The organism is Pseudonocardia halophobica, from assembly GCF_027922425.1.
In the GTDB taxonomy this organism is placed as follows: Bacteria; Actinomycetota; Actinomycetes; order Mycobacteriales; family Pseudonocardiaceae; genus Pseudonocardia; species Pseudonocardia halophobica.
Map to the genome: position 1 here is coordinate 1 of NZ_BSFQ01000024.1, position 111,869 is coordinate 111,869.

104 protein-coding genes and 2 pseudogenes are annotated in these 111,869 nt (G+C 74.0%); 44 read left to right on the forward strand and 62 right to left on the reverse strand.

What is annotated here, in order from left to right:
- Positions 1-430, reverse strand: a 430-nt coding sequence (locus tag PKE99_RS23995; RefSeq protein WP_271214917.1) for an AMP-binding protein, incomplete at its 3' end; no start/stop codon positions are given.
- A 149-nt stretch (positions 431-579) separates the two neighbouring features.
- On the opposite strand from PKE99_RS23995, the gene serS reads away from it, so the two are divergent.
- Positions 580-1,848 (forward strand): serine--tRNA ligase, encoded by a 1,269-nt coding sequence (serS, locus tag PKE99_RS24000; RefSeq protein ID WP_037048801.1) that lies wholly within the window; start codon positions 580-582, stop codon positions 1,846-1,848.
- A 147-nt stretch (positions 1,849-1,995) separates the two neighbouring features.
- Here the strand turns inward: serS and PKE99_RS24005 are convergent, their stop codons facing one another.
- Complete coding sequence (locus PKE99_RS24005; RefSeq protein WP_037048799.1) at positions 1,996-2,595, reverse strand: helix-turn-helix domain-containing protein; 600 nt, start codon at positions 2,593-2,595, stop codon at positions 1,996-1,998.
- Between the two features lie 90 nt (positions 2,596-2,685).
- On the opposite strand from PKE99_RS24005, the gene PKE99_RS24010 reads away from it, so the two are divergent.
- Positions 2,686-3,729 carry an isopenicillin N synthase family dioxygenase gene (locus tag PKE99_RS24010; protein WP_037048798.1) on the forward strand — a complete coding sequence of 348 codons (1,044 nt, stop codon included), beginning with the start codon at positions 2,686-2,688 and terminating at the stop codon, positions 3,727-3,729.
- Positions 3,730-3,751: 22 nt separating this feature from the next.
- On the opposite strand, the gene PKE99_RS24015 is transcribed toward PKE99_RS24010, so the two are convergent.
- Positions 3,752-4,459, reverse strand: a complete 708-nt coding sequence (locus PKE99_RS24015; RefSeq protein ID WP_051737784.1) for a cache domain-containing protein — start codon at positions 4,457-4,459, stop codon at positions 3,752-3,754.
- Positions 4,456-5,253 (reverse strand): FadR/GntR family transcriptional regulator, encoded by a 798-nt coding sequence (locus PKE99_RS24020; protein WP_231498307.1) that lies wholly within the window; start codon positions 5,251-5,253, stop codon positions 4,456-4,458. Before PKE99_RS24020 ends, PKE99_RS24015 begins: the two co-directional genes overlap by 4 nt.
- Positions 5,254-5,395: 142 nt before the next feature.
- Here PKE99_RS24020 and PKE99_RS24025 point away from each other — a divergent pair, with 142 nt between their 5' ends.
- Genes PKE99_RS24025 through PKE99_RS24045 form a run of 5 tightly spaced genes read left to right on the forward strand, consistent with a single transcriptional unit; the run spans position 5,396 to position 11,114 of the window.
- Positions 5,396-6,772 (forward strand): (Fe-S)-binding protein, encoded by a 1,377-nt coding sequence (locus tag PKE99_RS24025; RefSeq protein WP_197040733.1) that lies wholly within the window; start codon positions 5,396-5,398, stop codon positions 6,770-6,772.
- Complete coding sequence (locus tag PKE99_RS24030; protein WP_231498310.1) at positions 6,769-8,322, forward strand: FAD-binding oxidoreductase; 1,554 nt, start codon at positions 6,769-6,771, stop codon at positions 8,320-8,322. The genes PKE99_RS24025 and PKE99_RS24030 overlap by 4 nt, the downstream gene beginning before the upstream one ends.
- Positions 8,319-8,579 (forward strand): hypothetical protein, encoded by a 261-nt coding sequence (locus tag PKE99_RS24035; protein ID WP_037048797.1) that lies wholly within the window; start codon positions 8,319-8,321, stop codon positions 8,577-8,579. Before PKE99_RS24030 ends, PKE99_RS24035 begins: the two co-directional genes overlap by 4 nt.
- Before the next feature lie 27 nt (positions 8,580-8,606).
- A complete protein-coding gene (locus PKE99_RS24040; protein WP_037048794.1) occupies positions 8,607-9,653 on the forward strand; it encodes an LLM class flavin-dependent oxidoreductase in 1,047 nt (348 codons plus the stop codon).
- Positions 9,654-9,680: 27 nt separating this feature from the next.
- Entirely contained in the window at positions 9,681-11,114 is a 1,434-nt protein-coding gene (locus tag PKE99_RS24045; RefSeq protein WP_037048792.1) for an aminobutyraldehyde dehydrogenase, read from the forward strand.
- A 54-nt stretch (positions 11,115-11,168) separates the two neighbouring features.
- Here PKE99_RS24045 and PKE99_RS24050 read toward each other — a convergent pair whose 3' ends face one another.
- The 6 genes and pseudogenes from PKE99_RS24050 to PKE99_RS24070 form a co-directional block, all read right to left on the reverse strand.
- Positions 11,169-12,392: a S8 family peptidase gene (locus PKE99_RS24050; protein ID WP_231498306.1), complete on the reverse strand. Its 1,224-nt coding sequence runs from the start codon at positions 12,390-12,392 to the stop codon at positions 11,169-11,171.
- Positions 12,393-12,534: 142 nt separating this feature from the next.
- The gene (locus tag PKE99_RS39620; protein ID WP_438865911.1) at positions 12,535-13,107 is read right to left on the reverse strand and encodes a TOBE domain-containing protein; all 573 of its coding nucleotides are present in this window, start codon (positions 13,105-13,107) and stop codon (positions 12,535-12,537) included.
- Positions 13,108-13,146: 39 nt separating this feature from the next.
- Positions 13,147-13,578 (reverse strand): annotated as a pseudogene (locus PKE99_RS39625) (ATP-binding cassette domain-containing protein); the annotation flags it as partial.
- Positions 13,579-13,628: 50 nt separating this feature from the next.
- A complete protein-coding gene (locus tag PKE99_RS24060) occupies positions 13,629-14,471 on the reverse strand; it encodes an ABC transporter permease (protein WP_051737781.1) in 843 nt (280 codons plus the stop codon).
- A gap of 16 nt (positions 14,472-14,487) precedes the next feature.
- Positions 14,488-15,273 (reverse strand): molybdate ABC transporter substrate-binding protein, encoded by a 786-nt coding sequence (gene modA, locus PKE99_RS24065; RefSeq protein WP_037048788.1) that lies wholly within the window; start codon positions 15,271-15,273, stop codon positions 14,488-14,490.
- Positions 15,270-15,674 carry a TOBE domain-containing protein gene (locus PKE99_RS24070; protein WP_037048786.1) on the reverse strand — a complete coding sequence of 135 codons (405 nt, stop codon included), beginning with the start codon at positions 15,672-15,674 and terminating at the stop codon, positions 15,270-15,272. The genes modA and PKE99_RS24070 overlap by 4 nt, the downstream gene beginning before the upstream one ends.
- A gap of 106 nt (positions 15,675-15,780) precedes the next feature.
- On the opposite strand from PKE99_RS24070, the gene PKE99_RS24075 reads away from it, so the two are divergent.
- The 4 genes from PKE99_RS24075 (at position 15,781) to PKE99_RS24090 (ending at position 19,078) form a co-directional block, all read left to right on the forward strand.
- Positions 15,781-16,983: an acyl-CoA dehydrogenase family protein gene (locus tag PKE99_RS24075; RefSeq protein WP_037048784.1), complete on the forward strand. Its 1,203-nt coding sequence runs from the start codon at positions 15,781-15,783 to the stop codon at positions 16,981-16,983.
- Positions 16,984-17,231: 248 nt separating this feature from the next.
- Positions 17,232-17,552, forward strand: coding sequence for a hypothetical protein (locus PKE99_RS24080; RefSeq protein ID WP_037048782.1), 321 nt, complete (start codon positions 17,232-17,234; stop codon positions 17,550-17,552).
- Between the two features lie 177 nt (positions 17,553-17,729).
- Positions 17,730-18,791, forward strand: coding sequence for a GTP 3',8-cyclase MoaA (gene moaA, locus PKE99_RS24085; RefSeq protein WP_037048868.1), 1,062 nt, complete (start codon positions 17,730-17,732; stop codon positions 18,789-18,791).
- Positions 18,792-18,796: 5 nt separating this feature from the next.
- Complete coding sequence (locus tag PKE99_RS24090; protein WP_156067756.1) at positions 18,797-19,078, forward strand: MoaD/ThiS family protein; 282 nt, start codon at positions 18,797-18,799, stop codon at positions 19,076-19,078.
- A gap of 240 nt (positions 19,079-19,318) precedes the next feature.
- Here the strand turns inward: PKE99_RS24090 and PKE99_RS24095 are convergent, their stop codons facing one another.
- The 6 genes from PKE99_RS24095 to mftF all read right to left on the reverse strand — a co-directional run bounded on the left by PKE99_RS24095 (position 19,319) and on the right by mftF (position 27,264).
- The gene (locus PKE99_RS24095) at positions 19,319-20,356 is read right to left on the reverse strand and encodes a P1 family peptidase (RefSeq protein ID WP_037048780.1); all 1,038 of its coding nucleotides are present in this window, start codon (positions 20,354-20,356) and stop codon (positions 19,319-19,321) included.
- Positions 20,357-20,862: 506 nt separating this feature from the next.
- Positions 20,863-21,585 carry an SRPBCC family protein gene (locus PKE99_RS24100; RefSeq protein WP_037048779.1) on the reverse strand — a complete coding sequence of 241 codons (723 nt, stop codon included), beginning with the start codon at positions 21,583-21,585 and terminating at the stop codon, positions 20,863-20,865.
- A 121-nt stretch (positions 21,586-21,706) separates the two neighbouring features.
- On the reverse strand, positions 21,707-22,558 hold the full coding sequence (locus PKE99_RS24105; protein ID WP_037048777.1) for an FAD binding domain-containing protein: 852 nt from the start codon (positions 22,556-22,558) through the stop codon (positions 21,707-21,709).
- Positions 22,555-25,041: a xanthine dehydrogenase family protein molybdopterin-binding subunit gene (locus PKE99_RS24110; protein WP_037048774.1), complete on the reverse strand. Its 2,487-nt coding sequence runs from the start codon at positions 25,039-25,041 to the stop codon at positions 22,555-22,557. The genes PKE99_RS24105 and PKE99_RS24110 overlap by 4 nt, the downstream gene beginning before the upstream one ends.
- A 3-nt stretch (positions 25,042-25,044) precedes the next feature.
- On the reverse strand, positions 25,045-25,557 hold the full coding sequence (locus PKE99_RS24115; protein WP_037048771.1) for a (2Fe-2S)-binding protein: 513 nt from the start codon (positions 25,555-25,557) through the stop codon (positions 25,045-25,047).
- Positions 25,558-25,833: 276 nt separating this feature from the next.
- Positions 25,834-27,264, reverse strand: coding sequence for a mycofactocin biosynthesis glycosyltransferase MftF (gene mftF, locus PKE99_RS24120; protein ID WP_231498305.1), 1,431 nt, complete (start codon positions 27,262-27,264; stop codon positions 25,834-25,836).
- A gap of 62 nt (positions 27,265-27,326) precedes the next feature.
- On the opposite strand from mftF, the gene PKE99_RS24125 reads away from it, so the two are divergent.
- Complete coding sequence (locus PKE99_RS24125) at positions 27,327-28,478, forward strand: alkaline phosphatase family protein (RefSeq protein ID WP_197040730.1); 1,152 nt, start codon at positions 27,327-27,329, stop codon at positions 28,476-28,478.
- Here PKE99_RS24125 and PKE99_RS24130 read toward each other — a convergent pair.
- The 7 genes from PKE99_RS24130 to mftA form a co-directional block, all read right to left on the reverse strand.
- Complete coding sequence (locus PKE99_RS24130) at positions 28,465-28,884, reverse strand: hypothetical protein (RefSeq protein ID WP_051737780.1); 420 nt, start codon at positions 28,882-28,884, stop codon at positions 28,465-28,467. The two genes, PKE99_RS24125 and PKE99_RS24130, sit on opposite strands and share 14 nt — an antisense overlap.
- A gap of 106 nt (positions 28,885-28,990) precedes the next feature.
- Positions 28,991-29,740: a mycofactocin biosynthesis peptidyl-dipeptidase MftE gene (mftE, locus tag PKE99_RS24135; protein WP_051737779.1), complete on the reverse strand. Its 750-nt coding sequence runs from the start codon at positions 29,738-29,740 to the stop codon at positions 28,991-28,993.
- Positions 29,741-29,762: 22 nt separating this feature from the next.
- Positions 29,763-31,628, reverse strand: coding sequence for a mycofactocin system FadH/OYE family oxidoreductase 2 (locus PKE99_RS24140; RefSeq protein WP_037048763.1), 1,866 nt, complete (start codon positions 31,626-31,628; stop codon positions 29,763-29,765).
- Positions 31,628-34,027 (reverse strand): oxidoreductase, encoded by a 2,400-nt coding sequence (locus tag PKE99_RS24145; protein WP_051737778.1) that lies wholly within the window; start codon positions 34,025-34,027, stop codon positions 31,628-31,630. The genes PKE99_RS24140 and PKE99_RS24145 overlap by 1 nt, the downstream gene beginning before the upstream one ends.
- 64 nt (positions 34,028-34,091) lie before the next feature.
- A complete protein-coding gene (mftC, locus tag PKE99_RS24150) occupies positions 34,092-35,315 on the reverse strand; it encodes a mycofactocin radical SAM maturase (protein ID WP_051737777.1) in 1,224 nt (407 codons plus the stop codon).
- Positions 35,316-35,337: 22 nt separating this feature from the next.
- Complete coding sequence (gene mftB, locus PKE99_RS24155; protein ID WP_037048760.1) at positions 35,338-35,658, reverse strand: mycofactocin biosynthesis chaperone MftB; 321 nt, start codon at positions 35,656-35,658, stop codon at positions 35,338-35,340.
- Positions 35,648-35,749 (reverse strand): mycofactocin precursor MftA, encoded by a 102-nt coding sequence (gene mftA / locus PKE99_RS24160; protein ID WP_037048757.1) that lies wholly within the window; start codon positions 35,747-35,749, stop codon positions 35,648-35,650. Before mftA ends, mftB begins: the two co-directional genes overlap by 11 nt.
- 200 nt (positions 35,750-35,949) lie before the next feature.
- Between mftA and PKE99_RS24165 the strand changes: the two genes are divergently transcribed.
- From PKE99_RS24165 to PKE99_RS24180, 4 genes are all read left to right on the forward strand, one after another.
- Complete coding sequence (locus tag PKE99_RS24165; protein WP_037048754.1) at positions 35,950-37,098, forward strand: GNAT family N-acetyltransferase; 1,149 nt, start codon at positions 35,950-35,952, stop codon at positions 37,096-37,098.
- A gap of 185 nt (positions 37,099-37,283) precedes the next feature.
- Entirely contained in the window at positions 37,284-38,576 is a 1,293-nt protein-coding gene (mdo, locus tag PKE99_RS24170; RefSeq protein WP_037048752.1) for an NDMA-dependent methanol dehydrogenase, read from the forward strand.
- A 180-nt stretch (positions 38,577-38,756) separates the two neighbouring features.
- The gene (locus PKE99_RS24175; RefSeq protein ID WP_081924401.1) at positions 38,757-39,992 is read left to right on the forward strand and encodes an AAA family ATPase; all 1,236 of its coding nucleotides are present in this window, start codon (positions 38,757-38,759) and stop codon (positions 39,990-39,992) included.
- Entirely contained in the window at positions 39,993-41,534 is a 1,542-nt protein-coding gene (locus PKE99_RS24180; RefSeq protein ID WP_037048749.1) for a VWA domain-containing protein, read from the forward strand.
- A gap of 52 nt (positions 41,535-41,586) precedes the next feature.
- On the opposite strand, the gene PKE99_RS24185 is transcribed toward PKE99_RS24180, so the two are convergent.
- The gene (locus PKE99_RS24185) at positions 41,587-42,549 is read right to left on the reverse strand and encodes a zinc-binding alcohol dehydrogenase family protein (protein WP_037048747.1); all 963 of its coding nucleotides are present in this window, start codon (positions 42,547-42,549) and stop codon (positions 41,587-41,589) included.
- A 72-nt stretch (positions 42,550-42,621) separates the two neighbouring features.
- On the opposite strand from PKE99_RS24185, the gene PKE99_RS24190 reads away from it, so the two are divergent.
- The 4 genes from PKE99_RS24190 to PKE99_RS24205 all read left to right on the forward strand — a co-directional run bounded on the left by PKE99_RS24190 (position 42,622) and on the right by PKE99_RS24205 (position 45,063).
- On the forward strand, positions 42,622-42,963 hold the full coding sequence (locus PKE99_RS24190) for a winged helix-turn-helix transcriptional regulator (protein ID WP_231498304.1): 342 nt from the start codon (positions 42,622-42,624) through the stop codon (positions 42,961-42,963).
- A gap of 164 nt (positions 42,964-43,127) precedes the next feature.
- Complete coding sequence (gene mftM, locus PKE99_RS24195; protein ID WP_051737776.1) at positions 43,128-43,826, forward strand: mycofactocin oligosaccharide methyltransferase MftM; 699 nt, start codon at positions 43,128-43,130, stop codon at positions 43,824-43,826.
- Positions 43,827-43,894: 68 nt separating this feature from the next.
- Positions 43,895-44,461, forward strand: a complete 567-nt coding sequence (locus tag PKE99_RS24200; RefSeq protein ID WP_037048743.1) for a VOC family protein — start codon at positions 43,895-43,897, stop codon at positions 44,459-44,461.
- Entirely contained in the window at positions 44,461-45,063 is a 603-nt protein-coding gene (locus tag PKE99_RS24205) for a carboxymuconolactone decarboxylase family protein (protein ID WP_037048741.1), read from the forward strand. Before PKE99_RS24200 ends, PKE99_RS24205 begins: the two co-directional genes overlap by 1 nt.
- Before the next feature lie 55 nt (positions 45,064-45,118).
- Here PKE99_RS24205 and PKE99_RS24210 read toward each other — a convergent pair whose 3' ends face one another.
- The 5 genes from PKE99_RS24210 to thiD form a co-directional block, all read right to left on the reverse strand.
- Entirely contained in the window at positions 45,119-45,739 is a 621-nt protein-coding gene (locus tag PKE99_RS24210; RefSeq protein WP_037048739.1) for an antibiotic biosynthesis monooxygenase, read from the reverse strand.
- Positions 45,740-45,897: 158 nt separating this feature from the next.
- Positions 45,898-46,725, reverse strand: a complete 828-nt coding sequence (locus tag PKE99_RS24215) for an FAD binding domain-containing protein (RefSeq protein ID WP_037048738.1) — start codon at positions 46,723-46,725, stop codon at positions 45,898-45,900.
- Positions 46,722-47,270 (reverse strand): (2Fe-2S)-binding protein, encoded by a 549-nt coding sequence (locus PKE99_RS24220; RefSeq protein WP_037048735.1) that lies wholly within the window; start codon positions 47,268-47,270, stop codon positions 46,722-46,724. Before PKE99_RS24220 ends, PKE99_RS24215 begins: the two co-directional genes overlap by 4 nt.
- Complete coding sequence (locus PKE99_RS24225) at positions 47,267-49,546, reverse strand: xanthine dehydrogenase family protein molybdopterin-binding subunit (protein WP_037048850.1); 2,280 nt, start codon at positions 49,544-49,546, stop codon at positions 47,267-47,269. Before PKE99_RS24225 ends, PKE99_RS24220 begins: the two co-directional genes overlap by 4 nt.
- A gap of 181 nt (positions 49,547-49,727) precedes the next feature.
- Entirely contained in the window at positions 49,728-50,588 is an 861-nt protein-coding gene (gene thiD / locus PKE99_RS24230) for a bifunctional hydroxymethylpyrimidine kinase/phosphomethylpyrimidine kinase (protein WP_037048732.1), read from the reverse strand.
- Between the two features lie 73 nt (positions 50,589-50,661).
- On the opposite strand from thiD, the gene PKE99_RS24235 reads away from it, so the two are divergent.
- Positions 50,662-51,096, forward strand: a complete 435-nt coding sequence (locus tag PKE99_RS24235) for a nitroreductase family deazaflavin-dependent oxidoreductase (RefSeq protein ID WP_037048730.1) — start codon at positions 50,662-50,664, stop codon at positions 51,094-51,096.
- A 60-nt stretch (positions 51,097-51,156) separates the two neighbouring features.
- Here PKE99_RS24235 and PKE99_RS24240 read toward each other — a convergent pair whose 3' ends face one another.
- A complete protein-coding gene (locus PKE99_RS24240) occupies positions 51,157-52,056 on the reverse strand; it encodes a S1C family serine protease (RefSeq protein WP_037048726.1) in 900 nt (299 codons plus the stop codon).
- A 226-nt stretch (positions 52,057-52,282) separates the two neighbouring features.
- A complete protein-coding gene (locus PKE99_RS24245) occupies positions 52,283-52,855 on the reverse strand; it encodes a peptide deformylase (protein ID WP_037048724.1) in 573 nt (190 codons plus the stop codon).
- Positions 52,856-53,014: 159 nt separating this feature from the next.
- Here PKE99_RS24245 and napA point away from each other — a divergent pair, with 159 nt between their 5' ends.
- Positions 53,015-53,323 (forward strand): nucleoid-associated protein NapA, encoded by a 309-nt coding sequence (napA, locus tag PKE99_RS24250; protein ID WP_037048722.1) that lies wholly within the window; start codon positions 53,015-53,017, stop codon positions 53,321-53,323.
- Between the two features lie 39 nt (positions 53,324-53,362).
- Complete coding sequence (locus PKE99_RS24255; protein WP_051737775.1) at positions 53,363-54,037, forward strand: LytR C-terminal domain-containing protein; 675 nt, start codon at positions 53,363-53,365, stop codon at positions 54,035-54,037.
- Between the two features lie 75 nt (positions 54,038-54,112).
- Here PKE99_RS24255 and PKE99_RS24260 read toward each other — a convergent pair whose 3' ends face one another.
- The 4 genes from PKE99_RS24260 to moeA all read right to left on the reverse strand — a co-directional run bounded on the left by PKE99_RS24260 (position 54,113) and on the right by moeA (position 60,084).
- The gene (locus PKE99_RS24260) at positions 54,113-56,455 is read right to left on the reverse strand and encodes an AAA family ATPase (RefSeq protein ID WP_425566507.1); all 2,343 of its coding nucleotides are present in this window, start codon (positions 56,453-56,455) and stop codon (positions 54,113-54,115) included.
- A gap of 64 nt (positions 56,456-56,519) precedes the next feature.
- Positions 56,520-57,524 carry a CDP-alcohol phosphatidyltransferase family protein gene (locus PKE99_RS24265; RefSeq protein WP_271214918.1) on the reverse strand — a complete coding sequence of 335 codons (1,005 nt, stop codon included), beginning with the start codon at positions 57,522-57,524 and terminating at the stop codon, positions 56,520-56,522.
- Positions 57,521-58,381 (reverse strand): phosphatidylserine decarboxylase, encoded by an 861-nt coding sequence (locus PKE99_RS24270; protein ID WP_081924397.1) that lies wholly within the window; start codon positions 58,379-58,381, stop codon positions 57,521-57,523. Before PKE99_RS24270 ends, PKE99_RS24265 begins: the two co-directional genes overlap by 4 nt.
- A gap of 455 nt (positions 58,382-58,836) precedes the next feature.
- Entirely contained in the window at positions 58,837-60,084 is a 1,248-nt protein-coding gene (gene moeA, locus PKE99_RS24275) for a molybdopterin molybdotransferase MoeA (RefSeq protein ID WP_037048721.1), read from the reverse strand.
- Between the two features lie 198 nt (positions 60,085-60,282).
- Here moeA and groL point away from each other — a divergent pair, with 198 nt between their 5' ends.
- The gene (gene groL, locus PKE99_RS24280; protein WP_037048718.1) at positions 60,283-61,911 is read left to right on the forward strand and encodes a chaperonin GroEL; all 1,629 of its coding nucleotides are present in this window, start codon (positions 60,283-60,285) and stop codon (positions 61,909-61,911) included.
- 69 nt (positions 61,912-61,980) lie between these two features.
- On the opposite strand, the gene PKE99_RS24285 is transcribed toward groL, so the two are convergent.
- From PKE99_RS24285 to PKE99_RS24295, 3 genes are all read right to left on the reverse strand, one after another.
- Positions 61,981-62,400 (reverse strand): hypothetical protein, encoded by a 420-nt coding sequence (locus PKE99_RS24285; protein ID WP_156067754.1) that lies wholly within the window; start codon positions 62,398-62,400, stop codon positions 61,981-61,983.
- Between the two features lie 227 nt (positions 62,401-62,627).
- On the reverse strand, positions 62,628-63,518 hold the full coding sequence (locus tag PKE99_RS24290) for a DUF559 domain-containing protein (protein WP_051737774.1): 891 nt from the start codon (positions 63,516-63,518) through the stop codon (positions 62,628-62,630).
- A gap of 209 nt (positions 63,519-63,727) precedes the next feature.
- Complete coding sequence (locus PKE99_RS24295; RefSeq protein WP_037048713.1) at positions 63,728-64,771, reverse strand: helix-turn-helix transcriptional regulator; 1,044 nt, start codon at positions 64,769-64,771, stop codon at positions 63,728-63,730.
- Between the two features lie 62 nt (positions 64,772-64,833).
- Between PKE99_RS24295 and PKE99_RS24300 the strand changes: the two genes are divergently transcribed.
- Positions 64,834-65,415, forward strand: a complete 582-nt coding sequence (locus PKE99_RS24300) for a TIGR03086 family metal-binding protein (RefSeq protein WP_037048710.1) — start codon at positions 64,834-64,836, stop codon at positions 65,413-65,415.
- 201 nt (positions 65,416-65,616) lie between these two features.
- On the opposite strand, the gene PKE99_RS24305 is transcribed toward PKE99_RS24300, so the two are convergent.
- From PKE99_RS24305 to PKE99_RS24350, 10 genes are all read right to left on the reverse strand, one after another.
- Positions 65,617-66,885: an ABC transporter substrate-binding protein gene (locus PKE99_RS24305; protein ID WP_037048707.1), complete on the reverse strand. Its 1,269-nt coding sequence runs from the start codon at positions 66,883-66,885 to the stop codon at positions 65,617-65,619.
- The gene (locus PKE99_RS24310; protein WP_037048705.1) at positions 66,882-68,054 is read right to left on the reverse strand and encodes a branched-chain amino acid ABC transporter permease; all 1,173 of its coding nucleotides are present in this window, start codon (positions 68,052-68,054) and stop codon (positions 66,882-66,884) included. The genes PKE99_RS24305 and PKE99_RS24310 overlap by 4 nt, the downstream gene beginning before the upstream one ends.
- Entirely contained in the window at positions 68,047-68,925 is an 879-nt protein-coding gene (locus PKE99_RS24315) for a branched-chain amino acid ABC transporter permease (RefSeq protein WP_037048703.1), read from the reverse strand. Before PKE99_RS24315 ends, PKE99_RS24310 begins: the two co-directional genes overlap by 8 nt.
- A complete protein-coding gene (locus PKE99_RS24320) occupies positions 68,922-69,731 on the reverse strand; it encodes an ABC transporter ATP-binding protein (protein ID WP_051737791.1) in 810 nt (269 codons plus the stop codon). Before PKE99_RS24320 ends, PKE99_RS24315 begins: the two co-directional genes overlap by 4 nt.
- On the reverse strand, positions 69,728-70,537 hold the full coding sequence (locus PKE99_RS24325) for an ABC transporter ATP-binding protein (protein ID WP_037048834.1): 810 nt from the start codon (positions 70,535-70,537) through the stop codon (positions 69,728-69,730). The genes PKE99_RS24320 and PKE99_RS24325 overlap by 4 nt, the downstream gene beginning before the upstream one ends.
- Positions 70,538-70,673: 136 nt before the next feature.
- Positions 70,674-71,279 carry a response regulator gene (locus PKE99_RS24330; protein ID WP_037048832.1) on the reverse strand — a complete coding sequence of 202 codons (606 nt, stop codon included), beginning with the start codon at positions 71,277-71,279 and terminating at the stop codon, positions 70,674-70,676.
- A gap of 14 nt (positions 71,280-71,293) precedes the next feature.
- Positions 71,294-72,487, reverse strand: coding sequence for a GAF domain-containing sensor histidine kinase (locus tag PKE99_RS24335; protein WP_051737773.1), 1,194 nt, complete (start codon positions 72,485-72,487; stop codon positions 71,294-71,296).
- Positions 72,488-72,567: 80 nt separating this feature from the next.
- Positions 72,568-72,834 (reverse strand): PspC domain-containing protein, encoded by a 267-nt coding sequence (locus PKE99_RS24340; protein WP_081924392.1) that lies wholly within the window; start codon positions 72,832-72,834, stop codon positions 72,568-72,570.
- A gap of 75 nt (positions 72,835-72,909) precedes the next feature.
- Positions 72,910-73,128, reverse strand: coding sequence for a hypothetical protein (locus tag PKE99_RS24345; protein WP_037048701.1), 219 nt, complete (start codon positions 73,126-73,128; stop codon positions 72,910-72,912).
- A 116-nt stretch (positions 73,129-73,244) separates the two neighbouring features.
- Positions 73,245-74,906 carry a DNA repair helicase XPB gene (locus PKE99_RS24350; protein WP_037048698.1) on the reverse strand — a complete coding sequence of 554 codons (1,662 nt, stop codon included), beginning with the start codon at positions 74,904-74,906 and terminating at the stop codon, positions 73,245-73,247.
- 538 nt (positions 74,907-75,444) lie between these two features.
- Between PKE99_RS24350 and PKE99_RS24355 the strand changes: the two genes are divergently transcribed.
- The 4 genes from PKE99_RS24355 (at position 75,445) to PKE99_RS24370 (ending at position 83,026) form a co-directional block, all read left to right on the forward strand.
- Positions 75,445-81,141: a nitrate- and nitrite sensing domain-containing protein gene (locus tag PKE99_RS24355; RefSeq protein WP_271214919.1), complete on the forward strand. Its 5,697-nt coding sequence runs from the start codon at positions 75,445-75,447 to the stop codon at positions 81,139-81,141.
- A 67-nt stretch (positions 81,142-81,208) separates the two neighbouring features.
- Positions 81,209-81,631: a roadblock/LC7 domain-containing protein gene (locus PKE99_RS24360; RefSeq protein ID WP_037048693.1), complete on the forward strand. Its 423-nt coding sequence runs from the start codon at positions 81,209-81,211 to the stop codon at positions 81,629-81,631.
- Between the two features lie 80 nt (positions 81,632-81,711).
- Positions 81,712-82,389 (forward strand): DUF742 domain-containing protein, encoded by a 678-nt coding sequence (locus PKE99_RS24365; RefSeq protein ID WP_051737772.1) that lies wholly within the window; start codon positions 81,712-81,714, stop codon positions 82,387-82,389.
- Positions 82,390-82,423: 34 nt separating this feature from the next.
- A complete protein-coding gene (locus PKE99_RS24370) occupies positions 82,424-83,026 on the forward strand; it encodes a GTP-binding protein (protein WP_037048822.1) in 603 nt (200 codons plus the stop codon).
- A 78-nt stretch (positions 83,027-83,104) separates the two neighbouring features.
- Here PKE99_RS24370 and PKE99_RS24375 read toward each other — a convergent pair whose 3' ends face one another.
- Positions 83,105-85,348, reverse strand: a complete 2,244-nt coding sequence (locus tag PKE99_RS24375; RefSeq protein WP_037048691.1) for a helicase-associated domain-containing protein — start codon at positions 85,346-85,348, stop codon at positions 83,105-83,107.
- A 96-nt stretch (positions 85,349-85,444) separates the two neighbouring features.
- On the opposite strand from PKE99_RS24375, the gene PKE99_RS24380 reads away from it, so the two are divergent.
- Both PKE99_RS24380 and PKE99_RS24385 read left to right on the forward strand, forming a co-directional pair.
- Positions 85,445-85,624 carry a hypothetical protein gene (locus tag PKE99_RS24380; protein ID WP_037048688.1) on the forward strand — a complete coding sequence of 60 codons (180 nt, stop codon included), beginning with the start codon at positions 85,445-85,447 and terminating at the stop codon, positions 85,622-85,624.
- Positions 85,624-86,211, forward strand: coding sequence for a nucleotidyltransferase family protein (locus PKE99_RS24385; protein WP_037048687.1), 588 nt, complete (start codon positions 85,624-85,626; stop codon positions 86,209-86,211). Before PKE99_RS24380 ends, PKE99_RS24385 begins: the two co-directional genes overlap by 1 nt.
- An 81-nt stretch (positions 86,212-86,292) precedes the next feature.
- On the opposite strand, the gene PKE99_RS24390 is transcribed toward PKE99_RS24385, so the two are convergent.
- Positions 86,293-86,892: a LysM peptidoglycan-binding domain-containing protein gene (locus tag PKE99_RS24390; protein WP_037048686.1), complete on the reverse strand. Its 600-nt coding sequence runs from the start codon at positions 86,890-86,892 to the stop codon at positions 86,293-86,295.
- Positions 86,893-87,303: 411 nt separating this feature from the next.
- Between PKE99_RS24390 and moaC the strand changes: the two genes are divergently transcribed.
- Entirely contained in the window at positions 87,304-87,783 is a 480-nt protein-coding gene (gene moaC, locus PKE99_RS24395) for a cyclic pyranopterin monophosphate synthase MoaC (protein ID WP_037048685.1), read from the forward strand.
- Between the two features lie 112 nt (positions 87,784-87,895).
- Positions 87,896-88,836 (forward strand): annotated as a pseudogene (locus PKE99_RS39630) (molybdenum cofactor biosynthesis protein MoaE).
- A 28-nt stretch (positions 88,837-88,864) separates the two neighbouring features.
- Here PKE99_RS39630 and PKE99_RS24410 read toward each other — a convergent pair.
- Entirely contained in the window at positions 88,865-89,431 is a 567-nt protein-coding gene (locus tag PKE99_RS24410; protein WP_037048684.1) for a LysM peptidoglycan-binding domain-containing protein, read from the reverse strand.
- A gap of 527 nt (positions 89,432-89,958) precedes the next feature.
- Between PKE99_RS24410 and PKE99_RS24415 the strand changes: the two genes are divergently transcribed.
- The 7 genes from PKE99_RS24415 to PKE99_RS24445 all read left to right on the forward strand — a co-directional run bounded on the left by PKE99_RS24415 (position 89,959) and on the right by PKE99_RS24445 (position 97,605).
- Positions 89,959-90,864, forward strand: a complete 906-nt coding sequence (locus PKE99_RS24415; protein ID WP_037048683.1) for an AAA family ATPase — start codon at positions 89,959-89,961, stop codon at positions 90,862-90,864.
- A gap of 31 nt (positions 90,865-90,895) precedes the next feature.
- A complete protein-coding gene (locus tag PKE99_RS24420) occupies positions 90,896-92,041 on the forward strand; it encodes a vWA domain-containing protein (RefSeq protein WP_037048817.1) in 1,146 nt (381 codons plus the stop codon).
- Between the two features lie 38 nt (positions 92,042-92,079).
- Positions 92,080-93,198, forward strand: coding sequence for an XdhC family protein (locus PKE99_RS24425; protein ID WP_037048682.1), 1,119 nt, complete (start codon positions 92,080-92,082; stop codon positions 93,196-93,198).
- 273 nt (positions 93,199-93,471) lie between these two features.
- Positions 93,472-94,791 (forward strand): iron-containing alcohol dehydrogenase, encoded by a 1,320-nt coding sequence (locus tag PKE99_RS24430; protein ID WP_231498301.1) that lies wholly within the window; start codon positions 93,472-93,474, stop codon positions 94,789-94,791.
- A 10-nt stretch (positions 94,792-94,801) separates the two neighbouring features.
- A complete protein-coding gene (locus PKE99_RS24435; RefSeq protein ID WP_306470753.1) occupies positions 94,802-96,250 on the forward strand; it encodes a MadS family sensor histidine kinase in 1,449 nt (482 codons plus the stop codon).
- Positions 96,247-96,948 carry a MadR family response regulator transcription factor gene (locus tag PKE99_RS24440; RefSeq protein ID WP_425566532.1) on the forward strand — a complete coding sequence of 234 codons (702 nt, stop codon included), beginning with the start codon at positions 96,247-96,249 and terminating at the stop codon, positions 96,946-96,948. Before PKE99_RS24435 ends, PKE99_RS24440 begins: the two co-directional genes overlap by 4 nt.
- Positions 96,949-96,993: 45 nt before the next feature.
- Positions 96,994-97,605, forward strand: a complete 612-nt coding sequence (locus PKE99_RS24445) for a hypothetical protein (RefSeq protein WP_037048679.1) — start codon at positions 96,994-96,996, stop codon at positions 97,603-97,605.
- On the opposite strand, the gene PKE99_RS24450 is transcribed toward PKE99_RS24445, so the two are convergent.
- The 5 genes from PKE99_RS24450 to thiO form a co-directional block, all read right to left on the reverse strand.
- Complete coding sequence (locus tag PKE99_RS24450) at positions 97,592-98,488, reverse strand: Gmad2 immunoglobulin-like domain-containing protein (protein ID WP_037048675.1); 897 nt, start codon at positions 98,486-98,488, stop codon at positions 97,592-97,594. The genes PKE99_RS24445 and PKE99_RS24450 overlap by 14 nt on opposite strands.
- Before the next feature lie 4 nt (positions 98,489-98,492).
- Positions 98,493-99,020: a gamma carbonic anhydrase family protein gene (locus PKE99_RS24455; protein WP_037048673.1), complete on the reverse strand. Its 528-nt coding sequence runs from the start codon at positions 99,018-99,020 to the stop codon at positions 98,493-98,495.
- 106 nt (positions 99,021-99,126) lie between these two features.
- Complete coding sequence (locus tag PKE99_RS24460) at positions 99,127-99,897, reverse strand: thiazole synthase (protein ID WP_269323032.1); 771 nt, start codon at positions 99,895-99,897, stop codon at positions 99,127-99,129.
- Between the two features lie 2 nt (positions 99,898-99,899).
- A complete protein-coding gene (gene thiS, locus PKE99_RS24465) occupies positions 99,900-100,100 on the reverse strand; it encodes a sulfur carrier protein ThiS (protein ID WP_037048670.1) in 201 nt (66 codons plus the stop codon).
- Positions 100,097-101,191 (reverse strand): glycine oxidase ThiO, encoded by a 1,095-nt coding sequence (gene thiO / locus PKE99_RS24470; protein WP_037048668.1) that lies wholly within the window; start codon positions 101,189-101,191, stop codon positions 100,097-100,099. Before thiO ends, thiS begins: the two co-directional genes overlap by 4 nt.
- A gap of 121 nt (positions 101,192-101,312) precedes the next feature.
- On the opposite strand from thiO, the gene thiE reads away from it, so the two are divergent.
- Positions 101,313-101,975: a thiamine phosphate synthase gene (thiE, locus tag PKE99_RS24475; RefSeq protein WP_037048666.1), complete on the forward strand. Its 663-nt coding sequence runs from the start codon at positions 101,313-101,315 to the stop codon at positions 101,973-101,975.
- 23 nt (positions 101,976-101,998) lie between these two features.
- On the opposite strand, the gene PKE99_RS24480 is transcribed toward thiE, so the two are convergent.
- Entirely contained in the window at positions 101,999-103,213 is a 1,215-nt protein-coding gene (locus PKE99_RS24480; RefSeq protein ID WP_051737770.1) for a hypothetical protein, read from the reverse strand.
- 102 nt (positions 103,214-103,315) lie between these two features.
- The gene (locus tag PKE99_RS24485) at positions 103,316-104,092 is read right to left on the reverse strand and encodes a DUF3159 domain-containing protein (RefSeq protein ID WP_081924390.1); all 777 of its coding nucleotides are present in this window, start codon (positions 104,090-104,092) and stop codon (positions 103,316-103,318) included.
- A 117-nt stretch (positions 104,093-104,209) separates the two neighbouring features.
- Between PKE99_RS24485 and PKE99_RS24490 the strand changes: the two genes are divergently transcribed.
- Positions 104,210-105,022 (forward strand): SGNH/GDSL hydrolase family protein, encoded by an 813-nt coding sequence (locus PKE99_RS24490; RefSeq protein ID WP_037048665.1) that lies wholly within the window; start codon positions 104,210-104,212, stop codon positions 105,020-105,022.
- 82 nt (positions 105,023-105,104) lie between these two features.
- Here the strand turns inward: PKE99_RS24490 and thpD are convergent, their stop codons facing one another.
- From thpD to ectA, 4 genes are all read right to left on the reverse strand, one after another.
- Positions 105,105-106,019 carry an ectoine hydroxylase gene (gene thpD / locus PKE99_RS24495; RefSeq protein WP_037048664.1) on the reverse strand — a complete coding sequence of 305 codons (915 nt, stop codon included), beginning with the start codon at positions 106,017-106,019 and terminating at the stop codon, positions 105,105-105,107.
- A gap of 145 nt (positions 106,020-106,164) precedes the next feature.
- Complete coding sequence (locus PKE99_RS24500; protein WP_037048663.1) at positions 106,165-106,575, reverse strand: ectoine synthase; 411 nt, start codon at positions 106,573-106,575, stop codon at positions 106,165-106,167.
- A gap of 7 nt (positions 106,576-106,582) precedes the next feature.
- Entirely contained in the window at positions 106,583-107,839 is a 1,257-nt protein-coding gene (ectB, locus tag PKE99_RS24505) for a diaminobutyrate--2-oxoglutarate transaminase (RefSeq protein WP_271214920.1), read from the reverse strand.
- 10 nt (positions 107,840-107,849) lie between these two features.
- Positions 107,850-108,464, reverse strand: a complete 615-nt coding sequence (gene ectA / locus PKE99_RS24510) for a diaminobutyrate acetyltransferase (protein WP_231498299.1) — start codon at positions 108,462-108,464, stop codon at positions 107,850-107,852.
- A gap of 940 nt (positions 108,465-109,404) precedes the next feature.
- On the opposite strand from ectA, the gene PKE99_RS24515 reads away from it, so the two are divergent.
- A complete protein-coding gene (locus PKE99_RS24515; protein ID WP_081924388.1) occupies positions 109,405-110,814 on the forward strand; it encodes an MSMEG_0569 family flavin-dependent oxidoreductase in 1,410 nt (469 codons plus the stop codon).
- Between the two features lie 10 nt (positions 110,815-110,824).
- Positions 110,825-111,673: a carbon-nitrogen hydrolase family protein gene (locus tag PKE99_RS24520; protein WP_037048658.1), complete on the forward strand. Its 849-nt coding sequence runs from the start codon at positions 110,825-110,827 to the stop codon at positions 111,671-111,673.
- Positions 111,674-111,869: the final 196 nt, after the last annotated feature.

Below are 111,869 nucleotides of genomic sequence, written 5' to 3' on the forward strand. Positions count from 1 at the left end.
CCTCCTCGATCATCGCCGCGTAGTTCGAGGTCTTGAACTCCCGCGCCGCCACCAACAGCGAGATCCCCGCCTGCCTGAGCACATACTCCAACTCGTGGGTGCGGTAGCTCGGGTTGATGTTCACCAGGATCGCACCGAGCTTCGCCGTCGCGTACTGCAACAACGTCCACTCCGCCATGTTCGGCGCCCAGATCCCCACCCGGTCGCCCTTCTCCACTCCGTCGGCCACCAGACCCAGGGCCAGGGCGTCGACGTCCGCCCGCAGCTGGGCGTAGGTCCACCGCCGGCCCGTCGGGACCTCGACCAGCGCCTCCCGCTCCGGGTCCGCCGCGACCGTCCGGTCGAAGTTGTCCCCGATGGTGTCCCCCAGCAACGGGACGTCGGAGATCCCGGAGGCGTACGACGGCAGCGCGGGGGTGGAGGTGGTCACCTGCGTCCTCCTCGGAGGGTCGGGCGGCGCAACGTTGTGCGCCCGGTCACGTGATCGCGACTCATCCTGCCGACGACCCGCCCCCGGGCGCCACCCTCCTGTGGGGGAGGAGCGGAAAACGCCCCGCGGTCGGGCGATACGCTCGGGCGATGCACGACCCCCGCGTCCTGCTCGATCCCGCCACCGACGCGGTGCGCAAGCTCGCGCGCCGCGGCTACTCCCTCGACCTGGAGCGCCTCGAGAAGCTCCTGGGCGTCCGCAACGCGGCCATCCAGAAGGGCGACGAGTCCCGGGCCGAGGCGAACCGGCTGCAGAAGGCGGTCAAGGGCGCGTCCCCCGAGGAGCGGCCCGCCCTCGTCGAGAAGGCGCGGGAGACGAAGGCCGCGATCACCCTCGCGGAGGAGGAGCACAAGGAGCTCGAGGCCCAGCTCACCGAGTACCTCCTCGAGATCCCGAACCTGCCCGCCGACGAGCTGCCCGACGGCGCCAGCGACGAGGACGCCGAGGAGGTCCGGACCTGGGGCGAGATCCCGGCCGTCGAGAACCCCCTCGACCACGTCGACCTCGGCGAGAAGCTCGGGATCCTGGACCTGGCGCGCGCGACCAAGCTGTCGGGCCCGCGGTTCGCCGTGCTCAAGGGCCGCGGTGCCGCGCTCGAGCGCGCGCTCGCCCGCTTCTTCCTCGACCTGCACACCGAGCGCCACGGGTACACCGAGTGGTCGGTGCCGGCGCTGGTCACGCGTCCGACGATGACCGGCACGGGCCAGCTGCCCAAGTTCGAGCAGGACCTGTTCCGCACCGAGGTCGCCGACCGGGAGCTGTTCCTCATCCCGACGGCCGAGGTGCCGCTGACCAACCTGCACTCCCGCGAGACCCTCGCCGCCGAGGAGCTCCCGCTGGCCTACACCGCACAGACGCCGTGCTTCCGCTCGGAGGCCGGGTCGTACGGCAAGGACACCCGCGGGCTGATCCGCGTGCACGAGTTCTCGAAGGTCGAGCTGGTCCGCTTCGTCGACCCGGCCCGGTCGCGCGCGGAGCTGGAGGTCCTGCTCGGCCACGCCGAGGCCGTCGTCCAGGCGCTCGGGCTGGCCTACCGGGTCGTGCGGCTCGCGGCCGGCGACATCGGCTTCTCCGCCGAGTACACCTACGACATCGAGGTGTGGCTGCCCAGCCAGGGCCGGTACCGCGAGATCAGCTCGGTGTCGGACTTCGGGACCTTCCAGGCCCGCCGCGCCGCGATCCGGACCAAGGCGAAGGACGGCGCCCGGGGCTTCGCCGCCACGCTCAACGGCTCGGGCCTCCCGATCGGCCGCACCCTCGTCGCCGTCCTGGAGCAGGGGCAGCAGCCCGACGGCAGCGTCCGCATCCCGCCCGCCCTCGTCCCCTACACCGGCTTCGAGGTCATCGAACCCGCCTGATCCCCGCGAGTCGGGAGTTCCGGCACCGCGAGTCGGGAGTTCCGGCACCGCGAGTCGGGAGTTCCGGCACCGCGAGTCGGGAGTTCCGGCACCGCGGGTCGCGCTCTGCAGCCCCGCCGGTCGGACGCCGCACACCGGCTGGTCGGGTCACGAGCGGGGTGGGCGGAGAGTGGGACCCTCTGGCGGGTGGGCGATGGTGAGCAGCACGTGGACGGGCGCCTCGCCGTGCACCCGCCAGCGGTGGCGCGCCGAGGCAGGGTGGGCGACGAGCTCGCGCGGCCCCAGCACCACCGTCCCCGCGCCCTCGACCTCCACCTCGAGCCGCCCGTCGACCACGTAGACGGCCATGTCGCCGGGGAGCGCGAACCACTCCTCGAGGTACTCCCCCGGCGCGACGACGTACTCGATCACCTCGAGCGGGTTCCCCGGCTGCATCACCAGCGCCCGCCCACGCGCCGCGTCCGGCCGGTTGGCGACCGGGATCTCGCGGCCCTCGCCGGCCCGCACCACCGTCATCCCGGTGCCGTCGGGAGCGGGCAGCAGCGCGCCCGGCCGCTCCCCGAGCGCCTCGGCCAGCCGGTACGTCGTGATCATCGACGGCGCGCTGACGCCCCGCTCGATCTGCGAGAGGAACGGCTGGCTCACCCCGGCCCGCCGCGCCAGCTCGCGCATGGACAGCCCGGTCTTCTCCCGCAGCGCCCGGATCGTGGCCCCCACCCGAGCGTTGAGCGCCGCCTCGTCCTCCACCCGCTCCTCCTGACCGCATCGACAGTCCTTGACAGTCGAACCGAGCAGAATGATAGTCGAGAGCAATCATTTCTCACGAGGAGCAGCATCATGGCAGTCGCCGAGACCCGCGACGGCGTCCTCGACGTCCCGATCATCGACATCAGCCCGTTCCGCACGGAGGGCACCGAGGAGGACCGTGAGGCGGTGGCCCGCGCCGCGGACCACGCCGCCCGGACGGTCGGGTTCATGCAGGTCGTCGGGCACGGGATCCCGCAGGGGACGCTCGACGCCTTCACCGCCGCCATGGACGCGTTCTTCGCCGAGGACCTCGCGGCCAAGTCCGCCTACCGCTGCCCGCCCGGCGTGAACCGCGGCTACACCCCGCCGAAGTCCGAGTCGCTGGCCAACAGCCTCGGCCTCGTCTCGGCCGCCGACCTCTTCGAGGCGTTCAACGTGGGCACCCAGGCGAGCGACTTCCCCGGCCTGGCCCTGTCCGAGGCGGACTACGGGACCAACATCTGGCCGGACACCCCCGGCTTCCGCCCGGCCGTCGAGGCCTGGTTCGCCGCCGCCGGCCGGGTCGCCCGGACGATGACGCGCGTGTTCGGCCGCGCCCTCGGGCTCGGCGAGGACCACCTGGCCGGCTTCACCGGCCACTCGGTGGACGTCCTGCGGATGATCAACTACCGGCTGCCGTCGGTCGACGCCGAGCTCGAGCCCGAGCAGGTCGGCATGGGCGCGCACACGGACTACGGCATCGTCACCGTGCTGTGGGCCGATGCGGTGCCCGGCCTGGAGATCCTCGACGGCGAGGGTCGCTGGCACCCCGTCGGGCCGGCGCCCGGCGCCCTGCTGGTCAACCTCGGCGACGCGCTCGCCCGTTGGACCAACGACCGCTGGGTCTCGACCCTGCACCGCGTGGCCGCCCCGCGCGTCGACGGGGTCCTGGTCCCGCGCCGCTCCGCCGCCTTCTTCCACGACGGCGACGTCGACGCCGTGATCGCGCCGCTGCCCACGTGCGTCGACGCCGAACACCCCGCCCTGTACGAGCCGGTGACGGTCGGCGAGCACCTCCGGGCCAAGCTCGCGGGCTCCCGCGGCGGCGCGCTCACCGAGGGCGCGGACCGCGAGGCCGCCCGCCTGTCGCGCTGACCGAGCGAGAGCGGCGTTCGCGTCAGTGGGGGACGGCGACGCGCCAGTGTGGCTCGGGAAGGGCGTGGACGTCCGCCGCCCCGGAGAGATCCGCGCGCGAGCCCGCAAGCCATCGCGCCGAGGTGGAGAAGACCACCCGGTCCTCCGGGTTGACCACCACCACGTCCGCGGCCAGGTCTCCCAGCTCGCGCAGCACGAGGGTCTCGAACCGCGCGACCGGCACGTCCGCGCCGGCGACCCCGACGAACTCCCCGTCGGCAATCACCGGCAGGGTCAGGGTGAGCAGGTAGCGATCCGTGCCGTGCACGTCCACGTAGGGCCCGACGACGTGTCGCCGGCCGGTGCGCCGCGGCACCGTGAACCATTCGGCGGAGGCGTAGTCGTAGAAGCCCACGCTGGCCGGGTTGAGGTCCACCTCCAGCATCACCGGCTCGGCGGGACGCCCCGCCGCCTCGTCGGCCTGCCACCACTCCATCCGCAGGGGCCGGTCGGCGAGCAGCCCCGGCGCCACGATCACGCCCATCCCGACGGCGACCTCCCGCTCCCGGGCGAGCAGGGCCAGCAGGGGCTCCCGGAGCGCGGTGACGTCCCGGTCGCACATCCGCGCGCCGCGGGCGCCGGCGGCGCGGTACCCCGCCAACAGGCCGTCGTGCACCTCGGCGACCGAGCGGAAGACCCGCTCGACCACCGATTCGATGACGAGTGCGGCCTGGTCCGCGGGGGCGCTCACGAACCGGCCGCCTCGGGGTAGGCGTCGGTGTGGTCGGCCCGCCGGTGGCCGCGCCGGGTGAGCCGCACGTGTGCGTCCATCAGCTGCGCCGTGACCGCGGCGACGTGCTCCTCGACCAGCCGGCGCGACGTCGCGGGGTCGCGGGCCGCGATCGCGTCGACGACCCGGTGGTGGTCCGCGATGGTGGCCGCCAGCTCGGCCTCCGTCCGCTCCGTGCCCCAGAGCAGCTGGCCCAGCTCGAACTGCAGCTCGATCTCCTCCCGGGTGAGCCGGACGGACTGCGCGGCCGCGGCGATGTCGATGAACCAGCGCCCCTCGATCCGGCGCTGCTCGGTGCCGCCGGGCGCCGCCGCGAGCCGCCCCAGCGTCTCCCGGAGCCGCTCGATCTCGGAGTCCGCGGCCCGCTCCGCCGCCAGCCGGGCAGCGGTCCCGCTGACGGCGGCCCGCACGTCCCCCAGCTCGCGCAGGTCGGTGCTGCCCAGCTCGCGCAGCCGCCCGCGGCTCAGCTCGGTGAGCGCCTCCTCGGACGCCACGACGAAGCTGCCCCCGCCTCTGCCGCGCCGGGTCGCGACGAGCCCGCGCGCCCGCAGGTCCGACAGCGCGTCCCGCAGGGTGACCGTGGAGACGTTGAGCGACGCGGCCAGCTGGAGCTCCGACGGGAGCTGCTCGCCGTCGACGATGATCCCGAGGCCGATCGCGCTGCCCAGCCGGCGCACGACGGCCTCGCTGCGCATGGCCCCGTCGTCCAGGGGAGCGAAGACAGCCCGTCGCGCGTCGCCCGCGGGGAGCCGCACGCGCACCTCCACAAGATCGGATCCAGCCGTGACACGGGTGCCGCGAGTGTGTCACGCGGCCCGGACAGCCTAGTCGAGAACTTTGAGATGTGATTTCATAGCTTTTCTCCCGACGTGACCGCCACCACATACGGAGGACCGCGTGACGCAGACCGAACCCGAGCGCACCGTGCGGCCCGACGCACTGCAGAGACCCTTCACCCCCGGCGATCCGGGCAACGACCCCGAGCTCGAGACCTATCCGGAAACCGTCCACGGCCCCGTCCCGCTGGAGCTGTCCGACCGGCGCACCGCCGAGTTCGTCGAGGAATGGCGCAACGCCTCGTACAACTGCTACTCGTCCGGCCACAAGTTCTGCCGCGAGGTCTGCCCGGTCATGCAGGTGACCCGCAACGAGTCGTGGACCCCGACCGCCTTCCACGCGAACGTCGTCGCGATGGAGAAGGGCGAGCTCGAGGTCGCCGACATCGCCGCGGACTACGTCAACTGCACCCAGTGCGGCGCGTGCGAGCTGCGCTGCCCCAACACCCTGTTCACCGGCGACTTCTACCGGTTCCGGACCCGCACCGTGGACGTCGTCAAGGCGGTCCGGGCGCTCGCCGTCGAGTCCGGGGTGCACCAGCCGAACTGGCGGACGTGGAACGCACGGACCGACGACAGGACGCACGAGCCGGTCCTCGGTGAGACCGAGATCAGCCAGGAGAACGTCCGCAACTGGGCCGAGGGGCTGGACATCCCCATCGGCGGCGAGACCGTTCTCTTCGTCGACTGCGAGGCCGCCTTCTACCGCACCGCCGTACCCCGCGCCGTCGCGCAGATCCTGCAGCGGGCCGGCTACGAGTTCGGGCTGATGGGCGAGCAGTGGTGCTGCGGCGGGCCCGCCGCCGAGATGGGCTACGTCGACCAGGCCAGGCGCTTCGCCCGGCACAACCTCGACAACTGGCGGGCGACCGGCACGAAGCGGGTCCTGGTGCTCGATCCCCACGACTACATCAGCTTCACCGAGGACTACCCGAAGTACTTCGGTGCGGAGTTCGACATCGAGGTCGTGCTGGTGGTCGAGGTCCTGGCGGACCTTCTCGCCCAGGGGAAGCTGACCCCGACGGTCCCGGTGAACCGGACGATCACCTACCACGACCCCTGCCGGCTCAACAAGCGCAAGGGGATCTGGGAGGAGCCCCGCCAGGTCCTCCGGAGCATCCCCGGCCTGACCTTCCACGACGTCGACCGGGTCACCCAGTGGTCCTACTGCTCCGGCGGGGGCGGGGGCCTGCCGGTGGAGAAGCCCGAGCTCACCGCCGCGATCTCCGAGAGGCGCCTCGGGCACGCCGCGGAGCTGGGCGTGGACACCCTGGTCAGCGCCTGTCCGTGGTCCGAGCGCCCGCTCTCCGAGGCGGGCGACAAGCGGGACATCGACGTGATCGACATCCACGAGATCGTCGCGGAGTCGCTGGGGATCGAGGTCGGCGGCAGCAGAGGGGCCGTGGGAGACAGACGATGTGGGGGTTGCGCGAAGTGACCGCCCTGGAGCGCCCACCCACCGACCTGATCGACCGCGTGGTCGAGCGCCTCGCCGGAGTGCTGCGGCCGGACCAGATCCTCACCGCGAAGACGGACCGCTACAACCGCGCCCGCGTCCCCGCGCCGTTCCCGGTGCACCGGTGGCGCGAGCGGGTGCCGGACCTCGCGGTGCTGCCGGAGTCCACGGAGGAGGTCGCGGCGGTCGTCGCGATCGCGAACGAGCTGAAGTGCCCGGTCGTCCCGCGGGACGGCGGGACCGGGCTCACCGACGGCGCGGTGCCGCTGCGCGGCGGGATCGTCGTGGACGTCAAGCGGATGAACCAGATCCACGAGCTGGACCTGGAGAACCGCACCGTCACCGTCGGCACGGGCATCAACATGCTCAAGCTCAACGAGGTGCTCGGCAAGCACGGTTTGATCTATCCCGACGACCCGGCGTCGTACCCGTGCTCGCTGGTCGGTGGCCGGATCGGGACGTCCGGCTGGTCGCTGATCGGGGCGCGCTACGGGCACACCCGCGACCTCGTGCTCAGCTTCGACCTCGTGCTCCCGACGGGCGAGATCCTGCACGTCGGGGACGGGATCGGACGTCAGATCTCGAAGTCGTCGTCCGGCTACCAGCTCAAGCACCTGTTCATGGGGCACCAGGGCACGCTCGGCATCGCCACGAAGGCCACGCTGAAGCTCTACCCGAAGCCCGAGGCCGAGCTCTCCCCGTTCTGGGCGTTCGACGACTACGACGCCGCCTACCGCTTCACCGGCGCGCTGGCCCGCGCGGGCGTCGCGACCTTCGCCGGCGCCGTGCTGTTCGACGAGTGGAAGGTCGCCTACCTCCGCCGGGACGACGAGGCCTACATCCCCCAGCCCGCGGACGTCCGCGCCCTGACCTGTGCCGTCCTGTACGGCTGGGAGGACGAGGTCCGGGTCGGCGGGAAACGGCTGTTCCGGATCGCGAAGGAGCACGGCGCGCGCTACCTCGGGGACGAGATCTCCGAGGGCGACTGGGCCGCCCGGCACGACCGCTACGCCACCCCGCTGCACGGGCGCACCAAGTCCGGGCAGGTCGTGCCGATGTCCTGGCACTGCGAGGACGCGGCGGTCAACTACACGCGTGTCCCGGCCGTCACGAAGGCCTGGCACGAGATCGTCGCCGATCTGCGCCGGAAGACGGACGTGTTCGACGACTGGGGCATGTTCGCCTACACCTCGGCCGACACCGGGGTGGACTACCTGACCGAGATCGACGTCGGGATCTGGGAGCAGCGCCTCGACGATGACGCGTGGGCGATGTGGGTCAGGGCCAAGCGGGACATCGCCGCGGCGGCCCTGGCGCACGGCGGGTCGATCAGCGCCTGCCACGGCTCGTGCCGGGAGGGCGAGGTCGATCTCGTGCCGCGCGAGCTGGGGCGCGGGTTCGACGTGATGCTCGGCGTCAAACGGATGCTCGACCCGAACAACATCATGAACCCGGGCAAGTACCTGCTGGACCTCGCCTACCAGGGCGGCGACCTCGCCGCCCGGCTGGCCGAGCTGCGAGGTGAGGCATGAGCTACCGCTACTCCGACGAGCACGCCCCGCCCGCCCCGCAGCGCGCCTCCGAGGTCGCGGTCACCACCCACGAGCACGTCTTCGAGGTGGACCCGCGGCTGATGGAGCGCTGGGTCCTGCAGCAGACGTTCCCGAACTGGGACACGTTGCGGATCATGCACGCCCGCCACGACCACCTCGACTGGATGCACGCGCACTTCGCGCAGAAGACGATCACCGGCTCGGACCTGATCGCCGAGATCGAGAACGAAGCCTGAACCCCACCACTCACCGGGAGACCCTCGATGAAGGTCAGCTACGTCATGCTTCCCGACTACCCCCTCGCCGAGTCGCTCAAGTCCATCCAGCTGGCGGACGAGCTCGGCTTCCACGCCGTCTACGCCGCGGACGAGACCTGGCACAAGGACCTCTGGCTGTTGTTCGCGGCAGCCGCGGACAAGACGTCCCGGATCATGATGGGCCCGTCGGTGTCCGGGGTCGTGCTGCGCGAGCCGTCGCTGATCGCGCAGGCCACGGCCACGCTCGACGAGCTGACCGGCGGCCGCGCCGAGGTCGTGCTGTCGTCCGGCAACTTCGGCCTGCTCGCGCAGTACGGGATGGACTGGAGCACGCAGAAGCCGCTGTCCCGGGTGAAGGAGGGCGTGGGCGTCATCCGGACCCTGCTGGACGAGGGCGCGATCACCCACGACGGCGAGTTCTTCACGTACAAGGGCCTGTTCACCTTCGCCCGGCCGGTCGCCGAACGGGTGCCGGTGAAGATGGGCGCGATGGCCGGGCCGAGGTCCTTCCAGGTCGCGGGCGAGATCTCGGACGGCTGTCACCTGGCGCTGGGCTACACGCGCGAGGCGTACCGGTACATGTACGACAACATGAAGATCGGCGCCGAGCGCGCCGGCAGATGCGTCGACGACCTCGACATCGGCGCCTGGTGCGTGGTCACCGTCGGGGAGGACTCGGCCAAGGCCAAGGAGGCCGCCAAGTCGGTGGTCGGGCTGTACGCGTCGTCGATGCCGGACTCGCTGCTGGAGCGCAACGGCGTCTCGCCCTCGGAGATGAAGCCGATCCTGGACAAGTTCGTGGCGGGCGACCTGGCCGGCTCCATCGACGCGACCCCGGACGACCTGGCGGACAGGCTCTCCGTCGCGGGCACCCCCGAGGAGTGCATCGACAAGATCCGCGAGATGCAGCAGGGCGGCGCCAACCACATGATCTGCGCGATCACGGACGCGCACCTCGTGAAGACGTTCATGGGCCGCGAGATCACCGGGGTCCCGACGGTCGACGAGCAGCTCAGGCTGATCGCCGAGAAGATCATGCCCGCCTTCGCCTGACGGACGCCGCGTCGGAGGAGCACCACCATGCAGACCTTCCACAACATCGTCGACGGCAAGCCGGTCCCCGCCTCGGACGGGCGCACGACCGAGATCGTCGACCCGTCGACCGGCGAGGTCTACGCGACCGCGCCGCTGTCCGGAGAAGCCGACGTCGACGCCGCCTACGCGAGCGCGAAGCGCGCGTACGACGAGCACTGGGCCGACACCACGCCCTCGGAGCGGCAGGCAGCGCTGCTGAGGATCGCCGACGCCGTCGAGGCGCACGCCGACGAGCTCGTCGAGCTGGAGCACCGGGACACCGGCAAGCCGAAGGCCCTGACGCACTCCGAGGAGATCGCGGTCATGGTCGACCAGTTCCGGTTCTTCGCCGGAGCGGCCCGCACCCTCGAGGGCCGGGCGTCGGCCGAGTACATGGCCGGGCACACGTCGTCGGTCCGCCGCGAGCCGCTGGGCGTGGTCGGGGCGATCACGCCGTGGAACTACCCCATGATGATGGCCACCTGGAAGATCGGGCCCGCGCTCGCGGGCGGGAACACCATGGTGCTCAAGCCCTCGGACACGACCCCGGCGTCGACGACGCGGATGGCCGAGCTGTTCGCCGAGTTCCTGCCGCCGGGCGTGCTCAACGTCGTGTGCGGCGACCGCAGCACCGGTGCGCTGGTCTCCGCGCACCCCGCCCCCGCGCTGGTCGCGATCACCGGGTCGACGCGGGCGGGCAAGGCGGTCGCCGCGGCGGCGGCCCCGAACGTCACCCGGGTGCACCTGGAGCTGGGCGGCAACGCCCCCGTCGTCGTGTTCGCCGACTCGGACGTGGCCGCCTCTGCCGAGGACATCGCCGTCGCCGGGTTCTTCAACGCCGGCCAGGACTGCACCGCCGCCACGCGGGTGCTCGCCCACGAGTCGATCGCGGGCGACCTGGCCGAGGCGCTCGCCGAGGTCGCCCGCGCGGTGCGGTTCTCCTCCGACGAGGACGACTCCGAGGATCTGTTCATCCCCCCGCTCAACAACGCCGCACAGTTCGAGAAGGTCTCGGGCCTGCTCTCGCGGGTACCCGGCCACGCGTCCGTGCTCGCCGGCGGCTCCCCGGCCGGCGGGCCCGGATTCTTCTTCCCGGCCACCGTGGTCGACGGCCTGCGGCAGGACGACGAGCTGGTCCGCGAGGAGATCTTCGGGCCGGTGATCACGGTGCAGACCTTCACCGACGAGGCGGAGGCGCTGCACCTGGCCAACGACACGGACTACGGCCTGTCCTCCAGCGTCTGGACCACCGACCACTCGCGGGCGCAGCGGATGAGCCGGGGCCTGGACTTCGGCTGCGTGTGGCTCAACTGCCACATCCCGCTGGTCGCGGAGATGCCGCACGGCGGGTTCAAGCAGTCCGGCTACGGCAAGGACCTCTCGGGCTACTCGGTGGAGGACTACACCCGGGTCAAGCACGTGATGACGAAGTACGCCTGAGCAGGGGCCCCTCATCCTGTGAGTGGCGATAGTCGCTATAGCGACTATCGCCACTCACAGGCCGGCGGTGTTGAGGAGGCGGTTGGGGGTGCCGCCCTCGTCGCCGCCGGCGATCTTCCCCGGGACCGCGTTGTCGACGATCCACTTCTTGATCGTGGCGCTGGGGGCGTCGCCGTAGGTCTGCTTGTACAGCGCGGCGACGCCCGCGGCGAAGGGCGCGGCCATCGAGGTGCCGGTGTAGGAGGCGGTCCGGCCGCCGGGCGTGGTCGCGACGATGCTGGTCCCCGGCGCGTAGACGCTCACGCACGGCCCCGTGCTCGACGAGCTGTTGCGGCGGTCGTCGATCGTCGAGTTGGCCACCACCAGCACCCCGGCGGCCGCCCGCGGGGCGACGCCGCAGTCGTTCGCCCCGCTGTTGCCGGCCGAGGAGGCGACGAACACGCCGTCGTCGATCAGGTTCGTGACCGCGGAGAGCAGCGCGTCCGAGGGTCCGTAGCTCCAGGACATGACCGCCACCGCGGGGCCGCCCCGGTGGTTCTGCAGCACCCAGTCGATGCCCGAGAGCAGTGAGGAGAGGGTGCCGGAGCCGTTGCAGTCGAGCACCTTGACCGCGCGGATCTGCGCGTCCTTGGCCACCCCGTGGTCGCGCGAGGCGGCGATCCCACCGACGACCGTCCCGTGGCCGTCGCAGTCGGTGTCGTTGCCGTCGATCGTGTTGGTGCCCCAGGCCGCGCGGCCACCGAACTCGGGGTGCGTGACGTCGACGCCGGTGTCCACCACGTAGACCGTGACCCCCTGGCCGGTGGCGCGGGTGGTGTAGCGGCCGTCGAGCGGCAGGTCGCGCTGGTCGATGCGGTCGAGGCCCCAGTTCGGCGGGTTCTCCTGCGTGGCCTCGGTGAGCCCGGGCAGCCGTGCCGCACGGGGCCCGAGCGGGTCGAACCGCCGGTCCTCCTCGACGCCGAGGATCCCCGGCAGCCCCTTCAGCTGGGCGAGCTGCTCGGCGGTGAGCCGGGCGGCGAAGCCGGTGAGCGCGCGGGTGAAGACGGTGGTCGGCGCGACCCCGATCTCGGAGGCGGCGTCGGCCGCCCGCTGCGCGTCCTGTGCGAGGACGACGTAGTTGCCGGGCAGGCCCGCGGCTGCCGGCGTGCCGACGGACAGGTCGGCGGAGAGCGCGGTCCCCTCGGCGCCGGCCGGACTCGCCAGCGCGACGGAGCCGGTCACCGGGAGGAGCCCGACGGCGATCGCGACGCAGGCGATCCGCAGCAACTGACGTGTCACGGAAAGCGACGGTAGGCCCCCATCGCCCTGCGACATAGGTACACGATAGTGGCTCGGGTGACTCCTGTGACCCGAGAGGTGACCCTGGGTTGCGAGACCTGCCGCGGTGTGAACGCCCGGTCCGGGCGAGTCGCGCCGTCCGCTAGCCCGCCGGGTGGATCTCCACCTCGGTGGCCTTGACCGCGAACCAGAGCGCGCTGCCGGGCTCGGCGGCGAGATCCGCGACCGCGGCGGGCGTGACGTCCGCGGCGAGGCCGTCGAGCCACTCCGGCCCGCCCTCCCGCGGCGCCGCCCGCAGCCGCACGACGTCGCCGCGCGGCTCGATCGAGGCCAGCCGGACCGGCAGGACGTTGCGGGGGCTGCCGTGCGGCTCCTCGGCGAAGACCGCGACCGCCGACGGCGGGAACACCGCGACCGCCGGCTCCCCGGTGCCGGCCGGCCCGCCCGTCTCCCGGCCGGCGATCATCGTGCCGTCGCCCGTGCGCAGCACCCCCGCCTCCCGGACCCCGGGGATCAGGTCGAGGCCCGCGATGCGGGCGGTGAAGGCGCTGCGGGGCCGCCCGAGCACCTCGCGCGTGGGCCCCTGCTCCACGACCCGCCCGCGCCCCAGCACGACCACCCGGTCGGCGAGCACCAGCGCGTCGAGCGCGGAGTGCGTGACCAGCACCGCGGTCTGCTTCCCGTCCCGGATCACCCGGCGCAGCAGCGAGCGCATGGCGGGGGCGGCGTCGACGTCGAGGGCGGCGAGCGGCTCGTCGAGCAGCAGCAGGCCGGGTTCCGGCGCGATCGCGCGGGCCAGCGCGACCCGCTGCTGCTGGCCGCCGGAGAGCTGGGCGGGCTTGCGCCCGGGAAGGCCCGGGACGTCGGGCAGGACGTCGGCGAGCAGGGCCCGCGCCCGCGCCTCGGCCTCCCGCTTCGGCACGCCCTGGGCCCGCGGCCCGAAGGCGACGTTCGCCTCGGCGGTCATGTGCGGGAAGAGCAGCGCCTGCTGCGCGAGGAGCCCGACGCCGCGGCGGTGCGCCGGCACGAACACGCCCGCCCCGACGTCCGTCACGGTCTGGTCGCCCACCCGCACGTGCCCGGCGTCGGGCCGCAGCAGCCCGGACAGGATCCCGAGCAGGGTCGACTTGCCGGCGCCGTTGGGCCCGAGCACGGCGACCACCTCGCCGGGAGCGGCGGACAGGGCCACGTCCAGCGAGAAGGACTCCCGGTCGAGCCGGACGTCGACGTCGAGGCTCATGTGAGCCCCTCCGACCCGCGCGGCCGCCCGACCACGATCACGACGATGGCCACGACGACCAGCAGCAGCGACAGCGCGACGGCCCCGTCGACGTCCGTCTCCCGCTCCAGGTAGACGAGCAGCGGCAGCGTCCGGGTGGTGCCCTGCAGGCTGCCGGCGAAGGCGATGGTGGCGCCGAACTCCCCCATGCACCGGGCGAAGGCCAGCACCGCGCCGGACGCGAGACCGGGCAGGACCAGCGGGATCGTGACCCGCCGGAAGGCCAGCGACGGCGAGGCCCCGAGGGTGGCCGCGACCGCCTCGTAGCGCCGGCCCGCGGTGCGCAGCGCCCCCTCCAGCGAGACGACGAGGAAGGGCAGCGCCACGAACGTCTGCGCGAGCACCACCGCGGCGGTGGTGAACGGGACCGTGATCCCGAAGGCCAGCTCCAGCCCACGGCCGACGAGGCCCGTGCGGCCGAGCAGGAACAGCAGCGCCAGACCCCCGACGACCGGGGGCAGCACCAGCGGGAGCAGCACGACCGAGCGCAGCGTCCGCAGCCCCGGCAGTCGCCCGCGCGCGAGCACCACGGCGAGTGGGCCGCCCAGCAGGATGCACAGCAGCGTGGAGATCGCGGCCGTCTCGAGGGAGAGGCGGAGGGCGTCGAGCGCGGCGTCGCTGAGCAGCAGCTCGGGCATCCGCGCCCAGTCGGCCTTCCACAGCAGGCCCACGACCGGCAGCGCGATCAGCAGGAACGCGAGGCCCGCGGGGATCCACACGAACCACGGGAGCCCGACCGGCTGCTCGTGCCGGTCGGGCTTCCGCGGGGCCCGCGCCCGCGTCGCGGGGGGAGCCGTCATGTGCTCACGAGGGGACTCACGCGGCGCCGAAGCCCTGGGCCTCGAGCGTCTTCCGCCCGTTCTCGCCCTCGACGAGCTGGACCCACTTCTGCGCGAGGTCGGCCTGCGGGGCGTCCTTCACCACGGCGATCGGGTAGTTGGTCTTCGCGGCGGAGGACTCCGGGAAGCTCACGCCCTGGACCTGCCCCTTCGCGGCGTTGACGTCCGTGACGTAGACGAGGCCGGCGTCGGCGTTGCCGGTGGACACCTTGCTCAGCACGGACTTGACGTCGTTCTCCTCGCTGACCGGCTTCAGGTCGACGCCGGTGCTCTGCTCCACCTTCGTGGTGGCCGCCCCGCACGGTACCTGGGGTGCGCAGACGACGGTCTTGACGTCCGGCTTCGCGAGGTCGGCGAACGCGGCGACGCCCTTGGGGTTGCCCGGCGCCGTCGCGATCTGCAGGACGTTCGTGGCGAACACGGTCGGGGCGGCCGCGGTGAGGCCGGCGTCGGACACCGTCTTCATCGTGGAGTCGCTGGCCGCGGCGAAGACGTCCGCCGGGGCGCCGTTGACGATCTGCTGGGCGAGGTCGGACGAGCCGCCGTAGCTCAGCTTGACGTCGACGCCCGGGTTGTCGGTCTCGAACTGCTTCTCGAGCGCGGTGAACGACTCGGTCAACGACGCCGCCGCGAACACCGTCAGCGTGCGCGACTCCGGCGCCGCCGAGGCACCGCCGCTGCTCGGGGCCTGCGACGGCGAGCTGCACGCCGCGGCGAGCACGACGGCCAGGCCGGCGACACCGGCGGCCACGAGACGCTTCATGAACTTCCTCCGGGGATCTCCACCACGACGTTCGTGGACTTGACGACGGCCACCGCGAGCGACCCGGGCTCGAGCCCGAGGTCCCGGACCGCCTCGCTGCTCATCAGCGAGACGACCCGGTGCGGCCCGCACTGCATCTCGACCTGCGCCATCACCTGGTCCATGAGGACCGCGGTGACCAGCCCGACCATGCGGTTGCGGGCCGAGCGTCGGACGCCCGACGGGTCGGGCGGCGCGCTGGCGTGGTCGCGGGCGAACTCGGCGAGCACGGTGCCCTCGACGACCTTGCGGTTCGACGCGTCCGGATGCGCGGGCAACGTGCCCGCGTCGACCCAGCGACGCACGGTGTCGTCGCTGACCCCGAGCAGGCGCGCGGCCTCGGCGATCCGGAATTGCGGCACGACCGGGATCCTATGTCCGCGTCTGCGCGGGTCGCTACCGGGCAGGGGACGCACATCACGTCGGGCTCGTTGTTTAATGCAGCTGCATTGTGGTGTCATTTCCCGCGTGGACTTCGAACCCAGCGCCGCCGCTGCCGACTACACCAAGCGCATGCGCGCGTTCCTCGACGAGGAGGTCCTCCCCGCCGAGGCCGCGTACGACGCCTTCCGCGCCGAACGTCGCGGGACCCCGCAGGAGTGGGACCTGCCGCCCGTCGTCGAGGAGCTGAAGGCCAAGGCCCGTGAACGCGGGCTCTGGAACCTGTTCCTGCCGTCGATCTCCGGGTTGTCGAACCTGGAGTACGCCGCCGTGGCCGAGGTGTCCGGCTGGTCGCCGGTCATCGCGCCCGAGGCGATCAACTGCCAGGCCCCGGACACCGGGAACATGGAGACCCTGCACCTGTTCGGCACGCCCGAGCAGCAGGAGCAGTGGCTCAACCCGCTGCTCGAGGGCGAGATCCGCTCGGCCTTCGCGATGACCGAGCCGCAGGTCGCCTCGTCCGACGCCACCAACATCGAGACGCTGATCCGCCGCGACGGCGACGACTACGTCATCAACGGCCGCAAGTGGTGGATCTCCGGCGCCGCCGACGAGCGCTGCAAGATCTTCATCGTCATGGGCAAGACCGACCCCGACGCCGCCAAGCACCGCCAGCAGTCGATGATCCTGGTCCCGCGCGACACCCCGGGCCTGGAGATCACCCGGCACCTGCCGACCTTCGGCTACCAGGACCAGCACGGGCACTCCGAGCTGACGCTCACCGACGTCCGGGTGCCGGCGACGAACCTGCTCGGCGAGGAGGGCGGCGGGTTCGCCATCGCCCAGGCCCGCCTCGGGCCGGGCCGCATCCACCACTGCATGCGGCTGATCGGCATGGCCGAGCGTTCGGTCGACCTCATGGTCAAGCGCGCCCAGGACCGCGTCGCGTTCGGCCGGCCGCTGGCCGACCAGGGCGTGGTCCGCGAGCAGATCGCCCTGTCCCGCATGGAGATCGAGCAGTCCCGACTGCTGGTCCTCAAGACCGCCTGGCTGATCGACAAGTTCGGCGCCAAGGGCGCGGCCAGCGAGATCGCGGCGATCAAGGTCGTGGTGCCGCGCATGGCGTGCACGGTGATCGACCGGGCCATGCAGGTCCACGGGGGCGGCGCGATGAGCGACGACTTCCCGCTGGCCTACTTCTACACCTGGGCCCGCGCGCTGCGCTTCGCCGACGGGCCCGACGAGGTGCACATCCGCTCCGTCGCGCGCCAGGAGCTGGCGCAGCACTAGGGCCGCACAGCCGGGCGGTTGCTCCCCCGAACGGCCCTTGTCCGGTTCCCCGGACGGGGCCACGGTGGAGCGCGCCCGGCCACGTCGGCGAAGCGGAGGCGATGCCCGTGCGAAGAGCACCCGCCCGCGGGAGCCGAACGGTGTCCGGGCCCGGTTCCGCCATCTCCCTCCCGCTCGTGCAGCCGCCCGCCTCCGGCGGGCGCGGGTCCGGCTCCTGACCGTGCACGCACCCACCACGGGAGTCACCCATGCTCACGATCACCGACGTCCAGACCCGGCTCGCCGAGTGCCGGGAGAAGTCCGGCGCCGCGCTGCGCGCCTCCGAGGCGGACACGGGCGCGTCCGTCGTGCTGCTCGCCGTCGTGCGGGAGTTCGACTCGAAGGCCGCGAAGGCGGGAAGGTTGGCGGCCGAGGGCGAGGCGGCGGCGCACGACGCCGTCGTCGAGCTCGAGCAGGCCGCGGACAGTGCGAAGGCGGCGGCCGAGGCCGACCCGGGCCTCGACGCGAAGGCCCGCGAGGCCGTGCTCGACGCGCACCTCGCGATCTGCATCCTCAAGACCGAGATCTGACCCGGGCACCCAGTGTCCGGGGGGTGGGGTGATCCTCGCCTTCCGGACAGGCCGGGGGCGCCGTCGCGGCCCGCTCCTGCGGCCCGCGACGGCATCCGGATCCGCATCTGCGGAGTGCTTTGACCTGGCGTTTTGTGCCCTGGTTGAAGATCATGCCGGGCGGCTACCCTCGTGCACGTGACGGCAACCGAGCTGGGTCTCCCCGCGCTGCGGGGGACCGCGAAGCGGGACCCGGGCCGCCCCGACGACAGCCGCCTGATCGACGGGTTCGGCCGGGTCGCCACCGATCTGCGCATCTCGCTGACGGACCGGTGCAACCTCCGCTGCACCTACTGCATGCCCGCCGAGGGCCTCGACTGGATGCCGCGCGAGGAGCAACTGACGGACGCCGAGCTGGTCCGCCTGGTCACGATCGCGGTCCGCGACCTCGGCGTGCACGAGCTCCGGTTCACCGGCGGTGAACCGCTGCTGCGCAAGGGGCTCGAGGAGGTCATCGCCGCCTCGGCCGCCCTCGAGCCGCGGCCGGACATCTCGCTGACCACCAACGGCATCGGCCTCGCGCGCCGGGCCGAGGCGCTGGCCGCGGCCGGCGTCAACCGGCTCAACGTCTCGATGGACACGCTGCGCCCCGAGCGCTTCGCCAGCATCACCCGGCGCGACCGGCTGTCCGACGTGCTGGCGGGGCTCGCCGCCGCCCGTGCGGCCGGCCTGGAGCCCGTCAAGATCAACAGCGTGCTGCTGCGCGGCGTGAACGACGACGAGGCCACCGATCTGCTGGCCTTCGCCGTCGAGCACGGCTACGAGCTGCGGTTCATCGAGCAGATGCCGCTCGACGCCCAGCACGGCTGGCAGCGCGCGGAGATGATCACCGCGGGCGAGATCATGGAGAAGCTGGCCACCCGCTTCACCCTCACGCCCGACGGCGAGGAGCGCGGCGGTGCCCCCGCCGAGCGTTACCTGGTCGACGGCGGCCCGTCCCGCGTCGGCGTGATCGCCTCGGTGACCAGGCCCTTCTGCGGCGCCTGCGACCGCACCCGGCTCACCGCCGACGGGCAGGTCCGCTCCTGCCTCTTCGCCCGCACCGAGACCGACCTGCGCGCCCTGGTGCGCGGCGGCGCGAGCGACGCGGAGATCGCGGACGTCTGGCGGTACGCGATGTGGGGCAAGCTCGCCGGGCACGGCATCGACGACCCCGGCTTCCTGCAGCCCGACCGCCCGATGAGCGCGATCGGCGGGTGAGGAGAATGGGTCCGGTGACCACCACCACCGCAGTGCGGACCGTGACGGTCCGGTACTTCGCGGCCGCGAAGGCGGCCGCCGGCCGGGACACCGAGTCCGTCGAGGTGCCGGACGGGACCACCGTCGCGGCCCTCGGCGACACGCTCGCCGAGCGGCACGGCCCCGAGTTCGCCCGGGTGCTCGCCCGCTGCTCCTACCTCGTCGACGAGGTCGCCGTCCGCGACCCGCAGCGGGTCCTGCCCGAGGCCGCCGTCGTCGACGTGCTGCCGCCCTTCGCCGGCGGCTGAGCACCCGCCCCACCTCCGGGTGTCGCCCGTGGCCGTCGCGAAGCAGGCGACGACGGCCCGCCGCAAGGCCGGTCCACCCGCTGCCTCGTCAGCGGCGGGGTCTCGGGCCCGAGCCGGCCGACCCCGATCCGGCGCTCACTGCGGCGTCCCTGCGCACGTCCGCCGCAGGCCGAATGATCGTTCTTGCTCACCGAGGGCCCTCGGAGCGGTCCGTCCGGCTGCGCGACCGTGGACCGTCCCTCAGCGCGCTCCGCCCGCGGGATCGCCGACCCCGGTCACGCTGCGGTAGGAGGGCCACGAGCCGCCCCGCGTGGTGACCGGGGTCGCGGCCAGGACCGCGTGCACCACGGCACGGGCGACGACGTCGGCGGCCGCGGCGTGCAAGGCGTACAGCGCCTCGGGGCCCGGGGCCTCGCGGTCGCCGGTGGCCAGGGCGAAGATCGCGTCGCCGTCCATCGCGGTGTGCACGGGGTCGAGGGAACGGGCGTAGCCGTCGTGCGCGACCGTCGCCAGCCGCCCGCAGCCCGCCTTGTCCAGCGTCGCGTCCGTCGCGACCACCGCGAGCGAGGTCGCCGTGGCCGGGGTCAGTGTGCGGCGCCGGCGGAACACGGCCGCCAGCTCGTCGACCGCCTCCGGCGCGACCTCGACGTCGGGGAACTCGCCGGGCAGCCCGTGCCGGGCCCCGAGCAGCCGCCCGGTGGGGCCGTGCACCGGCGAGCCCGTCGCGTTGACCGCCACGAGCGCGGCGACCGTGGTGCCGTCGTCGAGAACCGCGCTGGCGGAGCCGATCCCGCCCTTCAGGCCACCGGCCGTCGCGCCAGTGCCCGCGCCGACCGCACCCTGCAGGACGGGGCCGGAGGTCGCCCTGTCGTAGGCCGCGGCCCCGGTCTCCGCGGTCGGCCGGGCGGTGAACCGGCCGCCCCGGCCGAGGTCGAACAGCACCGCGGCCGGCACGATCGGGACGACGCCGCCGGGGACCGGGAAGCCCTCGCCCGCCGCCTCCAGCCGGTCCATCACCCCCTGCGCCGCGGCCAGCCCGTAGGCGCTCCCACCCGAGAGCACGACGGCGTGCACGCGTTGCACGGAGTTGCCGGGGGCGAGGAGGTCCGTCTCCCGCGTGCCCGGCGCGGCCCCGCGGACGTCCACCCCGGCCGTCGCACCCCCGCGCGGGCAGCGCACCACCGTGGTGCCGCTCAGCGCGTCCTCCCCGGTTACCGCCGCGTGGCCGACCAGGATCCCGGGGATGTCGGTGATCGCGTTGTGCGCGCCGGCGTGCATGCGCCGATCCTCGCACTCAGCCGTCATGCTCCACACGCACATTCCTTGATCATCGTTCCGGTGCGTTGACGGTCCGTGCACCACCTTCAGCGGACGGAGACAACGATCACCGAGCACCTCACGGCACTAGCGCGGCTGACGGTGGGCCGGTCCGCCGTCAGCGCACTGGAACGATGACCACCGCAGGGCGCCTTCCTGAGCTGCGTCCCTTGATCGCCGCTTCAGTGCACTGGGGGCCAGCCGCACTGCCGCGAGCGCACGGAGACAGCGATCAACAGGCACGCCCTCACCGGGCCGCATCCCTTTGATCACCATTCCGGTGCGCTGAAGGTCGGCCGCGCCGCCATAAGCGCACGAGAACGACGATCACTGGGCCGCTCACCGCCCCCGACTCCCCCTTGATCGCCGGTTGCCTCGCCTCAAGAGCCCCTCACCGTGGGATCCCGAGAACGCCGAGGGCCGGCGACCCTTGTGGGTCGCCGGCCCTCGGGCCCGTCAGGCCGCGATCAGCTCTTCCGCAGGGCGCGGATGATCAGGAAGATCGCGAGCAGCACACCCAGCCCGCCCGCGACCGGGACGAGCCGCTTCACGATCGGCGCGCCCGCGGTGTCGAGCAGGTCGATGGCGTCGACGCTGCTCTTCATCGGGGCCGGCTTGCTGGCGGCCGGGGTGTCGGTCGGCTTCGGGAGCTCCCCGGCGACCCCACCGGCGGTCGGCGTGGCCGGGGCAGCCGTGGTCGCCGGGGTGACCGGCTCGGCCGCGGCGGGGGCCTGGGCCTCGTGCTTCTCGGTCAGCTTGTCGGCGAGGCACGACGAGAACTGGCCGATGATCTTGTCGGCGACGTCCGAGATCACACCGCGGCCGAACTGGGCCGGGCGGCCGGTGATGGTCATGTCGGTGACCATCGTGACCTCGGTCTTGTCCGGGCCGTCGGCCTTCATGGTGCCGGTGACCTTGGCGGCGGCGGTGCCGTTGCCGCGCGAGTCACGCCCGGTGGCGTCGATGACGACCTTGTGGTTCGCGTCGTCCCGCTCGATGTAGGTGCCCTTGCCCTTGTACGTCAGCGAGATCGGCCCCAGCTTCACCTTCACCGTGCCGGTGAAGGAGTCGCCCGTGTACTCCGTCAGCGTGGCGCCGGGGAAGCAGGGGGCGACGGTCTCCGGGTTGTTCAGGGCCGCCCAGGCGTCCGCGATGGGCGCCGCGATCGTGAACTTGTTCTCCAGCTGCATGACTTCCAGTCTCCTCGTCGGCGAGCCGCGCCCGGCGGGTGCGGGCGGGCTCCTGGTAGGAGAAACGGCGGGACGCCTGCCCGGGTGCCCGGGCAGGCGTCCAGCCGTTCTCGCGAATGCCTCAGCCGGCGGCGGCCAGCACCGCCCGGCCGGTGAGCACCTTGGCCAGGTGTTCACGGTAGTCGGCCGCGGCATCGGCGTCACTCGGAGCCGCAGTGCCCTCCGTCGCGTGTTCGGCGGCGGCGCGGACCGAGTCCGCCGTCGCGGGCTGGCCGACGAGCGCCTGCTCGACTCCGGTGGCCCGGATCGGCGTGGTGCCCATGTTGGTCAGGCCGATGCGGGCCTCCGCGACGGAGCCGCCCTCGACCCGCAGCGCGGCGGCGACGGCGACCATCGACCAGGCCTGCGCGGTGCGGTTGAACTTCTCGTAGTGCGTGCTCCAGCCGGTGTACTTCGGGAACCGCACCTGCGTGAGGATCTCGCCCTCGCCGATCGCGGTGGTGAAGTAGTCGACGAAGAACTCGGTCGCCGGGACCGTGCGGGTCCCGGAGGACCCGGCGATCACGAACTCGGCGTCGAGCGCCAGGGCGACCGCGCCCAGGTCGCCGGCCGGGTCGGCGTGCGCCAGCGCCCCGCCGAGGGTGCCGCGGTGGCGGACCTGCGGGTCCGCCACGGTCGCGGTGGCCTGCGACAGCAGCGTGACGTGCTGCTTGACCAGGTCGTCGCGCATCACGTCGTGGTGCGGGGCCATGGCGCCGATGGCGATCCGGTCCCCGTCCTCGCTGATCTGGCGCAGCTCGGCGATGCCGCCCAGGTCGATGACGACCGACGGCGCGGCGAGCCGGAGCCGGAGGACCGGCAGCAGGCTCTGCCCGCCGGCCAGGATCTTGGCGTCGTCCCCGCCCTGCTGGAGCGCGCTGACGGCCTCCTCGACCGTCGACGGCCGGACGTAGTCGAACTTGGCGGGGATCACTGGACCTCTCCCTGCGGGTTGTTGGGGTCGATGGAGCCGAGGCCCGCACCCGGCGAGTGGGTGTCGATGGGCGTCTCCTGGGTGGAGCGGCCCTTCGCCTCCTGGATGGCGCGCCACACGCGCTGCGCGGTGCAGGGCATCTCGACCTGCTCGACGCCGAGGTACCGGACCGCGTCGATGACACCGTTGACGATGGCCGGGGTCGAGGCGATCGTGCCGGCCTCGCCGACACCCTTCACCCCGAGGGGGTTGGACGTCGCCGGTGTCTCCGTGCGGGCGGTGGTGAAGCTCGGCAGATCTGCGGCGGACGGCAGGGTGTAGTCCACGAAGGTGCCGTTGACCAGCGTGCCCTGCTCGTCGTAGTTGGCCTCCTCGAACAGAGCCTGCGCGATGCCCTGCGCGAGACCGCCGTGCACCTGGCCCTCGACGATCAGCGGGTTGACGACGTTGCCGATGTCGTCGACACACACGTAGTGCCGGATCGAGACCTTGCCGGTCTCGGTGTCCACCTCCATGGCCGCAAGGTGCGTGCCGTGGGGGTAGGAGAAGTTCTCCGGGTCGAACGTGTACTCGGCGTCGAGCGACGGTTCCACACCGTCCGGCAGGTCGTGCGCCAGGAACGTTGCGAACGCGACCTCCTGGATCGTCACGCCCTTCTCCGTGCCCTTCACCGAGAAGCGGCCCGACCCGAACTCCAGGTCGTCCTCCGAGGCCTCCAGCATGTGCGCCGCGATGATCTTGGCCTTCTCGATGACCTTGTCCGCGCACTTCACCACAGCGGTGCCACCGACGGGCAAGGAGCGCGAGCCGTAGGTGTCGAGCCCCTTCGGCGCGATCTGCGTGTCGCCGTGCAGCACTTCGATGTCCTCGAAGGCCACCCCGAGCCGATCGGCCACGATCTGGCTCCACGCCGTCTCGTGCCCCTGACCGTGAGCCGAGGACCCGGTGACCACCTCGACCTTGCCGGTGGCGAGCATCCGGATGCTGGCGTGCTCCCACCCACCGGCGCCGGCCCCGAGCGACCCCAGGACGCGTGACGGCGCGAGACCGCACATCTCGGTGAAGACCGAGATGCCGATCCCGAGCTGGATCGGGTCGTTGTTGCGGCGCCGCTCCTCCTGCTCGCGTCGGAGGGCGTCGTAGTCGAAGAGCTCCTTCGCCTTCTTCGTCGCGGCCTCGTAGTTGCCCGAGTCGTAGGTCAGGCCGCCCGCCTGCGTGTACGGGAACTCGTCGTGCTTGATCCAGTTCTGCTCGCGCAGCTCCAGCGGGTCCCGGCCCAGCTCGGTGGCGAGCTCGTCGATGATCCGCTCCGCGGCGAAGGTCACCTCCGGTCGCCCGGCGCCGCGGTATGCGTCGACCGGGGTCTTGTTGGTGAAGATCTCGTGGCAGACGAAGGAGTAGGCCGGAACCTTGTAGATCGCGGGGCCGATGAAGGCGCCGAGGACCGGCACCGCAGGAGTGAAGATGCCGAAGTAGGCACCCATGTCCGCGGTCAGCTCCATCTTGAGCGCGGTGATGGTGCCATCCTTCTTCGCGGCGACCGTGATGTCTTGGATCTGGTCGCGGCCGTGGTGGGCCGCGACCAGGGACTCCGAACGGGTCTCGGTCCACTTGGCCGGCTTGCCCAGCTTGCGGGCGACCAGCAGGGTGAGGATCTCCTCGGGGCAGATCTGCAGCTTGCCGCCGAAGCCGCCGCCGACGTCCGGGGCGATCACACGGACCTTCTGCTCAGGAAGGCCGAGGACCACGCCGAGCATCGTCCGCAGGATGTGCGGTACCTGCGTCGCCGAGTACATGACGATCTGCTCGCCGGTGGGGTCGACCACGGTGGAGCGCGGCTCCATGAACGCGGGGATGAGCCGCTGCTGCCGCCACCGCCGCTTCACCACGACCGAGTCGGGGTCGTTCTCGGCAGCGGCGATGACCGCGTCGGCGGGCTCGCCGGTGGTCGCTCCGGCGGCGGCCGAGTCGAACTCGAACGTGACCCACTTGTTCTTGCCGAAGTCCGGGTGGACGATCGGCGATCCCTCCTGCTGGGCGGCCTCCATGTCGAGCACCGGGTCGAGCGGGTCGATGTCGACCTCGATCAACTCGCTCGCGTCCTTGGCGGATGCGGCGTCCCGAGCCACGACGATCGCCACGATCTCGCCCGCGAACCGCACCGTGTCGACTGCGATGGAGACGTGTCGGGGGATCGGGTCGTCGGCGTTGACCGGGATCGCGGTGGGGAGCCCGCCCTGCTCGGCGTCGAAGTCCTCGCCTGTGTAGACGGCGAAGACGCCCGGCGCCTTCTTGGCCTCGCTCGTGTCGATGCTGACGATGCGCCCGTGGGCGAAGGTGCTGCGCACGAACGCGATGTGCAGCATCCCCGGCAGGGCGATGTTGTCGGTCCAGCGGGTCCGGCCGGTGATGAGGCGGGCGTCTTCCTTGCGGGTCCGCGCGCGGCCGAGCTCGGACGCAGTGGGTTCGGCGGTGGTCGTCATCTCTCAGTCTCCTGCAACCGGGGCGGGCGTCTCGGTCGGGGCGGACGCGCCCGGCTTCATGGCCTGTGCGGCGGACTGGACTGCGCGCACGATGTTCTGGTATCCGGTGCAGCGGCAGAGGTTGCCCTCGATGCCCTCGCGCACCTCGCCCTCGTCAGGGTCGGGGTTGTCTCCCAGGAGGTCGACCGCGGCCATGATCATTCCAGGCGTGCAGAAGCCGCACTGGAGGGCGTGGCACTCGTTGAAGGCCTTCTGCACCGGGTGCAACTGGCCGTCTCTCGCGAGACCCTCGATCGTCGTGACCTCGCCGCCGTTCGCCTGGACTGCCAGGACCGAACAGGACTTCACGCTCTGCCCATTGAGGTGCACTGTGCAGGCGCCACAATTGCTCGTGTCGCAACCGATGACCGTGCCCGTTTTGCCGAGCCGTTCCCTGAGGTACTGGACCAGCAACATGCGGGGCTCCACCTCGTCGGCGTAGTTCACGCCGTCGACGGTGACCCGGACCTCTGCCATGAGTCTCTCTCCCAACCGCGGTGGTGGTCGCGTCCTCCGGGAGAGCCACCGGTGGCCGGTGCGCTCTCGGGCCGCCCACAGATCTGTGGCGGCGAGCACATCACACTCCCGATCTTCATGCGGTGCAAGGCACCTGAGGTCCCCTCTCAGCAGCAGAGAGAGGCCCACCGCACACGTTTCCGCACTCGCGGATCGTCTCGCACGACCGCTCCGCAGCCGCGGTGGTTCCACGCAAGACCAATCACCCGTCCGGACCAGTCCTGTCGGGGGGTGGGGTCACTTCCGACCGGGTGAGACGGGCCGGAGCGCGGCCGTGTCGCGGGCCTTCCAGGCCCCCCACCAGAGGCCCGCGCCGTAGGCCAGGTCGTCCAGCCGATGGGCGACCAGGTGGGTCACGGGGTCCGGGCGGACGGCCGGGTCGTGCCGGCGATGGGTCCACCAGTCGCCCAGCCCCTCGGCGACGGCGGCGAGCAGCACCGCGCGCCGGATGCGGCGGGAGAAGGGCAGCACGGCCGCGGCGACCGGCCAGTGGTGGCGCAGCAGCGCGTTCGCGACCTGCAGCCCGGCGCCGGAGAGCCCGAGACCGGCCAGCCTCGCGGCCGAGACCCGCGGCTGTTCGAGCCGGGAGAGCTTGCGGGACAACCGTTCCGCGGCCACCCCGGTGACGACCGCGACGACCGGCACCGACCAGCGGCGCTGGGCCAGCAGCGCCGCGCACGCCGCCGCGGTCCACGGGCTGAGCACCATCGGCGGGACCGCGCCGCGGTGCCGGCGGGCGAGCGGCGCGGCTCCGGTGCCGTAGTAGGCCTTGCGCAGCCACCACGCGCGCGGCGACGTCCGGTGGTCGTGCGCGACCCGGGCGGCCGGCTCGTAGCGCAGCCGGCGGCCGTCGGCGTGCAGCCGCAGCACGAGGTCGACGTCCTCGGCCACGTGCATCTCCTCGTCGAAGCCCGCGCCGACCGCGTCGCGGCGGACGAGCATCGCGGCGCTCGGCACGTAGGCGACGCGGCTGCGCGGCACGATCAGCGCCGGGTCGAGGCCGAGGTCCAGGCTGGAGCGCACGGCCTCGTAGCGCGCGATCGGGCCGCGCACGGGGTGCAGCGCGACGATCCGCGGGGCCACCAGCGCCACCGCGGGGTCGGCGAGGTGCGCCAGCAGCGGGTCGAGCCAGCCCTCCTGCGGCACCACGTCGGAGTCCAGGAACATCACCAGCGGTGTGGTGGCCGCGGCCAGCCCGGCGTTGCGCGCCGCGGCCGGGCCGCGCGGGGTCTCGTGCCGGATCACGCGGCCGTGCGCGGCCTTGACCGTCGCGGCGAGGCCCTCGGGGTCCGACCCGCCGTCGTCGACCACGACCAGGCCGCCGAGGTCGGCGGGCAGGGTGCCCAGCAGCCGGTCGAGCGGGCGGTCCTTCACCGGGACGACGACGGTGACCTCGCCCCGCCCGGGGCCGCCGGGGATCGGGTGGGCCGGGTGGGCGAAGCCGGAGTCGAGCAGCGTGCGGGCCAGGGCGCGCGAGGTCGGGTCGGCGACGGTCATCGCGTCGCCGTCGCCGAGGACGGCCTGCGCCCGCGGGGTCAGGTGGACGAGCTTCGGCGGCGCCCCGCCGAGCAGCGCCGATCCGCCGTCCCGGCCGGCCAGCCGGCGGACCCGGCGGTCCAGCACCACGCGCATCCCGTCCGGCAGCGGTCCCGGCCTCGTCGCACCCACCCCGGAATCCAAACACGCGGGAGCGGTCCCGGCGCCGCCCCGTGACGTGGGACCCTCACGCCGTGTCCTCCGGTGATCCGCTGCTCCCCCGGTACGGCGAGCGCTCGCTGGCCGAGGTGTTCCCCGCCGTCCTCGCCGCGCTGGGCGTGCCGGGCCCCACGCCCGCGATCACGCTGCCGCCGGTGCGCGCGGCCGCGGTCCTGCTGGTCGACGGGCTGGGCGCCGAGCTGCTCCGGGCCCACGCCGCCGACGCCCCGTTCCTCGCCTCGCTCGGGGGCGAGCCGCTGACCGTCGGGTTCCCGTCGAGCACCTCGATCAGCATCACCTCGCTCGGCACCGGGCTGCCGCCGGGCGGGCACGGGGTGGTCGGGATCAGCTTCCGGGCCTGCGGGGACGCGCTGCTCGACTCCCTCAAGTGGACGACCTACGGCGAGCCCGAGCCCGCGGACCTGCGCGAGACCCTGCCGCCAGAGCAGGTGCAGCCCGCGCCCACGGCGTTGGAGAGGGCCGCGGCCGACGGCGTGCGGGTCACCTCGGTGGGCCCGCGGGCCTTCCGCGGCTCGGGCCTCACCCGGGCGGCGCTGCGCGGCGGCCAGTACCGCGGCGTGCTGGCGCTCGGCGACCTCGCCGCCGAGGTCGTCGACGCGCTCGCCGGGCCGGGACGGCGGCTCTGCTACGGCTACCACGCCGACCTCGACACCCTCGGCCACGTGCACGGCCCCGGCTCCACCGCCTGGCGCTACCAGCTGCGGCAGATCGACCGGCTCGCCGCGACGATCGCCGACCAGCTGCCGCCGGACGCGCTGCTCGCCGTCACCGGCGACCACGGCATGGTGCAGGTGACCCGCCGCTACGACGCCGACCAGCTCGCCCCGCTGCGGCTGGGCGTCCGGCTGCTCGGCGGGGATCCCCGGGCCCGGCACGTCTACGTCCAGGAGGGCGCGCTCGACGAGGTCCGCGCCGCCTGGCAGGAGACGTTGGGCGACGACGCCTGGATCGTCACCCGGGACGAGGCGGTGGCCGCGGACTGGTTCGGCCCGCTCGAGCCGCACGTCGCCGAGCGGATCGGGGACCTCGTCGTGGCGCTGCGGGGGTCGGCGGGAGTGGTGCGGACGGTCGCCGAGCCCGTCCTCGCCGGCCTGCCCGGCCAGCACGGCTCGCTGACCGCGGAGGAGCAGCTGGTGCCGCTGCTGGTGGCGACTACCGCGCGGTGAGGCGGTCGAGGTCGAGGGGGACCGGCACGCCGCTCACCTCGGTCGTGACCTGTCCGCGGTGCTCGCCCGCGAGTTCGTAGTCGCCGTCGACCAGGACGTACGCGGTCAGGACGGTCGGATCGGCGAGGTCGACGATCCGCGTGCGGGTCACGATCACGTCGGGCGCCCTGGTGGTCAGGGGCGCGGCCTCGAGCAGCACCTCGACATCGACCAGCGGGATCAGCTCGTGAGGCAACGCGTCGTCGAGACCGGCCGCCAGACGCGCACTGGCCCGTTGCTGCCTCGACACGGGCTTCGCCGCCATGACCAGCATGCCCTCGCTCAGCTCGAGCCGGAACTCGTCGCTCTCCGGCAGCGCTTCCCACTCCGCGAGCGTGAGCGGGTGGCTCGGCCACGACAGGGTCATCGCACGTCTCCTTCCTGGAACCATGATGGCAGCCGGGACCGACGATCAGGGGCACGCGGCCGGATCGGGCGCGTGGAGCCGCGGGACGTTCACCAGCGCGAACGGGTCAGCTCCCGAAGGCCAGACGCCCGGTCCCCTCGTCGGCCTCCCACCGTGCGACGGCGGCGGCGAGCGCGTCGGTCATCGCGGCGAGCAGGGCCTCGCCCTCCTCGGCGGAGGCACCGCGCGGGTCGCCGAGGATGCCGTTGGGGCTCACCCCGGCCACGCCCTTCTCCCGCATCTCCGGCAGCAGCTCGCGCAGCGGGGCGGTCGCGCCGGGTTCGCGCTCGGCGCCGACCCGGGCTCCGAGCGCGAGCATCAGCGAGGTCTCGGTGCGGCCGGCGTGCGCGTCGCCGCGGACGCCCGGCGCCACGCACGGCACCCACGCGGCGTCACGGCCCTCGTACCGCAGCAGCCGGACGGCCTCGACCAGGGTGCGGACGTTGCCGCCGTGGCCGTTGACGAACACGAGCCGGGCCGCCCAGCGGCAGGCCGAGCGGCCGAGCTCCACCAGCACGGCCCGCAGCGCCTCGTGCCCGATCGACACGGTCCCGGGGAATCCCTCGTGCTCCCCCGCCGCCCCGTAGGCCACCGCGGGCGCCAGCACCAGATCGGGGTCGCGCTGCTCCATCCGGGTGGCGACGTGCTCGGCCACGCGCACATCCGTCGTCAAGGGCAGATGGGGCCCGTGCTGCTCGACCGACCCCACCGGGACGACCAGTGTCCGGGGTGGACCGTCCGCGAGGACCGTCCACGTGAGCTCGTCGGCCCTCACCGCTGACCTGCGACGACGGAGTTGTCCACAGTGTGGGTCCACAGGTGGATACCACTCTCAGGTTTCACAGGTTCACCGCCAGCCGCTCGCCGTCGCGCAGCGCGGCGTCCATCCGCCGCGGGGCCAGGCAGTCACCGATCCGGTGGACCCCGGACCGGTGACGCAGCGTGGACCACAGGACGTCGTCGGGCTCGGCGGCGACCGCCTGGACCACGGCGTCGACCTCCCTCGTCTCGATCCTCCCGGTGGGATGGTGCACCAGCGTCGCCCGGCCCGGCTCGACGGCCGTCACGAGCCGGTCCGTGCTGAGCCGGATGCCGGCGGCGTGCGCCCGGCGGCGGAAGCCCTCGCGGTCGAGCGTCAGGCCGAGGTCCTGGCCGACCACCATGCCCGGGGTCACGATCTCCACGGCACAGCCGCGCGCGGCCAGCAGCTCGGCCACCGAGGTGGCGTGGTGGAACCCCAGCTCGTCGACGACGAGCACGGAGCCGGTGGGCGCGGCGCTGCCGTCGAGCACGTCCCGGACGTCGAGCGTGCCGGGCCGGCGGGCGGGCCGCGCCCCCGTGGCGAGGACGACGACGTCGGCGCTCCCGAGGTCCCCCGGCTCCCCGTGCACGATCTCCACCCCGGCACGGTCGCACTCGGCCACGAGGTCGCGGACGACGTGGGCGAGCTCCCCGCGCCCGGGCGCGAGGGCGGCGAGGGCGAGCTGGCCGCCGAGGCGGTCGCGCTCGTAGAGGGTCACCCGGTGTCCACGGGCGGCGGCGGTCGCGGCGGCACGCAGCCCGGCCGGCCCGCCCCCGACCACGGTCACCCGGCGCGGTACGCCCGGGGCCGGCAGCAGGACGGCCTCGCGCCCGGCGCGCGGGTTGACCGCGCAGCCCAACGGCCGGTTCACCCCGACCCGGCCGACGCACTCCTGGTTGCAGCCCACGCACACCCGCGTCGGGCCGTCCGGGGCGGCGAAGTCCGGGGAGGCGATCTGTCCGCGCGCGACGCCGACGAGGTCGCAGTGCCCCTCGCCCAGCGCCTGCTCAGCCACGCCGGGCTCGGTGAACCGCCCCACCGCGACGACCGGGACCCGCACGGCCGCGCGGATGGCCGAGGGGATGAAGGTCGCGTAGTTGGCCGGCGTGTGCATGGAGGCCTCGATGAGGTGCAACGACGCCGTCGCCACGCCGATCGAGGTGTTGAGGTGGTCGACCTCGGCGGTCGCCTCGAGCAGGCGGGCCAGGGCGACGCCCTCGTCGAGCCCGATGCCGCCCTCGATGCCCTCCTCGCCGCCGAGCCGGACGCCGAGGACCCGGTCGCCCAGCTCCCGCCGGACCGCCGCGACGATCCGCAGGAGCAGCCGGGCGCGGTTCTCCAGCGGTCCGCCGTAGGCGTCGGTGCGGTGGTTCGTGGCGGGCGAGAGGAAGCAGCGGGCCAGGGAGGCGTGCGAGCACTGCAGCTCGACGCCGTCGAACCCGCCCTCGACGCAGTGCCGCGCGGTGCGGGCGTAGCCGGCCACGACCTCGTCGAGATCCGCCTCCGTCATCGCGACGGGGACCTCGCGGAACATCGGGTCGGGGACGGCGGAGGGGCCGCGGACGGGCTCGCGGGAGTACATCCCGGAGGACTGCGGCCCGTTGTGGTTGAGCTGGGCGAGCACGGCCGCGCCGTGGGCGTGCACGGCGTCGGTGAGCGCACGGTAGCCGGGCAGCACGGCGGGATCGTGGCCGCGGATCAGCTTCTCGTAGGGGCGGTCGTGCGGGTGGACCGAGTGTTCTTCGGTGATCACCAGCCCGGCGCCGCCCGCGGCCCGCGCGGCGTAGTACGCGGCGTGCTGCGGGGTGGGCAGGCCGTCCGCCGCGTAGCCGGTGAGGTGGGCGGTGAAGACGATCCGGTTCCGCAGGGTCAGCCGGCCGAGGCGCAGCGGTTCGTGCAGCATCACGACACCCGTGAGTGCGTACTGCCCGTAGAAGGGCTGTCGGCGCTCACGACCCCGGCTGAGCTGCGCAGATACTGCACCGCGCGCCGACCCTCCCGCACCGCCTCGTGCACGGTCCGGGGCGCCACGCAGTCCCCCGCCACCACCAACCGCGTGGACCCCCGCGAGTCGCGCTGGAGCCCTCCGCGAGTCGCGCTGTGAGCTTCCGCGAGTCGCGCTGTCGGCCCCCGCGAGTCGGGACTTCCGGCACCGCGAGTCGGGAGATCCGGCACCGCGAGTCGGGAGTTCGTGCACCGCGAGTCGGGCGCATCGACGTGACCGGCGCGCAGCAGCTCGGGGCGGCCGCGCCACAGATCGTCGTCGGGCAGGCGGTGGGCGCAGTCGATCACCACCGTGCTGGGGACCTCCCGGGCCGACCCGTGGTCGACGTCGGTGAGCAGCGCGGTCCCGCCCCCGACCGATCGGAGCCGCGCGAACAGCTCCCGTGCGACGCCCGCGCGCTCGAGCCGGCCGTTGGCGTCGGCGAGGTCGCCGGTGCGGGAGAGCTGTGTGCCGGCGACGGCGTCCGGGGTGACGAGCGCGCACGGCAGCCCGGCCGCGGCCACCTGCTCAGCGATTCCCACACCCGTCCAGTCGCCGATCGGGTCGTGCACGACGACGTGTGCGCCGGCGGGCAGCGCGGCGGCCGTCGCGTCGGGCGCGGGCGGGTCGGACGGGCGGCGGGGTCCGGCCGCGGCGAGCACCCCGGCCTCGAACTCGCCCGCCGGCAGCACGACGACGTCGGGTGCGGCGACGAAGGAGTGGGGCGACGGCACGGACCCGGTCGCGAGCACGACGTCGCCGGTCAGGTCGGCCGGACGTGCTTCGACGCCGAGCGCCACCTCCACGCCCAACCGGTCGAGCTCGCGCTCCCACCACTCGACGAGCAGCCCGAAGCGGGCGCGTCCGTGCACCACCGCCGCGTACCGCAGCGCGCCGCCGAGCTGCGGGGCCCGCTCCATCAGCCGGACCCGGTGGCCGTACAGCGCCGCCGTCCGGGCGGCCTCCAACCCGGCCGGACCCCCGCCGACGACGAGCAGGTCGTCCGCCCCGTCGACCGGCGCGAGCGGGAGCGGTGGGTCGAGGGTCTCGTGGCCCGACCGCGGCTCGGCCTCGTCGGTGATCAGCGGGTTGCGCGCGTCGCGGGCGCGGTGCTGGTTGGCGAGGGTGCAGGGGCGGATGCGTTCCGGCGTCCCGGCCCGGACGTGCGCGACGAGCCGAGGGTCGGCGATCTGCGCCCGCGTCATCTCGACGAGCGCGATCCCCTCGTCGAGCGCCGCCTCCGCCATCTCCGGGTCCACCACACTGCCCTGCAGCACGATCGGGACGCCGAGCCCGAGGAAGCTGCGGGCGAGGGGGCGGTTGAAACCTGGCGGGGTGTACAGGTCGGGCCGGGTCGCAGGGACGGTCAGCCCCGACCCGCGCACGGGCACGAGGTAGTCGACGAGCTGCGCGAGGCTCTCCGGCTCGCCCGGATCTGCCGACTCGCTGTCCCGGAACTGCCGACTCGCGGTGCCGGAACTCCCGACTCGCGGTGCCACATCTCCCGACTCGCGGTGCCGGAACTCCCGACTCGCGCTGCCACATCTCCCGACTCGCGGAAGCTCAGAGCCCGACTCGCGGGGGGCCACGGCGCGCCTCGCGGGATCGGAAACGTCGGCGATCGCGGCGGAGAACAGGGTGTGGGCGGAGGTGGGCGTGATGCCCGCCCAGGGGGCGAGCTCGTCGCAGCAGAGCCGCAGGCCCAGGACGTGGTGCGGGCCGAGTGCGGCACGCACCGCCCCGACGACCTCGCGGAGGAGCAGGGAGCGGTCCTCCCCGTAGGCGTCGGGGCGGTGGTTGGTCAGTCCGGACAGGAACTGCCGGAGCAGCGAGTGCTGGCCCGCCTGGATCTCGACCCCGTCGAGCCCCGCGGCCACGGCCTCCGCCGCGGCGGCCGCGAAGCCGGCGACGAGCGCGTCGATCTCCGGCTGTTCCATGGCCTGCGGGACCTCGCGGGACACGACGTCCGGCACCCGGGAGGCGCCCCAGAGCGCCCGCCCGGTGTAGGCGCCGGTGCTCTGCGAGCCGGCGTGCCCGAGCCCGGCGAGGACCAGCGCGTCGGGACAGGCGGTGCGGATCGCCCGCCACCCGTCGCCGCACGACGAGGCCAGCGGCGCCCGCTCGTAGGGCCAGTCCGACTCGTGCACCGACGCCGTCTCGGTGACGATCACCCCGCACCCGCCCGCGGCCCGCTCGGCGTAGTAGGCGACGTGCCGCTCGGAGAGGGCGCGCCCGCGGCCGAGGTTGGTGACGTGCGGCCCGAACAGGATCCGCGACGGCGCCGACCGGCCGCCGAGTTGCACAGGCGAGGTGAGCATCGGAAGGTGGGTCGCGCGGCGCCGGACCCGTCGTCCCCGGGTCCGGCGCCGGCGGTCTGTGGGGTTACGAGCCGGCGACCGGGAGCCGCAGGCCCGAGTCGGTCTCCGAGGCGCCCAGCCCGGCGAGCGGGCTGGTCTCGCAGGCCCGGTCGGGACGGCCCATGCTCAGCTGCAGCAGGACCGGCGACTTCTTGCCGAGCTTGGTCCGCGAGTGGTCGACCTCGGACTTCGGGATCACGTGGCCCTCACCGCGGGCCGCGAGGGCCTGCTCGCCGAACCCGCGCACGCACTCCGGGTCAGGCCCGTCGAGCGGGAGGCCGGTGAAGAACTTGGCCGCCATGCACCCGCCCTGGCAGGAGTCGTAGTGCATGCACGACGAGCAGGCGCCGCCGGTCTGCGGCTTGCGCAGCTCGGTGAACAGCTCCGAGCTCTCCCAGACCTTCTGGAACCCGCCCTCGTCCCGGACGTTGCCCGCGAGGAAGTTCTCGTGGATCGCGAACGGGCAGGCGTAGACGTCCCCGACCGGGTCGATCAGGCACACCACGCGCCCGGCGCCGCACAGGTTCAGCCCGGGCAGGGCCTCGCCGAACGCCGAGAGGTGGAAGAAGGAGTCCCCGGTGAGGACCTGGTCGCCGCGGTCGACCAGCCAGTCGTACATCTGCTTCTGCTGGCCGGGCAGCGGGTGCAGCTCGTCCCAGACGTCCGCACCGCGGCCGGACGGGCGCAGCCGCGTGATCCGCAGCTGGGCGCCGTACTTGTCCGCGATGGCCTTGAACTCGTCGAGCTGGTCGACGTTCTGCCGGGTCATGACGACCGAGATCTTCGGCTGCGCGAACCCGGCCTCGGCCAGGTTCTCCAGAGCGCGGATCGCCATGTCGTACGAGCCGGGGCCGCGGACGTAGTCGTTGACCTCCGGCGTCGCGCCGTCGATCGAGATCTGGATGTCGACGTAGTCGGTCGCCGCGAGCTGGGCGGCGCGCTTCTTGTCGATCTTCAGACCGTTGGTGGAGAACTTGACCCCGACGTTGTGGTCGATCGAGTAGTCCAGCAGCTCCCAGAAGTCCGGGCGCACCGTCGGCTCGCCGCCGCCGATGTTGATGTAGAAGACCTGCATCCGCTGCAGCTCGTCGATCACGCCCTTGGCCTCGGCGGTCGACAGCTCGCGCGGGTCCCGGCGGCCGGACGACGACAGGCAGTGGGCGCAGGACAGGTTGCAGGCGTAGGTGAGTTCCCACGTCAGGCAGATCGGCGAGTTGAGGCCGTACTGGAAGTGGTCGACCAGCTTCATCGGGGGCACTCCGGTGTGGTGGTTACTGGCGGGCTTCGATCGTCCCGGAGGCGGCCAGACCGGCCAGGGCCTTCAGGTAGGCGGGGCGCTGGGCCTCCTCGACGCCCGCGGCCGCGATGGCCGAGTGGACGTCCGGGTGGTGTTCGAGCCCCTTGACGACCTCCACGAGCGGGAGGGTCTTCAGGAAGGAGAGCTTGCGGGTGCCGAAGTGGTACACCAGCGCTCCGAACGGCTCGGGCCGCAGGGAGACCTGGGGGCTGCACCGGTAGGGGGCGCCGGGGTCGAAGACGGAGCTGTCGCCGACCCCGGCGGCACCAGCGCTCTCGGCGCTCTTAGTAGACACCGCACATGCCGTCGATGGAGACCTCCTCGACGAGGGTCTCCTCGACGACGGGGGCGTCCTCGACCTGCTCGGACTGCTCGATCGGGGCCATCGGGTACCTCCTGGTGCGACCTGGTGGACATCGGTGTCGGACGTGCCGGCCGGCAGGTCGGACGATATTGGCACCGGGTGCCGGAAGCAAGGGGCCCGGCGGGGCCCCGTCCGTTAGGAGAGGCGGCGCGCACCGGCCCGACGATCTTCGCGCCCGCCCCGGGGAGGACGAAGACGCAGGTGGACGGGCATGCTGACGGCGTGTCCGCACCCGCGACCCTGCTGCACCTGACCACGCCCGGCGAGTGGCGCACAGCGCTGCGGGCGGGCGCCGTCACACCGCCGTCGCTCGCCGAGGTCGGCTTCGTGCACCTCTCGACGGCCGACCAGGTCGCCCTTCCGGCCGACCGGCTCTTCGCCGGGCGGCGGGACCTGCTGCTGCTCGCCGTCGACGCCGCCACGGTCGGGTGCGAGATCCGCTACGAGCCCGGCGTGCCCGGCGACCCCGACGCCATGCGCTTCCCCCACGCCTACGGACCGGTGCCGGTGTCGTCCGTCGTCGCGGTCTCGGCCTACCGCCCCGGGCCCGACGGCACCTTCGGCGCCCCGCCCGAACCGCCGGCCCGCGCCGACCACGCCGGGCGGCTGGGCGCCTTCGCCGACTCCCTGCCGCGGCGGGTGGCGAGCGCGGAGGAGCCCGTCGCCGGTGGGATCGCCGTGCTGCAGGACGACGTGCCGTGGGCGCCCGCGCTCAACCGCCTGCTCGTCGACGACGGCACCCCGGCGCAGGAGATCGCCGCCGAGGCCGACCGGGTGCTGGGCGGGGCGGGCCGCGACCACCGCTGCGTGACGATCCGGGGCACCGACCCCGGGCCGGTCGCCCGCGAGCTCGGCCGGTCCGGCTGGTGGCTGCAGCACGACGTCGTCCTGGCCCGGGCCGTCGACGACGCGGCCCCGGGCCGTTCCGCCGAGGAGGTGCCCCTTGACGCGGAGGCGGAGCGTGCGGAGCCGACCATCGATGCCGTCCGGGCCCTGTGGGCGGAGGCCTGGCGCCCCGACCTGCCCGCGGACGACCCCCGCCGGGTCCGGCTCCCCGACCGGTACCTCGTCGAGGACCGGGGCACCGACCTCCGCGTGCTGGCCGTGCGCGAGGGCGACCTGGTCGTCGCGGCGGCCGCGCTGTACCTCGACGGCGCCACGGCGGTGCTCGAGGCGGTGGAGACCGCCACACCCCACCGGGGTCGCGGGCACGGGAACGCGCTGGTCAGCGGGGCCCTGAGGGTCGCGGGGCGGGCCGGCTGCGATCTCCTCGCCCTGCACGCGGACGCCGGCGGCGCACCCCGCGAGTGGTACGTCCGGCGCGGTTTCGGGCAGGTCGGCGAGGCGTGGAGCGCGGGCCGGACGGACTGACTTGTCGCCAGTCATGTGCAACGCTTCCGGCGCGACACCCGCCGGCCGCAGCAGGCCCACCCCTCCGACCCGACGGTTTCCGCCCCCACCTCTTGACGGTTTAGCCCGCGGCCCTCTGTGCCCGCCGTCACGCCGGTCCTAGCGTCCGGAGTCGACCGACATCACCTGCACCAGAAAGGGCTGCCATGCAGGTCGACGAACTGCTCAAGCCGTTCCCGCTCAAGGAGTTCCACCCGTTCCCCAAGGCCCTGCTCGGCCCGGGTGCGCACGAGATGATCGGGCCGGAGGCCCTGAAGCTCGGCTTCAAGAAGACGCTCGTGATGACGTCCGGCCTCCGCGGCACGAACATCGTCCACAAGATCGTCGAGTCGATGAAGTACCACGGCCTCGAGGTCGTCGTGTACGACAAGGTCGAGTCGAACCCCAAGGACTACAACGTCATGGACGCTGTGGGCCTCTACCAGCAGAACAACTGCGACTCGTTCGTCTCGATCGGCGGCGGCTCCTCGCACGACGCCTGTAAGGGCGCGCGCATCTCCGTGGCCCACGACGGCCGCAACGTCAACGAGTTCGAGGGCTTCAACAAGTCCGAGAACCCGCAGAACCCGCCGCACATCGCGGTCTCCACCACGGCCGGCACCGGTTCGGAGACCTCGTGGGCGTACGTCATCACGGACACCACGACGGACCCCGACAACCCCCACAAGTACGTCGCGTTCGACGACGCCTCGGTGACCAGCCTGGCGATCGACGACCCGGTGCTCTACTACGACTGCCCGATCGACTACACCGCGCAGTGCGGGTTCGACGTGCTCGCGCACGCCTCCGAGCCGTACGTGTCCCGGCTGAACTTCCAGCCGTCGCTGGGCAACGCGCTGCACGCGATCAAGCTGACCGCGCAGAGCCTGCGTGCGGCGGTGTGGAACGGCCAGGACCTGGCCGGTCGCGAGGGCATGATGTACGCGCAGTACATCGCCGCCCAGGCGTTCAACTCCGGTGGTCTGGGGATCATCCACTCGATCTCGCACGCGGTGTCGGCCTTCTACGACACCCACCACGGCCTCAACAACGCGATCGCACTGCCGCGCGTGTGGGCGTTCAACATGCCGGTCGCCTACGAGCGCTTCGCGGACATCGCGGAGGCCATGGGGATCGACACCCACGGCATGACCAAGGTCCAGGCCGCGGAGGCCGCGCTGGCCGCCGCGATCCGGCTGCTGCGCGACGTGGGCATCCCGGAGCGCTTCATCGACGTCAAGGCCGACACGTACTCGAAGAACCGGCTGGGCCAGGGCCCGACCAAGTACTACGAGAACGCCAAGGAGATCAAGGGCGACGCCGCCGACGTCGACCGGATCACCAACCACGTCCTCGGCGACGCGTGCACCCCCGGCAACCCCAAGGAGTGCACCTTCGAGACCGTCCGCCCGGTCGTCGACCACTGCATCAACGGCGACCTGGACGACCTGCTCAGCTGACCCCGTGCGCGGCGACTGCCCCTCTAGGGGCAGTTGCCGCTCACGACCGCGCCAGGTCTCGGTGGGCCCGTCACGCGCATCCGGCGCACACTGGATCCGTGGCGGGCCCGCCCGCCTGAGCGCCCCTCCACGTGCGCACACCGCGGCTCGCCGGCGAGCCGCGCGGAAGGAGTTCCGGCCTTGACCAGCCTGTCCGACGGCCTCTCCGACGGCCCGCAGACCGATCCCGACCCGCCGTTCGAGTCCGTCGACGAGGTCGTGGCCGCGCTCCACGACCAGGGCTACATCGCCGACACCCGGCTCGCCACGACGGTCTTCCTGCTCACCCGGCTGGACAAGCCGCTGCTGCTCGAGGGACCCGCCGGCGTCGGCAAGACCGAGCTGGCCAAGATGCTCGCCGCGGCGACCGGCCGCCGGCTGCTCCGCCTGCAGTGCTACGAGGGCCAGGACGAGACCAAGGCCCTGTACGAGTGGGACTACGGCAAGCAGCTCATGTACACGCAGATCCTGCGCGAGAAGATCGGGCAGGTCGTCGAGGACGCCCCGGACCTGGCCACGGCCGTCGAGCGGATCGGCGAGAACGAGAGCGTGTTCTTCTCCGAGCGTTTCCTCGCGCCGCGCCCGCTGCTCGAGGCGATCCGCTCCGAGCAGCCCGTCGTGCTGCTGATCGACGAGGTCGACCGCGCGGACGAGGCCCTCGAGGCCGTGCTCCTGGAGACCCTCGGCGAGTTCCAGATCTCCGTGCCCGAGGTCGGGACCTTCTCCGCGAAGCAGCGCCCGTACGTGCTGCTGACCTCGAACAACACCCGCGACCTCGCCGCCGCGCTCAAGCGCCGCTGCCTGCACCTGTTCCTCGACTACCCCTCCGCCGAGCGCGAGCTGGAGATCGTCCGCTCGAAGAAGACCGGGCTGGCGGACTCGCTCGCCGAGGAGCTGGTCAACGTCGTGCGCGGGCTGCGCGAGCTCGAGCTGCGCAAGGCGCCGAGCATCTCCGAGACGATCGACTGGGCCCGCACGCTGGCGGTCCTCGGCGTCGACGAGCTCAACTCGCAGGTCCTCTCCGACACCGTCTCAGTGGTCGTCAAGTACGACAAGGACGTCAAGAAGGCGCTCGACGCCCTGCCCCGCCTGGTCGACCCGAACGCCGAGATCGAGGAGCCCGGCCACGGGCACGGCCACGGCCACGGTCACGGCCACGGCCACTCGCACGACGAGGACGACGAGGACGACGACGGGGACGTCGACGGCAGGCAGGTCCGCGCCGGCCGGGACACCGCCGGTCGGCACGGCGAGGGCGTCTACGGCACGCCGAACTACGCCAAGGGGTCCGAGCGCGACGCCCCCGCCAAGCCCCGGTCGGTCACGTCGGGCCAGGGTTCGCGTTCCTTCGGCCTCGGACGCAAGCGGGCACTCTAGATGGAGGCCAGCATCCACCGGTTCGTCCGGCTGCTGCGCATCCGCGGCGTGCGGGTCTCGGTCTCCGAGGCCGTCGACGCCATGCGGTGCGCGTCGCAGCCGGGCGTGCTGGCCGACAAGGCGGTCCTCAAGGAGGCGCTGCGCGTCGCGCTGGTGAAGGACCGGCGGGACGAGGCGACGTTCGACGAGGTCTTCGACCTGTTCTTCTCGCTGGTCAAGGTGGGTGAGCCGCAGACCGGCCACGGCCACGGGCACGGGCACGGCGATCTCTCCGACGAGGGCACGCTCGACGACTTCACGTTCTCCGAGGACCCCTCGGAGACCCCGCAGCAGGGCCACGAGCACGGCAAGCCCGTCGACATCCGGGACTACTTCGACCCGGAGGACCTGGCGCAGCAGTACAACCTGCACCAGGAGGCCAACAAGATCGACCTGGCCGCGATGACCGAGGAGATCGTCTTCTCCGAGGACAACCAGGGACAGCCGCTGTCCGAGGGCAACCGGGTGCAGATCGAGACCGACCGGCTCTCCGGCGCGGGGCTGCCCGGCGACATCTCGACGGCCACCGGCACCAAGGTCGACGCCGACCTCTCCGTCGCCGAGCAGGAGGCGCTGCTGGGCTGGCTGACCGCTGCGGAGGAGGACGTCGCCGGCACGGAGGGGACGGAGGACGACGCCGCGGCCCTGCGCCGCCGGCTCGCCGGCGTCCTGCAGAACCTCCCGGAGGCCATCAAGGCGCACCTGGAGCGGCTGCTGGAGATCGAGCAGCGGATCATCGACGGCGGCGAGGGCGACGGCCGGGTCGCCGAGGTGGACCGGGCCGGCGAGACCGAGCGGATGCAACTGGAGGACTCGCTGCGTCGGCTCGCGAAGACGCTGCACGGGGCGCTGACGCACCGCCGCCGGGTCTCGCCGCAGGGCCGGATCGACTCGGGCCGCACCATGCGCAGGAACATGCGGTTCGACGGCGTCCCGTTCACCCCGGTCACGGTGCGCCGGCAGGAGGACAAGCCCCGGCTCGTCGTCCTGACGGACGTGTCGCTGTCGGTGCGGGCCACGGCCCGGTTCACGTTGCACCTGGTCCACGGCCTGCAGGACCTGTTCGGGCAGGTCCGGTCGTTCGCGTTCGTCGACGAGATCGCCGAGATCACGGAGCTGTTCGCCGACCACCCCGTGGAGCACGCGCTCGGGCTGGTGTTCGGCGGCGACGTGATCGACGTCGACGCCAACTCGAACTACGGGCTGGCCTTCGGTCGGTTCCTCGAGGAGCACGGCTCGGCGGTGACCCGGCGTTCGACGGTGCTGATCCTCGGCGACGGCCGGGGCAACGGCAACGACCCGAACATGGAGGCGTTCGTCGAGATCACCCGGCGCGCCCGGGAGACCATCTGGCTGACGCCCGAGCCCCGCTACTCGTGGGGCCTGGGCCGCTGCGACCTCCCGGACTACGCCGAGTACTGCGACCGGGTCCGGGTGGTGCGCGACCTTACGGGCCTCGAGCAGACGACGAACGAGATGGCCGGGGAGCTCATCGGGCGCTGACAGACCCTGTGAGTGGCGATAGTCGCCATGGCGACTATCGCCACTCACGAGGTCAGAGGGTCAGGGCGACCTTGCCGATCGTGCGGCCGGACTCCAGCTGCTCGTGGGCCTTGCGCAGGTTCTCGCCGGTCAGGCCGTCGAACGTGGTGGTGAGGGTGGTGCGGATCCGGCCCTCGTCGACCAGCTCCGCGACGCGGTTCAGCAGCTCGCGCTGGGTGGCGTCGGTCTTCTGGAACAGCGGCCGGGTGAACATCAGCTCCCAGTGCCAGGTGATGCTCTTCGACTTCAGCGGCAGCAGGTCCATGCCCGGCGGCTCGTCGATCGCCACGATCTCGCCGCGCGGGGTGAGCAGCTCCGCGTAGGCCTCGACGTTCTTGCCCGAGACCGGCGAGAACACGTACCGGACGTCCGGGACCACCTTCCGCACCGACTCGACCAGCGAGTGGTGGTCCGCGATGTGGTCCGCGCCCATGCTCCGCGCGAACTCCGCGGACTCCTCGCGCGACGCCGTGCCGATCACCTCGACGCCGGTCAGCATCTTGGCCAGCTGGGTCACCATCGCCCCGACCCCTCCGGCCGCCGACACGACGAGCAGGCGCCCCGTACTGGCGGGGCCGAGTCGCAGGGCGTCGAACAGGGTCTCCCAGGCGGTGATGGTGGTCAGCGGCAGCGCCGCGGCCTCCGCCCAGTCCAGCGTGCGCGGCTTGCGGCCCACGATGTGCTCGTCCACCAGTTGGAGCCCGGCATTGCTGCCCGGCCGGTCGATCGTGCCGGCGTAGTACACCTCGTCGCCCGCGGCGTACGCGGTGACCGCGGAGCCGACGGCCCGCACCACGCCGGCGGCGTCGAAGCCGAGGACGCGCGGGGTGTCGAGCCCGGCCCGGACCTTGGTGTCGACCGGGTTCACCGAGACGGCCCGCACCTCGACGAGCAGGTCGTGCGGGCCGGGGTCGCCGACCTCGTGGTCGATCTCCGTGAACGTGAAGGCGTCGATCGCGGTGGTGCGTGTGCTCATGGCCGCGACGGTATGCGAGAGGTACCGGTTACCCGCAAGGGAAGCTGGTTCCCTTCGGATACCATGCAGCTCGTGCCCGCCCTCGACGCGCCGCCGGACGCCTACCTGGCCAACTGCCCCTGCCGCTCGGTGCTCGACCTGCTGGCCGACAAGTGGAGCGCGCTCGCCCTCGGCGCCCTCGTCGACGGGCCGCTGCGGTTCGGCGAGGTGAAGCGCCGGCTGGAGGGGATCAGCCCCAAGGTCCTCACCGCGGTGCTGCGCCGGCTCGAGGAGCACGGGCTCGTCGACCGCACGGTGTACCCGGCCGTCCCGCTGCACGTCGAGTACGCCCTCACCGACCTCGGCCGGGACGCCAACGCCCCGCTCGACGCGCTGCGCCGCTGGGTCGAGGCGAACATCGAACGGTTCCCCTGACCCGGCACCGGTCGGGCCGGCACTTCCCGCGCGCCCGCCGGACGGGCCGATCCCGCCCTGCCCGGTCGGACGGTTCGCCGTGCCGGGCCGGACGGTTCGCGCCTCGCGCCGGCCCGTCCAGCCCCGCGCGTCCCTAGCGTCGGGGAGGAGCGGAAGGGAGCGCCATGATCGGGCTCGCACGGCTGGACAACGACCTGGCCGGTTGGCTGGACCGCACGCTCGTCGTGCCCGGGGTGCTGCCGCCGGAGCGGTTCGAGGAGGCCTTCGTCGCGATCGTCACCTCGGGCGCCCCGGACCCCGAGGAGGCCTGGCTCGCGTTCTACCGCAACACCCTCGACGCGCTGCGCGGCGAGCCGGAGCCCGGCGGCACCAACGCCGAGCTCAAGCCGGTGCACGAGCGCGCCGAGGAGCTGGCCGTCGGGAGCGTGCTGGAGCTGGGGTCCTGCTTCGGGTTCCTCGCGCTGCGGCTCGCGCAGGCCGGGCACGAGGTCACCGCGACCGACCTCGTTCCCGGCACCGTCGGCCTGCTCGACCGGATGGCCCCGCGGCTCGGGCTGGCCGTCGACACCGTCGTCGCCGACGCCCGCCACGTCCCGCTGCCCGACGGCCACGCCGACACCGTGTTCGCCGTGCACCTGCTCGAGCACCTGCCCGCCGAGGAGGGCAAGGCCGTGCTGGCCGAGGCGATCCGGCTGGCCCGGCGCCGGGTCGTCGTCGCCGTGCCGTTCGAGCAGCTCCCCAACGAGACCTGGGGGCACGTGACGACGTTCGACGCCGGCGCGCTGCACCGGCTCGGCGAGGAGACGGGCCTGCCCTTCGAGGTCTCGGAGCACCACGGCGGGTGGCTGGTCGTCGACCGTTGACGTCACCGTCACCCGCGGGGTTTCCTGGGAGCACCTCGACGGGGAGGACCCCAGGAGGAGGGCACGGCATGGGCGCCGTCAACACCGAGTTCCGGCTCGGCGGCATCAACCACCTCGCGCTCGTCTGCTCGGACATGGCGCGCACGATCGACTTCTACTCCGGCGTGCTGGGCATGCCGCTGATCAAGACCATCGAGCTGCCCGGCGGGGGCCAGCACTTCTTCTTCGACTGCGGCGGCGGCGACTGCCTGGCCTTCTTCTGGTTCCCGGAGGCGCCCGACGGCGTGCCCGGCATCTCCGCGCCGGCCGTCAAGCCGGGTGAGGGCGACCTGGCCAGCGCGACCGGCTCGATGAACCACGTGGCCTTCCACGTGCCGGTGCAGGAGTTCGAGGAGTACCGGCGCCGGCTCGCGGCCAAGGGCGTCGACGTCAGCCCGATCCTCGACCACGACGACAGCCCGAGCACCGTGGCGCGCGAGTTCCACCCGGGCGTCTTCGTGCGGTCGTTCTACTTCTCCGGCCCGGACGGCGAGCTGCTGGAGTTCGCCTGCTGGACCCGCTCCTTCGGGCCCGAGGACGTCACGCACGCCCCGCGGACGGCCGCCGAACGGCGCGTCCCGACGGCGACCGCCTGATGCCGAGGCTGCGCCAGGTCCCGCGCGCGGAGGTCACCGACCCGCGCATCCTCGAGTTCTACGACCGGCTCTTCGGCCCGGACCGCGACCCGGTGGCCGAGCCCGGCACGGCCACCGGCACGCCGGGCGACTGGTGGACGGTGTTCGCGCTGTCCCCCGACACCTTCCGGCACGCCGTCGACGGCTTCGCCCTCTACCGGGGCGCCCGGCTCGACCCGGTGCTGCGCGAGCTCGGCCAGTGCCGGGCGGGCTGGGCGCGGGGCAGCGCGTTCGTGTTCTCCCAGCACTGCAAGGCCCTGCGGACCCTCGGCGTGCCGGAGGAGCGGATCGCGGCGATCCCGGCGTGGGCGGCCGCGGACTGCTGGAGCCCGGTGGAGCGGGCGGTCCTCGCCCACACCGACGCCCTGGTCCTCGACGGCGGCCGGGTCCCGGACGGTGTCGTCGAGGCGCTGCGGGCGGGCGGCCTCGACGACGAGCAGATCCTCCTGCTGACCTACGTGACCTGCCTGTACGAGATGCACGCGACCATCAGCCGGGCCCTGCGCCTGGAGTACGACGACCGCGCGGAACCCGTGACCGAGGTGCCGGCGCCGGGGGCCTGACGAGCGCGTGCCCAGGACGCCGGCCTGGTGCGGCCGGCGCCCTGAGGCACGGCGCTCAGACGAGCTCGGGCACCCGCAGGTGGGCCAGGGCCAGCTCGAACTCGCGGACCTCGAGGACCTCGGCGCCGATCTCCTGCATGGCCTTGTCCCGGATGCGGGAGGCCCGGTCGCGGAGGGCGCCCATGGCCTCGCGGCTGTCGTAGGTCACCGACGAGACGGAGAGCCCCTCGGTCCGGTCGAGCAGCATGCTGGCGCTGCAGAACCCGTCCCACTGCTCCATCTCCGGCAGCAGCATCGTCTTGTAGTACTCGACGGCCCGGTCCATCGTCCCCGGGTCGGTCCGCACCCACGTGACCCGCACGCAGGCGCCGGGCGCGGACGGGTGGTCGCGGTGCAGCACGCCGATCTCCCACTCGTCGACCTGCGCGGTGCCTCCGAGGGCGTCGGCCGCCCGGTCGCGCATCGGCCGGACCGCCGTCGCGGAGGCCTCCATCGCCTCGCGGGACTCCCAGGCCGTCGTCGCGATGCAGCGGCCGGACTCCCGGTCCGCGAGCATCGACATGCCGATGCACCCGGACATGTCGAGCACCGCGGGCATGACCTCGTCGCGGATCAGCATGATGCCGCGGTCCATGTTCTCCCGGTGGGCCAGGACGGTGGTGGAACGTGCGAACACGGTCCACCTCCTTCCGGTCGGGGCGGCGCCCCGGCGGCGCCGCCGGACGCCGGTCAGGGTCCTCGCGGCCGACCGGGCACACAATGGGCCGACCGACCCCGAGAACGCCGGCGTCCCGGCCCCCGCGGACGGGGACCGGGACGCCGGGCGTGCGGGGGTCAGCCCGCGGCGGTCTGCAGGGCCCGCCGGGTCAGCACCGTCACCAGGTGACGGCGGTACTCGGGGGTGCCGGCGTTGTCGGCCGGGGGCTCGGTGCCCTCGGCGGCCAGCGCGGCGGCCTCCTCGATGCTCTTGCCCTCGGCCAGCGCGGCCTCGGTGGCCTTCGCCCGCAGCGGGGTCGAGCCCATGTTGACCAGCCCGATCCGGCGCGCGCCGTCCGCGGCGGTCACCACGGCCACGGCCACGATCGCCCAGTCGTTGCTGCGCCGGGTGAACTTCTCGTAGGCCCACCCGGTGCTGCCCGTGCGGGGCACCCGGATCTCGACGATCAGCTCGTCCGGCTCCTTCACCGAGGAGAACACCCCGGTGTAGAACTCGGTGATCGGGACCTTCCGCTCGCCCCGCGGGCTGCGGAGCACGATCGTGCCCTCGAGCGCGAGGATCGCGGCGGGCAGGTCGCCGGCCGGGTCGCCGTGGGCGAGCGCGCCGCCCAGGGTGCCGCGGTGGCGGACCTGCGGGTCGCCGACGGTCCGGGTGACGGCCGGGAGCAGCGCGCACTCCTTCGCCAGCACGTCGGAGATCACGATGTCCCGGTAGCGGGTGCCCGCGCCGATGGCGATCTCGTCGCCGTCGACCCGGATGTAGTTGAGCTCGGCCACCCGCCCGATGTCGATGACGACCTCGGGCGCGGCCAGGCGCAGCTTCATGACCGGGAGCAGCGAGTGCCCGCCGGCCAGCACCGTGGCGTCGTCGCCGTGCTCGGCGAGCAGGGCCAGGGCCGCGTCGACCGACTCGGGGCGCTGGTAGTCGAAGCCGACGGGGATCACTTGTCGCCCTCCCCGGTGGAGAAGCCCGGCGCCGTGGTGCGCTCGCCGGACACGGCCTCGGCGGCCTGCGCGGCGTCGGGGTCCTTGCCCGCGGCGACCAGCACGGCGCGGACGATGTTGTGGTAGCCGGTGCAGCGGCAGAGGTTGCCCTCCAGCCCCTCCCGGACGTCTTTCTCGGTGAGGTCCGGGTTCTCGTCGATGAGGCTGACCGCGGCCATCACCATGCCCGGGGTGCAGAAGCCGCACTGCAGGCCGTGCTCCTGGCGGAACGCCCGGGTGACGGGGTGGCCCAGCTCGCCCTGCGCGGCGCCCTCGAGGCCCTCCATCGTGGTGACCGACTGCTGGTCGGCCTGGACCGCGAGGACCGTGCAGGACTTCACCGCCTCGCCGTCGACGAGGACGGTACAGGCGCCGCACGACGTGGTGTCGCAGCCGATGTTGGTGGCCTTCAGGCCGAGGTTCTCGCGCAGGTAGTGCGCGAGCAGGGTACGCGGTTCGACGTCGTGGCTGGTGTGCTCGCCGTTGACCGTGATCTCTACCTTCACTTGGCCGACTCCTTCTGGGCCTCGTGGATGGCGGTCCACACCCGCACGGGGGTGAGGGGCATGTCGATGTGGCTGACGCCGAGGTGCGACACGGCGTCGATCACCGCGTTGTGCACCGCGGGGCAGGACCCGATGGTCCCGGCCTCGCCGACGCCCTTGAAACCCATGGAGTTGATCGTCGTGGGGGTTTCCATGTTGACCAGGTCGAAGCTGGGCAGCTCCGCGGCCGAGGGGATGCCGTAGTCCGCGAAGGTCGCCGTGAGCGGCTGGCCCTCGGAGTCGAACACGACCTCCTCGAGCATCGCCTGCGCGATGCCCTGCGCGATGCCGCCGTGCCGCTGGCCGTCGAAGATCAGCGGGTTGAGGATCGGGCCGGCGTCGTCGAGCGCCCAGATCCGCTCGACGGTGGCCTTGCCGGACTCCACGTCGACCTCGACGACGGCGACGTGCGCGCCGAACGGGAAGGTCGGCTTCTTGGCGTCCCACTCGTGGAAGACCTTGAGCTCCTCGGTGCCGGCCAGGTCGGCCAGCGAGACGCTCTTCGCGCCCGGGGCGCCCTTGACCACGATCGACCCGGTGGCCTTGTCCAGCTCCAGGTCGCCGACGCTCGCCTCGAGCACGTCCGCGGCGCGCTGCTTGGCCAGCTCGACCAGCTCGACCGCGGCGTTGTGCACCGCGACGCCGCCGGTCTGCAGGCTGCGCGAGCCCATGGTGCCGGCGCCCGTGGGGATCAGGTCCGTGTCGCCGTGCTTCACGGTGATCTTCTCGACCGGGATGCCGAGCTCCTCGCTGGCCAGCATGGCCCACGCGGTCGCGTGGCCCTGGCCGTGCGGCGAGGTGCCGGTGAGCACCGTGACGGTGCCGTCCGGGTGCACCTGCACGGTCGCGTTCTCCACGAACGCGCCGCCGCCGGTGATCTCGACGTACGACGAGACGCCGATGCCGAGCTGCAGCGCGTCCCCGCGCTCGCGGCGGCGCGCCTGCTCGGCCCGCAGGCCCTCGTAGTCCGCCGCCTGGCAGGCCAGGTCGATCGCCTTGGCGTACTCGCCCGAGTCGTACTCGGCGCCGCCCTTCGTGGTGAAGGGGAACTGCTCGGGCTTGATGACGTTCTTCTTGCGGAGCTCGGCCGGGTCCATCCCGATCTCGTCCGCGAAGAGGTCCATCGCGCGCTCGATGGCCTGGGTGGCCTCCGGGCGGCCGGCGCCGCGGTAGGCCGCGGTCGACGTCGTGTTGGTCGCGACGACCTGGGCGGTCGACCAGACCTTCGGGATGTCGTAGGTGCCGGGCGCCATCATCCGCGTGAACATCGGGAGGGCGACGCCGAGGCGCGGGTAGGCGCCGGCGTCGGCCACGACGTCGAGCCGGTAGGCCTTGACGGTGCCGTCCCGGTCGCCGCCGATCGTGATGGTCTGCAGCTGGGCGCGGCCCTGCACCATCCCGGTCATGTTCTCCGAGCGGCTCTCGTTCCAGCGGACCGGCCGGCCCACCTTCTTCGACAGCCACGCGACCAGCGCGAACTCGGGGTCGGCGCCGATCTTCGCGCCGAAGCCGCCGCCGACGTCCGGCAGGATCAGCCGCAGGTCCTTGGCGTCCATGCCGAGCCAGCCGGCGACCTCGTCGCGGGCGCTCTGCGCGTTCTGGGTGGAGCAGAAGATCGTGCAGCGGCCGTCCTCGCCCCAGTAGGCGGAGGCGGCGCGGGTCTCCAGCGGCGCCGCGGCGACGCGCTGGTTCACGATCTCCCGGCTGACGACGACCTCGCAGTCGGCGAAGAAGTCGTCGCCCGGCTCCTCCTTGGCGAGGTGCATCGCGGTGACGCTGTTCGTCCCGGCCTCGGGGAACAGGAGGACCTCGTCCTTGAGGGCCTCCTTCATGTCGACCACCGCGTCGAGCGGCTCGTAGTCGACGTCCACCAGGTCCGCGGCGTCCTCGCCCTGGTAGGCCTCCTCGGTGAGGACGGCCGCGACCGCCTCGCCGACGTAGCGCACCCGGTCGGTCGCCAGGAACGGCCGCAGCATCGCCTTGTTCGCGGCCGGGAACAGCAGCGCCGGCGCGATGTCGCAGTCGGCGCCGGTGAAGACCGCGACGACGCCGGGGGCGTTGCGCGCCTCCTCGACGTCGATCGAGTTGATCGTGGCGTGGGCCAGCGGGGAGCGGACCAGGGTCACGTGCAGTGCCCCGGTGAGCCGCTCGTCGGTCAGGTCGTCGGTGTATGTCGCGCCCCGTGTGAGGAACACCGGGTCCTCGGTACGGACAACGCGCGTGCCCAAGATGCTCATCGGGCGCGACACTAGCCCCGCGCGCGGCCGCGTGCGACCTGCCTCAGGGCCCTGACCTGCAGGTTAGCGTGCCCTAAGTCGATCGCACCGCCAGCCGGATCCGCTGCAGCGGCGATCCGGCCGAGAGCACACCGCAGCTGCGGATCGCACTCGGGGCAGGCTTCCCTGACCGAACGAACGTTCACACAGATGGCGGAGTGTCCCACCAGGGGCGCACCGCCCAGAGCGGGGAGACGGGGCCGTGACCCTGCCCGAGAGGATAGGCGTGCCGCACCGCCTCGACGATGTAGCGCTTGCCGAACCCCACCGCCTCGGGCAGCGCGAGCCCGCGGGCGAGGCCCGACGCGATCGCCGCGGCCAGCGAGTCGCCGCCGCCGTGGGTGTGGCCGGTCGCGAACCGCGGGCCGGGCAGCTCGGTGAAGGTCTCGCCGTCGAAGAACAGGTCGAGGCAGCCGTCCGTGTCCTCGGCGAGGTGCCCGCCCTTGACGAGCACCGCCCGCGGGCCGAGGGCGTGCAGCTCCTTCGCCGCGGCGTACTGCGCCTCGCGGTCGTGCACGTCGATCCCGATGAGCAGGCGCACCTCGTCGAGGTTCGGGGTCACCAGGGTCGCGCGCGGGAAGAGCAGCCCGCGGAACGCGTCGAGCGCGGAGTCGGCGAGCAGCTGGTCGCCGTGCATGGAGGCCGCGACCGGATCGATGACCAGCGGCGTCCGGCCGTCGGCGCCGATGCCGTTGGCGTCGCAGGCGGCGGCGACCGCCTCGATGATCTCGGCGCCGGCGAGCATGCCGGTCTTGGCCGCGTCGAGCCCGATGTCCGACGCCACGGTGGCGATCTGGGCGGCGACGGTCTCCGGCGGGATCGTGTGGACCCCCGTGACCCCGACCGAGTTCTGCACGGTGACGGCACACACGGCGAGGCAGCCGTGCACCCCGCAGGCCGCGAAGGTGCGCAGGTCCGCCGCGATCCCGGCGCCGCCGCCGGAGTCGGTCCCCGCGATCGTCATGACGCGGGGCGGGGTCGTGCCGAGGGACGGTTCGGGCATGGGAGGACGGTAGCCCGGGGTGAATCACCCGCGTGCACGGAATGCCGCGCCGGAAGACCGGGTTCCCCGGGGCATGGCCGACGAGAAGGTGGAGCTCAGCCCCGAGGGCTGGGTTCAGGACCAGACGAAGAAGATCCTGGAGACGGGCACGACCGAGGGCGTCGACGTCCTGGGCAGCCCGGTCGTGCTGCTGACCCTGCGCGGCGCGAAGTCCGGGAAGCTGCGCTACACCCCCGTGATGCGCGTGGAGCACGACGGCAGCTACGCGGTCGTGGCGTCCAAGGGCGGGGCCCCCGAGCACCCGGTCTGGTACTACAACATCAAGGCGCACCCCGAGTTCCCGCTGCAGGACGGGACCGAGACGAAGACGTACGTCGCCCGCGAGGTCGACGGCCCGGAGCGCGCCGCGTGGTGGGACCGCGCGGTCGACGCCTACCCCTCCTACGCGGAGTACCAGGAGAAGACGGACCGGCAGATCCCGGTCTTCGTGCTGGACCCCAAGTCCTGACGTCCTCCCTGCTCGGAGCGGGTCGTGAGCGGCAGGTGCCCCACCAGGGGCACCTGCCGCTCACAGTTCGGTGGGGACCGCGACCACGTCGACCATCGCCCCGTTGCGCAGCACCGTGACCGGCAGCGGGACCCCGATGGCGTCGCCGAAGAGCTGGCGCTGGATGCCCTGCGCGTCCTCGACCGGCTTCCGCCCGACGTCGAGCACCAGGTCGCCGCGGCGCAGCCCGGCCCGCTCGGCGGGGCTCCCGGTGACCACCTCGGCGAGCCGCAGCCCGTTGCGCCGCCCGTAGCGGTCCGCGACCACGGCCGGCACCGGGGCCGGGGCGCCCACGACCCCGAGGTAGGCGCGGCGCACCCGGCCCTCGCGGCGCAGCGTCTCCACGATCCGCCGGGTGGTCGCGTTGATCGGCACGGCGAGGCCCAGGCCCGTCCCCGCCACCGCCGTGTTGATCCCGACGACCCGGCCGCGGGCGTCGGCGAGCGCGCCCCCGGAGTTGCCGGGGTTGAGGGCCGCGTCGGTCTGGATGACGTCCTCGACGACCCGGCCGGCGGACCCGTCCCGCGTGGGCAGGGCCCGGCCGAGCGCGCTCACCACCCCGGCCGTGACCGACCCCGCCAGGCCGAGCGGGTTCCCGACCGCGACCACGAGCTGGCCGACGACGAGCGCGTCCGCCTCGCCGAGGCGCGCGGGCTCCGGCAGCGGCTCGTCGGCGCGCAGCAGCGCGAGGTCGGACAGCGGGTCCGAGCCGGTCACCTGGACGGGGACCTGGGCGCCGTCGGCGAAGTCGGCCCGGCCCCGGGTGGAGCGGCCCACGACGTGCGCGTTCGTCAGCAGCTCCCCCTGCGCGACCACTACCGCCGAGCCGGAGCCGCGGCCGAACCGGACCGCCGCGACGCGGGGCGTGAGCTCCGCGGCGACCGTGCTGACCGTGCGGGAGTAGGCGTCGAGCTCCTCCATGGTGAGCCTCCTGATTACAGCGTTGCAGGAGGCTCAACGGAGTGGCCGGGCCGCGTGTTCCCGGTCTCACGGTCACGCCGGTGCCGCACACCCGATGGAGCGTGCCGCGGGCCGTCGACGGGGTGTGCGACGGACATGCCGGGTGCGCTTACTGGCCCCGAGGGGTGTGCGAGGTCCCGAGGAGATGTACGAGGCGCCGCCGGGGTGGGGGGCGCCGGCGCGCCGGTCAGACCTCCTCGGCCTGCTGGGTGGCCGGGTCCCAGGTCCGGCCGGGCTCGCCCCAGCCGTGCTTGCGCAGCATCTTCTTGGCGGCGCGCTGGTTCCGCCCCACGAGGCGGTCCACGTAGACGAGGCCGTCGAGGTGGTCGGTCTCGTGCTGCAGGCAGCGCGCGAAGAAGCCCTTGCCCTCGACCTCGACGGGCTCCCCGAACTCGTCCGTGCCCGTGACCTTCGCCCACTCGGCACGGCCGGTCGGGTACTGCTCGCCGGGGACGGAGAGGCAGCCCTCGTCGTCCTCGTCCGGGTCCGGCATGCCCTCCGGCTTGTCCGACGTGGTGAGCACCGGGTTCACGACCACGCCGCGGCGCATCGTCCGCGACTCCTCGTCGGGGCAGTCGTAGACGAACACGCGCAGCCCGACGCCGATCTGGTTGGCCGCGAGACCCACCCCGTGTGCCGCCGCCATGGTGTCGAACATGTCCGCGACCAGGGTCCGGAGCTCGTCGTCGTACGTCTCGACTGGGCGGGTCGGGGTGTGCAGGACGGGATCGCCGATGATGACGATGGGTCGGACGGCCACACCCAGACAGTAATGTCCGCGCGGGACCCGCCCGGCCTTCCCCCGATTCACGCCGCCGGGTGGCGCGTCCGCCCCGTTTCTGTCGGTCCATCGTGGTTCAATGACGCCCGCGAATGACAGCCGTGTCATTCCGGACGGAGCGACTGTGCAGGGAGCGTGATGGAGTCCGCCACGGAAACCAGCGGGACGAACCGTCCCGCCGGCCCGCCGGTCCGCGAACTGGACCGCCGCGAGCGCGAGATCCTCGCCTTCGAGGGTCAGTGGTGGAAGTACCAGGGGGCCAAGGAACAGGCCATCCGTGAGCTGTTCGACATGTCGGCCACCCGCTACTACCAGGTGCTCAACGCACTGGTCGACACCCCCGAGGCGCTCGCCGCCGATCCCCTCCTGGTCAAGCGGCTCCGCCGGCTGCGCGCCAGCCGGCAGCGCACCCGCGCCGCCCGGCGGCTCGGCATGGAGCCGTGGTGACCGTGACCCCGCCCGCCGCCCCCGCACCGGAGGACTGACGTGACCGCACCCGCGTCCGGACCGTCGCCGCTGAAGGTCGGTGGCATCGCGCTCGTCGGCGTCGCCGTGATCGCCGCCGTGATCGGGCTGGTCACCCTGGGCACCGGGGACGGGGGCTCGGACGACGGGTCGGGGTCCACCGCGGCCCCGCCCACCGCCTCGGTCGCCCCCGCGACCCCGGCACCGGGCTCGGGCACGGACGAGGTCCCGCTGCCCTCCTTCCCCGCCACCCCCACGGCGCTCGCGCCGACCACCACGGCCGCGCCGGTCGCGCCGCCGGTGGCAGGCGGTGCCGCCGGGGCCGCGGGCGCTGCGGGTGCCGCGGGTGGCGCGGGCGCTCCAGGTGCCGCCGGCGCCGGGAGCTACGGCGGCGGCGCGGCGGCCGCCCCCACGCTGCCGCTGCGCGTCTACAACAACAGCACGGTCGAGGGCCTGGCCGCGCGGGCCGCGGCGGACTTCCGCAACGGCGGCTGGACGGTCACCGACACCACCGGCTACCCGTACGGCGTGATCCCGAGCAGCACGGTCTACTACCGGCCCGGCACGAGCGAGCAGGCCTCCGCGGACCGGCTGGCCCAGGAGTACGGGCTGCGCGTGGAGCCGCGCTTCGAGGGCATCCAGGACGCCAGCCCGGGTCTCATCGTGATCGTCACCCAGGACTACAAGACCAAGTGACACCCCACTGACCGATCCGCTCCCCAGCGCACGGCGCGCCCCCACCCGGGGCGCGCCGTTCGCCGTTGTACGGCCCTAGTCGGCGGCGCGCCGCGCCGCGTAGGCCTCCAGCTCGGCGACCTGCACCGGGTCGAGGCTCGGCGGGACGGCCCGACGGGCCTTCTCCAGGTGCGCGGCGGTGACCTCGGTGGCGTCGAGCGACTCCCGCATCGCGGTCAGCGCGGCCTCGCGCAGCACGGCCGCGCAGTCGGCGGCCGAGTAGCCCTCGAGGCCGGCGGCGAGGTCGGCCAGGTCCACGTCCGCGGCCAGCGGGGTGTTGCGGCCCGCCGCGCGCAGGATGTCGGCGCGCGCCTCGGCGTCGGGCGGCGGCACGAAGACCAGCCGCTCCAGTCGCCCCGGGCGCAGCAGCGCGGGATCGACCAGCTCCGGCCGGTTCGTCGCGCCGACCACGACGACCTCGCGCAACGGCGTGGCCCCGTCGAGCTCGGTGAGCAGGGCGGCGACCACCCGGTCGGCCACGCCGGAGTCGGTGGAGCCGCCGCGGCGCGGGGCGAGGGCGTCGACCTCGTCGAGGAACACGAGCGCCGGCGCGGCGTCCGAGGCCTTGCGGAACAGCTCGCGGACCGCCCGCTCGGACTCGCCCACGTACTTGTCCAGCAGCTCGGCGCCCTTCACCGAGAACACGTTGAGCTGACCGGATCCGGCCAACGCGCGGAGCAGGAAGGTCTTGCCGCCGCCGGGCGGCCCGTAGAGCAGCACGCCGCGCGGGGCCTCGACCCCGAGCCGGGCGAAGGAGTCCGGGTACCGCAGCGGCCAGAGCACCGCCTCCGTGAGCGCCTGCTTCACCTCGGTCATGTCGCCCACCTGGTCGAGGGTGAGGCCGCCGGTCTGCAGGGTGCCGGTGGAGGACATGGAGATCGGCCGCACCGACCCCACCGCGCCGAGCAGGTCGGCCATCTCGATCCGGGCGCCGTCCGCCTCCGGAGCGGCCGCGGGCTCGACGGGACCGGGGGCGGCGTCGTCGACCACCGCCGGGGCCGGGACCTCGGCGGGGCTGCTCCCGGCCCCGTGGCGCAGCGCCGCGGTCACCGCGGCCTCGCGGCGGACCGCGGCCAGGTCGGCCACGACGAACCCGGGGGTGCGCGAGGCGACCGCGGCGAGGTCGACGTCCTCGGCCAGCGGGACGTCGGCGAGCAGCCGGCGGAGCAGGTCGGCCCGCACCGACGCGTCGGGCAGGCCCAGCCCGAGCTCCCGGTCGGCCAGGTCGGGGGCCCGCAACCGCGGGTCGACGGCCTCGGGCGCCGCCGTCGTCGCGACGAGGGCGAGGTTCGGGGTGCCGATCGCCTCCCGCAGCCCGTCGAGGACCAGGGTGGCGAGCGGCGGCGGCGAGGCGGCGGGCAGCAGCGCGTCGACGTCCGTGACGAGCAGGACCACCGGACGTCCGGCACCGGCCTCGCCGCGGGCCCGGGTCAGGCACTCCTGCACCCGCGCCGCGGCCGACGCCGGCTCCAGCGCCGCGATCGCCGGCCCCGGCAGCTCCACGCAGCCGGCCCCGACCGCGCTCGCCACGCTGTGGACCAGCGTCGTCTTCCCGACGCCCTCCGGCCCGGTCACCAGTACCCCGAGCCGGGGCGTGCCGCCGAGGCGGACCAGCAGCTCGGGCCGCGAGAAGGTCAGCTCCAGCCACTCGACGAGCCGGCGCGCGGGCGCGGTGTTGCCGACCAGGGCGTCGAGCGGGAGCGTCGGCTCCGCCGTCGCGTCCGGGACGGGCGGGGCCGGCGGTGCCGGGTGCGGCGCGGCGGGCCTGCCCGACGGCCGCGGCTCGGCGGCCGGGGCCGCCGGGGAGTCCGCCGTCGTCGGGCCGTCCAGCCAGCCGACGACGGTGGTCGGGTGCACCGAGACGGGACCGGGCGGGTCGGCTTGCGAGACCGTGACCAGCTCGCTGGTCCAGGCCCCGCCGATCGCGGCGGCGAGGGCGCGGCGGGCCTTCGGGACGTCCGCCCCGGGCGGCGGGGCGATGTCCTGCGGCAGCAGGGACACGGCGTCGCCGCCGGTCAGGACCTTGCCGAGCAGCGCGAGCCGGGCGGTGGCCGGCGGGACGGCGCTGCGCACCAGCCGCGAGCCGGCGAGCACCACCCGCCGGGCCGGGGCCACCGCCACCGGCCCGACGACCACGGACGCCCCGTCGGTGAGGCCGGCGTTGGAGAGGGTGACGTCGTCGAGCAGGGCCTGGCCGGGCGCGGCCGCCGGGTCGCCGGCGACGGCGAGGGCGCTGGTAGCCCGGGCGCCGGTGAGGGTGACGGCGTCCCAGCTGCGCAGGTGCAGCGCGTCGAGCACCTCGGGGTGGAGCCGCACGACGCCCCGCCGGGCGTCGACGGCGGACGTGGCGAGGCGGGCGACCAACGTGATCACGGGCACCGGTTCACCGTATCGATCCGATCGGGGCGTCCTGCGGGGTCGGGCCGCCGTTCGACGGCTGCCCTCACCGGCGCCGCAGCCCCCGGCGGCGCTCGGTGCTGGGCAACCGCCGGGTCTGCCCGAGCGGGCGCATCGGGCGGACCGGGCGCGCGGGGCCGCCGTCGAACGGCTCGACGGGGTCCTCCGCGCTGCGGCGCCGCACCATCCCGCCCATGTTGCGGGCGACGGCGATGGTCCGGCCGGCGACCCGGCGGCGCAGCGGCGGCCGCAGGCCGAGCCGGCGGGCCGCCCGGGCGGCTCGGTCGCCGGCCCGGCGCTCGCGCACCGGCACGCCCCACGCCTCCGGGTGCCGCTCCAGCCACTTGTAGCGGTACACCGTGTACGGGATGAGCAGCAGGTAGCCGACGCCGATCAGCGCCATCCCGAGGAAGGGCGCGGTCAGCAGGATCGCCGCGGCCACCCCGACCAGCACGAGCAGCGGCGCGACGTACCGCGGCCGCACGCGCGCGGTCTTCAGCGAGAGCGTGGGGATGCGGCTGACCATGAGCGCCGCGGTGCACAGCGCCCACACCCCGACCGTGACCGGCGACGACCACCAGCCCGGGCCGAAGTGCAGGAAGAGGTAGAGGGGGATGCCGGCCGTGAGCGCCGCCGCCGGGGCCGGGACCCCGACGAAGAACTCCTTGGCGAACGGCGGCTGGTCCTCGTCGTCGATCAGGGTGTTGAAGCGGGCCAGCCGCAGCGCCATGCAGACGGCGAAGATCAGCGCGACCACCCAGCCGAGCCGGGTGCCCTGCAGCGACCAGATGTAGATGACCAGCGCCGGGGCGACGCCGAAGGACACCAGGTCCGCCAGCGAGTCCAGCTCCTGCCCGATGCGGCTGCTGGCGTCGAGCAGGCGGGCGAGGCCGCCGTCGAGGGCGTCGCACAGGGCGGCCGCGCCCGCGGCGGCGATGCACAGCTCGAACCGGCCGGCCAGCGCGAAGTTGACCGCCGAGAGCCCGGCGCAGAGCGCGAGGACGGTGACGGCGTTGGGCAGCAGCCTCACGCCCGCCTGGTAGGTGTTCACGGCCGGTCCTTGTCGACGGCGTCGTTCACCACGGCCTCCTGCCCCACGGCGTCCTTCACCACGGCGAGGTCCGCAAGGACGGTCTCCCCGCCGATGGTGCGCTGCCCCACCGACACCTCGGGGGCGACGCCCGGCGGGAGGTAGGTGTCGACGCGCGAGCCGAACCGGATGAGCCCGTAGGTCTCACCCGCGGCGACCTCGTCGCCCGGCTTCACGTCGCAGCGGATCCGCCGCGCCAGCAGCCCGGCGATCTGGACGACGCCGACCAGGTGCCCGGACTGCGTCTCCAGGACCAGGGCGTTGCGCTCGTTGTCCTCGCTCGCCTTGTCCAGGTCCGCGGAGAGGAAGGCGCCGGGGCGGTACTCGACCGAGCGGATCCGGCCGTGCATCGGGATGCGCTGGACATGCACGTCGAGCACGGAGAGGAACACGCTGACCCGGGTGACCGGCTCGCGCGGCAGGTCCAGCTCCGCGGGCGGGACGACCTCGGAGATCAGCGCGACGGTGCCGTCGGCCGGGGCGAGGACGGCACCCGGCCGCGGCGGCGGCACGCGTCGCGGCGCGCGGAAGAAGGCCGCGGTGGCGGCGGTGGCCAGCAGGCCCACACCGGTACCCCGGCCCGTCAGCAGCCGGACTGCGCCGGCCGCGGCCGCGACGGCGGCGATGATCGGGCGGCCGCCGGGATGCAGCGGCGGGACGGCCTCGCGCACCAGCTTCGCGGCGTGCAGCACCGGGTTCTCGCCGCCGGTGGCCGGCGGGGCACCCGCCGAATGCAGCTCGGAGGTGGTCCCGGGCCTGTCGTGGGGGCCGGCCCCGGGTGCGCCCGGGGGCGGGGTCGCGGGGGTGGTCGCGGCCATGGTGCCAGCGGCTCCTCGTCGGCAACGCCGGTTCTCCCGGTCTCCCGGCCGGTGCGGGAGGGAGGGCGCGGGCGCCACGCTACTGCGATCCCGGGACCGGGCGGTGGGGCCCCTGCGGGCCCGACGGCCGAACGGGGCGGTACGCCGCTCGACAGCAAAGGGCCGGGGCCGCCATCCCCCGAGACGGCGACCCCGGCCTTGGAACCGCTCGTCCGCTCCCCAGCGACGGGCGGTAGGTCCTGTGCGTCGAGAGGTGGTTACCCGCCCCCCGCTCAAAGTATCCCCAGCACCCGACCGATCGTCCAGATCAATCCGCGAGGAACTGGATGATCTGCACCGATCGGCCGAACACTCACCTGGTAAGACGTCCCGGCGGCGCGAAGTGTTGCACCCTCCGCATGTGATGCGTACCACTTTCCGGGTGACAGGGGGACGCCGTACCCCCTAAAGGCCCCTCACAGAGCGCTGTCGAGCAGCCACACCTCGAGTTCGTCCCCCGGATGCACGCCCGTGGCCTCGGCCGGCACCACGAACAGGCAGTCCGCCCTGGCCAGAGCCGCGAGCATGTGCGAGGCGGGCGACCCGACCTCGCCGACCGTGCCGTCCCGCGCGTCGAGCGTGCCGCGGCGGAACTGCGTGCGCCCGGCGGGCGAGCGGAGCGCCTCGCGCGAGCGGGCCGTGACGACCGGCCTGTCGGGGTACGGGTGGCCCATCGCCCGGCGCAGCACGGGGCGCACGAACACCTCGAAGGAGACCTGGGAGCTCACCGGGTTGCCCGGCAGCGTGACGACCGGGCAGCTGACCTCGCCGAACTCGACCACACCCGCGCCCTGCGGGCCACCCGGCTGCATGCCGACCTTGACGAACTCCACGCCGTGGCCGGTCAGCGCGTCCTTCACCACCTCGTAGGCCCCCGCGCTCACCCCGCCGGAGGTCACCACCAGGTCGACGCCCGCGACGATCCGCTCGGCGAGGACCTTCCGGAACTGCTCGACGTCGTCTGGGACGAAGCGGAGCTGGTCTGCGGTGCCGCCCGCGTCCCGCACCGCCGCGGCGAGCATGGCGCCGTTGGACTCGTAGATCTGGCCGGGCGCGAGCGGCTCGCCCGGCGCGACGAGCTCGGAGCCGGTGGAGAGGACGAGGACGTGCGGCCGGCGGCGCACCGGCAGCGTGGCCCGGCCGACCGCGGCGGCGACCCCGATCTGCGCGGCACCGAGGACGGTGCCGGCGTCGAGCACCGCGGTGCCCTCGAAAACGTCCTCGCCGACGGTGCGCACGTGCGTGCCGGCCGCGGGCGCCGCGGAGATCGCCACCCGCTCGGTGCCGCCGTCCGTCAGCTCGACCTGGACGATCGCGTCGGCACCCGCGGGCACCGGGGCGCCGGTCATGATCCGGGCGGCGGTGCCGGGCTCCAGCGGCGGCACGTCCGTGCGCCCCGCCGGGATGTCGGCGGCGACGGGCAGGGTGACCGGGCTGTCCGCGGTGGCCCCCGCCACGTCGGCGGCCCGGACGGCGTACCCGTCCATCGCGGAGTTGTCGAAGGGCGGCAGGGAGATCGCCGCGGTGACCGGCTCGGCGAGCACCCGCCCGCGCGCCTCCGCGAGCGGCACGACCTCCACCCCGGTGGGCGGCAGGAGGGCCGCGACGACGGCCCGGTGCTCCTCGACGGTGCGGGGCGGTTTCGCGGCACTCACACCGGCCATCCTGCCGCAGGGCCGACACCACGGTCGGGTCGACCCGCGCTCGGTTGCACTCACCCACCCCGAGTGCTAAAAACGGCGCTGGCACTCGCCTGTCGGGAGTGCCAGGTCGGGCCGGTGAGGCCGGCGCAGGGTTGCCGGCCGTCCGTCGCGGGCGCCGTGTTCGAACCGACGAGTCATCCCAACCGGAGGACCACCCCCATGGCGAAGCAGATCGCGTTCGACGAGGAGGCGCGCCGCGGGCTCGAGCGCGGCATGAACACCCTCGCCGACGCCGTCAAGGTGACGCTCGGCCCGCGCGGCCGCAACGTCGTCCTGGAGAAGAAGTGGGGCGCGCCCACCATCACCAACGATGGTGTGTCGATCGCCAAGGAGATCGAGCTCGAGGACGCCTGGGAGAAGATCGGCGCCGAGCTCGTCAAGGAGGTCGCGAAGAAGACCGACGACATCGCGGGTGACGGCACCACCACCGCCACCGTGCTGGCGCAGGCGCTGGTCCGCGAGGGCCTGCGCAACGTCGCCGCCGGCGCGAACCCGATGGGTCTGAAGCGCGGCATCGAGAAGGCCGTCGAGGCCGTCTCGCAGGCGCTCCTGAAGTCGGCCAAGGAGGTCGAGACCAAGGAGCAGATCGCCGCCACCGCGTCGATCTCCGCCGCCGACAAGCAGATCGGCGAGCTCATCGCCGAGGCGATGGACAAGGTCGGCAAGGAAGGCGTCATCACTGTCGAGGAGTCGCAGACCTTCGGGCTCGAGCTCGAGCTCACCGAGGGCATGCGCTTCGACAAGGGCTACATCTCCCCGTACTTCGTGACCGACGCGGAGCGCATGGAGGTCGAGCTCGAGGACCCGTACATCCTCCTCGTCTCCTCCAAGATCTCCACCGTCAAGGACCTGCTCCCGCTGCTGGAGAAGGTCATGCAGTCGGGCAAGCCGCTGGCGATCATCGCCGAGGACGTCGAGGGCGAGGCCCTGGCCACGCTCGTCGTCAACAAGATCCGTGGCACCTTCAAGTCCGTCGCCATCAAGGCCCCGGGCTTCGGTGACCGCCGCGAGGCCATGCTCGCCGACATGGCGATCCTGACCGGCGGCGAGGTCATCTCGGAGAAGGTCGGCCTCAAGCTGGACAACGCCGACCTGTCGCTGCTGGGCACCGCCCGCAAGGTCGTCGTCACCAAGGACGAGACCACCATCGTCGACGGTGCGGGCGACGCCGACCAGATCGCCGGTCGCGTCAACCAGATCCGCGCCGAGATCGAGCGCACCGACTCGGACTACGACCGCGAGAAGCTGCAGGAGCGCCTGGCCAAGCTGGCCGGCGGTGTCGCGGTGATCAAGGCGGGCGCGGCCACCGAGGTCGAGCTCAAGGAGCGCAAGCACCGCATCGAGGACGCCGTCCGCAACGCGAAGGCGGCCGTCGAGGAGGGCATCGTCGCCGGCGGCGGCGTCGCCCTGATCCAGGCCGGTGCGGGCCTGTTCGAGGGCCTCGGCCTGGACGGCGACGAGGCGACCGGGGCGAACATCGTCAAGGTCGCCCTGGAGGCGCCGCTCAAGCAGATCGCGATCAACGCCGGCCTCGAGGGCGGCGTCGTGGCGGAGAAGGTGCGCAACCTCCCCGCCGGCGAGGGCCTCGACGCGGCCACCGGTGAGTACAAGGACCTGGTCAAGGCCGGCATCATCGACCCGGCCAAGGTCACCCGCTCGGCGCTGCAGAACGCGGCCTCGATCGCGGCCCTGTTCCTCACCACCGAGGCGGTCATCGCCGACAAGCCGGAGAAGAACGCCGCCCCGGCCGGCGACCCGACCGGCGGCATGGGCGGCATGGACTTCTGAGTCCGGCCACCTGGTTCGTCCCGCGGGGGCGGTGGGCTTCGGCCCGCCGCCCCTGCGGCGTTCTCGGGGTCAGCCCGCCATCCACAGCCAGACGCTGCCGCCCGCCACGAGGAACGTCGGGACCAGCGCGATCAGCACCGGCCAGACCCGCCGCGCCCCGCTCGTCGCGAACCAGAAGCCGATCGGCCAGGCGATCGCGACCGCGCCCATGACCGCGCCGAACATCACGCCGCCCGCATCAGCGAGACCCAGGCCGAACGCGATCCCCATCAGGCCGAACAGGGCGGGCCAGAAGGCGCAGAGGACCGTCAGGGTCAGCCCGGCGATCCGTGTCGCCAGCACCGCCGGCGGCGCCGGCCGCCGCCCGTGGGGCTCCTCGGGCAGGCCGGTGGGGAGGGTCGGGAGGCGGGGCGCGGGAAGGGTCGGGGGTGGGGCGGTGGGCCGGGTCCACCGTGCCGCATCGGGATCGTGGTGCGGTGTCGTGGTCACGGGCCCGACGCTACGAATCCGCAGGTCGCACGGCAGTCGTGCCACCACCACAGCCCTCGGCGGCCAGCAGGTGATCCTTCCGGGTGTCACCCTGCGGCTGTCGCCACAGCAGTCCCGTGCCTCTCACCGCCGTTGATCATTGCGAGTGACACGTGATCGTCAGGGCGGCAGCACTCCTGTCCCGCTCGGACCGATCATGCGCTGCCCGGAGCGATCAGTGAGAACGCTCAGAGGTGACCCGCCAGCCGGGCCGGGTCGAGCCCACGCGCCCGGCAGGCCGCCTCCAGCTCGCGGCGCACCCTCGCCGCCACACGCTCCGGGTGCCGGTGGACCTCGACCGCCGAGAACCGCACCACCCGCCAGCCCGCCCGCGCGAGGTGCGCCTCTCGCGCCAGGTCGCGCAGTGCCCGTTCCGGCTCGAGGTGGTCGCCGCCGTTGTACTCGAAGGCGAGCAGGAGCAGCGGGTACGACAGGTCGAGCTCGTACGGGCCGACCGGATGCTGGAGGACCGGGCGTGGCAGGCCGGCGTCGCCGATCGCGAGCCGGATCCGCGTCTCCATCGGCGACCCCGAGCGGCGGTCGGCGCGCCGCACGATCTTCGGGAGGCGCGCGCTCCCCCGCGCACCCAGGTGTCGCGTTCGCAGCGCCAGCAGCTCGCTCGGCTCGAACTCCCCGACCCGTGCCAGGGCGTCGACGGCCACGATCCCGTCCCACAGCGGACCGCGACAGGCGAGGTCGAACGCGGTACGGAGGGCCGAGGTCACCCGCACGCCGTCGACCAGCATGGTCTCGCCCGTGAGGAGCCGGCCGCGGCGCACCCGCAGGCCCGGCTGTCCCCGCTGCGTGCCGCCCGGCACCACGAGATCCACGAGCGCATTCGCCGGGCCGCACGACGCACCCAGGAGCTCGGCCGCGGCCCATCCGCCGACCGCACCGCGTCCCTCGACGAGCAGGTAGGCACCTCGGGCACGCACCGCCAGGTGTGACGGGTCGAGGCCGGGTGCGGCGGGGACGTAGACGTCGGAGAACAGCCGGTGGAAACGGGGGCCGCGCAGCTGCCCGGGCGTCGCCCACCCGGCCGCCACCGCCGCGGAGCCCCGGAACGGTCGATTCAGCACGCCCCTTGGACGGCTCCTGGATCCGCTCCGTTCATGATCTTTCCGAGCGCCACGGTGCGGTCGCATGCATGACGCTCCGGTACCGCTCGCGTCGATCACCGCTACCGTGATCGATCCGAGGGCCACGGGAGCGTCAGCGCGAGAGTGCTCCCGTGACCGCCGGATGGATCATGGCGACGGATCACGATGGGGAGCAGCACCGCGCCCGATCACGGACGATGGGCCGCGGCGACAGCCTCGGCGCGCTCGCGGAGCGCGGTCACCAGCTCGGGAGGGTGGAGGGCCTCGGCGTCGGGGGCGAGTGACCACACCACGCGGATCGCGTGCCGGAGGTCGCCGAACGCCGCGGTCATCACGGACCAGCCGCCGGCCGCGACGTCCTGATCGGTCCTCTCATCCTCGGCGACCTCACCGGGCTCGCCGTCGGCGTCCTCAGTGTCCTCAGTGGTCCTGACGGTCCCGGGGTCGGTCACGGTCAGGGCGGTGCGGGTCAGCTCCGCCCGACGCTCCTCCCGCACCCGGATCCTGGCGACGACGTGGGGCAGGGCCCGGCGGAACTCGTCCCGCCGGCGTTGCCACAGCTCCTCGAGGTCCACGCCGGTCGGGCGTTGCGCGGGCTCGTCGAGCTCCTCCGCCGCCTCGATGCGGGAGATGCGGTAGGTGCGGTCGGCGCCGTCGTGGAGCGCCAGGAGGTACCAGGCGCCGGCGGCCTCGACCAGGCCCAGCGGCTCGACGGTCCGCCACCGGCCCTCCTCCGCCCCGCGCGCGGCGTACCGGATCCGCAGCCGGTGCCCGGTGAACACCGCGCGCTGCACGGTGTGAAGGGCGTCGACGGCGGGCGGCTCGGGGGCGTCGCGCAGGAAGCCGCCCCGCCGGACCAGCACCCGCCCGGTCGCGTCGGTCGCCGCCTCGCGCGAGCCCTCGGGCAGCGCCGCGACCACTTTCCGGATCGCGGACGAGAACGCCTCGCCCAGGCCGAGGGCGTCCGACGTCGCGCGGGCGGGCGAGGTCAGCAGGGCCACCGCCTCGTCCGGCGTCAGCCCGGTGAGATCGGTGGAGAAGCCGGGGAGCAGCGCGAACCCGCCGTGCCGGCCGCGTTCGGCGTAGACGGGGATGCCCGCGGCCGAGAGTGCCTCGACGTCCCGGAGCACGGTCCGGGTCGACACCTCCAGTTCGCGCGCGATCGCGGGCGCCGTCATCCGGCCGCGGTGACGGAGCAGGAGGACGAGCGAGAGCAGGCGGTCCGCGCGCATGTCCGAAGACTGGCAGAGATACACGACAGAGGATGTCGTGTTTCGGCGGGAGGCTTGCCGCCATGACCACCACCGAGATCGTCACGGACCCCCGCCCCCACTACCGCGCCGCCCTCGACTGGGCCGCCGGGCTGCTCGCCGGGGTGCGCCCGGAACAACTGCGCGACGCCACGCCCTGCCCCGAGTTCGACGTCGAGGGCCTGCTCCAGCACCTCGTCGCCACGGTGAACAAGATCCGCGTGATCGGTGAGGGCGGCTCGCCGTTCACCATGCCGTTCCAGGTCCAGCCCACGCCCGACTACCCCGCCGCCTTCACCGAGGCGCAGGCGCGGATGTGGACCGTCTGGTCCGACGACGCCCTGCTCGACCGCGAGGTCACCGTCCCGTGGGGCAAGGCCCCCGGCCGCGGTGCGGTGTGGGGCTACGTCAACGAGACACTCGTGCACGGCTGGGACCTCGCCGTCGCCACGGGGCAGGACGCCGAGGCCGACCCCGCGCTGGCCGAGGCGATGCTGGCGGTCGCCCGCCAGATGATCCCCGCCGAGGGCCGGGGCGGGGACTTCCCGTTCGCACCCGTGGTCGAGCCGACGCCGGACGCGGGCCCGACCGAGCGGCTCGCCAACTGGTCGGGGCGCCGCCGGTGATGTCCGGCCAGGTGAGGGCCCACTGACGGCGGAAGGGCCGGGGCGCTCGCGGTGAGCGCCCCGGCCCCGACATCGCCGACTCGGTGACCGCAACTCCCGACTCGCGGTGCCAGAACTCCCGACTCGCGGTGCCAGAACTCCCGACTCGCGGTGCCAGAACTCCCGACTCGCGGTGCCGGAACTCCCGACTCGCGGGCCTGGTCAGGACTGCTGGTGCGGGGCCTTGTAGCCCTGGGCGTCGGGGGCGGTGAAGAGCGGCGCCACCTCCGTCAGCCCACCCTCGGCGTTCTGGTCCACCTTGGCGATGTAGACGCCGCGGGTGGGCGGGGCGCCCGGGATGCTGTAGTCGAGCGGCGCGACCAGGTCGTCCGTCGTGACCGAGGTCAGCGACTTCAGCGCGGTCTGCACCCCGGCGCGGGTGAGGTCGCCGTTCTGGCAGGCCTTCTCCAGCACCGCCTGCCACACCAGGCTCTCCACGTACCCGGCCTGGGCGCCGGCGTTCTTCGGCTTGTCCGGGTAGGTGGCCTTGTACTCGTTGGCGACCTCGACGGCCTTCGGGGTCTTCGACGAGAACGGCGCGCTCGACGCCGCCACGTACAGCTTGTCCAGCGACGCCGCGGCCGGGCTCTGCAGCAGCGCCGGGTCGAAGGTCGGGTTGTTGCCGAGCACCGGGACGTTCAGCCCGAGCGCGGCGTTGTTCGACATCGCCGACGCGGTCTGGCCCGGCGTCGTGGTCAGCACGATCGCCTTCACCCCGGCGCCCTTGAGCCCGGTGACGATGTTGGCCAGGTCGTTGTCGGTGGAGGTGATCTTCGCTTCCTGCACCGTCATGTTGTGCTTCGAGGCGTAGTACTTGGAGCCGCGCAGGCCGTTGCCGCCGTACTCGCCGTCGATGTAGATGTGGCCGATGGTGTCGCCGTCGGCGATCAGCCCCTGCTGCTGCAGGTAGGCCAGGCCGTCGATGATCTCGAGGTCGTACGTCGTGCCGATCATCATGACGTTGGGGTTGTTGAGGATCTCCGACGACCACGACGCCGGCGCGGTGAGCACGTTGTCGTCGATCAGGTTCTGCTTGAGCGCCGCGAGCACCGGCGACCCGACGAGCTGGGTGATGCCCAGGATCTTGGGCTCGAGCTGCGGGTAGAGCGTCTTCGCGGTGTCCGCCTTGTACCCGTGGTCGACGACCTCGAGCGCCAGCTGGCGCCCGCAGATGCCGCCCGCGGCGTTGACGTCCTTCACCCAGAGCTCGTTGCCGCCGGTCAGGGCCTCGCCGAGGTTCTTGAACACGCCGGTGCGGTCGGTCATGACGCCGAGGGTGATCGTCGTGTCGGTGACGCCCTTGTCGGTCTTGACCCCGCCTGCTCCGCCGCCCGACGACGCGTTGTCCGCGGTGCTGCCGCACGCGGCGAGCACCAGGCCGGCCGCGAGTCCGCCGGCGAGCGCGGCCAGCCGCCTCCGCCTGTCGATCATCCTCGATCTCCTCCTCGGGTGGGGCGGGCTGCCCTGACGTGGGCGAGCCTGCGGCCGATGGCCGCGAGCCCGCCGGGTTCGAACATCACGACCAGCACGACGGCCACGCCGTAGACGAACGCGCTGATCAGGACCGGGGACGGGCCGCCGAACCGGGCGTCGGCGAACCAGCCGAACTCGGTGGCGCCGAGGGTGAGCAGCTGCGGCAGGCCGTTGACCAGCACCGCGCCGGCGACGGCGCCCGGGATCGACCCGAGCCCGCCGATGATCACCATGGCGAGGTAGCCGATCGCGACGGTGATCGAGTAGGTGCCGACGAACTCGTTCTCGTCGGGTTTGACCAGGTCGAGCCACAGCGCGGTCATCACGCCGGCCAGCCCGGCGTAGGCGGACGAGATCGTGAACGCGCCGGCCTTGACCCGGGTGACGTGCACGCCCATCGCCGTGGCGGCGGCCTCGTTGTCCCGCACCGCCCGCCAGGCCCGCCCGATCCGGCTGCGCACCGCGCCCCGCGCGAGCAGATAGGCGCCGATGGCGAGGACGAGGAACAGGTACCAGAGCCGCTGCTGCTTCTGGACCGCGACGCCCAGGATCGTCGGCGCCGGCTCGGTGTTGGCGAAGCGGAAGTCGAAGATCGCGAAGGTCGGCGGCGGGCGTCCGGTCGAGGTGCCGCCGCTGAGCATGTCCAGCGACTGGCCCAGGTACAGGCCGAGGAAGACCAGCGACAGCGACGCGACGCCGAGGTAGATGCCCCGCAGCCGGCCGGACACCGGCGCGAACGCCAGTCCGACGAGCCCGCAGATCACGACCGCGCCGACGGCCGCGACCACCGGCGGCAGGCCGAGCCCGACCAGGTCCCCGGAGTCGCCCGAGTCGCCGGCGAGCACCGCGTAGCTGACCGCGCCGACCAGCAGGAAGAACGGCGTCGCGAGGGAGAGCTGCCCGGCCTGGCCGACGAGCATGGTCAGCCCGACCGCCCCGACCACGCCGATCAGGACGTACTGCCCAGCCTTGAGGTAGGCCACGTCCGTCCCGGTGAACACCGGGAACAGCACCAGCAGCACGAGGAACAGGGTGACCCCGGCGATCTTCAGCCAGTTCCGGGGCCGGCGGGGCGCCGGGGTCGGGGGTGCCTCCGTCTCGGGCGGCGTCACCGTCACCTCAGACACGGGACAGCTCCCGGGTCCCGAACAAGCCGCTCGGTCTGATCACCAGGATCAGCAGCATCACCAGGAACACCGCGCTCTTGGAGAACTCGAAGGAGACGTACTGGGCCGACAACGCCTCCGTCAGCCCCACGATCAGCCCGCCGACGACGGCGCCGACGGTGGAGTCGAGCCCGCCGAGGATCGCGGCGGGGAAGGCGATCAGCGCGATCGCGTGCGTGCCCCGGCCGAGCCCCGCCCCGGAGAAGTCCTGGGTGGCCATGAACAGCACGGCCACGCCGGCCAGCGCGCCGGCGAGCAGCCAGGCCGTGGCCGTGACCCGCGAGCTGCGGATCCCCATCAACGCGGCGGCCTCGCGGTTCTCCGCCTGGGCCCGCATCGCCACCCCCCAGGAGGAGAAGCGGAAGGCCAGGAAGAACGCCGTGATCAGCACGATCCCGACGATCAGCGCCACCAGCTGGGTGCGGAAGACCGTGAGCCCGGCGGCCTGCAGCGGCTGGGCGTCGTACGGGTCGCCGATGAACGGGATGTCGGCGCGCAGCCGGCGCACGATCTCCTCGGTGATGATCACGTCGACGCCGATGGTGAGCAGGGCGAGGCTGTTGACGTCGGCGTTGCGCGCGTGGGCGATCAGCAGCCGCTCGATCAGCAGTGCGGCCAACGCCGCCGAGACGATCCCGAGCGCCGCCGCGGCCGGCCAGCCCAGCGCGTCCTTGGTGGCGTAGACCATGTAGCCGCCGATCAGCACCAGCGACCCGTGCGCGAAGTTCACCACCTCGGTCGCCTTGAAGATCACGACGAAGCCCAGCGCGAGCAGGGCGTAGACCGCGCCCTTGCCCAGCCCGTTGAGCACGAGCTGCAGGAACGTGTTCACTCCGGCTCCTCCCCGCCCGTCCCCAGGTACGCGCGGATCACCTCGGGATCGGCCTGGACCTCGGCGGGCGACCCGTCGGCGATCAGCCGCCCGAAGTCCAGGACGCTCACCCGGTCCGCGATGCCCATGACCAGCCCCATGTCGTGCTCGACGAGCAGCACCGAGATCCCCAGCGCGTCCCGCAGGTCGCGGATCGTCACGCCCATCTCGGCGGTCTCGGTGGCGTTGAGCCCGGCCGCCGGCTCGTCGAGCAGCAGCAGGGTGGGTTCGACGGCCAGTGCGCGGGCGATGTCGACCCGCTTCGCGACGCCGTAGGGCAGGGCCCCGACCGGGACGTCGAGCCGGTCGTCGACGCCGAGGAACGCGCAGATCTCCTCGACCCGCGCGACGTGCCGGCGCTCGGTGCGCACGGTCCGTGGGAGCCGCAGGCCGCCGCTGAAGAACCCGCCGCGGGTGAGCGCGTGCCGGCCGAGCAGGACGTTGTCGCGCACCGTGCTGTGCGGCGAGAGCGCGATGTTCTGGAAGGACCGGCCGACGCCGAGGGCCGCCAGCCGGTGCGGCGAGGTGCCGGTGAGGTCGGTGTCGCCCAGCCGGACCCGGCCCGACGTCGGCCGGTACAGCCCGCTGATCACGTTGAAGCAGCTGGACTTGCCGGCGCCGTTCGGGCCGATCAGGGCGTGCACCGTGCCGGGCCGCACGGCGAAGGACACCTCGGACAGGGCGGTGATCCCGCCGAACCGCAGCGTGACGTCGTCGACCGCGAGGGTCCGGACGTCCTCCCGGATCTCCGCAGGGGCGGCGGTCATCCGGCCCACCTCGTCAGGGACCGGCGCGGGCGGTGGGCCAGCGCCTCGGCCTGCTCGGCCTCGGCCCGCTCGGTGGACTCGGCGTGCCCGCCGAGGTAGAGGCGCTGGACGTCGTCGCTGGCGGCGAGCTCCTCGGCCGTGCCGGTGAGCGCGATCCGGCCGACCTCGAGGACCGCGGCGTGGTCGGCGACCTCGAGCGCCATGGTCGCGTTCTGCTCGACGAGGACGACCGCGGTGCCCTGGGCGTGGATCTCGCCGATGATCCGGGCGATCCGGCCGACCATCTGCGGCGCGAGGCCGAGCGAGGGCTCGTCGAGCAGCAGGAGCTCGGGGCCGGACATCAGCGCCCGGCCGATCGCCAGCATCTGCTGCTCGCCGCCGGAGAGCAGGCCCGCCCGTTGCGACGCCCGCTCGGCCAGCACCGGGAACAGCTCGGCCACGCGCTCGCGGGCCGCGGACCGCACCGACGCCGACCGCGCGCCCAGCCCGCCGGCCCGCAGGTTCTCCTCGACGGTCATGCGGGCGAACACCTGGCGGCCCTCCGGCACCGCGACGACGCCGCGCCGCACCACGGCCGCCGGGTCCAGCCGGTCGAGACGCTCGTCGCGGAACCGGATCTCGCCGGCCGTGACCCCGCCGCCGTGCAGCCGCAGCGTCGCCGACACCGCGCGGAGCAGGGTCGACTTCCCGGCGCCGTTGCCGCCGAGGACCGCCAGCACGCTGTCCGCGCCGACCTCGAGATCGACCTCCTCGAGGGCCCGCACCGACCGCCCGTAGCGGACCGACAGCCCGCGCACGCTCAGCACCCGTCGCACCGCCTCCCCCGGCCGCCGCGGCCGGTCGGCGCACATCGTGGTGCCGGTCACACGGCTCGCCACACCCCCAGGTGGAGAGGTTCGGACGAACGGGGCGTCACGATCACGCATCGTGCACAACGGACGGCTACAGCAGCCCCGCCTCGCTGGCCTTGCCGATCGCCTCGACCCGGTTGCGGGCCCCCAGCTTGTGCAGCGCGGACTGCAGGTAGGTCTTCACGGTGTTGCGGGTCAGGCCCGTGGCCTCGGCGATCTCCGGGTTCGTCCGGCCCTGGGCGGCCAGCCGGAGCACCTCGTACTCGCGGCGGGTCAGGCCGGTGCGTTCCAGCGCCGACGCGGCAGCGTCGGCCGCCGGGACCATGCGCGGGTCCACCACGCGCTCCCCGCGGAGCACCGCGCGCAGGGCGGCGACGAGGTCGGTCGCCGCCGCGTCCTTCACCAGGCAGCCGTGGGCGCCGGCGTCGAGCGCCGCCCGGATGCCGTGGTGGTCGCCGTGCGCGGTGAAGACCACGACCCGGGCCCCCGGACACACCTCCCGCAGCCCGACGACGACCTCGGGCGCGAGCATGTCCGGCAGCCGGAGGTCGAGCAGCACGAGATCGGGGCGCAGCTCCCTGGCCCGGTCGAGCGCGGTCCGCCCGGACTCGGCGGACCCGACCACGGCCAGCGACGGCTCGCCGCGCAGGAGCAGCGCGACGCCGTCGCGCACCACGGGATGGTCGTCGACGACCATCACCCGGGCGGCGCTCACGGGCCGGGCACCGGGTGCGCAGGCGGCACGGGGAGCACCGGGGGCGCCGGCAGGGCGACGCGCAGGGTGGTGCCGCCGTCCTCGTCGTGGATCAGGCCGACCTGTCCCCCGAGCCGCTCCGCACGGGCCGCGAGCATCCGCACGCCCAGGCCGGTCCCGACCGACGTCGCCGGTTCGGTGACGCCGCCGTCGTCGGCCACGGCGAGCTGGACCCCGCCCGCGTCGTCCGGCGCGAGGCTGACGATCACGGTGCTGGCGCCGGCGTGCTTCTCGGCGTTGAGCAGCCCCTCCCGGGCGACGGCGACGAGGATCGCGGTGCGCTCGCCGTCGAGCGGCGCGACCGGGCCGAGCTGGACGAAGCGGCAGGTCACCCCGGTGCGGGTCTGGAAGCTGCGGCAGTGCTCGGCCAGCTCGACGGGCAGCGCGCGCTCGGGCGAGCTCTCCGCCAACGCCAGCAGGGCCTCCCGCAGGGCGCGGGAGGCCTCGGAGACGTCGGCCTCGATCCGGGTGAGCCGCCCGGCGAGGGCCGGGTTGTCCGGCAGGTCGGCGCGCAGGTCGCGCACCTGCGCGCCGATCGAGAAGAGCATCGCGCCGACGGAGTCGTGCAGCGACGCCTGCATCCGGCGGCGCTCGACGGCGACGGCGCCGTCGACGTTGGCCGCGGCGGCGTCGGCCAGCCGCAGGGTCGGGACGGCCCGGTCCGCGGCCCGGCGCAGCGCGTCGACGGCGGCGTCGCCGAAGGTCCCCGGGCCGTGCAGCCCGGCGTAGGCGACGGCCAGCGGGCAGTCGCGGTCCAGGACCGGGACCGCGACGAGGGCGCCCAGGGCCTCGCGGCGGACGCGCTCGTCGTAGTCGTGGGTGATCGTCGGGGCGGACACGTAGTCCCGCACCCGGACGGGCTCGCCGAGCATGAGGGCCCGGCCGCCCACCCCGCGTCCGACGTCGACCGCGAGATCCTGCAGGGCGTCGGTGCGGGTGCCGTCCGTCCAGCGGATCACGGTGCCGCCGCCGGGCACCCGCTCGCCGAGGAAGCCGGCGTCGGCGCCGGCGGCCTCGCGGATCAACCGGGCGGTGCCGCGCAGGGCGAGGACCCGGTCCAGGACGGACAGCAGGCCCTCGCGCTCGGCGAGCAGCAGGTCGAGCAGGTGCCGCCGCTCGGCGGCCCGCTCGGTCGCGGGGTTCGGACGCACGCGCGGACGATGACACACACCCGGTGAGCTGCGACACACCCAAGTGCAGAGGTGCGCCCGTCACCGGACTCACTCCGGACTCACTCCTCGGGCGCGAGGAACCAGGCGGCGACGTAGAGGACGATGCCGAACCCGAAGCCCAGCACGGTCAGCGCGACGAGCGCGATCCGGATCAGGCCCGCGTCGACGTTCAGGCTCTCGGCGAGCCCGCCGCACACGCCGGCGATCATCTTGTCGGAGCGGCTGCGGTGCAGCCGGAACGGCTTCTGCTCCCGCGGGGCGGGGACGACGGCCTGCCCGTCGATGGTGTGCTGGTCGGGGGTGGCGGTGGTGGTCTGCTGTTCCATGACCACGAGCCTGCCCGCGGCGCGGGGCCCGCACCTCGGGGTCGGCCCCGGATCCCTCCCGGAGACCGACCCGGATCAGCGCCGGGGTCGGCGGGGTTCGGGAGTCCGGGGCGCGCGGCCGCCGGGGTGCGGCCACGACGGGTCCTGCTCCGGCGGGGGCGCGGGACGCGGGAAGGGGTCCTCGGGGACCTGCCGGTCCCGCAGCCGCACCATCCGCCCGACGAGCACCGCGACGACCAGGGCGACGGCCACCCAGGCCAGCACCCCGACGACGATCCAGCCGGCGACGGACATTCCTCGGCTCCCTGTCACGGTTGCGCCACCGAGTGTCCCGGACCTGGCCTTTCGACGCACGGCCGCATCGGGGTGAGGCGGTACCCCCGTCCCGGGGAACCGCCGTCACGCTCCGGTCAGCCCACCTCGGGCAGGGCCGGTCCGAGCAGGTCGTCCGCGTCCACGATGCGGTACGCGTACCCCTGCTCGGCGAGGAAACGCTGACGGTGCGCGGCGTAGTCGGTGTCGAGGGTGTCCCGCGACACGACCGAGTAGAAGTGCGCCTGCCGGCCGTCGCCCTTGGGCCGCAGCAGCCGGCCCAGCCGTTGCGCCTCCTCCTGCCGGGAGCCGAAGGTGCCCGAGACCTGCACGGCCACGGTGGCCTCGGGCAGGTCGACCGAGAAGTTGGCGACCTTGCTGACGACCAGGCGCTTCAGCTCCCCGGCCCGGAAGGCGTCGAACAGCGCCTCCCGCTCCCGGTTCTTCGTGGAGCCCTGGATCACCGGGCAGTCCAGCACCTCGCCGAGCTCGTCGAGCTGGTCGAGGTAGGCGCCGATGACCAGCGTCGGCTCGCCCGGGTGCCGGTCCAGGATGGCCTTGACGACGGGCAGCTTGGTGCGTGCCGTCGACGCCATGCGGTACCGCTCCTCGGCCTCCGCGGTCGCGTAGCCGAGCCGCTCGCTCTCCGTGAGCGTGACCCGGACCTCGGTGCACTCGGCGGGCGCGATCCAGCCCTGCTGCTCGATGTCCCGCCACGGGGCGTCGTAGCGCTTCGGTCCGATGAGGGAGAACACGTCGCCCTCCCGGCCGTCCTCGCGGACCAGCGTCGCGGTCAGCCCGAGCCGGCGGCGGGACTGCAGGTCCGCCGTCATCCGGAAGACGGGGGCGGGGAGCAGGTGCACCTCGTCGTAGACGACCAGGCCCCAGTCCCGGGAGTCGAACAGCTCGAGGTGCCGGTACTCGCCCTTCGTCTTCCGCGTGATCACCTGGTAGGTCGCGATCGTGACCGGGCGGATCTCCTTCTTCTCGCCCGAGTACTCGCCGATCTCGTCCTCGGTGAGGCTGGTGCGGGCGACCAGCTCGCGCTTCCACTGCCGGCCCGAGACGGTGTTGGTGACCAGGATCAGCGTGGTGGCGCCGGCCCGGGCCATCGCCGCGGCGCCGACCAGCGTCTTCCCCGCGCCGCAGGGCAGCACGACCACGCCGGAGCCGCCGTCCCAGAACCCGTCGACGGCCTGGGCCTGGTAGTCGCGCAGCGTCCAGCCGTCCTGGACCAGCTCGATCGGGTGCGACTCGCCGTCGACGTAGCCGGCCAGGTCCTCGGCCGGCCAGCCCACCTTGAGCAGCATCTGCTTGAGGTGCCCGCGCTCCGAGGGGTGGACGACGACCGTGTCCGGGTCGATCCGGGCGCCCAGCATCGGGGCGATCTTCTTCTGCCGCAGCACCTCCTCCAGAACCGCCCGGTCCAGCGCCGTCATGACCAGGCCGTGCGCGGGGTGGTTGGACAGCTGCAGCCGGCCGTACCGGCCCATGGTGTCGACGACGTCGACCAGCAGCGGCTGCGGGACGGCGTAGCGGGAGAAGCGGACCAGGGCGTCGACGACCTGCTCGGCGTCGTGCCCGGCGGCCCGGGCGTTCCACAGCGCGAGCGGGGTGACGCGGTAGGTGTGCACGTGCTCGGGCGCGCGCTCCAGCTCGGCGAAGGGGGCGATCGCCATCCGCGCGTCGTTCGCGGCGGGGTGGTCGACCTCGAGCAGGAGGGTCTTGTCGGACTGGACGATGAGCGGACCGTCGGTCACGCGCGGATCCCTTCGGGGGTGTCGATCGGTGCACGACCCGCCACTCGTCGTGAGTCGGGCGGTCTCCCGCGGACGGTGAGCGGTCGGCGACGGCGCCACCCGATCGGGGTGATGGACGAGTCGTTCGTCCAGGGCGGGCGTCGCACCACCTCCGGCTATGCTGGCCGGGCACTGTCCGCAGTACGTACGTGTGCCACGACGATCCTATCCCCGGTTCCGGGCGGGCGGCCTCCCCAGCGGCCGCGTGTCGCGGAAACCGCTGCAGGAGAAGCGGACCGGCGGCGGCCCGGGCCCGGCCTCGACCGGGTGCGACCGCGCGGCCGGTCCACGACCGGAAGGCCCAGACGATCACCGCCCCGCTCCCCGCCGGCTCCCCCGCACCGCCCCCGGCCTCGCCGAACACGCGTGCGAGCCGCTCGGCCACTGGCCGCTACCAACGGGCACCTCGGCTCCGCCAGGTGTCCGCGGGGCGCGAATCGTCGGGTCCGCGTGTCAAGGTCGGTCAGGTCGTCGCGAGCCACATCAGGGAGACGTTGACGTGACCAGCACCGAACGCCACCCCGCGTGGTCGGAGCGGCTGAACCCCCGCAACTGGAGCCTGGCCGCCAAGCTGGTGGCCGTGGGCCTCGTGCCCACCCTGCTGGCCCTGGTGCTGGGCGTCCTGCGCATCTCCGACCAGGCCGGCGTGGCCGAGCAGCTGGGCCGGGACAACCGCCTGCTGGAGATCCGCCAGGACGTCGCCGCCACGGCGCAGGCGCTGCAGGCCGAGCGCAACAGCGCCGTGCTGTTCGTCGCCGGCGGGCGCACGGGCGACCGCGGCGCGCTCGCGGCCGCCGCCGCGGACACCGACGCCAAGCTCGGCGAGGTGCGGTCGGCGCTGTCCGACCCCTCGCTGCTCGACGCCAGCAGCACCACCGCGCTGCAGCAGGCCGAGGGCGGGTTCACCCAGCTCCCGGTGCTGCGCACGGACGTGGCGGGCTCGCCGGCCGGGATCGACGACGTCACCACCCGGTACACGACCATCGTGCAGCGCACGGACGTCCTGGAGCGGGCGCTGGTCCGCCAGGGTGAGACCACGTACGCCGGCGGCCTGGGCGACGCGCTCACCGCGACCGGCGAGGCCCGCGAGGCGCTCGCCCTGCAGCACACCGTGATCGCGGGCGCGATCGCCGCGGGCCGGCTGAGCGAGCAGGACAAGATCACCGTCACGGGCGCCGCCGCGGCGTTCGGCACGGCGTTCGCCGACTACCAGGTGGGCCTCACGCCGGAGCAGCTCGCGCGCTACGGCAACTTCGCCACCGACGGCGCCAACGTCGAGCTCGAGCGGCTGCGGACCCAGATCATGGCCACTCCGACCGACCGGCCGCTCGAGGCGGATCCGGTGGCGTGGGACGCGGCCTACCAGCAGGCCGCCCAGGTCGTCGAACGCGCCGGGTCCGGCGTGGCCGACGAGCTGACCGCCACCTCCAGCCAGGCGCAGGAGGACGCGAGCAACAAGGCCGGCGTCAACTCCGTGCTGCTCATGCTGGGCGTGCTGCTCGGCATCGCGATCATCGTGCTGCTCGCCCGCAGCCTGATCCGGTCGCTGCGGGTCCTGCGCCGCTCCGCCCTCGAGGTCGCCGAGCGCCGGCTGCCCCAGGCCGTCGAGAGCATGCGCTCCGGCCAGCCGCTCAACGCTATGGTCGAGCCGGTGCCGCTCGCGGGCCGGGACGAGGTCGGCCAGGTGGCCCGGGCGTTCGACGCCGTGCACGGGCAGGCGATCCGCCTCGCTGCCGACCAGGCCGCGCTGCAGTCGAACGTGTCGAACATGTTCGTCAACCTCTCCCGCCGCTCGCAGGCGCTGGTCGAGCGCCAGCTGCAGCTGATCGAGCAGCTGGAGAGCAACGAGCAGGACCCGGACCAGCTGTCCAACCTCTTCCAGCTGGACCACCTCGCCACCCGTATGCGACGCAACAGCGAGAACCTGCTGGTCCTCGCGGGCACCGACCTCGCGAAGCGCAACGTCGCCCCGGTCCCGGTGGTCGACGTCCTCCGCGCCGCGGTGTCCGAGATCGAGCAGTACCAGCGCGTCGTCGTGCAGCCGCCGCCCGTCGCGACGGTCGCCGGGCGCGCCGCGAGCGACCTCGTCCACCTGCTGGCCGAGCTGCTCGACAACGCCACCAACTTCTCCCCGCCGGACTCGCAGGTCGTCATGAGCACGACCCGGGCGGGAGACGGCTCGCTGCTCGTCGAGATCGCCGACCGCGGCGTCGGCATGGCGGAGCACGAGCTCGCCGAGGCCAACCAGCGCCTCTCCTCCCCGGCCGCGGTCGACGTCTCGGCGTCGCGCCGGATGGGTCTGTTCGTGGTCGGCCGCCTGGCCAACCGGCACGGGCTGGGCATCCGGCTCGGCGGCGGCATGACGGGCGGCTCCGGCGGCCTCACCGCCTCGGTCACCGTGCCCGCCGTACTCGTCCCGTCGGCCGAGCCGATCGACCGGCAGCCGGTCCGCGCGGGTGCCGCGCCCGCCGTCCCCGCCGGGCAGGGCGCGTCCGCCTTCGGCGGCGGCCCCGCCGCCCCGAGCACCGTCCCCGCGCCGCGTCCGGGCAGCAACGGCACCGGCCAGTCCCGGTCGCTGTCCTCCCTCGTCGCGGGGGACGACGGGCCGATGAGCCCCGCTCCGGCGCTCGGTGGCGGCCGCCCGCCGACCCCGCCGCTCAACGGGAAGGGTCTGCCGCAGCGCCGGCCCGGGGGCGTGCCCCCGCAGGACGGCTCCGGCCCGGACGACGGCTTCGACGCCTTCGGCACCGGCGCGGCCACACCGCCGGCCGAGCGCCGGGACGAGGCGGAGGCCACCGCTCCCTCGGACCAGGACACGCGGGAGGAGCGCGGGACCACCCAGCAGGGCGGCAGCGCGACCGACGGGCGCAGCCCGGACGGGCCGGGCGGCCGCCGGGCCTCCGGTGGCCGCCCGGCGGGCCCGGAGCGTGGTCCGTGGCCGGTGGAGAGCCTCCGGCGGCCGCCGAACGGCTCCACCGTCCCGACCCGGCCGACGAACGGGCACGCCCTCCACGGCGAGCGCCCGGCCGCGTCCGGCTCGGGTGACCTGCCGTCGCTGCCGAAGCGTGCGCCGCGGGGCGGCACGCCGGGCGAGGTGACCGACCGGACCCGTGAGCAGGAACGTCCCGGCACGCCGGCCGACTCCCCGCCCGACTTCCCGCCCGACTCCCCGGCCGACGCGACGCAGGCGCGCAGCGAGGGCCAGGACGACGCGCCGTCGACGGGCTCCGAGCGGCCGGGCGAGAAGCTCGGCCGGGGCGTGGCCGCGGCCGGCGCCGCGCTGGCCGGTGCGGCCGCCGGGCTCGCCGGTGCGGCGGGCCTGCGCAAGTCCGACAAGGACTCCGACGAGACCGCGGACCGCGCCGGCAGCGACCGCGCCGGGAGCGACCGCACCGACAGCGACCACACCGACGGCGACCACACCGACCTGGACGACAGCGCGACCGAGACCGGGCGGATCGCCACCGCCGCCTCGGCGGACGACCAGACCCCGCCGGCGGGTTCGGGAGCGAGCGGCACCGACGCGGACACCCCCGCCACGGGCACCTCGGCCACGGCCGGGTCCCGCGGCGGCGCCACCCGGTCGAAGGACCCTGAGGGCGCCGCGGGCGCTGCGGGTGCAACGGGCACGACGCCCGACGCCGACTCCACCTCCCCGGCAGAGGCGGACGAGGACGAGCCCGCCACCAGCCGCTTCCCGGTCATCGAGGCCGGCGGCATCTCGCCGACCGGCGACGCGGCCACGACCGTGCCCTCGGCCGACACCCGCACCACGGGCATCCCCGGTGTGAACGGCCAGGGGCCTGCGGTCACGGGCCGCACCTCCGCCCAGGCCGGCGACCCGTCCGGCACGAAGGCGGACGGGAAGCGCGAGAGCGCTGTCGAGCCGACGGCCGGTACGGAGGCCACGCGTCCGGGCGCCACGCCCGGCACCGCGCCCTCCGGCCTCACCGGCCCCGCTGCCACTCAGCGCGGCGACGCACCCGACGGGCGCACCCCTGAGGGCCGCACCACCGAGCGCGGCACCACCGAGCCCCGCACCACCGAGAGCACCACCGAGAGCACCACGACCTCGGGCCGCGAGACCGACGGCGCCACGACCGAGGGCCGAGTGACCGAGGGCCGCGTGACCGAGGGCCGCGCCGCAGCGGGCAGCACTGCTGCGGGCCCCGAGGCGCCGGGTAGCGAGGCCGGCAGGGGCACGGACACCGAGGGCCCGACCTCTGGCTCCGCGACCGGGACCACGGACTCGACCACCCCGGGCACCGAGGCCGCGAACAGCACCGACGCCACCGGCACCAGCGCCGGCGAGCGCACCGACAGCACTCCCGGCAGCACCGCGGCCGCGGGTCCCGAGCGGACCGGCGGTGCGAGCGCGACCGGCGGCTCCGACGCCGGTGCGCCCGCGGGCGACCGTCCGTCCCGGGAGCCCGTCCCGCCGACCGCGGCGGGCCTGCCCCGCCGCACGCCGGGCCTGAACGGCGGGCAGCGGCCCAGCCGGCCGCCATCGGCGCTGCCGCGGCGCGGCGAGGAGCCCGAGGCCCGGCCGGAGCGTCCGGCCGCGACGGCCTCGCAGGCCGGCGCCGAGGGCACCGAGCTTCCGCGCCGCACCCCGGGCGCACCCGGCCAGACCCCGAACGGGGACCGGGCCGGTCAGGCCCCGGCCGCCCCGGCCGCCGGTGTCGAGGGCTCGCAGGGTCTGCCCCGGCGCACCCCGGGCGCCGCGCCCGGCGCCGACAACCGGCCCACGAGCTACCCGACCGGTCCGGGGGGCCTGCCGCAGCGCCGGCCCGGCCGCCCGATGTCGGCGTCGACCGAGGGCACGGAGGCCCTCTTCTCGGCCTCCACGCCCGCGGACACGAGCACCACCGGCCAGCTGCGCCGCCCGGGCGGCTTCGAGTCGCGGACCCCGTCGGGCCGCCGCCCCGGTTCGGACGGCCTCACCGGGACCACGGACAGCACGGGGACCAACGGCACCGCGCCGACCGGTGCGGGCGCCGCGGACATCCTGGGTGGCGCGTCGACCCCGGGCCCAGAGCAGACCGGCGGCACCGCTCCCGCGGGCGGGACCACCGGCCAGAGCCCGGCGGACCCGGCCGCGGCGACCGACAACCCGGCGACCCAGGGCCCGGCCACCCGCAGCCTGGCGTCGCAGGGCCCGACCTCCCAGGGCCCGACCTCCCAGGGCCCGGCCACTCAGGGGCCTGCGCCCCAGGGACCGGCTCCGGCCGCGAACCCGACCGCGGGCCCGGCCGCCCCGTACCGCAACGGCGGCCCCATCGCCTACGGCACCGGCACCCCCGGCGCCCCGGGCACAGCGGCCGGCCAGGGCACAGCGGCCGGCCAGGGCACGAACGGTCCGACCGGCCCGGCCGGCCTGCCGACCCGCCGCCCGAGCCCCGGCCCCCAGGCCGCGGCCCCGACCGGCCCGAACGGCGCCGGCCACAACGGAACCGGCCCGAACGGCATCGGCCCCAGCGGCACCGGCAGCACCGGCACTGGCCCCCACGGCACCGGCCCCGCCGGCACCGGCAACGGGGCCGCCCCGACCGCGACCGGCCCGGGCCTGCCCGGCACCCCGGCCCCGGCCGGCGCGCTCGGCGCCACGCCGGCCGACCCGACCGCCCCCACCGGCGGCCCGGCCGAGTCCGCCGACGGGCCGTCCCGCTTCGACCTCGGCCAGACCACGCCGATCTTCGAGGAGATCGCGTCGGCCTGGTTCCGCTCGAACCGCTCCGTCCCGGTCCGCTGGACGGACGGCGAGGGCGCCGAGGACGCCCCGGGCACCCCGGCTCCGGCGGGCGGGGCGGCCCCGGCCGACCCGCTCCGCACGGACCGGGCGGCCGGCGGCGAGACCGGGTTCGCCACCGCGGCGGACGAGGGCTGGCGGGTCGCCGACGCGACCGCGGCGGCCACGGCCGCCGAGTCCGAGCGCGGCGCGAACGAGACCACGGAGGCGGGGCTGCCGAAACGCAGGCCCCGCGCGCGGCTCGTCCCGGGCAGCGCGGCAGGATCCGCGGTGCTGGCTCCGCCTTCGGGGCCGGCCCGCAACGCCGAGGCCATCCGTGGCCGCCTGGCGAGCTACCAGCAGGGCGTCCGGCAGGGCCGGGAGAGCCGGCTGCGCCGCCAGTCGGCGGCGGGCGGTGCCGGCACCGGGCAGACCCGGAGCACGACCGAGCAGGACGAGGAGAAGTGATGATCGGGCAGGAGACCGCACCCGCGGCCGCCCCCACCGGCCCGACCGACGTCGAGGAGGCCGCGGCGTGACCGCACCACAGACCCAGCCCAGCCGGTTCGGATGGCTGGTCACCAACTTCGCGGAGAAGGTCCCCGGGGTCGCGCACGCGATCGTGGTCTCCGCCGACGGGCTGCTGCTCACGGCGTCGGACCGGCTCCCCCGGGACCGCGCGGACCAGCTGGCCGCGGTGGCGTCCGGGCTGGTCAGCCTGACCCAGGGCGCGGCCCGCTGCTTCGACGCGGGCGGCGTGGTGCAGACCGTCGTGGAGATGGACCGCGGGATCGTCCTGCTCATGTCCATCAGCGACGGCTCGTGCCTGGCCGTGCTCGCCTCCCCGAGCTGCGACATCGGTCTGATCGGCTACGAGATGACGCTGCTGGTCGACCGCGTCGGCCAGCTGCTCACCCCGGAGCTGCGGGCCGAGCTGCAGGGCTCCTTCGGGCCCTGACGCCCCGGCGTCGACCCTCAGCGACCCGATCCCATGTCCATCCGTCCGACGAACGACCGGCACGAGGCAGGTGAGGTTTCATGACCAGCGGTCCCGACGACGCACCGCGTCAGCAGGAGCCGACGTTCGCCGACGTGATGAACGGGTTCAGTCTCGACTCGGGGCGCCCCCGCAAGCGCCGCCGGTGGGGGCGCCGGCGGGACGAGGACGCCGAGCGGCAGGAGGCCCCGCAGGCCCCGCCGCCGCCGGCGTACCCGACCACGCCGCCCCCCGGCCCGGTCCCCAACGAGGTCGCCTACAGCCAGGGCTCCCAGGGTCCCCAGGGGGACGCCGGGTTCGCGGGCTCGGGCTACGGCGGGTACCAGACCGGCCCCATCGAACCGATCCGGGACGAGCCGCTCCCGCCCGCCGTCCCGACCGGGGCGTCGGCGGTGCGGCCCTACGCCTGGACCCGCGGCCGGACCAAGTCCGGCTTCGACCTCGCGATCGAGACGCTGGTCTCGACCAGCCCGCAGGGGCGTGAGCAGCTGGCGATGCTGCAGATGGAGCACCGCTCGGTCGCGGACCTGTGCGACCAGCCCCGCTCGGTCGCCGAGGTCGCCGCGCTGCTGTCGATCCCGCTCGGTGTCGCCCGGGTGCTGCTCGGCGACATGGCCGGGCTCGGCGTGGTGACCGTGCACCAGACCGCGAGCAGTACCGGCAACGAGCCGGACCTCGCACTGATGGAAAGGGTGTTGAGTGGACTCCGTCGGCTCTAGTTACCCCGTCGGCGGGCCGCCGGTCACCCCGGCGATGTCCCGCCCGTCCCCGGCACCCCGGCCGGGTCCGACGCCCACCACGATCTCGGCGAAGATCGTGGTCGCGGGCGGCTTCGGCGTCGGCAAGACCACGTTCGTCGGCTCGGTGTCGGAGATCGACCCGCTGACGACCGAGGCCGTGATGACCGAGGCCAGCGCCGGGCACGACGACCTGAGCGCCACGCCGAACAAGCAGACCACCACGGTCGCGATGGACTTCGGCCGCGTCTCGCTCGACTCGGACCTGATCCTGTACCTGTTCGGCACGCCCGGGCAGCACCGGTTCTGGTTCATGTGGGACGACCTGGTGCGCGGCGCGATCGGCGCGGTCGTGCTGGTCGACACGCGGCGGCTGGCGGACTGCTTCTCCGCGATCGACTTCTTCGAGGACCGCGGCCTGCCCTACGTCGTCGGCCTGAACGCCTTCGACGGCCAGCAGCCGCACCGGGTCGAGGACGTCCGCGAGGCCATGTCCATCGACCCGTCGATCCCGATCGTCATGTGCGACGCCCGCAACCGGGAGTCCACGAAGCAGACGCTGATCGCGCTGGTCCAGCACGCCATGGCCGCCCGCATGGCGGCCGGCGCCCGCCGCTGATCCGCGCCGATCCGCGCTGACCCGGCGCTGGCTCCCGACGGGCCGGGACACCCGCCCGGCCCGGGACCGGTGCCGTGATCAGCTCTCGATGAGGGCGATCCGCGTGATCCGGTGCAGCGGCAGCCGGTAGACCTCGCCGTCGACGGCGTCGCGCCCCTCGACGATCCCGCCGCCGACGGTGAGCGGGGCGAGCACCCGCTCGCCCTGCACGCCGTGGCCGTCGACGTACCCGATCCACACCTGACGCTGCGCCCGCGCCGCCTCCTGCAGCGTGGCCAGGGTGTGGCTGGACCCGTTGGCGGGCAGGGCGTTCCCGGCCCCGCGCCGGGCCGCGGCCAGTGCGTCGCCCGCGCGCATCTTGGCCACCACCGCGTCGATCCGCTCCTCCGAGGGATCGGCGAGCACCGACCGGTTCCGCGGCCGTCGCGGGTCCGTGCGGGCCCCGCGCGGCCCCAGATCCAGCACGCCGCCCGAGGCGTCCTCGGCGGCCGGGCTGAACCCGGCGGCCCGCAGCCCGTCGAGCAGCTCCGCGAGGGGGGCGGGGCTCACCGCGACCGTCGGCGCGATCCGCCGCAGCTCCAGCGCCGCCGTCTCCGGGTGCGCGAGGACCTCGGAGAGCAGCACCTCGTCGTCCGAGCGCAGGAAGGCCGAGGCGACGCCGCCGCGCAGCCGCCCGTGCCGGCGTCCGACGTCCTCGATCAGGTAGGTCAGGGCCTGCGGTACCGGGGTCGACGACTTGGCCTCGAGCAGCTCCTTCAGGTCCGTGACCGAGCGCCCCGAGTCGAGGGCGCGCCGCACGCTGGCCTCGGAGAAGCGGTACACGGTCGCGCCGCCGGCGGACTCGACGTCCGCCATCAGCTGCAGCTCCCGCGCCAGCGCCGTGACGAGCGGGCCGGGCGCGACGGCCGTGAGGTCGGCCTGCAGGAGCACGGTGTCGACCGGCTCGGGCAGCACGGCCCGCAACGCGGCGACGACCGGGCCGTTCTCCCCCGGCGCCGCGGCGAGCAGCGCCCGCCCCGGCTCGGCGAGAGCGTCGAGGGCCACGACGCCGATCAGCGTGCCCTCCTCCAGCGTCCACCGGACGATCTCGTCCCGCAGCCGCCCGCCCCGCCGCGGTGCGCGCCACGCGAGCAGGTCCCCCAGCGCCTCCGGGGTGGTGACGGCGGTGCCCGGCGGCAGGTCGGCCAGCGCGGCCAGCACGCGTTTGCGGTCCCGGGGTGCGACGGGGCGGCGCAGCGTCTCAGAGAGCGCGTTGATCGGGCGGTCGGCGTCGTCGCGACGGCCGACGAGCCCGGGCAGGCGCGGCAGCTCCAGCCAGGCCCGCGCCAGCGCGACCCAGCGCTGCTCGATGCCGGCCGCGGACCAGGCGTCGGCGGCGGTGGTGGGCAGCCAGTCCGGGTTGGGCGAGTCGCTCTGCCCGAGCAGGTCCGCGGCCAGGGCGACCTCGACGATCAGCGCGGCGCCCGCCTCGTCCGTCTCCAGCTCGCGGGCGGTCCGGCGCAGGTCCCGCACGCCCAGCCCGCCCGAGCGGAGCACGGTGGGCGGGGCGGTGCCCCACAGCTCGACGAGCCGCTCGACGCGCCGGAGGAGCTCCATGGCGGCGCCGCCCGCGGTGCCGTCGACCTGGGACGCCGGTCGCTCGCGGGTCGACAGCGCCGGCGGGGTGGCCTCGATCCGGCCCATCGGCCGCTCGCCGCGCAGCGCGATCCCGACCTGCTGCGGCAGCTCCACCGTCTCGGTGTCGAGCCGGATCAGCAGGCCCTTGTCGAGCAGTCGCCCCACCGGGCTGTCCGGCTCCGCCGCGGACCGGCTGCGGCCGATGGGCGGGCCGGCGATCAGCGCGTCGAGCACCCGGCGTTCCTCGGGCGGCAGCCCCTCGAGCAGCCCCGGCAGCCCGCTCGACGCCGCGGGCCCGCCCGCGCGCCGGCCCAGGTTGCCCGGGTAGGCGGGCACGACGTCCCGGGCGGCCGGCACCACCCGCAGCCCCGCCTCGTCCCCCCACACCAGCGCACGCGCCTGCAGCGCGGCCAGGGCGGCGTCGAGGGCCGCGGCGGTGACGTCCGGTCCCAGCAGCCGGGCGACCTCGGCGCGCTCGGCGGCCACCCGGTCGGCGTCGGCCACGACGAGTGCCTCGAGCACGGCGAGGGCCACGGTGTCGAGGTCGTCGCTCGCGCGGTGCACCGAGGCGCGGATCCCGGCGCGGGTGGCCAGCACGGTGACGTCGGCGGGCGGGGGCACGGCCAGGTCCGGCCGGAGCCGCAGCAGCGCGGCCAGGGTCTCGTCGTCCTGGGCACGCAGCCAGTCGACCAGCGGGACGGTCATCGCCCTCCACGGTAGTCGTCGGGACGGGTGCCCCGCCCGGCCGTCCGATCGGGGATACTGGGGGCGCCCGTGCCCGACAGACCGTGGAGGAGAGCCGTGGCGAAGCCGCTGAAGTCCGGACGCATCGACCCGAACTGGCCGGACCTGCCGGACGGCGAGCACCCGCTGACCGAGCTCCTTGGGCCGGTGCAGGGGAACATGTCCCCCTTCGGCGACCTCGAGTTCCCGCTCGACACGGTCCCGTACGAGCACCCCGTCACCGAGATCAACAAGTAGTGCCGGCCGAGGGCCTGCTGCTCGCCGCCGGCGCCGGCCGCCGGATGGGCGGGCCGAAGGCCCTCATCGAGCTGGCGGGCGAGCCGCTCGTCCGCCGGGCCCTGCGGGTCCTGGTGGAGGGCGGCTGCACGCCGTCGACCGTGGTCCTCGGGGCGGAGGCGGAGCGGGTGCGCCCGCTGGTCCCGGGCGGCACGGCGGTCGTCCTCGCTTCGGACTGGGCCGAGGGCATGGGCGCCTCGCTGCGCGCCGGACTGGCCGCGCTGGCGGCCCGCGCCCCAGCCCCGGAGGCGGTCGTCGTGCACCTCGTCGACCTGCCGGGAGTCACGCCCGCGGCCGTCGCCCGCCTCGCCGCCCTCGCCGCCCCCGGGGCGCTCGCCCGGGCGGCCTACGCGGGGCACCCCGCCCATCCCGTGCTGCTCGGCCGGGACCACTGGGCCGCCGTGGCGGCCCGGGCGCGCGGCGACGCCGGGGCACGGGGCTATCTGAAGGGGCACCCGGACCTGGTGCTCGTCGAGTGCGGCGACGTCGCCAGCCCGGACGACGTCGACACCCCCGAGCAGCTCGCCCGCGCCCGCGGCGCCTCCTGAGAACGCGACCACCCCGCCACCGGTCCGGTGACGGGGTGGGCGGGGGGCCGGGCGCGCGTCCCAGGGCCTGGAGAGAAGGGGTCAGACCCGGAGCACGTTGCCCGGCAGGATCAGGTTGGGGTTGGACGTGAGCGCCGGGTTCTTGGCGAGCAGGTCCTTCCAGTTCGCCATGCCGTGGGCCTGCGCGATCTTGCCGAGGGTGTCGCCCGCCCGCACGGTGTAGGTGCCGGTCGACGGCGCCGCCGGGGCGCTCAGCCGGACCTGCTGCACCGGCGCGGTGGGAGCCGTGCGCGGGGTGGCCGACTCGCCGGTGGCGCCCGCCTTGCGCGAGCAGACCGGCCAGGCGCCCCAGCCCTGCTTCGCCAGCACCTTCTCGGCGACGGCGATCTGCTGGGCGCGGGTGGCCTGGTGGGCGGCCGCGGCGTACTGCCCGCCGCCGAAGCCCTTCCAGGTCTGCGCGGTGAACTGGAGGCCGCCGGAGAAGCCGTTGCCGGTGTTGATGCTCCAGTTGCCGCCGCTCTCGCACTGGGCGACGCGGTCCCAGGTCGAGTCGGTGGCCGCGTTCGCCGACGGTGCGAGGACGACCAGGGGGGCACCGGCGACGGCACCGGCGAGCGCGGTGCGGGCGATCGTGCGACCGGCGGTGGACGGCTTGCGGTGCTTGCCGCGGTAACGGGCCATGACACGTCTCCGTCGCGGCGCCTGCGGAATGTCGCCCTGGGGAAGGCGACGGCGGTGGGTGGCCGCCGGGTGTTCCGTCCCTGTCCCGCGTCGTGCTTCGGGGGCCGTCACCGCCGGACAGGGGAGCGCTGCGGTTCCGGGGCCGGGCGGCAATGGGGGAGTCCGCCTGAGCCGGGAGCGACCGTACGTGCGCCGGGCGGAGGGCGAAAGCAGGAGCGGAACCGTGTCCCCGCGCCGCCTCTCGGACCGGCGGAATCTGTGGTAGTCGCCGTTTTCCCTGGTCAGGCATACGTATAACGGCCAGAAAACGGTTCGGGTTCGGAACGACTCGGTTGTGTCGCTGTGATTGAGATCACATCTGAACGGGGCCCCGGCGGCGACCGACGTCACGTCGCACGTAGGGTCTCCCCCGTGGAGCTGACCCATGTCGACGCCGCCGGCGCCGCCCGGATGGTCGACGTCTCGGAGAAGCAGCCGAGCGCCCGCACCGCGGTCGCGACCGGGGTGCTGCGGACCACCGCCGAGGTGGTGGACCTGCTGCGCCGGGACGGGCTGCCGAAGGGCGACGCGCTCGCCACGGCCAGGATCGCCGGGATCATGGGCGCCAAGCGCACCCCGGACCTGGTGCCGCTCTGTCACCCGATCGCGCTGAGCGGCGTCACGCTGGACCTGGAGCCCGGCGAGGCCGAGGTGCGGATCCGGGCGACCGTGCGCACCACGGAGCGCACCGGGGTGGAGATGGAGGCCCTCACGGCCGTGGCGGTCGCGGGCCTCACCCTGCACGACATGGTCAAGGCCGTGGACCCCGCCGCCGTGCTCGACGCCGTGCGCGTGGAGAGCAAGGAGGGCGGCAAGACCGGCTCCTGGACCCGGCCGGAGGACCGCTCGTGAGCGAGCTTGCGAGCTCACCGTCGGACACGGCAGCGCCGCGAACGCGGCCGACGAGCGCCAGCGAGGAGGCGCCGTGAGCGAGCTCGAGTCCCCGGGGACGGACGTGGCCGCGGTGCGCCGCGCCCGGGTGATCACCGCGTCGAACCGCGCCGCGCAGGGTGTCTACGCCGACAAGGGCGGGCCGATCATCGCGGAGTGGTTGCGCGGCAAGGGTTTCGAGACGGACGACCCGACCGTGGTACCGGACGGGGAGCCCGTCGGCGCCGCGCTGCGCGAGGCCGTGGCGGCCGGCACGGACGTGGTGATCACGACCGGCGGCACCGGGATCTCGCCCACGGACGCGACTCCGGAGGTCACCCGCGCCGTGCTGGACTACGAGGTGCCGGGGCTCGCGGACGCGATCCGCGCGTACGGCGCCCCGGAGGTCCCGACCGCCGTGCTGTCCCGCGGACTCGCCGGGGTGGCCGGGCGGACCCTCGTCGTCAACCTGCCGGGGTCGACCGGCGGGGTCCGGGACGGCCTGGCCGTCCTGGACGGCGTCCTCGACCATGCGGTCGACCAACTCCGCGGAGGTGACCACTGATGGAGCGGACCACCGGTTCGACCGGGTCGAACGGATCCACGGCCGAGGTGAAGGTGTTGCGCGCCACGGTGACCGAGGAGGTGCTCGACGTCGACGAGCACGCCCGGCTCGTCGACGACGCCGCGGCCGGGGCCGTGGTGACCTTCTCCGGCGTGGTGCGCGACCACGACGGCGGGCGGTCGGTGAGCGGGCTGGAGTACAGCGCCCATCCGACCGCCGCGACCGTCGTGGCCGAGGTGGCGCGGGACGTCGCAGGCCGGGCACGTGGCGTGCGCGCGATCGCCGTCAGCCACCGGGTGGGGAGGCTCGCGATCGGCGACGTCGCCCTGGCCTGCGCGGTCTCCGCGGACCATCGGCAGGAGGCCTTCGCGACCTGCTCCGAACTCGTCGAGGAGGTCAAGCGGCTGCTCCCGGTGTGGAAGCACCAGGCCTTCGCCGACGGCACGGACGAGTGGGTCAACTCGACCTGAGCGACCCACTCGGCCCGATGCGCCTGGGTCAGAGGTTGACGAGCTGACCGACGGCGATCACGTCCGGGTTGCCGATCCCGCTGGCGGAAGCCAGCTTCTGGACCGTCGTGCCGTTCGCGGCGGCGATCGCGCTCAGCGTGTCGCCGGACTTCACGGTGTAGGTCTTCCCGCCGGCGGGAGCGGCCGGGGCCGGGGTGGCGGCGGGAGCCGGAGCCGAGGCGCGGACCTTGGTGGTGCCGCCCGACGGCGCGGCGGTGTCACCACGGACACCGACCTTCTTCGAGCAGGACGGCCAGGCGTTCCAGCCCTGCTTCGCGAGGACCTTCTCGGCGACGGCGATCTGCTGGGCCTTGCTGGCCTGGTGCGGCAGACCGGTGCCGCCGTAGGCCCGCCAGGTCGTGGCGTTGAACTGCAGGCCACCGTAGTAGCCATTGCCCGTGTTGATGCTCCAGTTGCCACCGCTCTCGCACTGGGCGAGGGCGTCCCAGGAGGAGGCGGAGGCGGCGTTCGCGTTGCCCGCCAGGGCCACCGGCGCACCGACGGCGACGGCACCGGCAACGGCGAGGCGCAGGAGGGATCGACCGGTCAGCTTCATCGTGTAGCTCCATATATCGCGCCGGGTCGGAGTGGGGCCTCCGACCGCCCGGGATCCGCGAACGGTGCGACCTGGGGAGTATCGCGGGCTCACATCCGTGTGATTCACGAACGCGAACCCTTCCGTTCCGGAAATACTTTCCCGCCCTGTCCCCTTCCCTTCTCTCGACGGACCGGAAACCGCGGGACAGGGAGCTGGCGCGACGGTTCCGGGTGGCATTTCTAACCGCCCCAGTCGGAGCGGCCGAGCGAGAACGCTACGTTTCGAACAGCGGTTTCCGTCAAACCGATCATTGGTGACCTCGATCACGGTAACGCAACCGTGATGCGCTCGATAACCGTATAACCGCTGGTCAGCACACTGAGATCACGGATGTATCACGGCTGATCGAATATGACCGATCCGGAAATATTGTCGTTTCGCTCACAAGCATCTGATGACGAACGGTAGGCGTCACATGGACGCAGAGTGACTGTTCGAGGAGCCTCACAGTGGCTGCGCGGCGCAACGTGGTCCATTCTGGTGAGGTGACAGACGCCCACCGGGCCGGCCGGCCAGACTCGCCCGCCGCCCTCGCCGACGCCCTCCGGGCGACCGGTTACCTCGCCGACGACGGTCTCGCGACGGCCGCGTACCTCGCGCTCGAGATGCAGCGCCCGCTCTTCTGCGAGGGCGAGCCGGGCACCGGGAAGACCGCCCTCGCCCAGGCCCTCGCCCAGGTCCTCGGCGCCGAGCTGATCCGGCTCCAGTGCCACGACGGGATCGACGCCGCGCAGGCCCTCTACGACTGGGACTTCCCGCGCCAGCTGCTCCACCTGCGTGCGCTGGAGGCCGCAGCCTCCGTCGACGGCTCCACGCTCGACGCCGACGCGGTGGAGGCCTCCCTCTACGAGGACCGCTTCCTGCTGGCCCGTCCGATCCTGCGCGCCCTGCGGACCGTCCCGGCCGTGCTGCTGGTCGACGAGATCGACCGCGCCGACGACGAGTTCGAGGCCTTCCTCCTCGAGGTGCTCTCCGAGCACGCGGTGACGATCCCCGAGGTCGGCGAGGTCCGCGCCGTCGTGCCGCCCGTGGTGGTTCTCACGTCCAACCGCACGCGTGAGGTGCACGACGCGCTCAAGCGGCGCTGCCTCTACCTCTGGCTGGACCACCCGGACGTCGCCCGCGAGATCGAGATCCTCCGCAGCCGGCTGCCCGGCGTCCCGGAACGGCTCGCCCAGCAGGTCGCCACCGCCGCCCAGAAGCTCCGCACCACCGACCTGATCAAGCCGCCGGGCGTCGCCGAGTCGCTGGACTGGGCCCGCGCGCTGCAGCTGGTCGGCGCCCGCACCCTCGACGTCGACAGCGCCGCCCGCACGCTCGGTGCCGTGCTGAAGTACCGCGAGGACGCCGACCGGGTGCGCAACCGACTCGACTCCCTGCTCGCCTCCTGACGGACGGACCGACGTGCAGTACCCGAGTGCGGTGCCCGACACCGGTCCGGCCCCGGACGCCGACCCGTTCCCCGGGTTGGTCGGCTTCACCGCCGCCCTGCGCGCCGCCGGCGTGCCCATGACGACCGACCGGGTGGCCGCCTTCACCGAGGCGCTCGACACCCTCGACGTCACCAGTCGGACGCAGACCTACTGGGCCGGTCGGCTCACGCTCTGCTCCGACCCGGACGACATCCGGCGCTACGACGCGGCCTTCGCCGCCTGGTTCGACCCGGCCCAGGGCCCGCGGTCGCCCGCGCCGGGGGACCGGCCGCCGCCCCCGCCCACGCTGCGCTCGCTCATGCCCGCGCGGGACCGCGGCGCGGAGTCCGGCGAGGACGAGGAGGAGGACGACTCCCCCGTCGTCCGGGCCACGGCGACCGGCGCCGAGGTGCTGCGCACGCGCGACCTCGGCGAGCTCGGCCCACTGGAACGCGAGCACCTGCGCCGGCTGCTGGCCCTGCTGCGGCCGGACCCGCCCACCCGCGCCTCCCGGCGTCGCGGCCCCTCCCGGCACGGCAGCCCGGACCCGCGCCGGACCCTGCGCGCGGCGCTGCGCAACGAGGGCGAGATCGGCGCGCTGTACCGGCGCGCGCCCACCCGGCGCCCGCGCAAGGTGGTGCTGCTGATCGACGTCTCGGGCTCGATGGAGCCCTACGCCGACGCGCTGCTCCGGTTCGCCCACGTCGTCGTGCGGCGGTCGCCGCGCAGCACGGAGGTCTTCACCCTCGGCACCCGGCTCACCCGGGTCACCCGGGAGCTGCGCCAGCGAGATGCCGAACGCGCACTGCGGGAGGCCTCGCGGGCGATTCCGGACTGGTCCGGCGGCACCCGGCTCGGCGAGGCCGTCCAGGCGTTCGTCGACCGCTGGGGGCAGCGCGGGGCCGCGCGGCGCGCCGTCGTCGTGGTCTTCTCGGACGGCTGGGAGCGCGGCGAGCCGGACCTGCTGGGCCGGCAGGTGCAGCGGCTCTCCCGGCTCGCGCACAAGGTGGTGTGGGTCAACCCGCACGCCGGCAAGGAGGGCTACGCCCCCGTGCAGGGCGGAATAGTCGCCGTCCTGCCGCACTTGGACCAACTGCTCGCCGGGCACAGCCTGGAGACCCTGGAACGTTTGCTCGCGGTGATGAGAGATGCTTGACCGGCCCGACAGGGAGGTCCGGCCAGTGGAGGTTCCCCATGCGTGACGTCGTCGACCAGCTCGAGGGCTGGTGGAAGAACGGCGAGCCGGCGGCGCTCGCCACGGTGGTGGCGACCTTCCGCTCCGCCCCCCGCCAGCCCGGCGCGTCGATGCTGGTGGGCCCCGGCGGCGAGGCCGTCGGCAGCGTGTCCGGCGGCTGCGTCGAGGGCGCGGTCTACGAGCTCGGCCAGGAGGTCCTCGGCGACCACCGGCCCGTGCTGCAGCGCTACGGCGTGTCCGACGACGACGCGTTCGCCGTGGGCCTGACCTGCGGCGGAATCCTCGACGTCTACGTCGAGGAGGTCTCCCCCGAGGCCTACCCCGAGTTCGGCCGGATCGCCGAGGCCATCCGCGAGGAGACGCCGGTGGCCGTGGCCACCGTCGTGTCCGGCCCCGCCGAGCGGCTCGGGAAGCGGCTGATCGTCTGGGAGGACGCGGTCGACGGCGGCACCGGCTCGGACCGGCTCGACGGCGCGGTCACCGACGACGCCCGGGGCCTGCTCGCCTCCGGCCGCAACGCCACCATCACCTACGGCGTCGACGGCCAGCGCCGCGGCGAGGGCCTGATGGTGTTCGTCGAGTCCTTCGCCCCGCCGCCCCGCATGATCGTGTTCGGCGCGATCGACTTCGCCGCCGCCGTCGCGAAGATGGGCAACTTCCTCGGCTACCGGGTCACGGTGTGCGACGCCCGCCCGGTCTTCGCCACCGCCAGCCGCTTCCCCGGCGCCAACGAGGTCGTGGTCGAGTGGCCGCACCGGTACCTGGCCAAGGAGGCCGAGGAGGGCCGGATCGACGGGCGGACGGTGCTCACCGTCCTCACCCACGACCCGAAGTTCGACGTCCCGCTGCTCGAGGTGGCCCTGCGGCTGCCGCAGGTCGCCTACATCGGCGCGATGGGCTCGCGGCGCACCCACACGGACCGGATCGAGCGGCTCAAGGAGCGCGGCCTCACGGACGCGGAGATCGCGAAGATGTCCAGCCCCATCGGCCTGGACCTCGGGGCGCGTACTCCCGAGGAGACCGCCGTCTCCATCGCCGCCGAGATGATCGCCCAGCACTGGGGCGGCGCCGGGACGCGGCTGGCGGAGCGCGAGGGGCCCATCCACATCCACACCTGACCGTCGGGACAGGGGGCGCACCCTCCGTCGGACCGGTCCCCCGGGCCGTCGGGCGGACTACCGTGCGGGGGTGCAGACGAGGAGGTCCCGCATGTCCCGCCCCCGTTCCCGGCGCCGCTGATGCCGGTGCCGCGCACCGTGTCCACCGCCTCCGCCGGCCCCGTCACGGAGCACCGTGGCCGCTCCGTGCGGAGTAACGTGGCTCACACGATCCGGATGCCCCGGGCATCCGGACGTCGTCGTGTGCGGTCGGACGAGGTGTGGGAGGGCAGCGTGGCTCTCGAGGGCGGGACCCCGGCGACCGGAACCGTCGACGCGTGTCGTCGGGCGGGCGAGACGGTGCTGGTGGACGACGTGCTCCGCGACGACGCGGCCGAGCGGGAGCCGGACCTCACCGTCCACCGGGGCGGCGGCTGCGGCGCCCCGGCGGCCGGCGCGACGAACCCGCGGCTGTCGAAGTTCCACGCCCCCGAGATCGTGTTCGGCCCGGACTCGCTGCGCGAGGCCGCGTACGCCGCCGCCCGGCTCGGCGCGCGGCGGCCGTTCGTGGTGACCGACCCGGGCGTGTTCGAGGCGGGCTGGCCCGCCGAGCTGCTCGCGCACCTGCGCGGGACCGGGCTCACCCCGCGGCTGTGGACGGACGTCACGCCGAACCCCAAGGACCACGAGATCGAGCAGGGCTACCACGACTACGTGGCGTCCGGCTGCGACGTCGTGATGGGCCTGGGCGGCGGCTCGGTGATCGACGCGGCTAAGGGCGTGGCCCTGCTGGCGTCGAACGGCGGGCGGATCCTCGACTACGAGGGCATCGACCGGATCGCCAACCCGATCCCGCCCCTGATCATGATGCCCTCCACCTCGGGGACCGGCGCGGACGTCTCGCAGTTCTGCATCGTCACCGACACCGAGCGGCACACCAAGATCACGATCATGGGCCGGGCGCTCGTCCCGGACGTCTCGGTGATCGACCCGCGGCTGCTCGTCACGATGCCGGAGTGGCTCAACGCGGCCACCGGCCTCGACGCGCTGACCCACGGCATCGAGGCGTTCGTCTCGCTGGCGCACGGCCCGCTCACCGACCACCACGCCCTGCAGGCCGTGTCGCTGGTCAACGCCAACCTGGCGCACACGATGCTCCGGCCGGAGGACCAGCGCGCCCGCCAGGCGATGGCCCAGGCCGCGCTGGAGGCCGGGCTGGCCTTCACCAACGCGATCCTCGGTGCCACGCACGCCATGAGCCACCAGGTCGGCGGGATGCTCGACCTGCCGCACGGGGTGATCAACGGCGTGCTGCTGCCGCACGTCGTCCGGTTCAACGGCGCCGCCACCCCCGAGCGGTTCGTGCCGATCGCGCAGGCGATGGGCCTGGCCGGGCACGGCGTGCCGGGGGCCGAGGCCGTCGACATGGTCGCCGCGGAGATCCGGAAGCTGGGCGACGAGGTCGGCGTACCGAGCGGGCTCGGCGCGCTCGGCGTGACCGAGGCGGACATCCCGCGGCTCGCGGTGCTGACCCTCGGCGACGCCTGCCTGACCACCAACCCCCGCCCCGCCTCCGTCGACGAGGTCGAGACGCTGTTCCGGGCCGCCCTGTGAGGACGCCGCGGTGACGAGCGTGCCCTCCTCCGGCCCCTGGCCGCCGCGGCGGGCCGACACGCCGGCGCCCGCGGGCCGCTCGTGGCCCGGCCCGGACCTCGACGCGCTGACCGGACTGCGGTCCGGCAAGCCGTCGTTCTACCCGGAGTACCGGGTGTCGGCGGTGCGGTTGCGCCGGGTGATCCTCGCCCTGGAGCGGATCTCCGCCGCGCTGGTCCGCACGATGGAGGGCTCCGAGGCGCTCGTCCGGGCCGTGGTCGACGCGGCCGCGGACCACCTTTCCGCGGACTGGGTCGCCTTCGCGCTGGTCGACGGCCGGTTGAAGGACGCCAGCCCGCGGCACCTCGTCCTGGGGCCCGACGGAGTGGAGTGGACGAACCTCGACCTGGTGCCGGCGACGGTGCGTGCGCACGTCGAGAAGGTCCGCTGCGGCGACGACACCGGCCACGAGGGCCCCGGCCACGACCGGGACACCGCCCGCACGCACCTGCACGTCCCGGTCCGGCTCGACGGGCGGACCGTCGGCGGGTTCGTGGCGTGGACCCCGCGGGACCGGGAGGTCGACGACACCGACCACTCGGTCATGCGGATCCTGGCCGGGCAGACGGCGTCGGCGTTGCAGAACTGCGCGCTGCTGGAGCGCTCGGAGAAGCTCTACGCGCGCACCGCCCGGCAGGCCGAGGACCTCCGCGCCCGCAACGCCGAGCTGCAGCGCACCCAGGAGCAGCTCGGCGCCGCCCGGCAGCGCGAAGTGCTGGACAACGAGCGGCACCGGATCGCCCGGGAGCTGCACGACAGCGTCACCCAGTACGCGCTGTCCGCCGGCATGCACATCGAGCTGGTCCGCGGCGAGCTGGACGAGCCGCGGCTGCTCGAGCACCTCGACACCGCGAAGGACCTCACCAAGCGGGCCGTCGAGCAGCTGCGCTCGGCGATCTACGCGCTCAGCCACCACGAGAGCGCCGACCAGGACCTGCCGGCGATGCTGCGCCAGCTCACCACCGTGCACATGCCGGACGAGCTGCGCATCGACGTCCGGATCGGCGGCGAGCCCGTGCGGCTGCCCGCCGAGCAGGAGCAGTCGCTGTTCCGCATCGCCGGCGAGGCGCTGTTCAACACGGCCATGCACGCCGACGCCTCCCGCGCGTCGATCCGGCTGGCCTACCGGCCCGGCGCGGTCCGGCTGACCGTGTCCGACGACGGCAAGGGCCGGCCGGAGGAGGTCCGGCGCAGTCTGCGGGCGTCGGCGCTGTCCCCGTCCGGCGAGCACCGCGGCCTGGTCAACATGCAGACCAGGGCCGTGGAGATGGGCGGGACGGTGACGTTCCGCCGGGCCCGCATGGGCGGGCTGCAGGTCCAGGTCGACGTGCCGGTCGGCGGGGCCGACGGCGGGCGGCGGACGGGCCGCGGCAGTGCACGGGGCGACGCCCGGAGCGACGAGAGAGGGGTGGCGTCATGAGCGCCGTTCGCACCGCACCGCCGGGGGGTCAGCCCCCGCGCCCGATGCACCGGGCGCGCCCGATGCCCGTGCGGATCGTGCTGGTCGACGACCACTCGATCATGCGCCAGGGGCTGCGCGCCGTGCTGGAGCGCGAGGAGGACCTGCGGGTGGTCGGCGAGGCAGGCACCCCGGCCGACGCGATCGCCGCCGTGGCCGCGACCCGCCCGCACGTCGTGCTGCTCGACCTCAAGCTGACGTCCGGCCCGCAGACGGACGGGCTGGACGTCTGCCGCAAGCTCTGCGCCGCCCACCCGGGCATCGGTGTGCTGGTGCTCACCACGTTCGCCGAGGACCGGCTCGTCGTCGAGTCCGTGCAGGCGGGCGCCCGCGGGTACGTCGTGAAGGACGTCGACACCACCGAGCTGGTCCGCGCCATCCGCGCGGTCTCGCGCGGGGAGAGCGCCTTCGACGCCCGCAGCGCCTCCGCGATGGTGCGCTCGCTCTCCGGCGGCGTACCGGACCGGGAGCGGCTCACCGAACGCGAGCTCGACGTGCTGCGGCTGCTCGCCCGCGGTCTGTCCAACCGCGCCATCGGGGCCGAGCTGTTCATCTCCGAGACCACGGTGAAGTTCCACGTCGGCAACCTCATGCGCAAGCTGATGGTCTCCCGGCGCGCCGAGGCGGTGTACGCGGCGACCAAGCTGGGCCTGCTCTAGGGTCCTGGCTCGCGCACCGGCACGCGGCACGGTAGGACCGCGGGCGTGCGCGTGTATGCGGAGCGGCCGGAGCGGGCCGCCGGTCAGGTGCTGGCCGACGTCGTGGCGGTGGCGTGGGCGGTCCTCTGGATCTGGCTGGGGGTGGCCGCCCACGACCTGCTGCTGCGCCTGCAGGGGCCCGGCCGGACGCTCGTCCAGGCGGGCGAGTCGATCCGCGGCGCGTTCGACGGCGCGGCCCGCGGCGCCGGGGAGGTCCCGTTCGTCGGCGACCGGCTGGCCGGGGCCTTCGCGCCCGGGGCCGACGCCGGGTCCTCGCTCGTCGCCGCCGGCCAGCAGCAGATCGACACCGTCGCCGCAGTGGCGACCGGGGCGGGCGTGCTGGTCGCGGTCCTGGGGCTGCTGCCCGTGCTGGCACTGTGGCTGCCGCTGCGGGTCCGCTACGCCCGCCGGGCCACGGCGGCCGCCGAGGCGCGCGAGGCCGGCCCGGACGTCCTGGCCCTGCGGGCGCTCACGCGCCGCCCCCTGCGCTCCCTGCTGCGCATCACACCCGACCCTGCCCAGGCCTGGCGATCCGGCGATCCCGCGGCCGTCGCGGCACTGGCCGAGGCGGAGCTGCGGTCCCTGGGCCTCCGGGCACCCCGGGTCAGCGGACGGTGATCCGCGCCGAGTCGGTCATCGGAGCCCGGCCCTCCCCGCCGCTCGGGTCGTCCTCGGAGACCACGACGTCGTAGGTCCCGGGGTCGAGCGGCACCGTGAACCGGTAGGGCGCGAAGGTCTGGCCCTCGCTCGTCGTCGCGGACCCGGACCGCACGGTCCGGCCCGCCGGGTCCCGGACCTCCCACAGCAGCGTCGCCTCGAACACGGCCGCCTCGCCGGACACCACGACCGGCGAGCCGACGACGGCGCCCTCCACCGGGTCGTCGAGCTGGACGAGGGCCCGGACGCGGAACGGGTCGTCGGCCGTCAGCGGCTGCGACACGTCCTCCCCGAGCAGCGTGGTCGCCGGGCGGCCGTCGACCAGCACGCGGACCGGTGCGGTGCTCCCGGTGGTGTCCTGCACCGTCTGCACCAGCTGCTGCAGGGCGAGGCCGGCCGGACCGGGCAGCGGTCCGGGCGGCGTCAGGTCGACAGTGAACACCCCGTCGGCGATCGTGACCGGGCCGCGCAGGGTCACCCCGGGCGGCCAGTCCGAGCGGTGGTCGGGGTCCTCCGGTCGCCCCGCGAGCAGCTCCCGGACGGCGTCGCCCGCCGGGTCCGGGGCCACGCCGTCCGGCCCGCCCTCGGTGGTCGCCCGGCGCTCCCGGTAGAGCCGGTCCCCGGCCGGGGTCGAGCCGACGAACCACACGACGAGCCCGCCGGCCGCCGCCGGGAGCCGGGTCGTCGCGGGGGCCGGAGCGGTGGCCGGGGGAGCCGGGGCGGTCGTCGAGGGAGCCCCTGGCGGCGTGGGAGCGCCGCCCCCGCAGCCCGTGAGACCCACGGCCACGGCGGTCAGCAGGGCCGCGGCCAGCGGCCCCCGGCGCCCCTCCCCCGGCGCGCCCATGACGTCAGGGGACGACCGGGGTGACGGTCTTGGCGTGCCGCTGCGCGAGCTCCCGGTAGATGTCCGGGTTCGTGCGCACCCAGCGCTCGGCCTCCGGCGTCAGGCCGCCCTTGGTGGCCGCGGCCGGCCCGAGCACCAGGGTGCCCTCGGGGATCACCTTGTTCGGCGGCACCGTCGACCCGGCGCCGATCAGCGACCGCGCGCCGATCCGCGCGCCGTCCTGGATCGTGGCGCCGTTGCCGACCACGCACTCCGCGCCGATCACGCTGCCGTGCACCACGCACAGGTGCCCGATCGTGGCGCCCGCGCCGATCTCGGTCACGGGGTCGTCGCCGCCGTGCAGCACGCAGCCGTCCTGCACATTGGCCCCGGCCCGCACCACGATCGGGCCGAAGTCGGCCCGGAGCACGGCGTTGTACCAGATCGAGGCGCCCTCCTCGACCCGCACATCGCCCACGAGCGTGGCGGTCGGGGCGACGAAGGCGGTCGGGTGGACGGTCGGGGCGAGGCCCTCGAAGGAGAACAGCGGCACCGCCTCACCCTGCCACGAGCGCGGCCGGAATCAGTCGATGCGGGGCCCGTGCCCTCGTCCGTTCCGCACGCTGCTCCCGTGCCCCTGTTCGTTCCGCGAGCTCCTCTCAGTCGATCTCCGGCGACGACGCCTGCGCCCAGTACCGCCGCGGGATCCGGCCGGCGTGCCGCGCGGCGTACCCGGCCTCCACGGCGAGCCGCATCGCGTGCGCCATCCGCTCCGGGTCCGCCGCCCGGGTCACCGCGGTGGCCAGCAGGACGGCGTCGCAGCCCAGCTCCATGGCCTGGGCGGCCTCGGAGGCGGTGCCGATCCCGGCGTCGAGCACGACCGGCACCCCGGCCTCGGCCACGATCATCTCGATGTTGTGCGGGTTGCGGATGCCCAGCCCGGTCCCGATCGGCGAGCCCAGCGGCATGACGGCCGCGCAGCCGACCTGCTCGAGCTTGCGGGCCAGCACCGGGTCGTCGTTGGTGTACGGGAGCACGGTGAACCCGTCGTCGACCAGCTGCTCGGCGGCGTCGAGCAGCTCGATCGGGTCCGGCAGCAGGGTCCGCTCGTCGGCCACGACCTCGAGCTTGACCAGGTCCGTCTCCAGCGCCTCCCGCGCGAGCCGGGCGGTGAGCACGGCCTCGGCGGCGGTGCGGCAGCCCGCGGTGTTCGGCAGCACCTCGATGCCCAGCCGCCGCAGCAGGTCGAGCACCCCGGTGCCGGTCCGCGCGTCGATGCGGCGCATCGCGACCGTGGTCAGCGTGGTCCCCGAGGCGACCAGCGCCCGCTCCAGGACCTCCAGGTTCGCGGCCCCGCCGGTGCCCGTGATCAGCCGCGAGCCGATCTTGCGGCCCCCCACGACCAGCGTCTCGTCCTGAACCACGTCCACCGTCACCCTCCTTGCACCGCCGTCAGCACCTCGACCGCGGCGTTCGCCGCCAGCCGGGTCGACGCCCAGTCCGCCCGCCGCACGACCTGCCCGTCGACGGCCACCGCGATGCCCTTCCCCGGGGCCTCGATCGCGGCCAGCGCGTCGGCGACCGTCGCCTCGTCGGCGAGGTCGTGCGCAGCCCCGTTGATCTCCACCTTCACGTTCCCGTCCTCCCGAAGCGCGCGGGGTCGACCGCCGGCGGCACCGGCGCGCCCGCCAGCAGCCCGGCGACGAGCCGGGCGGTGAGCGGGGCCAGCAGGATCCCGTTGCGGCTGTGCCCGGTGGCGACGAGCGTCCGCCCGTCGAGCCGGCCGACGATCGGCACGTTGTCCGGGCTGCCCGGGCGCAGCCCCGCGGCCGCCTCGGCCAGCGTGTACTCGGCGATGCCCGGCAGGATGCGCTCGGCATCGCGCAGCAGGTCGCGGACGCCGCCCACGGTCGGCTCGGTGTCGAACCCGTGCTCGCTCTGGGTGGCCCCCACGACCAGGCCGCCGGGCCGCGGGACGAGGTAGACCGGGCGGCCGTCGACCAGCGCGCGGACGGTCCTCGTGGGCACCGGGAAGGCCCCGTGCCGGTGCGTGAGCCGCAGGATCTCGCCCTTGACCGGCCGGACCAGCCCGGCGAGCCCCGGGTGCAGCGCTGCGGAACGGGCGCCGGCGCAGATCAGCACGAAACCAGCAGCGTCAGTGGTGTCGCCGGGCTCCCACGCCCGCTCCTCCACCACCACGCCGGCCTTCTCCGCCGCCGCCCGCAGGGCCGCGAGCAGCGCGCGGTTGTCCACGGACAGGTCACCGGGGACGGAGAGCCCGCCGCGGACGTCCGGGCCCAGCCCGGGCTCCAGGCGGCGCAGCTCCCGCCCGCTCAGCCGCTCGACGGGCCGGCCCAGCCGGCCCAGGTGCCCCGCGAGGGCGTCGAGCTCGGCGCGGTCGCCGGACCCGGTCGCGGCGACGACGGTGCCCTCCGGGTGCAGCCCGGCCGGCTGCCCGGCGGCCGCGGAGAGCTCCTCGGCGAACGCCGGCCACAGCTCCAGCGACTCCAGGCCCAGCTCGAGCAGGCCCTCCTCGCCCGGCCACGCCTCCGTGACCGGAGCCAGCATCCCGCCCGCGACCCACGACGACCCGCTCGCCGGAGCGGGGTCGCGGAGGGTGACGCGCCACCCCGCCTGCGCCGCGCGCCACGCGCAGCTCAGCCCGATGACGCCGCCACCGACGACGACGAGGTCCTCCACCTTGCTTCCTCCCTGCGCCGGCATGACCCGGATCAGGTTCGACGGTCGGGACCGGCCAGTCCCCTCTCAGCCCGCTCGCGCGCGGACTCCCGTGCCCTGCACCCACAGCTCTCGTTCCCGGTCGCCCAGCCTACGCTCCCGGACCGTGCCCCGACTCGACCGTGAGACGCTGCTGACCCGGCTCGCCGACGCCCGCCTCTACCTGTGCACGGGAGCCCGCCGGGACCGCAAGGACCTGGCCGAGTTCGCCGACGCCGCCCTCGCCGGGGGCGTCGACGTCATCCAGCTCCGCGAGAAGGGCGGCGAGCCGCTGGAGGCGAAGCAGGAGCTGCAGGCCCTCGAGGTCCTCGCCGAGGCCTGCGCGAAGCACGACCGGCTCCTCGCCGTGAACGACCGGGCGGACGTGGCCCTGGCCGCGGGCGCCGACGTGCTGCACCTCGGGCAGGACGACCTGCCGGTCGAGTGGGCCCGCCGGGTGGCCGGCGAGGAGATCGTCGTCGGGCGCTCGTCGCACAGCGCGGAGGAGACCCTGCGGGCCGCCGACGAGCCCGGCGTGGACTACTTCTGCGTGGGCCCCTGCTGGCCGACCCCGACCAAGCCCGGGCGGCCCGCACCCGGCCTGGACCTGGTCCGCACGGTGGCCGGTCGTGCGCCGGCCCGGCCGTGGTTCGCGATCGGCGGGATCGACGGCGGGAACCTCGACGAGGTCCTCGCCGCCGGGGCCACCCGGATCGTGGTCGTCCGGGCGATCACGGAGGCGGAGGACCCGGAGGCCGCGGCCCGGGCCCTCCGCGCGCGCCTGCCCTGATCGGAGCGCCGCTCGGACCGACCTCAGTTCGAGCTGTTCTCGCCGCCGCTGCCGCTGGTGCCGCCGCCCTCGAGCAGCCCGTCGACGCCGCCCTGCTGCGACCCCGACCCGCTGTCCCCCGAGTCGGGCGACGTGGTCCGGGTCGGCGACCCGGTCCGCGGCGTGGTGGTCGCGGTGGGGTTGCGCGACGGCTCGTCGCTGCCGGTCCGCTCGGTGGAACGGCCCTGCTCGTCCGACGGCTCCGGGGTGGTCGTCGGGGTGGAGCTCTCCGTGGTGTCGGTGCTGCCGCCCTGGTCGGTGTTGTCGTCCGACGTGATCGGGGTCCCGGAGACGACCCGGCTGACCGAGGTGCCGGAGGTCCCGCCGGAGATCGGCGAGCCCTTGATCCACTCGACGCCGGTGATCACCATCATGCCCACCACGAACGCGACGACCGTCGAGGCCGCCGCCAGCAGCAGGCGCTTGCGGGTGTACCACGGGCGGGTCTGCTCCGCGGGTCCCTCCGCGGCCGCGTCGCCGAGCGCCGGCTGGAGCATCGTGGGGCCCGCGCCCTCGTCCGCCCGGCGCTGCAGCGGGATCGTGGCCAGCGGGTCCACCGGCTCGGCGATGACCACGGCGTCCTTCTTGCCGGGGATCTTCACCCGCGCCAGCACCGTCTCCTTGGTGCGGTCCAGCGAGCGTTGGTAGAGCGTCGTGCCCAGGGTCGTCACGACCGAGCCGAGGGCCGCGCCGGCCACCGTGCCGGTGGCGCCGAAGAAGGAGCCGAACACGGCCGTGGTGGCGGCGGCACCGGCACCGGCGATGATCTTGTTGACCGTCAGGTCCGGCTTCTTCTCCTCCACCGTCGCCGAGACGGCCGCGGTGGGGACGCCCCCGGACGTGACTGCGGAGGTGGCGCGGGTCGGCACGCCGCCGGAGGGCGTGCGCGGCTGCGGTCCCGTGGTCGTCGTGACCTGGGTGGGCAGCCCCGAGGACGGCGGCCCGACGCGGCGGGTGGCACCCGAACCGGCCGTGCCGCCGGTGCCCCGCGAGCTCGTCGCGCCCCCCGATCCCGAACGGCGCTGCGGACCGGGGTGGCCGGGTCGGCGGTCGTCGGGACGTCCGGCGCCGGGCCGCTGGGCGGCCCCGGTGCGCGGGAGGTCGGGAGGGCCGGCCTGCGACGGGACGGGTCGGCCGTTCTGGCCGGGCCCGGCCTGCGGGTACCGGGATGACTGCGGGCGGGGGTGCTGCTGGGCCATGACTCCGTTTCACATCACGCGAGGGCTGCCGGGGGTTCCTCACCCGATATGAACGTGGGCGATCTTGGAAACGCACCTCACGATCACGATGAGTGAGAGTTGTCACCCGTCCGTGGGCGGACCGTCCACCGTAGGGCCTCCCGGATCGGGACCCGGGACCCGGGGGTGCCGGATCCCCGGATGGTCCGGCGGGAGCGCCGAACGCAGCGCCGGCCACGACAGGACCACGCTCAACGCCACCAGCACCGGGCTGAACGCGACCCTGGCCGCGCCGAGCGCGAACACCCACTCCGCCTGGTACAGCGGCAGGAACACCGCCACCCGCACGACGTACTGCGCCACCCACACCCAGCTCGCCCGCTGGTAGCCGCGCAGCAGGTCCGGGTCCCGCCGCCACCGGGTCTTCTGCCCGAGCGCGGTGCCCACCACCAGGCCCAGCAGCGGCCAGCGCACCACGATCGAGACCGCCCAGGCCAGCGCGCTCGCCACGTTGCTGAGGATCTGGACCAGGAAGAAGTCCTCGGCCCGGCCGGTGTAGAGCGCCACGATCGCCGCGACGGCCACGCCGAGCAGGCCGAACAGCACCGCGCGCGGGCGGGTGCCCCGGACCAGCCGGACGACCGCGACGACGATCCCGGCCAGGATCGCCGCGGCCGCCGCGACGCCGACCGGCGACCACCAGCCGAGCGCCCCCGCCAGCAGCCAGACCAGCACGAACGCGACGACCGGCACGGAGGCGTCGATCGCCCCGCCGCGGCCGCCGAGGATCGCGCGCAGCGACTCCGCGCCCTCCCGGCGCGCGTCGCGCCCGCCCTCGCGCTCGGTGTCGCTCCCGGGGCCGCCGTCCGGACGGCCCGCGGGTCCCTCGGGTGTGCTCACGAGAGGCAAGGGTGCCCTATCCCGGTATCGAGATCACCCCGTGCTGGCGGATTGCGTGACGGATGGGTGATCCTGTTCGAGCATGAGGTGTCCCCCTGATGGACACGAGAAGAACGGATGCGAGAGGAGCTGGTTGCCGTGAACCGGTGGAACAGCTTCGTCGCCGTCGGCGACAGCTTCACGGAGGGCCTGGACGATCTCCGGGACGACGGGTCGCCGCGCGGATGGGCCGACCGGCTGGCCGAACGGCTCGCCGCCGGACGCCCCGGATTCACGTACGCCAACCTGGCCGTGCGCGGCAAGTTGCTGGACCAGATCATCGCCGACCAGGTGCCGGTCGCCGAGGCGATGCGTCCCGACCTCGTCTCGTTCTGCGCCGGCGGCAACGACATCATCGGCCTGCAGTGCGACCCCGACGACCTCGCGGTGCGCTTCGACGCCGCCCTCGCCCGCCTGGTGGCCACCGGGGCGGACGTGCTGATCTTCACCGGCTTCGACCTGCGCCGCATGCACGTGCTGCTGCGCCGGCTGCGCGGCCGCGTGGCGACCTTCAACGAGAACCTGCGCGCCAGCGCCGACAAGCACGGCTGCCGCGTGGTCGACCTCTGGGGCATGAACGTGCTGGCCGACCCCCGGGCGTGGGCCAGCGACCGGCTGCACCTCACCCCCGAGGCCCACGAGCGCGTCTCGCTGCGGGCCCTGGAGGTCCTGGGCGAGCCGGTGCCGTCGGACTGGCGCACCCCGTGGCCCGTGGCCGAGCAGGCCAGCTGGCGCACGCGGCAGGCCGAGGACCTCGCCTGGGTGCGCGACCACGTGATGCCGTACGTGCGCAAGCGGCTGCGCGGCGGGCACACCGGGGACGGCTACCTGCCCAAGCGCCCCGAGCTCGCGCCGCTGGAGCGGCTGAACCGCTCCTTCCCCGCGGTCTGACTCACGGTTCGAGCCTGTCGACGCGGACGGGGCGGCTCCCGGGTGGGAGCCGCCCCGTCCGTCGCGAGGGGTGGGCGCGGGGTCAGCGCACCGGCGTGAAGTCCCGCGCGCCGATGTACTCCGGGCGCCGCCTGGGCGCGTAGTACGGCTCGACGCAGGCGTTCTCCACGCTGTTGAACACGATGAAGATGTTCGAACGCGGGTACGGGGTGATGTTGTCCCCGGACCCGTGCATGCAGTTCGAGTCGAAGAAGGTCGCCGACCCGGCCTTGCCGGTGAGCATGGCGATGCCGTGCCGGTTGGCCAGCGCCGTGAGGCTGTCCGGGTCCGGCGTGCCGATCTCCTGCTCCTTGAGCGACGACCTGTAGTTGTCCTCAGGGGTCTCCCCGACGCAGCTCACGAAGGTCCTGTGCGACCCGGGCATGATCATCAGGCAGCCGTTGTACTCGTAGTTCTCGGTCAGCGAGATCGAGCAGCTCACCGCGCGCGGGGTGGGCATGCCGTCCTCGGCGTGCCAGGTCTCGAAGTCCGAGTGCCAGTAGAAGCCGCCGCCGCCGAAGCCGGGCTTGTAGTTGATCCGGCTCTGGTGGACGTAGACGTCGCCGCCGAGGATCTGCCGGGCCCGGCCGACCACGCGCTCGTCGGCCACCAGCCGCGCGATGGCGTCACTGATCCGGTGCACCTCGAAGATCGAGCGCACCTCGTCGGACTTCTTCTCGACGATGCAGCGGTCGTCCGCCCGCACCAGCGGGTCGGTGGCCAGCCGGTCGAGCTCCGCGGCGTACCCGGCGACCTCGTCGGGGGTGAGCAGCTGCGGGACCTGGCTGAAGCCCTTCTCGGCGTGGCCGTGCAGCTCCTGGGCGCCGTACATGCCGGCGCTGGACTCGCTCCCCCAGACGGTCGGCTCGACGCGCTCGATCAGCGCGGGCTCGCTCGACACGCGCGTGTAGTAGCGGTCCTGGGTGGTCCGGGTCTGGCTGCTGCTCGGGGCAGACATGCGCGTCCCTTCCTTTCCTCGTCGGTCCCTGTGGGAGTGATCCGCCCTTCCTCTGCGGTGGGTTCGGCGGTCGTTCGGTGGTGCGGTGGTGGTACACGGCGCGACCGCCGGGCCCGGTCGGACCCGGCGGTGCGCCGCGCGGGCGTCAGGCCTGGCCGGCCGGCTCCGGCGGCAGCTCGAGCAGCGGGTACACCCCGTTCTCGTCGTGCACCTCGGTGCCGACGATCGGCGGGTTGAACACGCACACGCAGGTGATGTCGGACCTGACCCGCACCTGGTGCTTCTCGTTGCCGTCCAGCAGGTACATCGTGCCCGGGCCGAGCTGGTACGTCCGGTCGTTGTCCTTGTCGTACAGCTCGCCCTCGCCGGAGACGATGTAGACGGCCTCGACGTGGTTGGCGTACCAGAAGTCGTTCGTCGAGCCGGCCCGCAGCACCGTCTCGCCGACGGAGAAACCGACCCGGTCGTGCGCGGTGACGATGCGGCGCGAGTACCAGCCGGGCGTGTCGACGTGGTTCTTCGTGCCCGTGACGTCATCGATCTTGCGGACGATCATGTAGTGCTCAGCCTCCGGAGGTGACGGCCTTGACGGACTCGGCGACGATGGCGAGGCCCTCGTCGAGCTCGTCGTCGGTGATGGTCAGGGGGGCGAGGATCTTCATGACCTCGCTCTGGGGTCCCGAGGTCTCCATCAGGAGTCCCCGCTCGAACGCCGCCGCACACACCTTGGCGGCCTGCTCCTCCTGCGCGAACTGCAGGCCGCGGGCCAGGCCCCGGCCCTTCGCGGTGAGCTCGGTCGACTTGGTGTCGGCGACGATCCGGTTGAAGGCCTCCTCGACCTTCTCGCCCTTGCGGACCACGTCGCGCTCGAGCGTGTCGTCGCTCCAGAACTGGTGGATGGCCTCGGTCCCGGTGACGAACGCGGGGTTGTGCCCGCGGAAGGTGCCGTTGTGCTCACCCGGGCCCCAGACGTCGTGCTCGGGCTTGATCAGGACGAGCGCCATCGGCAGCCCGTATCCGGAGATCGACTTGGAGATCGTGACGATGTCCGGCTCGATGCCGGCGGCCTCGAACGAGAAGAACGGGCCGGTGCGCCCGACGCCCATCTGCACGTCGTCGACGATCAGCAGGATGTCGTGGCGCTTGCACAGGTCCGCGAGGCCCTGCAGCCACTCGATCCGGGCCGGGTTGATCCCGCCCTCGCCCTGCACCGTCTCGACGATCACGGCCGCGGGCTCGTTGAGGCTCGAGCCGGTGTCCGTGAGGACCTTCTCGAACCACAGGAAGTCCGGCACCTTGCCGTCGAAGTAGTTGTCGAACGGCATCGGGGTGGAGTGCACCAGCGGGATGCCGGCACCGCCGCGCTTCATCGAGTTGCCGGTCACCGAGAGCGCGCCGAGCGTCATGCCGTGGAAGGCGTTGGTGAAGTTCACCATCGCCTCCTTGCCCGTGATCTTGCGGGCCAGCTTCAGTGCCGACTCGACGGCGTTGGCGCCGGTCGGGCCGGGGAACTGGACCTTGTAGTCCAGGCCACGGGGGCCGAGGATCTTCTCCCGGAAGGTCTTCAGGAACTCGCCCTTGGCCGTGGTGTACATGTCCAGGCCGTGGGTGATCCCGTCCCGGGACAGGTACTCCAGCAGCTTCCTCTTCAGGGGCTCGGGGTTGTGGCCGTAGTTCAGCGCGCCCGCACCCGCGAAGAAGTCGAGGTACGAGTTGCCGTCGGTGTCCCACAGGCGAGCGCCCTTCGCCGTGTCGAACACGACGGGCCAGTTGCGGCAGTACGAGCGGACCTCGGACTCGACGTCCTCGAAGATGGTCATTCTCTTCTCATCATCCTTCGGTCGGGATCGGGCCGATTCGATAGAGGATCTCTGATTCGTGTCCGTCGCCGAGAAGGGATCCGGGGAACAATTCCGTTCTCGACACCTCCGCGTCGTTGCGGCGCGCGAACGCGGCGAACATGGCGTTCGACGCGTCGTTGTCCGGCGTCACCGTCGTCTCCATGAACCGGACGCCGGGAACCTGCGCGAAAAGCGTGTCCAGCATTCGGCCCGCCACTCCGCGACCGCGGGCGGCGGCGCCGACGGCGACCTGCCAGACGAGCAATGTTTCAGGGGCGTCCGGGCGGCGGTACCCCGTGACGAAGCCGACGGGCCGGCCGTCCAGCTTCGCGATCACCGAGGTCGCGGCGAAGTCGCGGCACCAGAGGAGGTACGCGTACCGGGAGTTCACGTCGAGGACGCGGGACTCCGCCGCCATCCGCCACAGGTCGACGCCGTCGTCGACCGTCGGGGGCCCCACCGTCAGTTCGGGTTCGTCGCCGGGCGGATCCGAGGCGTCGGTGGTGGCTGCGGTCATGGCCAACGAACGTAACAGGGGTATTGCGAACCTGCACCCGTCGGCAGTTGTCGACAACATTCGATCGCGGAGTTCCGTGATCGTCATCACAACATCGTTTATTGCTCGGGAAATGTGGGGACCGCCGGGATCACCGAATGGATGCCGCGGTTTCCGCAGGTGCATCGCCGATTTCGCGGCTGGGCCCCGGGGAGGCCTCGGCGCCGCGGGCCCTACTGGCCGTCGCCGTCTGCCACGGCCCGTCACGGAGCATGACGCTCGCCACGCTCCCGCCCGTTCCGCACGATAGGGGGAGTCGGGCCGCGCCGCGAGGCGAGCGGGCGGGAGTCGGTCCGACCGGTCGGACCGCTGCCGGGATCCGGGAGGGCGCGAAGTGGATCACCGCCGCCTCCGCGGGCGCGGTCGCGGCGGGCGCACTCCGACGCGGGCGCGGTCGCCCGCGAAGGACGGGACCGCGGCTCGCGGGCCCGGAGGCACCGGGCCCGCGGACAGGGGGTGCCCGACGCACACCGACCTCCTCGGGCGGATCTTGGCGCGCCCGCAGGAGACCGGTTCCGGCAGCGTGCAGCTTCCGATTGAAGCCGCCGTTGCGCTGTTCGGCCCAACACCGCTTTCCCGGGTGTGGTGACGCATTTCCTGCGGCTTCGCCCTCGCCGGCCTCGGGGTTTCGGACATCACGCACGCCACACATGAGACGTACGGCACTCAACCACCTTCGGGCAGGCCGTCCGGCTCACCCCGCGCCCTCTTTCGTCGCCGGGCCGCATAGTGCCGGGGAGAGTTCGCGGAAACGCGAAGACCGCGATCCCGCGCAGGGCCGATCCCTGCCCCGACGCGGCCGTACACAGCCCCTGAGCAAGAGCACTGCTCTGATCTCACCTCGCCGCAACAAGACCATGATCCGGAAACACAGATGCGTTCCGGATGACACATCCCGGCAACGGCTCCGCCGTGAACTGGTTCGCGAGCCAGTCACGGTCCGGCTCGGACCCCCTCGCCGTCGGAGCCCCTCAGGAGCTGATCCTTCATGTCCCCGTCGCAGCCGGCCACCCACCTGCGCGCCGTTCCCGATCCCGCCCCCGCCACGTCCGACCTCGACGGCGCGCACCGATCCGTCGTGGTCGTCGGCGGCGGACAGGCGGGTCTGTCGGTGAGCCGCTGGCTCACCCACCACGAAGTCGATCATCTCGTGCTCGAGGCGGAGACCGCCGGGCACGAGTGGCAGGACCGGCGCTGGGACTCGTTCTGCCTGGTCACGCCGAACTGGCAGTGCCGGCTCCCCGCGTTCCCGTACGACGGCCCGGACCCCGACGGCTTCATGGTCCGCGACGAGATCACCCGGTACCTGGAGAAGTTCGTCGCGTCGTTCGACCCGCCGCTGGTGGAGGGCGTCCGCGCCACCTCGCTGCGGGCCGGTGACACGGGCGGCTTCCGGATCGCCACCGACAAGGGCACCGTGACGGCGGACCAGGTCGTGGTCGCGACCGGGCCGTACCAGGTCGCCCGCACCCCGCGGATGGCCGAGCGCCTCCCGGACGCGGTCACCCAGCTGCACTCCTCGCAGTACCGCAACCCGGACCAGCTGCCCGAGGGCGCGGTCCTGGTCGTCGGCACCGGCCAGTCCGGCTGCCAGATCGCCGAGGACCTGCACCTCGCCGGCCGCACCGTCCATCTCGCCACCGGCACCGCCCCGCGGGTCGCCCGCTTCTACCGCGGCCGCGACTGCGTCGCCTGGCTGTCCGAGATGGGCACCTACACCAAGGGCATCGACCGGTTCCCCGACGCGGAGGCGGTGCGGCACAAGACGAACCACTACGTCACCGGCCGGGACGGCGGGCGCGACATCGACCTGCGGAAGTTCGCCCTGGAGGGCATGAACCTGCACGGCCGGCTGGTCGGCATCACCGACGGGCGGCTCCGCTTCGCCGACGACCTGCGGTCCAACCTGGACGGGGCCGACGCCGTCGCCGAGGGCATCAAGGACTCGATCGACGCGTACATCGCCGCGAACGGCATCGACGCGCCGGCCGAGGAGCGCACAGCCCCGGTCTGGGCACCGGAGGCCGACGAGCCGGAGGAGATCGGCCTCGCGGCCGCCGGCATCACGACCGTCATCTGGTCCACCGGCTACGGCCGCGACGACCGCTGGATCGAGCTGCCGATCTTCGACGGCCGCGGCTACCCCACCCACGAGCGCGGCGTGACCAGCCGGCCGGGCCTCTACTTCATCGGTCTGCCCTGGCAGTACACCTGGGGTTCGGGCCGCTTCTCGGGTGTCGCCGACGACGCGGAGTACCTCGTCGGCCGGATCCTCGAGACCCGCCGCGCGGGCCGCGTCGCCGACGGTCTGTCCTGGCTGGCCGGCACCCCGACCAGCACCTTCCCGTCCGACCCCGCCGACGATCCCGACTGGGTCGCCCCCCGGTCGGCCAGCTGAGGAGCCCGCCATGCCCACGACCCGTGTCGCGACCGTCGCGGCCCCCTTCGACCGGGATATCGAGGCCGACTTCGCCCGCATCACCCGCCTGGTCGACGAGGCGAAGCAGCAGGGTGCGCAGCTGCTCGCCCTGCCCGAGGCCGCACTCGGCGGCTACGTCTCCGACCTGGGCGGATCCGCGTCCCCGCCGCCGGCCTTCGCGGTCGACGGCCCGGAGATCGCCCGCCTGGCCGCGTTGGCCGGGGACCTCGTGGTCACCGCCGGCTACTGCGAGGCGGCGGACGGCCGCCGGTACAACGCGGCGGTCTGCGTGACCGGCGACGGCGTGCTCGGCACCTACCGCAAGGTCCACCAGCCGCTCCGCGAGGACGCCACGTACACGGCCGGCGACGCCTTCGAGGCCTTCGACACCCCGATCGGCCGGATCGGCATGCAGATCTGCTGGGACAAGGGCTTCCCCGAGGCGGCCCGGGCCCTGGCGATCGACGGCGCCCGGGTGATCGTCTCGATGTCGGCCTGGCCGGTCAGCGCGACGAACCCGCACCCCGACCCCGCGCAGGACCGCTGGACCCGCCGCTTCGACCTGTTCGACCGCGCCCGCGCACTGGAGAACCAGGTCGTGTGGGTGGCGTCGAACCAGTTCGGCACGTTCGGCTCGCTGCGCTTCGCCGCCAACGCCAAGATCGTCGACCCCGGCGGGGAGATCGTGGCCGCGACCGGGCAGACCGAGTCGATGGTGGTCGCGGACTTCGACCTCGAGGCCGACCTCGACGCCCACCGCGCCGGCATGAACAACCTGCGCGACCGCCGCCCTGACGTCTACGGGGCCCTGACCCGGCCGGCACTGCAGCCGGTCTGAGCCCGACCCGCTCCCCGACCATCCACAGCAGTTTTCCACACTGGAGGAAACATGGCCGACCTGACCGATCTCGAGAAGCAGAGCCTCGAGGAGATCCCGCACCCGTCGATGCCGGAGGGGTCGTCGATCTACGGCGGCACCAAGGTCTTCCCCGACTACCAGGCCGAGCACGGGGAGACCTACTTCACGCTGGTCC

What these genes read in the sequence shown, in the direction of transcription:
- serS (WP_037048801.1), top strand. Translation starts at nt 580, where the DNA reads ATGCACGACCCCCGCGTCCTGCTCGATCCCGCCACCGACGCGGTGCGC.
- PKE99_RS24010 (WP_037048798.1), top strand. Translation starts at nt 2,686, where the DNA reads ATGGCAGTCGCCGAGACCCGCGACGGCGTCCTCGACGTCCCGATCATC.
- PKE99_RS24035 (WP_037048797.1), top strand. Translation starts at nt 8,319, where the DNA reads ATGAGCTACCGCTACTCCGACGAGCACGCCCCGCCCGCCCCGCAGCGC.
- PKE99_RS24040 (WP_037048794.1), top strand. Translation starts at nt 8,607, where the DNA reads ATGAAGGTCAGCTACGTCATGCTTCCCGACTACCCCCTCGCCGAGTCG.
- PKE99_RS24045 (WP_037048792.1), top strand. Translation starts at nt 9,681, where the DNA reads ATGCAGACCTTCCACAACATCGTCGACGGCAAGCCGGTCCCCGCCTCG.
- PKE99_RS39620 (WP_438865911.1), bottom strand. Translation starts at nt 13,107, where the DNA reads ATGCGCTCGCTGCTGCGCCGGGTGATCCGGGACGGGAAGCAGACCGCG.
- PKE99_RS24060 (WP_051737781.1), bottom strand. Translation starts at nt 14,471, where the DNA reads ATGACGGCTCCCCCCGCGACGCGGGCGCGGGCCCCGCGGAAGCCCGAC.
- modA (WP_037048788.1), bottom strand. Translation starts at nt 15,273, where the DNA reads ATGAAGCGTCTCGTGGCCGCCGGTGTCGCCGGCCTGGCCGTCGTGCTC.
- PKE99_RS24080 (WP_037048782.1), top strand. Translation starts at nt 17,232, where the DNA reads ATGCTCACGATCACCGACGTCCAGACCCGGCTCGCCGAGTGCCGGGAG.
- PKE99_RS24090 (WP_156067756.1), top strand. Translation starts at nt 18,797, where the DNA reads ATGGGTCCGGTGACCACCACCACCGCAGTGCGGACCGTGACGGTCCGG.
- PKE99_RS24095 (WP_037048780.1), bottom strand. Translation starts at nt 20,356, where the DNA reads ATGCACGCCGGCGCGCACAACGCGATCACCGACATCCCCGGGATCCTG.
- PKE99_RS24100 (WP_037048779.1), bottom strand. Translation starts at nt 21,585, where the DNA reads ATGCAGCTGGAGAACAAGTTCACGATCGCGGCGCCCATCGCGGACGCC.
- PKE99_RS24110 (WP_037048774.1), bottom strand. Translation starts at nt 25,041, where the DNA reads ATGACGACCACCGCCGAACCCACTGCGTCCGAGCTCGGCCGCGCGCGG.
- PKE99_RS24115 (WP_037048771.1), bottom strand. Translation starts at nt 25,557, where the DNA reads ATGGCAGAGGTCCGGGTCACCGTCGACGGCGTGAACTACGCCGACGAG.
- PKE99_RS24130 (WP_051737780.1), bottom strand. Translation starts at nt 28,884, where the DNA reads ATGACCCTGTCGTGGCCGAGCCACCCGCTCACGCTCGCGGAGTGGGAA.
- PKE99_RS24140 (WP_037048763.1), bottom strand. Translation starts at nt 31,628, where the DNA reads ATGCTGCACGAACCGCTGCGCCTCGGCCGGCTGACCCTGCGGAACCGG.
- PKE99_RS24145 (WP_051737778.1), bottom strand. Translation starts at nt 34,027, where the DNA reads ATGCTCACCTCGCCTGTGCAACTCGGCGGCCGGTCGGCGCCGTCGCGG.
- mftC (WP_051737777.1), bottom strand. Translation starts at nt 35,315, where the DNA reads ATGAAGCTGGTCGACCACTTCCAGTACGGCCTCAACTCGCCGATCTGC.
- mftA (WP_037048757.1), bottom strand. Translation starts at nt 35,749, where the DNA reads ATGGCCCCGATCGAGCAGTCCGAGCAGGTCGAGGACGCCCCCGTCGTC.
- mdo (WP_037048752.1), top strand. Translation starts at nt 37,284, where the DNA reads ATGCAGGTCGACGAACTGCTCAAGCCGTTCCCGCTCAAGGAGTTCCAC.
- PKE99_RS24180 (WP_037048749.1), top strand. Translation starts at nt 39,993, where the DNA reads ATGGAGGCCAGCATCCACCGGTTCGTCCGGCTGCTGCGCATCCGCGGC.
- PKE99_RS24185 (WP_037048747.1), bottom strand. Translation starts at nt 42,549, where the DNA reads ATGAGCACACGCACCACCGCGATCGACGCCTTCACGTTCACGGAGATC.
- mftM (WP_051737776.1), top strand. Translation starts at nt 43,128, where the DNA reads ATGATCGGGCTCGCACGGCTGGACAACGACCTGGCCGGTTGGCTGGAC.
- PKE99_RS24200 (WP_037048743.1), top strand. Translation starts at nt 43,895, where the DNA reads ATGGGCGCCGTCAACACCGAGTTCCGGCTCGGCGGCATCAACCACCTC.
- PKE99_RS24205 (WP_037048741.1), top strand. Translation starts at nt 44,461, where the DNA reads ATGCCGAGGCTGCGCCAGGTCCCGCGCGCGGAGGTCACCGACCCGCGC.
- PKE99_RS24225 (WP_037048850.1), bottom strand. Translation starts at nt 49,546, where the DNA reads ATGAGCATCTTGGGCACGCGCGTTGTCCGTACCGAGGACCCGGTGTTC.
- thiD (WP_037048732.1), bottom strand. Translation starts at nt 50,588, where the DNA reads ATGCCCGAACCGTCCCTCGGCACGACCCCGCCCCGCGTCATGACGATC.
- PKE99_RS24235 (WP_037048730.1), top strand. Translation starts at nt 50,662, where the DNA reads ATGGCCGACGAGAAGGTGGAGCTCAGCCCCGAGGGCTGGGTTCAGGAC.
- PKE99_RS24240 (WP_037048726.1), bottom strand. Translation starts at nt 52,056, where the DNA reads ATGGAGGAGCTCGACGCCTACTCCCGCACGGTCAGCACGGTCGCCGCG.
- napA (WP_037048722.1), top strand. Translation starts at nt 53,015, where the DNA reads ATGGAGTCCGCCACGGAAACCAGCGGGACGAACCGTCCCGCCGGCCCG.
- PKE99_RS24270 (WP_081924397.1), bottom strand. Translation starts at nt 58,381, where the DNA reads ATGGCCGCGACCACCCCCGCGACCCCGCCCCCGGGCGCACCCGGGGCC.
- moeA (WP_037048721.1), bottom strand. Translation starts at nt 60,084, where the DNA reads ATGGCCGGTGTGAGTGCCGCGAAACCGCCCCGCACCGTCGAGGAGCAC.
- groL (WP_037048718.1), top strand. Translation starts at nt 60,283, where the DNA reads ATGGCGAAGCAGATCGCGTTCGACGAGGAGGCGCGCCGCGGGCTCGAG.
- PKE99_RS24295 (WP_037048713.1), bottom strand. Translation starts at nt 64,771, where the DNA reads ATGCGCGCGGACCGCCTGCTCTCGCTCGTCCTCCTGCTCCGTCACCGC.
- PKE99_RS24300 (WP_037048710.1), top strand. Translation starts at nt 64,834, where the DNA reads ATGACCACCACCGAGATCGTCACGGACCCCCGCCCCCACTACCGCGCC.
- PKE99_RS24305 (WP_037048707.1), bottom strand. Translation starts at nt 66,885, where the DNA reads ATGATCGACAGGCGGAGGCGGCTGGCCGCGCTCGCCGGCGGACTCGCG.
- PKE99_RS24320 (WP_051737791.1), bottom strand. Translation starts at nt 69,731, where the DNA reads ATGACCGCCGCCCCTGCGGAGATCCGGGAGGACGTCCGGACCCTCGCG.
- PKE99_RS24330 (WP_037048832.1), bottom strand. Translation starts at nt 71,279, where the DNA reads ATGGTCGTCGACGACCATCCCGTGGTGCGCGACGGCGTCGCGCTGCTC.
- PKE99_RS24340 (WP_081924392.1), bottom strand. Translation starts at nt 72,834, where the DNA reads ATGGAACAGCAGACCACCACCGCCACCCCCGACCAGCACACCATCGAC.
- PKE99_RS24345 (WP_037048701.1), bottom strand. Translation starts at nt 73,128, where the DNA reads ATGTCCGTCGCCGGCTGGATCGTCGTCGGGGTGCTGGCCTGGGTGGCC.
- PKE99_RS24365 (WP_051737772.1), top strand. Translation starts at nt 81,712, where the DNA reads ATGACCAGCGGTCCCGACGACGCACCGCGTCAGCAGGAGCCGACGTTC.
- PKE99_RS24370 (WP_037048822.1), top strand. Translation starts at nt 82,424, where the DNA reads ATGTCCCGCCCGTCCCCGGCACCCCGGCCGGGTCCGACGCCCACCACG.
- PKE99_RS24375 (WP_037048691.1), bottom strand. Translation starts at nt 85,348, where the DNA reads ATGACCGTCCCGCTGGTCGACTGGCTGCGTGCCCAGGACGACGAGACC.
- PKE99_RS24390 (WP_037048686.1), bottom strand. Translation starts at nt 86,892, where the DNA reads ATGGCCCGTTACCGCGGCAAGCACCGCAAGCCGTCCACCGCCGGTCGC.
- PKE99_RS24410 (WP_037048684.1), bottom strand. Translation starts at nt 89,431, where the DNA reads ATGAAGCTGACCGGTCGATCCCTCCTGCGCCTCGCCGTTGCCGGTGCC.
- PKE99_RS24425 (WP_037048682.1), top strand. Translation starts at nt 92,080, where the DNA reads ATGCGTGACGTCGTCGACCAGCTCGAGGGCTGGTGGAAGAACGGCGAG.
- PKE99_RS24440 (WP_425566532.1), top strand. Translation starts at nt 96,247, where the DNA reads ATGAGCGCCGTTCGCACCGCACCGCCGGGGGGTCAGCCCCCGCGCCCG.
- PKE99_RS24450 (WP_037048675.1), bottom strand. Translation starts at nt 98,488, where the DNA reads ATGGGCGCGCCGGGGGAGGGGCGCCGGGGGCCGCTGGCCGCGGCCCTG.
- thiO (WP_037048668.1), bottom strand. Translation starts at nt 101,191, where the DNA reads ATGCCGGCGCAGGGAGGAAGCAAGGTGGAGGACCTCGTCGTCGTCGGT.
- PKE99_RS24480 (WP_051737770.1), bottom strand. Translation starts at nt 103,213, where the DNA reads ATGGCCCAGCAGCACCCCCGCCCGCAGTCATCCCGGTACCCGCAGGCC.
- PKE99_RS24490 (WP_037048665.1), top strand. Translation starts at nt 104,210, where the DNA reads ATGCGAGAGGAGCTGGTTGCCGTGAACCGGTGGAACAGCTTCGTCGCC.
- thpD (WP_037048664.1), bottom strand. Translation starts at nt 106,019, where the DNA reads ATGTCTGCCCCGAGCAGCAGCCAGACCCGGACCACCCAGGACCGCTAC.
- PKE99_RS24500 (WP_037048663.1), bottom strand. Translation starts at nt 106,575, where the DNA reads ATGATCGTCCGCAAGATCGATGACGTCACGGGCACGAAGAACCACGTC.
- ectB (WP_271214920.1), bottom strand. Translation starts at nt 107,839, where the DNA reads ATGACCATCTTCGAGGACGTCGAGTCCGAGGTCCGCTCGTACTGCCGC.
- ectA (WP_231498299.1), bottom strand. Translation starts at nt 108,464, where the DNA reads ATGACGATCACGGAACTCCGCGATCGAATGTTGTCGACAACTGCCGAC.
- PKE99_RS24515 (WP_081924388.1), top strand. Translation starts at nt 109,405, where the DNA reads ATGTCCCCGTCGCAGCCGGCCACCCACCTGCGCGCCGTTCCCGATCCC.
- PKE99_RS24520 (WP_037048658.1), top strand. Translation starts at nt 110,825, where the DNA reads ATGCCCACGACCCGTGTCGCGACCGTCGCGGCCCCCTTCGACCGGGAT.